83 protein-coding genes and 1 tRNA gene (2 of these 84 cut by a window edge) are annotated in these 115,343 nt (G+C 62.0%); 36 read left to right on the top strand and 48 right to left on the bottom strand.

Annotation, left to right across the window (positions count from 1 at the left end; genetic code table 11):
• Positions 1–338, top strand: the 3' portion of a protein-coding gene (locus tag AB8A27_RS04715; protein ID WP_441240912.1) for a hypothetical protein. It extends 61 nt beyond the left edge of the window; only the last 338 of its 399 coding nucleotides appear in the window; its start codon lies off the left edge, out of view; the stop codon is at positions 336–338.
• A 6-nt stretch (positions 339–344) separates the two neighbouring features.
• Entirely contained in the window at positions 345–1,502 is a 1,158-nt protein-coding gene (locus AB8A27_RS04710; protein WP_441240911.1) for a glutathionylspermidine synthase family protein, read from the top strand.
• Positions 1,503–1,644: 142 nt separating this feature from the next.
• On the opposite strand, the gene AB8A27_RS04705 is transcribed toward AB8A27_RS04710, so the two are convergent.
• The 6 genes from AB8A27_RS04705 to chpT form a co-directional block, all read right to left on the bottom strand.
• Positions 1,645–2,526 (bottom strand): CheR family methyltransferase, encoded by an 882-nt coding sequence (locus tag AB8A27_RS04705; RefSeq protein ID WP_441240910.1) that lies wholly within the window; start codon positions 2,524–2,526, stop codon positions 1,645–1,647.
• Positions 2,523–3,689, bottom strand: coding sequence for a protein-glutamate methylesterase/protein-glutamine glutaminase (locus tag AB8A27_RS04700; protein ID WP_441240909.1), 1,167 nt, complete (start codon positions 3,687–3,689; stop codon positions 2,523–2,525). Before AB8A27_RS04700 ends, AB8A27_RS04705 begins: the two co-directional genes overlap by 4 nt.
• Before the next feature lie 103 nt (positions 3,690–3,792).
• Positions 3,793–4,158 carry a response regulator gene (locus tag AB8A27_RS04695; protein WP_068737128.1) on the bottom strand — a complete coding sequence of 122 codons (366 nt, stop codon included), beginning with the start codon at positions 4,156–4,158 and terminating at the stop codon, positions 3,793–3,795.
• A 45-nt stretch (positions 4,159–4,203) separates the two neighbouring features.
• Positions 4,204–4,698 (bottom strand): chemotaxis protein CheW, encoded by a 495-nt coding sequence (locus tag AB8A27_RS04690; RefSeq protein ID WP_092149188.1) that lies wholly within the window; start codon positions 4,696–4,698, stop codon positions 4,204–4,206.
• An 11-nt stretch (positions 4,699–4,709) separates the two neighbouring features.
• Complete coding sequence (locus AB8A27_RS04685; protein WP_441240908.1) at positions 4,710–7,442, bottom strand: hybrid sensor histidine kinase/response regulator; 2,733 nt, start codon at positions 7,440–7,442, stop codon at positions 4,710–4,712.
• A gap of 195 nt (positions 7,443–7,637) precedes the next feature.
• Entirely contained in the window at positions 7,638–8,285 is a 648-nt protein-coding gene (chpT, locus tag AB8A27_RS04680) for a histidine phosphotransferase ChpT (RefSeq protein ID WP_441240907.1), read from the bottom strand.
• Between the two features lie 170 nt (positions 8,286–8,455).
• Here chpT and cysQ point away from each other — a divergent pair, with 170 nt between their 5' ends.
• Entirely contained in the window at positions 8,456–9,292 is an 837-nt protein-coding gene (gene cysQ, locus AB8A27_RS04675) for a 3'(2'),5'-bisphosphate nucleotidase CysQ (protein ID WP_441240906.1), read from the top strand.
• A gap of 9 nt (positions 9,293–9,301) precedes the next feature.
• Here the strand turns inward: cysQ and AB8A27_RS04670 are convergent, their stop codons facing one another.
• On the bottom strand, positions 9,302–9,796 hold the full coding sequence (locus AB8A27_RS04670; RefSeq protein ID WP_441240905.1) for a YHS domain-containing (seleno)protein: 495 nt from the start codon (positions 9,794–9,796) through the stop codon (positions 9,302–9,304).
• Between the two features lie 113 nt (positions 9,797–9,909).
• Between AB8A27_RS04670 and AB8A27_RS04665 the strand changes: the two genes are divergently transcribed.
• The 7 genes from AB8A27_RS04665 to nadC all read left to right on the top strand — a co-directional run bounded on the left by AB8A27_RS04665 (position 9,910) and on the right by nadC (position 16,867).
• Positions 9,910–10,494, top strand: coding sequence for a DUF1134 domain-containing protein (locus tag AB8A27_RS04665; protein ID WP_092149203.1), 585 nt, complete (start codon positions 9,910–9,912; stop codon positions 10,492–10,494).
• A gap of 134 nt (positions 10,495–10,628) precedes the next feature.
• Positions 10,629–11,891, top strand: a complete 1,263-nt coding sequence (locus AB8A27_RS04660) for a hypothetical protein (protein WP_441240904.1) — start codon at positions 10,629–10,631, stop codon at positions 11,889–11,891.
• Positions 11,892–12,074: 183 nt separating this feature from the next.
• A tRNA-Val gene (locus tag AB8A27_RS04655) sits at positions 12,075–12,149 on the top strand.
• Positions 12,150–12,427: 278 nt separating this feature from the next.
• Positions 12,428–13,423 (top strand): NUDIX hydrolase, encoded by a 996-nt coding sequence (locus AB8A27_RS04650; RefSeq protein ID WP_441240903.1) that lies wholly within the window; start codon positions 12,428–12,430, stop codon positions 13,421–13,423.
• A 52-nt stretch (positions 13,424–13,475) separates the two neighbouring features.
• Complete coding sequence (gene nadA, locus AB8A27_RS04645) at positions 13,476–14,459, top strand: quinolinate synthase NadA (RefSeq protein ID WP_441240902.1); 984 nt, start codon at positions 13,476–13,478, stop codon at positions 14,457–14,459.
• Positions 14,456–15,985, top strand: coding sequence for an L-aspartate oxidase (locus AB8A27_RS04640; RefSeq protein WP_441240901.1), 1,530 nt, complete (start codon positions 14,456–14,458; stop codon positions 15,983–15,985). Before nadA ends, AB8A27_RS04640 begins: the two co-directional genes overlap by 4 nt.
• Positions 15,986–16,000: 15 nt before the next feature.
• Positions 16,001–16,867 carry a carboxylating nicotinate-nucleotide diphosphorylase gene (gene nadC, locus AB8A27_RS04635; protein ID WP_441240900.1) on the top strand — a complete coding sequence of 289 codons (867 nt, stop codon included), beginning with the start codon at positions 16,001–16,003 and terminating at the stop codon, positions 16,865–16,867.
• Positions 16,868–16,933: 66 nt separating this feature from the next.
• Here the strand turns inward: nadC and AB8A27_RS04630 are convergent, their stop codons facing one another.
• The 18 genes from AB8A27_RS04630 to AB8A27_RS04545 form a co-directional block, all read right to left on the bottom strand.
• Positions 16,934–28,375 carry a filamentous haemagglutinin family protein gene (locus AB8A27_RS04630; protein WP_441240899.1) on the bottom strand — a complete coding sequence of 3,814 codons (11,442 nt, stop codon included), beginning with the start codon at positions 28,373–28,375 and terminating at the stop codon, positions 16,934–16,936.
• Positions 28,376–28,692: 317 nt separating this feature from the next.
• The gene (locus AB8A27_RS04625) at positions 28,693–29,676 is read right to left on the bottom strand and encodes a FecR family protein (protein ID WP_441240898.1); all 984 of its coding nucleotides are present in this window, start codon (positions 29,674–29,676) and stop codon (positions 28,693–28,695) included.
• Positions 29,677–29,729: 53 nt separating this feature from the next.
• Positions 29,730–30,281: an RNA polymerase sigma factor gene (locus AB8A27_RS04620; RefSeq protein ID WP_441240897.1), complete on the bottom strand. Its 552-nt coding sequence runs from the start codon at positions 30,279–30,281 to the stop codon at positions 29,730–29,732.
• Positions 30,282–30,424: 143 nt separating this feature from the next.
• Positions 30,425–31,147 (bottom strand): energy transducer TonB, encoded by a 723-nt coding sequence (locus AB8A27_RS04615; protein WP_441240896.1) that lies wholly within the window; start codon positions 31,145–31,147, stop codon positions 30,425–30,427.
• 298 nt (positions 31,148–31,445) lie between these two features.
• A complete protein-coding gene (locus AB8A27_RS04610; protein ID WP_441240895.1) occupies positions 31,446–32,150 on the bottom strand; it encodes a Crp/Fnr family transcriptional regulator in 705 nt (234 codons plus the stop codon).
• A 33-nt stretch (positions 32,151–32,183) separates the two neighbouring features.
• Positions 32,184–34,178, bottom strand: coding sequence for a S8 family serine peptidase (locus tag AB8A27_RS04605; RefSeq protein ID WP_441240894.1), 1,995 nt, complete (start codon positions 34,176–34,178; stop codon positions 32,184–32,186).
• A 47-nt stretch (positions 34,179–34,225) separates the two neighbouring features.
• Complete coding sequence (locus AB8A27_RS04600) at positions 34,226–35,428, bottom strand: phosphatase PAP2 family protein (protein ID WP_441240893.1); 1,203 nt, start codon at positions 35,426–35,428, stop codon at positions 34,226–34,228.
• Positions 35,429–35,446: 18 nt separating this feature from the next.
• Positions 35,447–37,186, bottom strand: coding sequence for an adenylate/guanylate cyclase domain-containing protein (locus AB8A27_RS04595; protein ID WP_441240892.1), 1,740 nt, complete (start codon positions 37,184–37,186; stop codon positions 35,447–35,449).
• Between the two features lie 261 nt (positions 37,187–37,447).
• On the bottom strand, positions 37,448–37,783 hold the full coding sequence (locus AB8A27_RS04590) for a hypothetical protein (RefSeq protein ID WP_441240891.1): 336 nt from the start codon (positions 37,781–37,783) through the stop codon (positions 37,448–37,450).
• Between the two features lie 338 nt (positions 37,784–38,121).
• Positions 38,122–39,084, bottom strand: coding sequence for a hypothetical protein (locus AB8A27_RS04585; RefSeq protein WP_441240890.1), 963 nt, complete (start codon positions 39,082–39,084; stop codon positions 38,122–38,124).
• 22 nt (positions 39,085–39,106) lie between these two features.
• Positions 39,107–42,415 (bottom strand): carboxyl transferase domain-containing protein, encoded by a 3,309-nt coding sequence (locus tag AB8A27_RS04580; protein WP_441240889.1) that lies wholly within the window; start codon positions 42,413–42,415, stop codon positions 39,107–39,109.
• 73 nt (positions 42,416–42,488) lie between these two features.
• On the bottom strand, positions 42,489–44,204 hold the full coding sequence (locus tag AB8A27_RS04575; protein ID WP_441240888.1) for an AMP-binding protein: 1,716 nt from the start codon (positions 44,202–44,204) through the stop codon (positions 42,489–42,491).
• A gap of 27 nt (positions 44,205–44,231) precedes the next feature.
• On the bottom strand, positions 44,232–45,107 hold the full coding sequence (locus AB8A27_RS04570; RefSeq protein ID WP_441240887.1) for an ABC transporter permease: 876 nt from the start codon (positions 45,105–45,107) through the stop codon (positions 44,232–44,234).
• Positions 45,104–46,060, bottom strand: coding sequence for an ABC transporter permease (locus AB8A27_RS04565; protein WP_068737345.1), 957 nt, complete (start codon positions 46,058–46,060; stop codon positions 45,104–45,106). Before AB8A27_RS04565 ends, AB8A27_RS04570 begins: the two co-directional genes overlap by 4 nt.
• Before the next feature lie 63 nt (positions 46,061–46,123).
• Entirely contained in the window at positions 46,124–47,677 is a 1,554-nt protein-coding gene (locus AB8A27_RS04560; RefSeq protein WP_441240886.1) for an ABC transporter substrate-binding protein, read from the bottom strand.
• 19 nt (positions 47,678–47,696) lie between these two features.
• Positions 47,697–48,716: an ABC transporter ATP-binding protein gene (locus AB8A27_RS04555; RefSeq protein ID WP_441240885.1), complete on the bottom strand. Its 1,020-nt coding sequence runs from the start codon at positions 48,714–48,716 to the stop codon at positions 47,697–47,699.
• Between the two features lie 8 nt (positions 48,717–48,724).
• Entirely contained in the window at positions 48,725–49,789 is a 1,065-nt protein-coding gene (locus AB8A27_RS04550; RefSeq protein WP_441240884.1) for an ABC transporter ATP-binding protein, read from the bottom strand.
• Positions 49,786–49,950 carry a hypothetical protein gene (locus AB8A27_RS04545; protein ID WP_441240883.1) on the bottom strand — a complete coding sequence of 55 codons (165 nt, stop codon included), beginning with the start codon at positions 49,948–49,950 and terminating at the stop codon, positions 49,786–49,788. Before AB8A27_RS04545 ends, AB8A27_RS04550 begins: the two co-directional genes overlap by 4 nt.
• 196 nt (positions 49,951–50,146) lie before the next feature.
• On the opposite strand from AB8A27_RS04545, the gene AB8A27_RS04540 reads away from it, so the two are divergent.
• Complete coding sequence (locus AB8A27_RS04540; protein WP_441240882.1) at positions 50,147–50,947, top strand: GntR family transcriptional regulator; 801 nt, start codon at positions 50,147–50,149, stop codon at positions 50,945–50,947.
• Positions 50,948–51,055: 108 nt separating this feature from the next.
• On the opposite strand, the gene AB8A27_RS04535 is transcribed toward AB8A27_RS04540, so the two are convergent.
• Entirely contained in the window at positions 51,056–59,335 is an 8,280-nt protein-coding gene (locus tag AB8A27_RS04535; RefSeq protein WP_441240881.1) for an ExeM/NucH family extracellular endonuclease, read from the bottom strand.
• A gap of 569 nt (positions 59,336–59,904) precedes the next feature.
• Here AB8A27_RS04535 and AB8A27_RS04530 point away from each other — a divergent pair.
• The 3 genes from AB8A27_RS04530 (at position 59,905) to AB8A27_RS04520 (ending at position 63,493) form a co-directional block, all read left to right on the top strand.
• The gene (locus AB8A27_RS04530; RefSeq protein ID WP_441240880.1) at positions 59,905–61,683 is read left to right on the top strand and encodes a type I secretion system permease/ATPase; all 1,779 of its coding nucleotides are present in this window, start codon (positions 59,905–59,907) and stop codon (positions 61,681–61,683) included.
• A 9-nt stretch (positions 61,684–61,692) separates the two neighbouring features.
• Positions 61,693–63,018, top strand: coding sequence for an HlyD family type I secretion periplasmic adaptor subunit (locus AB8A27_RS04525; protein ID WP_441240879.1), 1,326 nt, complete (start codon positions 61,693–61,695; stop codon positions 63,016–63,018).
• 151 nt (positions 63,019–63,169) lie between these two features.
• Complete coding sequence (locus tag AB8A27_RS04520) at positions 63,170–63,493, top strand: hypothetical protein (RefSeq protein WP_441240878.1); 324 nt, start codon at positions 63,170–63,172, stop codon at positions 63,491–63,493.
• A gap of 586 nt (positions 63,494–64,079) precedes the next feature.
• Here the strand turns inward: AB8A27_RS04520 and AB8A27_RS04515 are convergent.
• Complete coding sequence (locus AB8A27_RS04515) at positions 64,080–64,259, bottom strand: hypothetical protein (protein ID WP_441240877.1); 180 nt, start codon at positions 64,257–64,259, stop codon at positions 64,080–64,082.
• Between the two features lie 299 nt (positions 64,260–64,558).
• Here AB8A27_RS04515 and AB8A27_RS04510 point away from each other — a divergent pair, with 299 nt between their 5' ends.
• Positions 64,559–66,061 (top strand): aldehyde dehydrogenase, encoded by a 1,503-nt coding sequence (locus AB8A27_RS04510; protein ID WP_441240876.1) that lies wholly within the window; start codon positions 64,559–64,561, stop codon positions 66,059–66,061.
• 143 nt (positions 66,062–66,204) lie between these two features.
• On the opposite strand, the gene AB8A27_RS04505 is transcribed toward AB8A27_RS04510, so the two are convergent.
• Together AB8A27_RS04505 and AB8A27_RS04500 are read right to left on the bottom strand one after the other, a co-directional pair.
• Entirely contained in the window at positions 66,205–67,185 is a 981-nt protein-coding gene (locus AB8A27_RS04505) for an aldo/keto reductase (RefSeq protein WP_441240875.1), read from the bottom strand.
• A 20-nt stretch (positions 67,186–67,205) separates the two neighbouring features.
• A complete protein-coding gene (locus tag AB8A27_RS04500) occupies positions 67,206–68,057 on the bottom strand; it encodes an SDR family NAD(P)-dependent oxidoreductase (RefSeq protein ID WP_441240874.1) in 852 nt (283 codons plus the stop codon).
• A 267-nt stretch (positions 68,058–68,324) separates the two neighbouring features.
• Between AB8A27_RS04500 and AB8A27_RS04495 the strand changes: the two genes are divergently transcribed.
• Positions 68,325–69,809 carry an aldehyde dehydrogenase family protein gene (locus tag AB8A27_RS04495; RefSeq protein WP_441244823.1) on the top strand — a complete coding sequence of 495 codons (1,485 nt, stop codon included), beginning with the start codon at positions 68,325–68,327 and terminating at the stop codon, positions 69,807–69,809.
• 126 nt (positions 69,810–69,935) lie between these two features.
• On the opposite strand, the gene AB8A27_RS04490 is transcribed toward AB8A27_RS04495, so the two are convergent.
• The 3 genes from AB8A27_RS04490 to AB8A27_RS04480 all read right to left on the bottom strand — a co-directional run bounded on the left by AB8A27_RS04490 (position 69,936) and on the right by AB8A27_RS04480 (position 73,743).
• The gene (locus tag AB8A27_RS04490) at positions 69,936–71,450 is read right to left on the bottom strand and encodes an acyl-CoA synthetase (RefSeq protein ID WP_441240873.1); all 1,515 of its coding nucleotides are present in this window, start codon (positions 71,448–71,450) and stop codon (positions 69,936–69,938) included.
• Between the two features lie 83 nt (positions 71,451–71,533).
• Entirely contained in the window at positions 71,534–72,730 is a 1,197-nt protein-coding gene (locus tag AB8A27_RS04485) for an ABC transporter substrate-binding protein (RefSeq protein ID WP_441240872.1), read from the bottom strand.
• A 38-nt stretch (positions 72,731–72,768) separates the two neighbouring features.
• Positions 72,769–73,743 (bottom strand): NAD(P)H-dependent flavin oxidoreductase, encoded by a 975-nt coding sequence (locus tag AB8A27_RS04480; protein WP_441240871.1) that lies wholly within the window; start codon positions 73,741–73,743, stop codon positions 72,769–72,771.
• 96 nt (positions 73,744–73,839) lie between these two features.
• On the opposite strand from AB8A27_RS04480, the gene AB8A27_RS04475 reads away from it, so the two are divergent.
• The 9 genes from AB8A27_RS04475 to AB8A27_RS04435 all read left to right on the top strand — a co-directional run bounded on the left by AB8A27_RS04475 (position 73,840) and on the right by AB8A27_RS04435 (position 84,692).
• Positions 73,840–74,730, top strand: a complete 891-nt coding sequence (locus AB8A27_RS04475; protein WP_441240870.1) for a LysR family transcriptional regulator — start codon at positions 73,840–73,842, stop codon at positions 74,728–74,730.
• Between the two features lie 185 nt (positions 74,731–74,915).
• Complete coding sequence (locus tag AB8A27_RS04470; protein ID WP_441240869.1) at positions 74,916–75,890, top strand: NAD-dependent epimerase/dehydratase family protein; 975 nt, start codon at positions 74,916–74,918, stop codon at positions 75,888–75,890.
• A gap of 4 nt (positions 75,891–75,894) precedes the next feature.
• Positions 75,895–76,653 carry an SDR family oxidoreductase gene (locus tag AB8A27_RS04465; protein ID WP_441240868.1) on the top strand — a complete coding sequence of 253 codons (759 nt, stop codon included), beginning with the start codon at positions 75,895–75,897 and terminating at the stop codon, positions 76,651–76,653.
• On the top strand, positions 76,650–78,080 hold the full coding sequence (locus AB8A27_RS04460) for an NAD(P)-binding domain-containing protein (protein ID WP_441240867.1): 1,431 nt from the start codon (positions 76,650–76,652) through the stop codon (positions 78,078–78,080). Before AB8A27_RS04465 ends, AB8A27_RS04460 begins: the two co-directional genes overlap by 4 nt.
• 152 nt (positions 78,081–78,232) lie before the next feature.
• Complete coding sequence (locus tag AB8A27_RS04455) at positions 78,233–79,849, top strand: ABC transporter substrate-binding protein (RefSeq protein ID WP_441240866.1); 1,617 nt, start codon at positions 78,233–78,235, stop codon at positions 79,847–79,849.
• 112 nt (positions 79,850–79,961) lie between these two features.
• On the top strand, positions 79,962–80,993 hold the full coding sequence (locus tag AB8A27_RS04450) for an ABC transporter permease (RefSeq protein WP_092149308.1): 1,032 nt from the start codon (positions 79,962–79,964) through the stop codon (positions 80,991–80,993).
• Entirely contained in the window at positions 80,990–81,838 is an 849-nt protein-coding gene (locus AB8A27_RS04445) for an ABC transporter permease (RefSeq protein WP_315841066.1), read from the top strand. The genes AB8A27_RS04450 and AB8A27_RS04445 overlap by 4 nt, the downstream gene beginning before the upstream one ends.
• The gene (nikE, locus tag AB8A27_RS04440; protein WP_441240865.1) at positions 81,835–83,535 is read left to right on the top strand and encodes a nickel ABC transporter ATP-binding protein NikE; all 1,701 of its coding nucleotides are present in this window, start codon (positions 81,835–81,837) and stop codon (positions 83,533–83,535) included. Before AB8A27_RS04445 ends, nikE begins: the two co-directional genes overlap by 4 nt.
• A 176-nt stretch (positions 83,536–83,711) precedes the next feature.
• Positions 83,712–84,692, top strand: a complete 981-nt coding sequence (locus AB8A27_RS04435; RefSeq protein ID WP_441240864.1) for a Bug family tripartite tricarboxylate transporter substrate binding protein — start codon at positions 83,712–83,714, stop codon at positions 84,690–84,692.
• Positions 84,693–84,741: 49 nt separating this feature from the next.
• Here AB8A27_RS04435 and AB8A27_RS04430 read toward each other — a convergent pair whose 3' ends face one another.
• From AB8A27_RS04430 to AB8A27_RS04400, 7 genes are all read right to left on the bottom strand, one after another.
• Positions 84,742–86,397, bottom strand: coding sequence for a dipeptide ABC transporter ATP-binding protein (locus tag AB8A27_RS04430; protein ID WP_441240863.1), 1,656 nt, complete (start codon positions 86,395–86,397; stop codon positions 84,742–84,744).
• 5 nt (positions 86,398–86,402) lie between these two features.
• Positions 86,403–87,233 carry an ABC transporter permease gene (locus tag AB8A27_RS04425; protein ID WP_115033629.1) on the bottom strand — a complete coding sequence of 277 codons (831 nt, stop codon included), beginning with the start codon at positions 87,231–87,233 and terminating at the stop codon, positions 86,403–86,405.
• 13 nt (positions 87,234–87,246) lie between these two features.
• Positions 87,247–88,266 carry an ABC transporter permease gene (locus AB8A27_RS04420; RefSeq protein ID WP_441240862.1) on the bottom strand — a complete coding sequence of 340 codons (1,020 nt, stop codon included), beginning with the start codon at positions 88,264–88,266 and terminating at the stop codon, positions 87,247–87,249.
• Positions 88,263–89,849 (bottom strand): ABC transporter substrate-binding protein, encoded by a 1,587-nt coding sequence (locus AB8A27_RS04415; RefSeq protein WP_441240861.1) that lies wholly within the window; start codon positions 89,847–89,849, stop codon positions 88,263–88,265. Before AB8A27_RS04415 ends, AB8A27_RS04420 begins: the two co-directional genes overlap by 4 nt.
• A 101-nt stretch (positions 89,850–89,950) precedes the next feature.
• A complete protein-coding gene (locus tag AB8A27_RS04410; RefSeq protein WP_441240860.1) occupies positions 89,951–91,537 on the bottom strand; it encodes an ABC transporter substrate-binding protein in 1,587 nt (528 codons plus the stop codon).
• A 40-nt stretch (positions 91,538–91,577) separates the two neighbouring features.
• Positions 91,578–93,164 (bottom strand): ABC transporter substrate-binding protein, encoded by a 1,587-nt coding sequence (locus AB8A27_RS04405; protein ID WP_441240859.1) that lies wholly within the window; start codon positions 93,162–93,164, stop codon positions 91,578–91,580.
• A 159-nt stretch (positions 93,165–93,323) separates the two neighbouring features.
• Positions 93,324–94,253: a 2-hydroxyacid dehydrogenase gene (locus AB8A27_RS04400; RefSeq protein ID WP_441240858.1), complete on the bottom strand. Its 930-nt coding sequence runs from the start codon at positions 94,251–94,253 to the stop codon at positions 93,324–93,326.
• A gap of 143 nt (positions 94,254–94,396) precedes the next feature.
• Here AB8A27_RS04400 and AB8A27_RS04395 point away from each other — a divergent pair, with 143 nt between their 5' ends.
• Positions 94,397–95,275 carry an AraC family transcriptional regulator gene (locus AB8A27_RS04395; RefSeq protein WP_441240857.1) on the top strand — a complete coding sequence of 293 codons (879 nt, stop codon included), beginning with the start codon at positions 94,397–94,399 and terminating at the stop codon, positions 95,273–95,275.
• A gap of 15 nt (positions 95,276–95,290) precedes the next feature.
• On the opposite strand, the gene AB8A27_RS04390 is transcribed toward AB8A27_RS04395, so the two are convergent.
• The 3 genes from AB8A27_RS04390 to AB8A27_RS04380 form a co-directional block, all read right to left on the bottom strand.
• The gene (locus AB8A27_RS04390) at positions 95,291–95,521 is read right to left on the bottom strand and encodes a hypothetical protein (RefSeq protein ID WP_441240856.1); all 231 of its coding nucleotides are present in this window, start codon (positions 95,519–95,521) and stop codon (positions 95,291–95,293) included.
• A complete protein-coding gene (locus AB8A27_RS04385) occupies positions 95,518–95,736 on the bottom strand; it encodes a hypothetical protein (protein ID WP_441240855.1) in 219 nt (72 codons plus the stop codon). Before AB8A27_RS04385 ends, AB8A27_RS04390 begins: the two co-directional genes overlap by 4 nt.
• Positions 95,737–95,981: 245 nt before the next feature.
• Positions 95,982–97,523, bottom strand: a complete 1,542-nt coding sequence (locus AB8A27_RS04380; protein WP_441240854.1) for an acetolactate synthase large subunit — start codon at positions 97,521–97,523, stop codon at positions 95,982–95,984.
• 241 nt (positions 97,524–97,764) lie between these two features.
• Here AB8A27_RS04380 and AB8A27_RS04375 point away from each other — a divergent pair, with 241 nt between their 5' ends.
• The gene (locus AB8A27_RS04375) at positions 97,765–98,379 is read left to right on the top strand and encodes a L,D-transpeptidase (RefSeq protein WP_092149895.1); all 615 of its coding nucleotides are present in this window, start codon (positions 97,765–97,767) and stop codon (positions 98,377–98,379) included.
• A gap of 105 nt (positions 98,380–98,484) precedes the next feature.
• On the top strand, positions 98,485–99,303 hold the full coding sequence (locus AB8A27_RS04370; RefSeq protein ID WP_441240853.1) for a DUF2927 domain-containing protein: 819 nt from the start codon (positions 98,485–98,487) through the stop codon (positions 99,301–99,303).
• Between the two features lie 986 nt (positions 99,304–100,289).
• Here the strand turns inward: AB8A27_RS04370 and AB8A27_RS04365 are convergent.
• The 3 genes from AB8A27_RS04365 to AB8A27_RS04355 form a co-directional block, all read right to left on the bottom strand.
• On the bottom strand, positions 100,290–101,876 hold the full coding sequence (locus tag AB8A27_RS04365; protein ID WP_441240852.1) for an MFS transporter: 1,587 nt from the start codon (positions 101,874–101,876) through the stop codon (positions 100,290–100,292).
• Complete coding sequence (locus AB8A27_RS04360; RefSeq protein WP_441240851.1) at positions 101,863–103,038, bottom strand: HlyD family secretion protein; 1,176 nt, start codon at positions 103,036–103,038, stop codon at positions 101,863–101,865. The genes AB8A27_RS04365 and AB8A27_RS04360 overlap by 14 nt, the downstream gene beginning before the upstream one ends.
• Before the next feature lie 126 nt (positions 103,039–103,164).
• Positions 103,165–103,869 (bottom strand): MarR family winged helix-turn-helix transcriptional regulator, encoded by a 705-nt coding sequence (locus AB8A27_RS04355; protein WP_441240850.1) that lies wholly within the window; start codon positions 103,867–103,869, stop codon positions 103,165–103,167.
• Positions 103,870–104,010: 141 nt separating this feature from the next.
• Between AB8A27_RS04355 and AB8A27_RS04350 the strand changes: the two genes are divergently transcribed.
• The gene (locus AB8A27_RS04350; RefSeq protein ID WP_441240849.1) at positions 104,011–104,592 is read left to right on the top strand and encodes an amino acid synthesis family protein; all 582 of its coding nucleotides are present in this window, start codon (positions 104,011–104,013) and stop codon (positions 104,590–104,592) included.
• Between the two features lie 49 nt (positions 104,593–104,641).
• The gene (locus AB8A27_RS04345) at positions 104,642–105,841 is read left to right on the top strand and encodes an amidohydrolase family protein (RefSeq protein WP_441240848.1); all 1,200 of its coding nucleotides are present in this window, start codon (positions 104,642–104,644) and stop codon (positions 105,839–105,841) included.
• A 247-nt stretch (positions 105,842–106,088) separates the two neighbouring features.
• On the opposite strand, the gene AB8A27_RS04340 is transcribed toward AB8A27_RS04345, so the two are convergent.
• The gene (locus AB8A27_RS04340) at positions 106,089–107,597 is read right to left on the bottom strand and encodes a 4-hydroxyphenylacetate 3-hydroxylase family protein (protein WP_441240847.1); all 1,509 of its coding nucleotides are present in this window, start codon (positions 107,595–107,597) and stop codon (positions 106,089–106,091) included.
• 192 nt (positions 107,598–107,789) lie between these two features.
• On the opposite strand from AB8A27_RS04340, the gene AB8A27_RS04335 reads away from it, so the two are divergent.
• The 6 genes from AB8A27_RS04335 to AB8A27_RS04310 all read left to right on the top strand — a co-directional run bounded on the left by AB8A27_RS04335 (position 107,790) and on the right by AB8A27_RS04310 (position 113,456).
• Complete coding sequence (locus tag AB8A27_RS04335) at positions 107,790–108,476, top strand: MarR family winged helix-turn-helix transcriptional regulator (RefSeq protein WP_441240846.1); 687 nt, start codon at positions 107,790–107,792, stop codon at positions 108,474–108,476.
• A gap of 493 nt (positions 108,477–108,969) precedes the next feature.
• Positions 108,970–110,196, top strand: a complete 1,227-nt coding sequence (locus AB8A27_RS04330; RefSeq protein ID WP_441240845.1) for an ABC transporter substrate-binding protein — start codon at positions 108,970–108,972, stop codon at positions 110,194–110,196.
• 89 nt (positions 110,197–110,285) lie between these two features.
• Positions 110,286–111,164 (top strand): branched-chain amino acid ABC transporter permease, encoded by an 879-nt coding sequence (locus AB8A27_RS04325; RefSeq protein WP_068738539.1) that lies wholly within the window; start codon positions 110,286–110,288, stop codon positions 111,162–111,164.
• Entirely contained in the window at positions 111,164–112,000 is an 837-nt protein-coding gene (locus AB8A27_RS04320) for a branched-chain amino acid ABC transporter permease (protein ID WP_441240844.1), read from the top strand. The genes AB8A27_RS04325 and AB8A27_RS04320 overlap by 1 nt, the downstream gene beginning before the upstream one ends.
• Positions 111,997–112,749, top strand: a complete 753-nt coding sequence (locus AB8A27_RS04315; protein ID WP_441240843.1) for an ABC transporter ATP-binding protein — start codon at positions 111,997–111,999, stop codon at positions 112,747–112,749. The genes AB8A27_RS04320 and AB8A27_RS04315 overlap by 4 nt, the downstream gene beginning before the upstream one ends.
• On the top strand, positions 112,749–113,456 hold the full coding sequence (locus AB8A27_RS04310) for an ABC transporter ATP-binding protein (RefSeq protein ID WP_092149372.1): 708 nt from the start codon (positions 112,749–112,751) through the stop codon (positions 113,454–113,456). Before AB8A27_RS04315 ends, AB8A27_RS04310 begins: the two co-directional genes overlap by 1 nt.
• Positions 113,457–113,608: 152 nt before the next feature.
• Here AB8A27_RS04310 and AB8A27_RS04305 read toward each other — a convergent pair whose 3' ends face one another.
• Together AB8A27_RS04305 and hydA are read right to left on the bottom strand one after the other, a co-directional pair.
• On the bottom strand, positions 113,609–114,718 hold the full coding sequence (locus tag AB8A27_RS04305; protein WP_441240842.1) for a DSD1 family PLP-dependent enzyme: 1,110 nt from the start codon (positions 114,716–114,718) through the stop codon (positions 113,609–113,611).
• Between the two features lie 8 nt (positions 114,719–114,726).
• Positions 114,727–115,343: the 3' portion of a dihydropyrimidinase gene (hydA, locus tag AB8A27_RS04300; protein WP_441240841.1), read on the bottom strand. It continues 850 nt past the right edge of the window; only the last 617 of its 1,467 coding nucleotides appear in the window; its start codon lies beyond the right edge, outside the window; its stop codon occupies positions 114,727–114,729.

Genomic DNA, 115,343 nt, shown 5'->3' with positions numbered 1-115,343 from the left:
AAGCACCGTCGCGCAAACGCTCCAACCACGTGGCGCTCCTGCTCATGGGCACCATAGCCCTGGGCAGCGGCGCCTACGCACTGATGCCGAGCGAACAGTGCGACCCGAACCGCGCCGCCATCGCCGGACGGCAACAGGAGTGTCAGCAGCGCAGCTCGTCGTCATCCTCCGGCGGCCATAGCTCTTCAGGGGGCAGCAGCAACTCCTCCGGACGCAGCAACTTCGCCAGCACCGGATCGTCATCCAGCAGCGGATATGACGGCTCCTCATCCAGCAGCAGCCACGTCACCCATGGTGGCTTCGGCTCCTTCGCCTCGCATTTCTCCGGCGGCGGCTAGTTTCTCATGCAACGCATTACCTGCGCCGAGCGCGACGATTGGCAGGCCACCGCGGCATCTACGGGCTTCGTGTTTCATACCGAGGCCGGCGACCGCTATTGGGATGAGCGCGCTTACTACGCCTTCACGCTGGATGAGATCGAACAGCAGATTGAGGGGCCGACAGCCGAGCTCAACGACATGTGCCGCGAGCTGGTCAGCCGCGCGGTCAAGGATGAGCGCTATTTGCGGCTGCTGAAGATCCCGCAAGCCTATTGGACCTTCATCGCCGCAAGCTGGCAACGGCGCGATCCCAGTCTCTACGGCCGTTTCGATTTCCAGTTCGACGGCAAAGGCCCGGCAAAGTTGCTCGAATACAATGCGGACACGCCGACCTCGCTGTTCGAGGCCGCGGTGTTTCAATGGACCTGGCTCGAACAGGCGATCGAGCGCCAGATCATCCCGAAGCGCGCCGATCAATACAACTCGCTGCATGAGCGGCTCATCGAGGCCTGGCGCAAGATCGGCGCCGACAAAGCAATTCATCTCGCAGCCGCCATGGACAATGCCGAGGATCGCGGCACCGTGCAGTATCTCGCCGATGTGGCGCAACAAGGCGGGCTCACGCCGACGCTGATCGACATCAGAGAGATCGGCTATGCCGACACCGGGCACTTCGTCGATCTCAAGGACCAGCCGATCGACCTGATGTTCAAGCTCTATCCGTGGGAGTGGATGTTCCGCGAGGCATTCGGCGGTCGCCTGAAAGGCGCATCGACACGCTGGATCGAGCCACCGTGGAAAGCCATTCTGTCCAACAAGGGCATCCTACCGCTGCTCTGGGCGATGTTTCCGAACCACCCGAACCTGCTGCCGGCCTATTTCGACGATGATGCTGCAGCCGCTGAGCTCGGCACATCTTATGTGCGCAAGCCGCTCTATTCGCGCGAAGGCGCCAATGTCACGCTGGTGAGCGGCGGCAGCGCAATCGATGCGCAGCCTGGTCCCTATGGCGAAGAAGGCTTCATCCGGCAGATGCTGATGCCGTTGCCGAACTTTGCAGATCAGTATCCGGTGCTGGGCAGCTGGCTGGTCGATGAAGTGCCATGCGGGCTCTCGATCCGCGAAGATGAGAATCCGATCACCGGCAACATGTCACGGTTCATTCCGCACGCGATTTTATAATTGCAGTCGTCCCCGCGCAGGCGGGGACCCATAGCCGCTGTAAAGATAGATGAAGCGCTATGCTCGTGACTATGCAGTTTTCACCGCATCGACCGGGCTGATGGGTCCCCGCCTGCGCGGGGACGACATCGAGTAGTAGAGTCTAGCGCGCCGGCGCAGCAGCGGTCTTGAGACCCGCAGGTGCCATGCTTGGCACGATCGACGGTGCGGCACGCAAAACGTTCGGGCGGTACAGGCCGCGCTTGTCGGCATGCGGTTTGAACGCGTCGGTCAGGCCGACCACGGTCTCGGCAGCGCCCAGCGCCAGGAAGCCATCGGGCTCCATGCACTTGGCAAGGCGGCCAAAGATCTGCGTCTTCATCTCCTGATCGAAATAGATCAGCACGTTGCGGCAGAAGATGATGTCGAACTTGCCCATGCTGGAGAAGTCCTGCAGCAGGTTCAGCGGGCGATACTGGATCATCGCGCGGATGTCCGGATTGATCTGCCACATCTCGCCGGTCTGCTTGAAGTATTTGACCAGCAGCTGGATCGGCAATCCGCGCTGGACTTCGAACTGGGTGTAGATGCCCGACTTGGACTTCTCGAGCACCTGCTGTGAGATGTCGGTACCGATGATCTCGACCCGCCATCCGGCGAGCTGGGCGCTCATTTCCTTGATGGTCATCGCGATCGAATACGGCTCCTGACCGGTCGACGCAGCCGCACACCAGATCCGCATGCTCTTGCGGGCGGCACGTGCCTGGATCATCTCCGGCAGCACGACATCGCGCAGATGGTCGAATGGAACCTTGTCGCGGAAGAAGAAGGTCTCATTGGTGGTCATGGCCTCGACCACGTCGGACGCAAGCGCGGACGAGCCGTTCTTGATCTTCTGGACCAGCTCATCAATGCCCGACAGATTGGCCTTGCGTGCGAGCGGCATCAGCCGGCTTTCGACCAGATACTGCTTGTCAGCAGACAGATCGAGACCCGAACGCTCCTTCAAGAACTTGCGAAGGAAATCGTAGTCTGCTGGTGTCATGACCGATCTCCCGAGAAAAGACGAACGACCTTCGAACCGATTTGATTGAGCGGCAGGATGGCCGAGCAGATACCCGCATTGGCGGCAGCGCCGGGCATACCCCACACCACGCTCGATGCTTCGTCCTGCGCGATGACATTGCCGCCGGCTGCAACGATATCCTTACCGCCGCGCATGCCGTCCGAACCCATGCCCGTCAGTACGACGGCGAGGATAGCGCCCTGCCAGACGTCGATGGCAGACGTGAACAGCGGATCGACAGCAGGCTTGCAGAAATTTACCGGCGGCCCGTCATCAAGCGCGATGGCGATGTTGGCGCCCTGCCTGACGGTGCGCATATGCTTTCCACCCGGCGCGAGGTAGACCTGACCGGCCTTGACGAGTTCACCATCGACACCTTCGCGAGCCGGACGCTTGCTGGCCCGGGCGAGATGTTCGGCGAGAATGGTCGTAAAGGTCGGCGGCATGTGCTGCGTGATCAGCACCGGCACCTTGTCGATCACGGCGCCGATTTCGGCAACCAGCGTCATCAGGGCCTGCGGACCACCAGTGGACGAACCGATCAGCAGCGCGCGTGGCATCGTGGCGCTGAAAGGACGCTTCACGAGCTGCGCCTGCGCAGCGACTGATGTGACGGACTTGAAAGACGGCGCAGCCTCGCGCGCCGCGGGAGCCGGTACGATCGACGGCGTCGTCGCCGACTTCAGGCGGCGGACCTTCGCGCCAAGATGACGGATCTTCTGCAGCAGGTCGTGCTTGAAGACGTCGGCTGCGGAAATCTCCCGCGTGCTCTCCGGCTTCGGAATGTAATCGGCAGCGCCGAGTGACATCGCCTTGAAGCTGATCTCCGCGTTGCGGCGGGTCAGCGTCGACGCCATGATGATGACGAGATTCCGCTTCTTCGCCAGCAGCTGCGGCAGCGCCGAAATGCCATCGAGCTCCGGCATTTCGATATCGAGAATGGCAACGTCGGGATTGATGCGCTCGATCTGGTTGACGGCATCGAGACCGGTGCGGAGCGAGGCTGCGACGGCCATGTCCGGCTCGGCCTCGATCCAGCGCGAGATCAGGCCTCGAATGACGACGGAGTCGTCCACCACCATGACTCGCAGTGGCTCATACCGCGAATCGACAACAGCAGGACTTATCACATCAACACTCATGAACTCACCGGACGCAACACAACACGACAAATGCACTGAAGAAACAAATGCACAAACAAAAAGGCTGGCGCCGGAAACCAGATACGGGATTCCGGCGTAGAACTTAGATCAGGCCGACTTCCTGAAACTTCGCCGACACGATTTCCTTGTCGAACGGTTTCATGATGTATTCGTTCGCGCCGGCATGCAGGGCGCGAGCGATATGGGCCACGTCGTTCTCCGTCGTGCAGAACACGACCTTCGGAACGTCGCCGCCAGGCATACGGCGCAGGTTACGCAGGAACTCGTAACCATCCATCACCGGCATGTTCCAATCGAGCAGAACAGCGTCCGGCAGGTTCTGCTTGCAGATTTCGAGCGCTTTCTCGCCGTCTTCAGCTTCGGTGATCTCGAAATCGAGACCTTCGAGAATCCGACGGGCGACCTTACGGATGACACTGGAGTCATCGACAACCAGACATGTCTTCATGTGAGCCTCTTTTCCACCGCGGACAAAATTGTCCAAGTGCTGGTCTTAAGCGGCCAGCTTGTCAGGCGAGATTTCAAGGATGCGATCGACGTCGAGTACGACCATCAACTGACCATCGAGACGATGGACGCCATCGGCCATCTTGGCCATGCGCGGATCCAGATTGACGGGGTTCACTTCACGGCTCTCATCGGCGAGCTTCAGGACTTCGCCGATCGAATCGATCAGCAGGCCGTAAGATTCACCGCGGAGATCGACGCCCACTGCCATCGGCGGCTTGCCGTCATCGTTCTTCGGCAGGCCAAGACGTGAACGCATGTCGATCGCAGTGACGATGCGTCCGCGCAGATTGAGCACGCCGGCGACATCGCTGGAGGCCAGCGGCACGCGGGTCAGACGCTCGGGCATGAACACGTCCTGCACGCGCGAGATGGGCATGCCGAACAGCTGGCCACCGATCATGGTGGTCACGTATTCGGTGATCGCACCGTCAGCGCTCGGAGCCTTGGGGGTGGTGGTGGTCGTGGTGGTGCCGGTCATTGCGATTTCCCTCACGCGGCCTGACGAACAACTTCGGTGGTCTGTTCCTTGAGCGCCGCGATCAGGCCGGGGCGATCGAACTTGGCGACGTAGTCATGGAAGCCTGCGAGGCGACCGCGCTCGATGGCGGCCGGCGAGATCATCGCTGACAGGGCGATGATCGGCGTTGCCTGCAGGCGCTGATCGGCACGGATGGTTTCGGCGAATTCGAAACCGTTCATGTCGGGCATCTCGATATCCGTCAGGATAACGTCGAACTCCTGACCCGAGCGCAGGAAAGACAAACCTTCCTGGGCGTTGGTGGCGACGCGCACCTTGTAGCCGGCAGCCTTCAACACGGGCGAGAGCATGTTGCGGAAGAACGCGGAGTCATCGACCAGCAGCACCGACTGTGCCGTAGAGGAGACACGCATTTCCTTGCGGCTGAACCAATCGGCGAAAGCCATCGGCAGGAAGTGACCGACGTCGATCACTTCGGTCGCGAGACCCTTGATCACAGCCGAACCGAGGATCCCCTCGCGGCCGCTGGCCACTTCGATATGCAGGCGCTCTTCGACGATATCGACGATCTCATCGACGACCAGACCCATCGAACGACCGTCGTCTGCGAAAACGAGGATCGGCTGGGTGCCCGACGTACGGACGGTCACGCCTTCCATCTGCACCAGTGGCATCAGCTGATCGCGGTACTGGACCATGTAGCGACCGTTCGACAATTCGACCTTGTCGACGCCCACTTCTTCCAGACGCGTGACGAGACCGAGCGGCACCGCTTTGGGCTGCGCCGAACCGGCGCGGAACACCAGCAGCGACGTCAGTTGCTCGGCATTCATCGCGCGCATCGCGGCATTCTCGTCGGCGATCTCGTGGGCGTTCGACGCCAGAGCACCAAGCTCCTGCGCGATACCGTTCGGATCGACGATCATGATCACCGCGCCATCGCCCAGGATGGTGTTGCCGGAGAACATGCCGATGTGACGGAGCTTGGTGGACATCGGCTTGACGACGATTTCTTCCGTGTGGAAGACGCCATCGACGACGATGCCGAAAGTCTGGTTACCCACCTGGGTCACGACGATGAAGCCGTTCTCCGGATCGGCCGACGAGCCATCATCGATCTGCAGCAGCTTCTTCAGATGCATCAGCGGCAGCAGCTTGTTGCGCAGGCGGAGCACCGGGGTGTCCTTGATGCGCTCGATGCGATGTTCGGAATTGGCGCGCGCACGTACCAGTTCGACCACCGCGAGCTGCGGGATCGCGAAGCGATCGCCACCGGCTTCGACGATCAGCGCCGACACGATGGCCAGCGTGAGTGGGATCTTGATGGTGACGCTCGATCCTTCGCCAGCCACCGACTTGATGTCGATGGTGCCGCCGATCTGATCGATATTGGTGCGCACCACGTCCATGCCGACGCCGCGGCCGGAAACGCTGGTGACAGCGGCCGCAGTCGAAAAGCCCGGTGCGAAGATGAACTTGTGGATCTGCGCTTCCGACATCTTCTCGATGTCGGCTTCGGTAGCGAGACCATTCTGGATGGCCTTCGCCTTGATCCGCTCGGTGTTGAGACCGCGGCCGTTGTCGGCGATGCAGATCAGAATGTGGCCGCCTTCATGATAGGCGGACAGACGGATCGTGCCCTGCTCCGGCTTGCCGGCATTGGCGCGCTCGCCCGGTGTCTCGAGACCATGATCCGCGGAGTTGCGCACCATATGCGTGAGCGGATCCTTGATCAGGTCGAGCACCTGGCGGTCGAGTTCGGTGTCGGCGCCATGCATCTCGAGTTCGATCTGCTTGCCGAGTTCGCCGGCCAGATCGCGCACGATACGCGGCAGCTTCTGCCAGGCATTGCCGATCGGCTGCATGCGGGTCTTCATGACGCCGTCCTGCAGTTCGGCCGTCACGGTGGACAGGCGCTGCAGCGGCACCTTGAATTCGGTGTCTTCATGACGACGGCTGATTTCCAGCAGCTGGTTGCGGGTCAGCACCAGTTCGGAGACCATGGTCATCAGATGTTCGAGCGTGTCGACGTTCACGCGGATCGACTGGTTTGCGACCTTGTCGGCTTCCGGCTGGTCAGCCTCGACTGCGGTCTTCTTGGCAGCGGGCTTCGGCGCGGCGGCCTTGGGAGCAGCAGGCTTCTCGGCAACCGGGGCCGGCGGGGCAACGGGCGCAACCGGTTCGGGCGCAGCAGCTGCGACGGGGGGTGCCACTTCGATGGCGGTTTCCTGGAAGGCGCGCTCCAGCTCTTCGAGCGAGACTTCACCCGGGCGCAATTCACGCTCCAGCGCCTGGACGACCAAGGGAGCATCCGCAACAACGGGCGCCTCTGGCGCAATCGGAGGAGCAGACTCAGTCATCGATTCCATGCCTTTTTCGACCATGTGATGCAGCTCATTGATCAGATCGTCGTCGACGCCTTCCGGCTCCACTTCCGTGGCTTCGAGCTGACCGAGGATTTCCTTGATGCGATCGATCGTGGTCAGGATGAGCGTAACCGCCTCTCCGGTGACCGGCATTCCATCGCGGAATTTGCCCATCAGCGTCTCGGCGGCGTGAGCCAAAGCTTCGAGACGGGGCAGTCCGAGAAATCCGCACGTGCCCTTGATGGTGTGAACCAGGCGAAAAATATTATCGAGAATTTTCGCGTTGTTCGGATCCTGTTCGAAACGGACCAGCTGATTGTCAACCGTATCCAGGCTCTCGTTGGTTTCCGTCAAAAACTCGCGGAGAAGATCATCCATGAAAATAGGCCTTCACACTCCAGGCTCGCGACTTTCGCTACGCCTTTCGAAGTCTGGCTACTTTCCGCGTAAAGCGTTTAATATTAGTTGAGCATTCCCAAAAACAATGAACGCAATTAGCTACGCGCGCATGTCTACGAGCCCGCCGAACGGCGGACTCGTAAAGAGTTCATTAAGAGTTGAATGAGTTTGCGGTCAGACCGCGGTGACGACGATGGCGTCGCCTTCGGGCACCAGGGTCACCTTGAGGCCGCAAGCCTGCGCCAGCAGCCGCGTGTAGTAAGGCTGCACGGCATGGGCATCGACACCGCCCACCTCTTCGGAGGCAAGCATGTCGACGATGGCCTGCGGGAGGCGCGCGTTGAGGCCTGTCGCCGTGACCTTGAAGCCCTGCGGTTCGCCCTCGCCGATGGCATCGATCTTGAGCACGCCGCCGCGCGGGATCGTCTGCTGCGCGATCACCAGCATGTTGAGCAACAGCTTGACCTTGTTCTTCGGCAGGAGAAGCCGCGGCAGATTCCACTCGATTTTGGTCTTGGCGTCTTCCAGATGACCGCGCGACATGGTCTGCGCGTCGCCAAGATCGATCTGCGCGCCAGCCGAGCCGGCGGCACCGAAGGCGAGCCGGCAGAACTGCAGGCGGGCCGATGCGGTCTTGGCGCTCTTCCGGATCAGATCGAGCGCGAATTCCCTGTCGTCCGGCTTGGGATTGTCGTCGAGCACTTCGAGCCCGTTGACGATAGCGCCCACGGGGCTGATCAGGTCGTGGCAGACCCGCGAGCAGAGCAATGCCGCAAGTTCGAGGGCATCGGGAGCTGGACCGGGAGTGGGAGTGTCAGACATGAAATGCGCTCCTGGGGCCACACAGAATGAACGGCGAATCAAGCATTTGCTTTACGGTTAGATACACCGCAGATGGTGGCGCGACCACAGCAAGGCTGGCACAGTCCACCGGTGCAACGGACGCGTGTAGAAATGAACAGGGATGGCATGCAGGGGATGAAGGCCAGTCGATGACGGATGATTCGCTACCTCGCATGGATACCGCGCGGGCTGCCGCTTTGCTGGAGCCGCTGACCGAACTGGCGGCAAGGGCTGGCGCAGCGATCCTCAAGGTCAACCGCAAGGTCATGGCCGTCGACGGCAAGGCCGACGGTTCACCCGTGACCGAAGCCGATCTCGCGGCCGATCAGGTGATCGGCGAAGGACTGGCCCGGCTGTTCCCGGGAATCCCGGCGCTGTCCGAGGAGCGCCTCCATCTCGCCACGCCACCCTATGCCGGCAGCCTGTTTCTGATCGATCCGCTCGACGGCACCAAGGAATTCGTCGCCGGCCGCCAGGAGTTCACCGTCAATATCGCCCTGATCGTCGATGGCACTCCGCTGCTGGGCATCGTCGGCGCCCCCGCCCTCGGGCTGATCTGGCGCGGGCTGGTCGGCCGCGGCGCCGAACGTGTTGAACTCGCACCAGACCTGTCCATCCGCAAGGTCACACCGATCCGGACCCGCGCGGCGCCTGCTCCAGGCGCGGCATGGACCGCTGCGGTCAGCCGCTCCCACGGCGACCAGCGAACCGAGGCTTTCATCGCCAGCCGCCCCGGTGCTGTCAGACAGGAATTCGGCTCGGCGCTGAAATTCTGCCGCGTGGCCGAGGGCCAGGCCGACATCTATCCACGGCTGGCGCCGACCTGTGAGTGGGATGTGGCCGCCGGCCATGCCGTGGTGGTCGCTGCGGGCGGGAAGGTGACGGACACCTTTGGCAAGGCGGTTCGCTTCGGCGGCGACCGGGAAGACTTTATCGTGCCGGAATTCATCGCCTGGGGTGACAGCAGCGCGAGCACGCGCGGCTGAACCCGTGCGCTATTTGGCCAGGATATCCTGCACGCCCGGCCAGCGCTTGCGCGCGCCGGGCAGATATTTGGCCGGTGCCGCAGCAAAGGCGTCGCGGGTTTCCTCCCGGCCGAACAAATAAAGGCGCTCGCCCGTGATGAGCCACAAACGCGGATTGCCGGCAAAGGCGACCCCGCGGGCGACATCGACGGGATCGTAGCCACCGAATTGCGGACCATAGATATCCGGATGCGCGGCGAAGGAGGCGCGGTTGCCCTCATTGCGGAAGCGCCAGACGGTGCCCTCTTCCGACATTTCGAAATCCGGCTGCCCCAGCGTCGGGCGGCCTTCGGTGAAATAGGCCACCGGATCGAAACCGCTGATCGCGAGACCCGTATACCGGTCGGTGACCACGCGCTCACTGGTCGCAGCCTGCGCTCCGGCCGGAACGAAAGCGGCCGCCAGCAGCAGAATCAAGGCAATTCCACGGCTCCAGCCTGACAATTCCCGCCGTTGTGCCGTCATAGTTGATACCGATAGTATAGGGAGTCGGGGACAATGACTGCAGAGTTAAACCGTGCTTGTCAGCATCCGGTTAAAGCCGCGGTCGCAAATTTGAAATACCAGGGGTTCTTTTCATGACCTTCGCATCACGCCTGGCAGCGGTGGCGCTAGCCGCGTTTACGCTCGCCTTCTCGCCGGCCTCCGCGCAGCAACCGCCGCGCGGCCAGCCTGGACCGGATACCTATCGGTCAGAGGAACTGATGACGGCTGGGCACCGGTTTTTCGGCAACGTCTCGCGCGGCCTCGCCTCGGTGATCGAGAAGGCCGTCAGCCAGTGGGGCCTGCCGAACGGCTATATTCTGGGCGAGGAAGGCAGCGGAGCAATTGTGGCAGGCCTGCGTTACGGCGAAGGCACGCTCTATACGAAGAATGCCGGAGATCTCAGAGTCTACTGGCAGGGTCCGTCGGTCGGCTTCGACTGGGGCGGCGACGGCGCCCGCACCATGACGCTGGTCTATAACCTGCCGGCGACGCAGGCGATCTATCAGCGCTTCGCCGGTATCGACGGCTCTGCCTATATCATCGGCGGCTTCGGCATGACGGCACTGACCGCCAACAATGTCGTGCTGGTGCCGATCCGGTCGGGTCTCGGCCTGCGGCTCGGCGCCAATATCGGCTATCTCAAATATACTCCCAGCGCGACCTGGAACCCGTTCTGACCTCTTCGATTGGAGAGTTCGTGATCAAGCGTTTCTGAACGGGCGAATAAAGGTTAACGAGGCGTTACGCTGTCTTTGCCGGCGGTGCCATGGCATGCTAACCGCTGCATTTTGAGAGCGTGGGAGCATTCGTCATGGTTGAACCGATCATGTATCTGGCGATCGGTTTTCTGGTCTCGATGCTCTGCGGCCTGATGATCATGCCGCTGGTGCACAACCGCGCCGTCCGCCTCACCACCCGCCGGCTCGAAGCCGCGACGCCGCTGTCGATGGCGGAAATCCAGGCCGACAAGGACCAGCTACGCGCGGAATTCGCGATGGCGGCACGGCGGCTGGAAATGAGCGTCGACCAGCTCAAGAACAAGACCACCAGCCAGCTCGCCGAACTCGGCAAGAAGTCCGACGCCATCAACCGCATGAAGCTTGAGCTCGGCGAGAAGAACGCCACGATCTTCGCGCTGGAAGCCCGTGAAGCCGCCGTGAAAGAAAAGCTCGGCGTCACGGAAAACGACTTCACCGCCAAGACCGCATCGCTGCGCGCGGCCGAACAGGCCCTGAGCGACAAGCAGGCCGAACTCGCCAAGCTGAACCACGACCTCTCGGACCGCTCCATGGTGGCCGACAGCCGTCAGGTCGAACTCATTGCCGTGCGCGCGCAGGTCGAGGAATTGAAGGCCCGCGTCGGCGATGCCGAAAAGGAATTCGCCAATACGCAGCACCGGCTGGAGCTGCAGCGCGGCGAGTCCGACACCGCGACGCGCGAACTCACCGAAGCCCGCGCCCGCGTCGAGAATCTCAGCCAGCGCGTGACGGATCTCGATCAGCAACTGACCATCCAGGTCCGCGAAGCCGAACAGCTCGGCACCCGCGTCACCGACCTCGAGAGCCAGCTCTCGACCCAGAGCAAGATCCTGGCCGAGCGCGATTTCGAGAACAGTCAGCTGCGCCAGGCCAATGAAGCCGCCGAACAGATCGCGCGCGACCTGCGCGTCGAACTCGCCGCCATGAACGGCGCCAAGGCCTCGCCTGTGATCGAGAAACTGCGTGCCGAGAAGGCCGCGATGGAGACCGAACTCGCCACCGCCCGCGAGGAGCACGCCAGGCTGCAGCGCGACCTCAACGGCATCCACCAGCAGGCCGAGAGTGCATGGGCCACCGAGCGCATGGAAAACGCCCTGCTGCGCGAGCGCATCAACGACATCGCCGCCGAAGTGGCCAAGATGGCCATGACGCTGGAAGGGCCGAATTCCCCCATCGAGGCGATTTTGGCCGCCGAACCGGCCCCCACAGCCCAGCCGCGCCCGGCCAATGACGCAGGTTTCCCCCCCAACAGCACCCTCGCCGACCGGATCCGGGCGCTGCAGTCCCATGCCTCCCGCGCCCCGCAACCGGGCTAAATCGCGAGCCAGGAACCCAGATTGGCCGTCCGGCCGGATCGGGAGACCTATTGTGCGGACTTATTGTTAGAACTTGCGGCAGGGTTTGCTTGACACCCCCGCCCCCTATTCCCTAAATCGCGCCACTGACGTCAGTCCCCGCCGGGCCATTACCGCCCGGCCTTTTGGTCTGTACGGCATCCCGGGCGCATAGCTCAGCGGGAGAGCGTTCCCTTCACACGGGAGAGGTCCAAGGTTCGATCCCTTGTGCGCCCACCATTAAAGCCCGTGATTGCTGGGCTTTTCACCCCTCCGAAAATCTGATCGGCAAGTCGGCACAGAATGATGCGCGAACCGCGCACGTCGATCCGTGGAAAATCCGTGGAATGCGTTTCCCTCCCGCCCACTCGGGAGAAAGTGCGTTGAAGCGACCCACTCGAGTCTGGGGACCGCTCTTGCCCTGAGCGTCGCGTTGCAGCCTCATGTTAAAATATCAGCGTGGATTCGCGATGCAGCTTTTTCACCCTGCCCCTATGAAAACCTAAGCAGACAAGCTCATGGACCCGCTCGACAGCTCCGCTTCCAAGCCAAATGTGCGTCTGGCAGCGCAGTCATCACCGCAAGGAATTGCGGCTGATCTTGTTGCCGTGCTGGTCGCCGTGACCTCGGGTGAGCCTCGTGTTCTAACGATCCAGGATCAGCGCGCCCTGCCCTCCGGGCCTTTCGAACTCGCCCATCGTTCGCTGCAATCGGGGCTCCGTGCCTGGGTCGAACGGCAGACACGGTTGCCGCTCGGTTATGTCGAACAGCTCTACACCTTTGCCGATCGCGATCGCGCTGGCGCCACTGGGCAGCATGTCATCTCGATCAGCTATCTTGGCCTGACCCGAGAACAACCGGCATTCGGCGAGCACGAGGCCAGATGGCGCGGCTGGTATGATTATTTCCCCTGGGAGGATCATCGTGACGGCCCACCGCCGCTGATGGAGAAAGCTCTGCAGCCAGGGCTCAAGGCCTGGGCTTCTGCAGCATCCGATCGGGCGACACAGCGCGCTCGCCGGCAGCGCGCGGCCATGCTGTTCGGTTTCGAAGAGCACAGCTGGAACGAGGAACTGGTTCTGCAGCGCTACGAACTATTATATGAAGCGAAACTGATCCCCGAAGCGACACGCGGAAATTCCTCAGCATCCACGTCTACACGTGCGGCTTTGTCGAACACGCCGGGTCACCCCATGATCCTGGACCATCGCCGGATTCTGGCCACCGGAATTGCAAGGCTCAGGGCCAAGATCAAATACCATCCTGTCGTATTTGAATTGATGCCGGACACATTCACGCTGCTGCAACTGCAACGCTGTGTTGAGGCGCTGGCGGGACGGCAAGTGCACAAGCCGAATTTCCGCCGCCTGATCGAGCAGCAGGAACTCGTTGAGGAAACTGGCGAAACCAGCCAGGACACCGGCGGACGTCCTGCAAAACTCTTCCGCTTTCGCCGTGCCGTCCTTGCGGAACGCGCCATCGCCGGAACCAAACTTCCCGTCTCGGGGGCTTGACAAGGCTTATACTCGATTACAGTATAATATATGCTCAACGAGAGTATATGATATGCTGTCGATACCTGAACTGCGTCCTTCGGAACATCTCTATGCGAAAGTGCGCCATGCGATCCCCGCGATCGAATGGTCGATGCTGTCAGAAGATATCGACGCGATCATCGCGTTGAAGAAGAGCCGCAACGCGGTCATCCTTGCCCACAACTATCAGACACCGGACATCTTCCACTGCGTCGCGGACATAGTCGGCGACAGTCTCGCGCTGGCGCGCGAAGCAATGCATGTGGAGGCCGACGTCATTGTTCTCGCCGGCGTTCACTTCATGGCCGAGACGGCCAAATTGCTCAATCCGTCGAAGACCGTGCTGATCCCCGATCGCGGCGCCGGCTGCTCGCTTGCCGACTCCATCACGCCCGAGGACGTGAGGCTGCTGCGGCAAAATTATCCCGGCGTGCCGATCGTGACTTATGTGAACACCTCGGCAGCGGTGAAGGCTGAGTCGGATATCTGCTGCACCTCGGGCAATGCCAAGGCGGTGATCGAGTCGCTCGGCGTTGAACGCGTGATCATGCTGCCGGACGAATATCTGGCCAGGAACATTGCCGCCGAGACCACAGTTAAAGTGATTACCTGGACCGGTCATTGCGAGGTGCACGAGCGCTTCAGCGCCGAAGAGGTGCGTCAGTTGCGCGAGAACCACCCCGGTGTCGTCGTGCTGGCACACCCGGAATGCCCGCCGGGCGTTCTGGCGGAGGCTGATTTCTCGGGCTCCACGGCCGCCATGTCGTCCTATGTCGCAAGCAAACGACCGCCGCGCGTCGTGCTTCTGACGGAATGCTCGATGAGCGACAATGTCGCCATCCAGTACCCGGACCTCGAATTCATCCGTCCGTGCAATCTGTGTCCACACATGAAGACGATCACGCTCGGCAACATCCGTCACGCGTTGGAGACGATGCAGCACAAGGTCACGATCGACGACGATGTCGCAGCGCGCGCACGCCTCGCAGTCGAGCGAATGCTGGCCGTCAGATGACAGCATTGCACGATACGGACGGCGCTCCGGTCATCATCGGCGGCGGCATCGCCGGCCTCATGACCGCCCTTGCGCTGGCGCCGCAACCGGTGCTGCTCCTGACCGGCGCGCCGCTGGGCTCGGAATCGTCGAGCGCACTCGCGCAAGGCGGTATCGCTGCCAGTATCGGGGCGGATGACAACGCTTCACTGCATCTGGCAGACACACTCGCCGCCGGTGATGGCTTGTGCGACGAAACCGTCGCGGCCTCAATCCTCGCCGCAGCGCCCGACGCAATCGAACAGTTGGCGCGGCTCGGCGTCATTTTCGATCGGGATGCCAGCGGCCAGATCATCCTCGGCCTCGAGGCTGCGCATTCGCGCCGCCGGATCATTCATGCCGGAGGTGACGCAACGGGCCGGGACGTTATTCGAGCCCTGGTCCGCAAGGTCCGCGACACACCTTCTATCACGGTGATCGAGGGAGCTACGGCACAGCGCCTGGTCATCGAAGACAATGCAGTAGTGGGTCTTCTTGGTCACACCGGCCGAGGACCCGTGCTCTTTGCCACCGACCGTGTCGTCATCGCGACCGGTGGCATCGGAGGTCTGTTTCTGCACGGGACGAATCCGGCTGGATCCTTCGGCCAGGGCCTCGCGCTCGCGGCACGCGCCGGCGCTGTCATGGCCGATCTTGAATTCATCCAATTCCATCCGACAGCGCTCGACAGCAAATCCTCTCCACTCAAACTCATCAGTGAGGCCGTACGCGGAGAAGGTGCGATCCTTGTCGACGGCAATGGCGATCGTTTCATGGCCGGTGCCCCCGGCGCCGAACTTGCGCCCCGCGATGTGGTTGCACGCGCCGTCTGGCGACACATGGCGGCGGGACATCGGGTTTTTCTCGATGCAAGGGGCGTGAAGGATCTCGACTTTGCGCGGCGTTTCCCGGCGATCACGGCGCTTTGTCGCGACGCAGGTATCGATCCTGTTACGCAGCCGATCCCCGTCCGTCCCGCTGCGCACTACCATATGGGCGGGATACTGGTTGACCGGGCCGGGCGAACCGCCGTCGACGGTCTGTGGGCCTCCGGCGAAGCAGCCTGCACTGGCCTGCATGGCGCAAACCGGCTCGCCAGTAATTCACTCCTCGAGGTGGCTGTGTGTGGCGAATGGGTTGCCCGGAATATTGCCGCAACGACCTCCACCCGGCGGCGCCAACCAATGTTGCCCGGTGGAGTAACAAACAGCGATCCAGCTTTAGTGCGCCCTATTCTGTCGCGTGCCGCAGGCGTGTTGCGCGATGGCGAAAGCCTGCGTGCCGCCGCTCGCGCGCTCTATCCCCTCGCAATTTCGCAGCAAGCTGCAAGCGACCCCGCAATTGTCGGCTTGATGATCGTGATCGCTGCCCTGCGGCGCCAGGAAAGCCGCGGCGCGCATGCACGCTCCGACTTCCCGAAGCACACGAGTCTGGCACAGCGTTCGACGCTGCGCCTTGATGACGCGTTTCAAACCGCACGAGACGACATCCCGGAACTCGTCGCCTAACCCAAAAGGATCGCCATGACGCCCTCGCCGCTCCCCCATGTCATGATCGAGCCATTGGTTCGCATGGCGTTGCTTGAAGATCTCGGACGCGCCGGAGATCTCACCACCGATGCGATCGTGCCAGCCGGTCGACGCGCCACGACACTTCTTGTCGCGCGCCAGCCCGGCGTGGTGGCCGGGCTAGACCTCGCTCGTCTAGCCTTTCAACTGATTGATCCCGCGATCGAGATGCAGATCGCGCGCAACGACGGCACAGTCCTGGCGCCCGGCGATGTGATCGCCACGATCACCGGCCCCGCGCGAGGTATTCTGACCGCTGAACGGGTTGCATTGAATTTCCTGTGTCGCCTGAGCGGCATTGCGACGGCAACGGCCTCTGTGGTTGCAGCAGTCCGAGACTACCGGACGCAAATTGTCTGTACGCGCAAGACAACGCCAGGGCTGCGCGCCATCGAAAAATATGCAATCCGTGTTGGCGGTGGCAGCAATCACCGGTTCGGCCTCGACGATGCCGTGCTCATCAAGGACAATCACGTCGCCATCGCTGGCAGCGTCACCGAGGCGTTGAAGCGGGCCAAAGCTGGTGTTGGCCACCTGGTCAAGATCGAACTCGAAGTCGATACGCTCGATCAGCTGCGCGAGGCGCTCGATCACGGTGTCGATGCCGTGCTTCTCGACAATATGGATCCGGCGACGCTCACAAAAGCCGTCGCGATGGTCGCAGGTCGTGCGGTAACCGAAGCCTCCGGCCGCATCACACCCACGACTGCGCCACACATCGCTGCCACCGGCGTCGATCTGATCTCGATCGGCTGGCTCACCCATAGCGTCGGCGTTCTCGACATCGGGCTCGATTTCAAACCGGATGACCGGAAGATGTGAGTTATTGGACGAGCGGCCCGATTGGGGACACTCGTCCAGGTCCGACGGCTTGCAAAGCGCGAGGCATCATTCCTCGATCAGTTGTCGTCGCTGTTCGCCATTCAGCGAACCGGCTCCAACATATTGCACCGCGCTGTTCGGATTGTAGCTTCGTCGATCCCGCAGCGCGCGGCCTTCGTCCTCTTGCTGGCGAGTTGAACCGCTGTCTCCGCCGCCATAGCCAAGCACCTCGACGATGATGACAGAAGCCTGCTGGGCTTTGCCGGGCTGCGCGACATCCTTCGCCGCGTCGGTGGCTGCCTTGCTCGCTTCGCCGCCCTCAAGCTTCAAGGGAGTGATCGAATTCTCCTTTGGCGGCAAACCTTTGATCTCGCCAGAGACCTTGAAATTGTTCGCATTCAGCACATAGAGAGCCGCGACATTGAGGTTACCGCTCACGCGCACGCCTGCGTCGCCAGCATTGACCGTGCCCCGCGGCGCGATCAGGCTGACGTCGCCCTCCTCGACGCTTGTCACGCCGGCGACCGTGCCGATGAAGCCGACGACCGTACCGATGCCGCTGCCGGAAATGTCCGGCGTCTCCCGCACGGTCGTCACCGCATCGACGTCGGTCTGGATCTCCGGCGCCGACGGCACGCGTGTCGTCTTGGCGCCGCGCCCGGCATCGATGTCGCCGAGCGTCGACCAGATCGTCTCATCGCCGCCGGCGAAGGTCAGGATGCGCGAGCGGTTCACGATGATGTTGTTGCGGGCGAAGATGTTGATGTCGCCATAGCCGAGAGTGACCAGGCCGTAGCCGGCGCCAGCGTCCGTCCCCAGCGCCGCAACCTGCAAACCGCCACCCGGCGTCAGCACCTCGATGTCGCCACCGGCCATGGTGCGGAACAGCCCGTTGCCCATCGTCACGTCACCCTTCCAGTCGTGACCGGGGAATAACTTATCGATCGCCGCATAGCCGCGGTTGTAACCTTGATTACGCGGCCGCCCATCTTCTCCGGGGGTTTTCTGATCTGCTCCCGCCTCCCGCAACTCCTGCATATAGACCTGACGCAGGAAGCGCTGTTGCGTGAATTGCGGCAGCGCCTGGAACCGGGTCCAGGCATCGAGTGGTGTCAGCTTTTCACCTGTAATCTTCTCGACAAAGGAGACGAGGCCGTCGCGCACGGTCTTTACGCTACCGCTCTTGCGCGTTTCGGCGGCGTCGGTGAGATAGAGAGGAACAACCGTGCCATCGGCCAGTGTCGTCTTGAGGTAGTCCGGCATCGCGGCGACATTGGCCGGATCGAGATAGGCCGCCATGAACGCCGCATAGGACGGCTGTTTGCCGTTCAACCCGGCCATCACCGTGATCGCCGCGCCCTCGTCGGGAAGACCCGCGATCCTGGTGCCGGGAATGACGCGGTTGTTGGTGCCGTAGCCCTTATTTCCGCGGCTGTAGAGCGCCAGATCGGTGCCATAGACATCGCGTCCCGCCGAGAGCACCAGCGCGCCCGGCCCCGTGATATCGACATGCCCGCCATAGCGCCCGCCAAGCATGGACGAGGAGTATGGATTGGAGCCGCCAATGATGTCGTTGCCGGCTTCAAGCAAGGTGACGTCCGTCGTTCGGATATTGCGCGGTGCATAGTCGATGTCGCGGATATCCATGCCTGCCCTGAACCAGGTTGCCTCGTTCGTTACGATGGCCGACGGCGTCCCGGGCCCTTGCACAGGTCGCGGTGAGCCGATGATCGACCCGGACAGCGCATAAATGCGGCTGGGTTCGTAGTCGTTCTCATTCGGCAGATGCTCGGGATTGCGCAGACCGTAGTGATGCAACTGGTGACCGGCCAGATTGCTCGGGGGCGTGACGATGTCGTTGTAGAGAACGGCGTGGAAGTCATACCAGCTCGGCAACTGGATCAGCGAACCGTCGCCCCCCACTGGCTCAAACGGAGACGGGATCATGGCCGGCGTCGCCCGGGACATGAGGATTGACCCTGGATAGACATCGTTTCCAGCAAGGATACGCAGCTCCGGACGACTGCCTGGGAGAGTATAGATCACACCGGCATTGAGGACAGAGCCATTCAGCGCCGTGATGCGAACCCTGGACGGATAGAGGTTTCCGGCCAGACTGTTCACCCTGGAATAGTAACGTGCGGCGGTCGAGGAGCTCACAAAGTCGATATCCTTCGACAGATAGTCGACCTGACCGACAATCCCGACATCGCCGCCGGTCGAGGTAAGCGTCAGCGCTGTGCGATCCGTCTGGCCGCTCATATAGGCCAATTCGCTGGCCTCGCCCTTGCCGACCAGCAACGGGTCAAGCACGGTTTGCAATATGAGATCACCGGCTGTGTGCACATCGAGCGTTGCGTCGCCGAGAGACAGGATAGGTGCGATCGCATAGGTCGTCAGCTGGTTCTGCCCAATACGGACGTTGACCAAGCGGCCAAAATCGAATTCAGCCGCTTCGATCGTCCCGGCTCCGCGCCCGACATAGTAATAACCGGCGCGGATTGCCCCACCTGCCTCGACCGACATCGATCCGCCATTGCGCAGCTCCAGCAGCTTACGCTCGTCGACAGAGCGGCCACCGCGCACACGGCCGTTGGTCGGAAGCGCGACCGTCAGATTGACCAGATCGCCGCCGGCGCTGACCGCGACGTTTCCGCCACCGAGCGCCCCGACACCGCGCTCGAAATTGCCGTAGTCGATCCACCAGGCGCTTTGCCTGGCCGGCTGGTCACCCAATGCAGAATGCCTGTAAGGCCCGAATACGTAGGATGCATCGGTGGCCCCCTGCTTCTTCAGCCACTCGGTGTAGTGCTGCATCTGGGTGCGATCGGCCGGAAGTGTCACCTCGATATTGCCGCCAGCCGCGACCTGAAGATGTCCGCCCCCGACACCGAATGCGGCGCTGTCGGGTGCCGTCGTGAAATCATCGAGCAGCGCGAGATCCCGCCGGCCGGCGGTATAGATCGACGCCGCTTCGCTCAGCCTGATGTCGCCGTTCGCGGCAATCGTGATGTCACCCGTTCCGGTGCGCACAGCCGTGATGGGCGTCATCACGCTCGTCGTCGTGCTGGGCTGAACCGACGAATAAAGGAGCGCGATGGTGCGCAGGTTGGGAAGTATCTGTGTCGTATAGAAATCGGCGAAGGTGGAGTAATTCGTGAGGACATTGACCCGGCTGCTGGCGGTAATGATCTTGTAGTCGGTTACTCCCTTCGCTGCTGCGTAAGCCGTCCACAAGTTCAGCAGATAGGTGTAGCCGGCTTCGCCGGTGGTCCCCAGATTGATGACTGCGCTCGACCCTGCATTCAGGCGCGCCCCTGCCGCAGTCTCGAGGGTCGCGAGCCAGGACGAAGGGTTCACCGCGCCCGTTGCGTTCGGCTTCAAGAGAGCGCTGTAGCCCGGATCCGCGTCCACGAGAGTAATGTCGGACACAGTTGTCCCGCCGCTGATATAGGAGATGGGCGATTGGGCACTCAAAGTGATGCTGCCGGCAGCGCCAGCCGCGCGACGCGTCGGGTCGGCGCTCTGGCCCACCGGCGCTGCGCCGGCGACGAGAGTCTCGCTCCAGGATGTCGCGGCAACCGTGGTCCCGTCCATCCTGGTGATTGAGGGCAACAACACCGCATTGCCGAGCGCATTGGGCGATGGGGCGGCGGGCGTATTCGCTGCGGGATCGAACGGGACCGCGGTGCTCCCCGTCACAGGGGTCTGCGTTTTCAAAATGCCCTGCGTCGAGAAGTTGATGCCCGCATAGTAGGCAGGAAGGGCCGTCAGCGTGTTGCTATAGGCTGTGAGGTTGTTGCTCGTATTGTTGCGGCCGCCATTGAGGACGAGCGTCAGCATCGAACCGGTCGTTTTGTTGAGCTCGATATATCGACTATCGAGTGTATTGCCGAACTGGAAGAAACCGTCGCTGATGCTACCTTTGAGATCGATACTGCCTTCGGCACGCAATGTCAGCGCGCCGGACTCGCCGAGGATGCTGCCTCCGGTACGGTAGACCATTGTCGTATAGTCGCGCAGGAGCCTGCCTTCCTGACCCGGAACCACGTAAGCCTTACCCAATAGCGGGTCGATAGCCATAACGCCGGCCGCCATCGCGGCGGCCTGATCGACAGTACCCGCGCCAAGATTCCAGTTGGACTTGAGTACGATATCGCCGGCGTAATTGAGCTCCATCCCGGGGCGAGCGTGGAAGTTCGACTGGCTGACGAGACTACCGAGACCGGCATAGGCGGCTGAGATATCAAAATCGCGCACGAACTCGACCAGCGTGCCGGCGCCGTAATCTGCCAGCACGTTGAGCTTGCCGGCGGCCACAGCGGCAAGATCGAGTTCGGCCTGGCCGCTGCTGTTGATCTTCACACCGACGAAGTTGGGATTGCTTGCAAGACTCGCGAGGTCGAACTGCTTGAAGCCTTCGAGCACGATCTCACGCGCGCCGGCGATGCTGCCGGCAAAGGCGACGTTCACAGTGTCGGCGCCCGGCTGCACGATCACCGGCGCCCGCAGGGTGACCTTGCCGCCCTCGCCGCCCGCCACATCGATCAGGCCGCCCTGAACCGCAAGTGCGCCGCCCGAGATGCCGAGGGTCACGCGGCCGGAGCCGAGATGATCCTCGCTATCGGTCGCGCCTGCCTGCAATACGGCAGCGCCAGTCATCGTGAGACCGTTGCCGCCATAGATGGCAATCGAGCCGCCGTAGCGGGCTCGCGCATCGATTGTGCCGGCGATGGTCACGCGGCCACGGTCTGCTGCCAGCGTGAACGATTCCGTCAGCGTCGTGCCGTCCACCATGACGTCCCCGGCGCGGATGCGGAACCCACGTGATCTGGTGAAACCTGCCTCGTTCAGGCGCTGGTTCAGCGCCGCGAAGTTCGGCAGTTGCGCAATATCGAGCGAGAACGCGCCGCCACGCAGACCGGCTGCTGCTTGCGCCCTGATCGTGCCGTCGAGCACCACCTGGCTGCCATCCGACGTGATGGCGAGTGAACCTGCGCCGCCGCCGCCCGGCTGCGCAGCGAGGTCAAGCACAGCGCCAGCAGCCATCTGCACGGAGCCGCCAGTAGCCGTCAGCGCGATCCGCCCTGCATCTGTGTATTCCGCGACGTCGAAGAATTGCTTGCCGAACCCGCCGACATCGATCAGCGCGCCCGCCGCGAGCATCACATCGCCACGCGTGGCGGTCAGCTCGACAGTGCCGCCCAGAGCGTCGGCGCGTCCGCCGAAAAGAACCGAACTGCCGGTCAAGCTCCAGCGTGCACCGAGACTGTTCTGGTCTCGCGCCGGTGTTGTCGTCCCATGCGCCGCAACCGTGAGCCCGCCAGTCGTGGTCAGCGATTGCGCCGCACCGCCGCGGCCGGTCAGAAGCGGCGCGAACAATGTCACTGCCGCGTTGCCGGCATCAAGCGAGCCTTTGCCTTCGCCGACAATACGCGTCGTGCCAGTCAGCACTGCCGTATCGAATCCGCGCAGCGCCTTGGCGCCCTGACCGAAAGCCAATTCCTCCGCGACGAGATTCAGGCGGCCATGACCGGCGCCGATCGGCTCGCTGAAGGTGCTTGTCGTGTTTTCCAGCACCAGCCGGTTGGCGACGATATCGATATTACTCGTGCCATAGCCGGTGAGAATAGCGGCATCCAAATTCACCGAACGTAGCCCGGAGAGGTCCACGGCATTGTAGAAATCGATGCTGGTGTAGCTGCGCAAGATCAGATTTTCGGTGTTGCGCAGCATGGCCAACGCCACCGGATCGAGCACCAGGCCGCTGCCGCCGCCAAAGCCGATGCGGCCGGAAGCGACCGACAAAGTTGCGCCCGAAAGCTGCGCCCCGGGTCTCATATAGGTGTTGCGCGTGGCGTCGATCAGCAGCGCCTTGCCGCCCGCAAGCGTCGCTCCTGCGCCGATCGTGACCACACCTCCGGCCGTAAGATCTACGTTCTCGCGGATCACACGCACCGCATCGCCGTTGGAGAGTCGGATCAGCGCACCCCAATCCCGTGATGGCGCCACGGAACCGTTGCGAGCCACCTGCGGCGCCATCACGAGATCGCCCGCGCCGCGTGGCGCTTCACCGCGCGCGGCGATGACACTGCCGGCGCCAATGTCGATCGTCTCGCTCGCGGCCAGGATGATCTCCGATCCTGTCAGCGCTGAGCTGCCGCTGTTGCGCACGATGATATCGCGGGCGGTCACATCCACCCGCAAGCCGCCCGGATCGCCGCTGCGCATACCGCCGAGCAGGAGACTGCCGGCGCCGAAGTTCGACAGGCTGGTGGCGTCGAGCACGAGGTACCCATTGGTGCGCAGATCTACTGCACTCTGGTCCGCACCGACGACCGCGATCTTCGCCGCCGCGATATCTACCAACCCGCCGCGACCGCCCTCCGCTGCCTGCGAGCGCAACTGGCCGTTCAGAATCAGGTCCTGCGTCGCCTTGAACACCACCGCGCCACCATCCATGGGCAGCCGTGGCGTAACGACTTGCTTTCCGGTCAGGCGATACTGCGTCAGCTTGAATGCGTCGGAAGCAAAGAACGTATTGGCGAAGGCTTCGTTGTATTCGCTGTACTTGCGGACGACATCCCCCGACATCACGCGCCAGGACGACAGCAACTGATCGTGACTGCCGTCGAGCGCATTACCGCGATAGCCGCTCACGATCGCCGAGCCATCGGCCAGACCCACGGATCCCCGAAGCGACACGCCCTGTGAGCCGCTCATCATCTGAACGGCGTAAGCACCCGGCAGCAACGCGTAGCGTGCCGGCAAAAGCGTGTACCACCCCGCCGGGACGCCATTGCTGCCGGCGAGCCAGATGCTCTGGCCGATCGCCGTCACCGGGCCCATTGCCGGCATGATCGCGTACATTCCCGGGCGCGTCAGCACGTCATGCGAACCACCGGGACCCGGTACATGCTCCAAGGCATGGAGATCGCCGCCACCCCGGATATCGACGACCGATCCGGCCGCAAGATCGACGCTCGGAGCTTCGAGCGTAATACGCTTCTCCGGCGGAGTCGTGATAATGACCGGCACGCCGCTGCTGGTGGGCAAGGTCCAGTTCTCATTGTTGCTGAGATTGCCATAAGGCAGCAACAGACCGTCGCCGGAGACGGAGGTGATGCTACCCGCACCGAGGGTCAACTTGTCGGTCGCCTTCAGAATGATCTGGCCAAAGGGGGCACGCAGCGTACCGCCCTGTTCAATCACCGGCGCCTGCAGGGTCAGCGAGCCTCCCGCCGATAGCGCCACGCCAGCGACGCCGTTCTGCTGCACGGTAATCTTCTCGCTCGCCTTGATCGTCGCGCTCGTTTGCGAGTCCGGATAGATTTGGGCTGCCCTCAAGACCAGAGCGCCGGCCATGTCGAGCGAAGCCGACTGTCCCACGCTGTAAGGGGCGAGCCGAATATCGGTCGCTTCCAGCACCGCCTGCGCGAAGCCACGGATAAACGCCTGCTTGACGTCGATCACGGTGGCGGCGAGCGTCAGTGTACCGTTTGCCCCTGAAGCGGTGGCAGATGACCCATAGAGCGAGATGGACGGTGCCGACAGGCGCGTATCGGCGCCATTGCCGTTGATCAGCGCACCATTGATCGAGATCGAGCTCCCCAGCGTGAGATCGACGCCCTCGAGCCGAATGGAAGTTGCATTGAGTGTGAGATCGGCGAAGCCGGAAGATTGAAGGACCGATGGACGGAAGACCAACCCCGCTTGTGAGGCAGCACCGTCGGACAGAGTCAGAGAGGCCAAGGAAGACAACGATATCGCACCACCACGCGCACCGTCACCGCCCGCCTGGCCGCGCCATGTTCCGTCAATCACTCCCTGGCCCTTGATCGAAATGGAGCCGCCATTGCTGGCGAGCATGACCGGTACGCTCTTGCGCGATCCGAGTACCCCTTTCACCGGAACGTCGATTTCCCCGCTGGCGCCCGAGACGTCGATCAGCGCGTCCGATCGCATCGCGACGGAATTCGCATCCAAGGTCACTGAGCCGCCACCGAGCACAACGCCGCTGCGGGCACCCCAGCGATCCATCTCGATGACCGGCACACCGCTCGCCACAAGCGCAGCCGTGCTGGCGACAGTGACCGTCCCCGACACTGCCAACACGTTGATCTTGCCGGCCAGAGCCTCCAGCCGGCCGTCGATCCTGATCGCGCCGCCGGCTGTGCTGCTCGGAATCGCAACGGTAATGCTGCCGCCGATATCAGTCGCAACCGTAGCCTCGGCTCCGATCGTCACATTGCGTCCCGTCAGCGAGAGCGACGTCGGCGCAAGGTCCGCACGCTGCGACAACGGCAGCACGACAAGCGGGCCTATGTCGGTAATCGACGTACCCGAGTCAAAGCGGGCGGCATCCGTCACCTCGACGCTGCGCGGGAGTTGCCGGATGGTGGCGCCGTCCGCAACGGTGATGTCACCGCGCGACGTGACCTGAACCGAACGGAAACCGAGGTCGGAATACAACGTCTCCGCCAGGCGGACGGTGCCCGCGGGCGCTGAAGCCGCGCCCCCGATCTGGAGGGACGAATTCGTGGTCACGGAAAGACTGCCGCCCGATCCGGCCGCATAGCCGCGCAGATCGGCCTTCAAGAGTTCTGCGGCGTCGATGCCGGCAAAAGTGATCGTACCTGCGTCGCCGACCCGTAGCTCGCGCTTGCCCTTCTGCAGTCTGTACCAGCCGCCGCCGGAGACATCGAGGACGGCACCCGGCTCGAACCGCGCATTCATGACCTCGATGTTGCCGCCGCCGATGACCGGCGCGGATACTGCTGCAGCGTCCGTCCGTTGATTGATCCATTGACCGCTGACGTCGATGGCCGCGCCGGCGCCAAAATATACGTTCTCCGCCTGATTGAGCCTGACGGTGCCGCCGGCCGCGCGGATCACGCCGTCGATCCTGAAGTTCTGGCTGTAGGCGTCCGTGGAGTTGGCCTGAACGATCAACGAGCTGCTTGGCGTCAACTCAAGCGTCGTGCCCTTCTCGAGCGTGAAGCTCTTCGAGACATAAAGTTCGATCGTGCCGAAGCCCGCGGCCGCCAGCACATCGGAATCGAGATAGGTCGTACGACGCAGGAACGAGTCGTCGTTGGGCGGCGAAATGACACCGCTGAGGCCGCTATACCAGAACGACGAGAGCGGCGTCGTCGCGCCGAAGTCTGCCGGCAACTGAACCGGGCTGTTCGATATGATCAGGTTGGCGAGCAACCACTGCCGATCATCGTCTCCCGTGCCGCCGAACTTCATGCGACCAGCCTGCGCCAGCTTGCCTGAGGCCGCCTGGCGTTCGCCAACGACCACGCCGCCCGAATAGCCGCCTTCGAGCACGACGCCTTCGGCCGTATAGAACTGGATGGAGCCGGCGTTGCGGCCCTCCGTGTAACCGCGCTCGTAGCGAGCGCCCCCCCTGTCGAGCGGGCTTGCCCAGGTCTCGGTGACACCCCAATGGGCGTGCGAGCGGGTGAAGCCGTCGGCAAACGCCACATAGGCCTGGTCTGGTCTGGCTTGTCCGATGTCATAGACGCGCCCGTCGGCGCCGATCAGCTTGGTCGTTTTGATCCAGCCATCCGCATAGCGAACCGAGCCGCCCGAGACATCGAGGAGTGAGCCCGACCGCGTGATCAGCGAGCCGGCCGACTTCAGGATGATAGAACCGCCCTGCGTTGATAGTTCGGCGATGGTCGTCTTACCCACGCCAAGCCATGCCGACACGTCGGCAAGCGGCGTTCCCTGCCAGGCTCCAGGAATGTCATTGCCGTTCTTGTCCTTCATCCACCGCACGCCCGACATCAGGCCGTCGGAAAACGTCCCGCTTGCGCGCCGGTCAACATAGACCGTTTGTCCGCGCAGCCAGGAATCCCTCAAGAGCGGTGAATCGCGCAGCTCATTGATGCGCAATTCCGCTTGAACGACATTGCTCTCCATCGCGATCAAAATGTCCCGCAATCCAGCAACGCTGAGATAGGCGTCCTCGCCGATATAGATGCGGCTGCCGTCGCGCTTTATCTCGCCGGAGACGGGATTGTCGGTGGCCCATCCATCGGTGCTCGCCACCACGCTGATGGTGCCGGCGGGGACAATGACGTTCGCTTCACGCTCGATATTGATGAGATTGCCGCGCAATTCGACGCGGCCCGGACTGTAGCGCGTGCCCGTCGATGTCAACTCGATCTCGCTGGTATCGGACAGATCCGGCATGGCCGCCGTCACGCTGCCCGGCGCCAATGTCACCGTGCCAGTCTTCCAAAACCACAAAATGCCAGCGGACGGGTCGCAATACGAACTCGAATAACATCCCATCCCCTGACTGAAACCCTGCAGGCGGATCGAGCCGTCGCGGTTGTTGAGGGCAGTCGATGCCAGCAACGCGCCGTTCTGCATCACATCGCGGCCGGTCAGGGTGATGTTGCCATGATTGGCCTGGACGATGCCGTTGTTCACGACACGATAGCCGACGGAGGCGGCGCGCTGCTCCATTTCTGGAAGAATGATACTCCTGACGTCCTTGCTGAAGAGGTCGTTCTCGAGCGCCGCTTGGGCATAAGAAAACACCCACCGCATGGGCGACGAGGCCGCAACGTCAAGGCCGCGAAAGGTGCTCTTGTTGGTGACGGGATCAGGCCAGGCAGTACTGGTCCTGAGATAGATCTGCTCGCCGGCGGCCATGATCACCTGCCCCTCAGGCGCCAAAACCTGCCCCGAATTGATGACGTGCGGCGCAAACAACATCGCCTTGCCACCGCTCGCTGCCGTAATTTGTGCGCCCGCCTCGACCCGCACATCGCCCGGAGCAGCGCCGATCAGCGCGCCCGCGATCTGGGCGGGGTCGTTGATGGATCTACCGTTTACGGGAGTCTGCTGCCCGAGATAGCCGAACTGCGGCATCGCGATGCTGTTGCCGGACGAATCGTTGAAGACATAGAGCTCCTTGTTGATGCCCGCCATGAACTGCGCATTGGAAAGGCTCAAGCTCGAAGCAACCAGCGTATTGACGTTGACCTGGCTCGCGCCACCAAAGATGATGCCGTTGCGGTTGATCACATAGACCTGCCCCTCGGCCTTAATGGAGCCGAGGACCTGGCTCGGAGCGGCACCGGAATCCACACGATTCAGTGCGATCCACTCCGACGCCTTGGCACCGCCGGCGCGTTGGTCGAAATAGAGATCCGTCTCGCGACCGACATTGAACTCCTTCCAGTTCAGGATCGCCTTCTGCTCGTTCTGCTTCACCGTGACCTGCGTGCGGCCACCAGTCACGGACTCAATCGGCAGATTCGCGCCCTGCCACAATCCCGCACCGCCATCGGTCGCGCCTGATGTCGCGCCCGGCATCACCACAAGACCACCGGCCTGCAGGCCATTTTTCACTGTGTTCGGTGCGGTCTGTGCGAAATCACGCGCGGCCTGCTGCGCAGCCTGCATGGCCTGAAGAGACTGTGTCGCCCGCCTGAGCGCATTGCTTGCCTGCTGCGCAGCCTGCGAGGCGCCCTGTGCGGCCGCCATAGCTGCCATCGACGGAGTTGGCGCGGCCCCACCCAATGTACGGGAGAGCGCGTTGTCGCTCGCCACAAAAAGTGCGACCGCGCTTACACCAGCAAACAGCAACGCGTGCTTCGACAAACGATGAGCGGAAAAAGAGCGAGGTGCGGAGTCAACAACCGGCAGAAACATGAATGAGCACTCTCTGGTCAAATGGTCGACCTTCGCCCCCACGGCTTCAGCCAACCGTCGGACTTTTCCGACGACCATAGACGAGTGAGCCCCGCCAAGTGCGCAACGTACCGCGCTGATTTTTCCAACCGAACTCCGACACGGACGAGTCAGCTCACAAGGACCACGCCGCCCGGGAGTGATACAACCCGCGCTCCGAATGTCGCTTTCAGCTGGGTGATCACCACCTCAAGCCGATCCAGCCGGAACTGCGCGGTGAAGCGCCTTTGCCCGAGCGCCTCATTCACCAGAATGATCCGGCCCGGCCGGTAGCGATTGATTTCTTCGACAACCCGCGCCAGCGGCTCGTTCTGAAACAACAGCTCTCCTTCACGCCACGCAGTCACCATCACGGGATCGACACTCTGGACGTGACCCAGATTGCGATCGTCATAGACGACCTGTTGCCTCTTCTGCAGTGTCGCAGCACGTCCGTCCTGCTGGACATCAACAGAGCCTTCAAGGCATGTCACACAGATCTCGGAGCCATTGTGACGGATACTGAACTGGGCATCGTCCGCCCGAGCACGGCCGTTGCCTGCAATCACTTCAACCGGTCTGGACCGTGTCGCGAACGCAGCCTCTCCCCCGATCAACTCGATCTGATCGCCTCCGTCGCTCGCAGCCCGGACGTTGAGGCTCGTCCGGGTGTTCATGTCCACCGATGCGCGCTCCGCAAGCGCGATATGGCGACGTTCGCCCGTCACGGTCCGGTAGTCGGCAGCGAACTCGCCGGGTGACGGCCACAATCCCATCGGCGGCCGCGCGATCATGACGGCAGCCCCAGCCGCCGATGCGCCCAGGGCGCCGACCAAAAATGCACGACGCCCGATCGGCATGCGCGTTCTCGCATCCGCTTCTGCGCCCACGGGACGCCCGATTTGAGCGACATTCTCGATGGCCTTCCCGAACACACGCCACCGTCCGCTGACCTGGGCAAAAGCCTCGGCATGATGCGGACTTTGCGCGCACCAGAGCTTCAGCGCTTCAACGTCTGCCTTGCTGGCGTGACCCGACGTGACATGCAGGAGCTTGGTCCAGGCTTCGCGTTTCAGCGCCTCAAGCTCGTCCTTCGAGCAGTTCGCGGCCGTCATTGCTCAAGCGCTCTCATTGATGAATACCATCGAACTTGTGTACTTTATCCTTTCTAAGACGCATCGGGGGACTTGGGAGTGCAATCGGGGGACGAATAGCCTTCATTCTCGAGCTGTGCATCCAGATATTCCACAGCGCGCTTAAGCTCATACAGGACGGTACGTCTGGAAATTCCAAGCTGCTTGGCAATGGCTTCGTGGGTTAGCCCGTCAAGCCGAGAGGCGATCAGTATCATCCGCGACCGATCGGGCAATCCGCGGATCGCCCGTTCAACAATCTGAAGCTCGAGCCGTGCCTGTAATTCCAATGCCGGATCAACAGACTCTCCGCCTGTTCCGAGCAGGGCATCGATTTCGGACCGGCGCGCGCGACTGCTTTCGGCGCGCAAGCGATCGGTCGCAATATTGATGGCAATGCGCAACAGATACGCTGAAGGACGTTCGAGCGAGCCAACATGTCCTGGGCGATGCAGCCGCAGCCACGTCTCGTGCAGACTCTCGCTGGCGAGTTCCTCGGAGCCCAATCGCCGTGTCAGCTTGGCCTTGAGCTCCGTGTATCTGTCGGTGAGCAGATCACGTAGCAGTGCCCACGTTGTTTCTGCCATAATCGGTAGCCCCGTCGGACAAATCAAGAACTCGAGTTCGCCAGATTAGACACCGGCGCAAGCCATCCCGGCGCGACAAATGCCGGGATGGGGCGATTTCGACTATCAAGACTGCATGACAAATTGACTACGGTCCGGGTCGCCTATCTGCTGGTCTGGGATGACCCGACACAATCCCCCGTTTCGGACGGCGCGCGCGGCGCAACGGTGAGAATGAACGGTTGTGCCATGTTGGCAGGTGGCGCTGCATTGATGCTGCCGCCCTGAAGCGCCCGCAGCAAAGCTGTATCGAGGACCACATCTCCGGTAGAGGCCATGAGCGCGCTATGTTGAATGACGCCGGTCGGGGCAATCCAGAATTCGAGCGCTGCCTTGTATCGACCAGGCCGGGTCTGACTGTTTCGACACAGCAGATCGAGAACGCCGTTCTGCAGCGCGCTTACGAAACCTCCATCGGGGTGGCTTGCTGGCGCCTGCGCGCGATCTGGCTCCGCCCGCCCAGGAAGAATGGCGAATGCATCGACGTCCGTGCGGCGAGCCAGAAGTCCCGTCTCTCCGAGCAACGTCTGCAATGCGCGACCTGGAGTAAGACTGCCTTTAACCCCCCGCGATCGCCGGCCATCCGTCAGCGCGGTCTCGTAGAAAATATGAACTCCGGCAGCGGAGCGGAAGGCATTCAGCGCCTGGTCCAGCGCCTGCGCCGGAATATCAAATTCCATGCTCCGTTCGTCTGCAACCGCGACTGGCGACAAGATCGCGAATGCCCAGCAAAAGATAAGCGCGCGCAGGCACTGCCTTAAAAATAGGGCGTGCAGCAGCTGCGGATGGAGCGAGATCCGAATATTTCGAACATCGGCAAAGGACATGTAAGCCGCAAATCGCCTGCTCGACTGCGGGCCGAGGTCGTCAACAGCCCAAAGCAGATTTGATAAGGTACTGGCAACACCAAGCCCCCAAGCTCATACGACCGGAATGTGACAGCTGTGTGTGCCGGGCGGCAATGAGTCCATATCCACGCTGCGCCGTATCCACTTGAGTTGGCTCTATGTCGCGCGCTTGTCTGGAATTGAGTGTCCGTTTCCCGTCGCCAAAGCCAAAAAGCATCAGATCGTTCATTGCTTTGCGGCAAAACGCACGTCCGATAGGTGGAGACGCCGTCGCGTTTTAACTTCGCGAGACGATGTCCCTCAACGCCTGAGGATTGAGAAGGACTAGTGTACGGTTCTTGACCAGAACCCAGCCGCGCTCCGCCCAGGCGGATATGATTTTATTTGCGCGCTCCCGCGAAATGCCCACCATCTCGCTGACGCTCTGCTGCGTCATATTCACCACGAGGGATCCATCCATTCGCGGATTGCGCTCCGCCAGCCTTACAACGATATGAGCAAGACGAGCCTCAAGGCCGTGAAGGATCACCTCTTCCAGATGCTCGCTTGTCCATCTCAGGCGGGCGCATAACAGATCAATGAACTTTGCAGCCAAAGCCGGCTCGGTTCTAACCAGGGGGATCAGATCGCGCCGTGCAATTTCCCAGACTTCACAATCGCTGTTCGCAATTGCATCGGTTGTCCGGTCGAGGCCATCCAGAACGGCAATCTCGCCAAATGTCTGCCCGGCACCGATCAGATTCAAGACCACGCTCTTTCCGTCAGGAGAGGATGCACACATCCGCACCGAACCCTCCACAACTCCGAACAGGCACGTCCCAGGGTCTCCGCGTCGAAAAATATAATCTCCCCGTTCGAAGGTCTGGAAAGACGCTCGCTGAAACAGCTGGGCAATCGTTTCGGGCGCGAGGTCGCTGAAGATCGCGTTCTTACGTATTGCCGCCTGGCGGCTCGCAGATCTCGCTGCCTTCGCTTTCGACACCGCGGTGTCCCCTGTGCTCCACACGGCCCATAATTAGGGTCTGTTTGGACGTCCGCACCGATCCAGCCGGCCAGCTCCGAGTCGCACAGCAAGTGGTGATCCCGGACCTGGCGCCTTTGTGTCTCCTGTTCTCACGATGCGCTGCACGTCCGGACGATCGCAGGCAAGCTGCGAGATCATCAACTCCGAGATCAATCGCGTCACCTGGGGAGCCGCCACACTTGTCCCATTCATCGTCACAACGGACCCGCTGCGCGTGCCCGCGGCGAGCAGATTTCTGTACACTGGCGACTCGTCTCCGACTGCCGACACATCGGGGCTGCGGATTGGGGACGCGCCACCCGCCGTCGCGCGTCCTCCGCCCCCCGAATACTCGCTGACAGCCTTGTCGGTGCGACGATATGCACCCGCGACGATCGCGCGCGTCCCTGTTGCCAGTGCATTGATTGTACTTTCCCGCCGGACCGGGCTGGAGCCCTTGTCGTCTTGCTCCAGTCGTCCGGCAAGATCGAAACGCACGTAATCCTCGTCTTCAAAGCGAGATTGTCGCCCTGACAGCGGATAGCCAAACGGCGTGTCGCCGCGCTGAATCCAGACATCGACTGTCGTGGCTTCCCTCTTGTTTTTGAGTTCGATCAGCCACGTCCCGGACGGCGCCGTACGTGGAGGAGTTGCAAGAGCAGCGGTGGGCGCCATAGCAAGGAATATCTGTGATCGCTCCTCGACTGCAGCATCGTATTTCGCGAAGAACCTGAGCTGGCCCCCTACGCGCCACTGCCAGTTCTGGTTGGCCCCGATCCAGGGACTACGCTGGTTCGTCGGAGTGGTAATCCTTATGGCGATTTCGGGCCGGGACTTCTCTGTTGCCTGTTTGGGCAGCCAGAGCTCCATAAAGCTGTTGGCCTTGTCGTCAGGCTGCACGCGCCACCTCAAGCGCTCGGGCGGCTGGCTACGGGCGGATGCCTGAGACAGTTCGACAAAGGCATGACATCGCGCCAGATAGTGATTTCCGGCCGGCAGAACGACCCTGAGCGGTGCGGTGCGTGACGCTATCAACTGATCAATCGCAGCTTCGAGCTGCGACGTGCCATCGTGCGGGCCTGCAATGGTCCCATAACTCAAATTGATGACCACAGGGATTGGCCCCGTCCCTTCGGCGGCCGAGATCTGATCCGCGCGACTGAGCACATAGGAGATGGCGGCGTAGACATTCGGAGTCAGAAATGCGCCCGACGTCTCCTCTGTCACCCACTTCGGCAATTGAACGCCGATGATATAGGGAAGGCTCGGATCTTCGGGAACCGCATGCTTCGGATCGCGTCCGCAAGCGAGGTCCATGACGTGCGTTCCGTGCTTGGCGCGGCGAGCAACCAGCTTCTGGCCCGCTAACCGATAGAACTCCTCCTCATCCAGCAATCCGGTATGCGTGCAGGACACCAGCAGCTGATTGATCTCGTTCTCCTGCAGCTCGCGCCCCCAGCCGAACCCCGCCGGCATGCCTGTATTTGTATGATCGTCCTGGTTCCAGAAATACTTCACCCGCGATCGGCCATCCCGAAAACGGAATCTCTCATGCGCGAACGCCAATCCGTCATCGATGATCGCGACAATTGCCCGCCGCGACGGCCTCGTGGCCAGCAACGGCTGCTCGATCGGTTCGGTCTTCTCGAACAGATGTGTCGTCGGCGTTCCAAGCTCGATTCGATTGATCGAGGGCAGCAAGGGCGCAAACCGCTTGGCCTCTCCGCGCGATACATTGCCGCCAACAATTGCGGAAAGAGCCTCGCGCCTTGCGATCGCCATACAGCATGTGAGATCGGCACCTCTCAGCGAGGGCGGCGCCCCTTGATAGACCGCAGGAATTCGAATGGACTGATCCAGTCCCGAGCTCACCACGGAACGGGCAAAGGCTTCCGCTGGTCCATCAAGCTCCAACAAGACCCAGAACCACTCACCCGGCAGATACGCGAACTCGGTCAGCACTGCCCATTCGAGATAGGGTGAAATCCGCTTCTGTCCTTCTGCCATAACGCACACCTCGCGAATGCGATTGCCCTACCGCCATTTCCCAGCAGCTAGCTCACCTCTGCAAGCGCAGCGTCCCACAGCCACTTCATGATCGGTGATACGGCCGGCGGCGTGGAGTCGAGCTGATCGACATAGGGGGGATCGATCAGGGGACTCAGCTTTTCCTGTCCGGTTGCAGGATCATAGAAATCATGCAAATCGAAATCCTGAGTAGTGCCGTATCGCCCGCCGTCAAACCGCCAGGCGTTGAACCTCTGCCCGCCTTTCGCTCGCAGAATGAAATAGCGGGCAAGTGACAGTCCAAGCACCTGACCGGCCGCGGTGTCGACCGGGAAATGGACGCCCGCCACTGTGCGGTTGACCGCGATGCGGGCCGCTTGTCGCATCAACTGCTCACCCAGTTTTGGTTCACGTCCGTAGAGCTCCCACAGGATGCGCGCAATCATGTGATTCTCGGTTGAATGACCGCTCGGAAACGTCCCGTGGCCCGGCGTTAGAATGATTGGTTGGACCTGAGACGACAGTTCATACGGTCGCCAGCACGCCAGAGCATGCTTGATGCGCATTTCTACCGCGGTCGCAAACCGGAGCGCAGCATCAAGCAGCTCGATCGTCTTCTTGGTGCGCTCCGGATGCAAGTTCACGATCGAACTCCAGAACGCATATTGAGGACCGAGCTGGGTCGCGATTTCCGAAACGCGATCCTCGCGAAGATCGGAATATTGATCCAGAAACTCCAGCTGGCCTTTGAAAATGTTGGCGGACGGACGGATCAAGGTCGCAATCCGGCTCGATTTTGCTTTGGGGGACGGATCTTTCGCTGTTGTTTGAACGTGGAACTGCCAGACCGTGACCGACTTTTCGCTCGGTGTCCGGGAGACGTTCTTGCCCTGTTGCTTGTAGCTGAATCTCTCCGAGTGACTTGTAAAATGGAGATGCGACAGCAGTTCGAAGTCGATGACCGCCGCGCGTACCCACGGCTCCCAGAGCGCGAGGTTCTTCTTGTCGTCCAGCGCACGCGGCGACCGATTGACGGTCTGACCGAGCCAGCTTCCGACGATACCGTCGCGATGCTTGACGAGTGCGTCGGCAACCAGCGGCGACCCGTAACTGCCGTAGGGTCCGGCTCCAGCACCGCCCGCGCCTCCGGCGCCGCCCGCTCCCCCAGCACCACCGGCACCGCCTGCGCCACCGGCGCCGCCTGCGCCCCCAGCACCACCTGCACCGCCTTCAGGACCCATCGTGCACATGTTCTCGCTCCCGCTCTGCTAATTCGGTACACCAGCTCCCTGCAATGCGCTCGACCAGATGCGGCCGGTTTCATATCCGCCACTGGGGTGACGCTCGCGATATTTCGTGACCGTCAAGCCCGGCTCGAGTTTCATCAGCTCAGTCACTGTGTTGCGCGCCTCTTGATGAAGGCCGAGCTGCCATTGCGCGATCGCCAACGCACGAAACGTGGATGTATGCGTGCGATTTGCGCGCAACGAACGGTTTGCAAGATCGATGGCGCGTTTGTACTGCCCGGCTGAGAGCGCAGCCGTTGCGGCCAGGGAATCGTAGAAGTATCTGTGAGGGTCCAGCGGCGACAGTTTCAGCGCGTGCTCCGTGTGTTCGACCGCCGACTTTCCTGCATCCTTGAAGGCGAGAAGCGTTCCCTTTAGCAGCCACGCCATCGCATCGTTGGGATTGACGCGTAGCGCGAGGTCATACTGCTCCTGCGCGACATCAAATTGCTTCAGCAGATTCGTATGAGCAAAGCCCATAACCACCAGCGCGAGCGAACAGCGCGGATCGGCGCTCAGTGCTCGCCGCCCGCAATCGAGCGCCAGTTGCGTATCCGCACTCCAGTCATCGGTCCATCCCTGCTGGACCCGCAATACGTGCCACTTGGCCATCCATGCCCATGGTACGGCCTGTCGGGGCATACGTTCCGTTAGGACCTGGAGCATCTGACGCGACCTGTCAAAATCCTGTACCGAAAGGCGATGCATGAGTGCGATCGCCCCCATCAACAACGTGTAACTCTCGACGGTCGGGAGTGATTGCGACTGTGCACGTTCAAGCTCGCGCGCCATGATCGCCAGGCTGACCGCCGTCACAATACCCGCAATGGCGCCATCCTTTCCGCTGATCAAAGCTGTCGCGCTGCAAACGAACGAGTCAGACCAGACGATCATCAGATTCGACGACGACGCCAGCTCGAGATTGATCCGCAGCTTGCTTCCGGCCTTGCGGTAAGAACCTGACAGAACGTAGTTCGCCGTCAGATAGCTGCTGATCTCCTCGACCGAACTATCCCGCCCGCGAAAGACAGACGTCGACAGGCGCGAGATGACGTTCAACTCCGATGAACGCGAAAGCGCGGATATGACTTCGTCGGCGAGCACTTCGCCAATGACCCGGTGTTCCGGGCTATCATCGAGCCCGGTAAAAGGCACGACTGCGACAGTGGGGCGCAACTGCGGCATTGATACAGGACCTGGCTCGATCACGGGTCGCGGCCCCGGTGGGCCGACGCGATATGCTCGAACGGGCTCATGCACATGTTTAAGGTAACAAGCTCCCAAATCTTCGACGTCGGCGTCCAGTACAGGTACGAGCTGGTCGCGAACATCGGCCGATACGACAATTTCTCCCGGCCCAGCCAACCCCGTTAGCCGGGCTGCAAGATTAACGTCAGCCCCGTAAACATCGTGCTCGTCCGCAAGGAGATGACCGACGTGAGCTCCCTCACGGACGAGGATATACTGATCTTGCGGAACGCCTTCATTGATGCCCGCACACGCATTCTGGACTGCAAAGGCAGCTTTCACTGCGAGGGAAGATTGAGGGAATTCCATCAGGAGCCCATCCCCAAGACTCTTTACAAGCCGCCCCTCGAAGCGCGGCAGAATATCTTCATCTACCGTTTTAACGAGCTGACGCCATCGCTGTACGGTACCGGCCTCGTTCTCCTCCATCAGTCGCACGGACTCGACGATGTCCACGAAGAGCAGTGTGCGCACCACCCATTCCGGACTCTCGAATGCAAGTGAAGCGCTTGATCTAGCCATCAGCCACGCTGGTCACTGTTCTGATCCGCACTCTTGTGCACTAACGCGCACAATCTCAGTATCACGCTCGGTCGACTGCAAGGCGCCGTGAGAAAGCCGATAATCAGGACTTAAGTGGTAGACAAACCATCCGCGGGCGAATTGCACTCAATTTTACCCGTCAAGAACTTGTCAGCTAGACTTACGGCGATTTCAGGACGCCGCTCCTGACGGCTAAATTGCTCCCATGTCGCCGCGTGACTCGACTTGGATGCGCCAGCCGTTGTCTTCAATACCTGCCGCCGGACCGAATGGTGCTACCCCAATCATAGACCAGGAATTCTTCAGCCGGCAACTGCGACCTGCGCGTAGCTGTGGCGCCTCCAATCCTGATGACGGCTGCATATCGTTAAAGCCTGAAACGATTTTTTTCACGACGGTAGGTACTGCGACAGTCTGTCCAAGCACAATCGCGCACATGAGGACGACGCAAATCACTCCGGCCCTGATCATCAAGCGGTGGTATAATCGACGATAGGATCGCTCCAGTTCATCTTCTGATGCACTCATGATTGCCTCCAGATGAGGCATATAGCCTTACTGCGCTCCGCTGGAGGTGGATGTGACGAGCGTCACATCTCGGGATGATTTTTGTATGATTGCCGATGCTCTTGCCATGGCCTCGCCGTCCGATACCGTGGATGCACGATGACCTGACCGGACAATAATTCCGCGATAGCTTGATGCTCTGCCCGAAGCGCACCGGGCATTCTTTACAATCGGAGGCAATCAGCTCTTGAGCCTCGGAAAGAAGCCCAGCCAGAGCTTTCATCGCTCTAGCAGCGCGATCGATGGGAATTTCTAATACAACGCTCCAACCGCCTTAAGCCAAGAGATAGCGTATCATGCTATGCGTGGCTTCGAGGAGGTGCTGCGTATTCCCGGTCGTAGCTGGCGTAGGATTCCTTGAGCGTCGCCAGATTGAGCAGCATCGTTGCGGCCAGCGCGTTCGAGCTGTCGAAGACTTCGGTGCGCACCCACAGGCTCTCGGTGCGCTTGCTGCCGGACATCGCGACGACCTTGCGCGCTATGCGGTAGTCTTCTCCAACGAACAGCGGACCTTTCAGCAACCGGATTTCCTGATCGGCGAACAGACCGACGGCCGGCCCCTTGACCGGCAGACGATCCTTCTTGCTGCCGTGCTGAAACAACACGCTGAGCATTTCCATCGGGATGATCGCGCGCCCCCATGACGATGCGCTTGCGCTCTCAGGCGCGTAATATGGCGATGGCTCGGTGATCACCCTCAGCTTCTGTGCCAGCGAGAATGGATAGAGCTCGCCCATGTTCTGGTCGTAGTCCATCCGGACGATCTGCGGCGCGGTGGTCATGCCGACCGCGATGTCGCGCAGGATCACCGCATCGGTCAGCGGCTTCAGTTCCGTCAGCCGTATGTAGAGGGCGGAGGCTGGCGCATCGCGGCCGATTGAGGCACTGCCGCGCAGCACTTCGGTGCCGTCCTTTTTCATCATCCTGATCGCGGCGTAATTGCCGCCATCGATCGGCTTTTCGACAATGGCCTGTACATCCTCACCCTCAAAGGCGGCAGCGCGATAATGCGCGGAAATGCAGCCGGTCTCGAACCATGCCTTGCCCCATAGCCGTTCGCAGAGCGGCGCGAACTGGCTGAAATGGGTCGGCCCCTCGATGGTCCCGCCCTTGAAGCCGAGCTTTTGTGCTGTCGCATCGTCGTGAATCGAGGCGTGCGAGTCATAGGTCTGCGCATGCAGCATCTGGCGCGGCTGGCGCCACGGGCCGACCAGTGCATCTCCCGTGTCATCGATCGGCGTATCGAATGCGGCTGTTGTCATGACGATGCCCTCGGGATTGGTGCTACCAGGTGTCAACACAGGGACGCTTGCGGCTGTCGCGCTGGGGCGGCTTCGGCACCGAGCGCAGACCCGCCATCACCCAGCGGCGCGTTTCGGCGGGGTCTATGACATTGTCGATCTCGAACACCGACGCGATCGAGGTCGCCTTGCCGTTGGCATAGAGCTCGGCGACCTTGTTCTTGTAATATGTCTCGCGCTCCACCGGATCGGCGATCGCCTCCATTTCCTTGCGGAAGCCGAGCCGGACATAGCCTTCCAGCCCCATGCCGCCGAATTCGCCGGTCGGCCAGGCCGCAGTGAAGAACGAGGCGTGAAAGCCGCCGCCGATCATCGACTGCGCGCCGAGCCCATAGCCCTTGCGCAGCACGATGCCGAACAACGGCACTGTGATGCTCGCGCCGGTGACGAACATGCGCGCGACATGGCGCACGATTGCAGTCTTCTCCGCCTCCGGTCCGACCATGAAGCCCGGCGTATCGCAAAGCGACACGATCGGAATGTCGAATGCATCGCAGAGCTGCAAGAAGCGCGCGGCCTTGTCGCCGGCTGCGGCGTCGATGGCCCCACCGAGATGTTTCGGATTGTTGGCGATCAGGCCGAATGGCTTGCCCTCGATACGAATGAACGCCGTGATCATGCCGACGCCGAAATCACGCCGGATTTCGAGCACGGAGTCCTCATCGGCGATCAGATCGATCACCGCGCGGATGTCATAGACGCGCAACCGGTTTTCCGGAATCGCACGGCGCAGCAGACGCTGATCGGGCGCACGCCATTCCGTTACTGCGCCCTGGAAGTAGGACAGATATTTCTGCGCGGCCCGTGTCGCTTCCTCCTCGTCCTCAACCAGAATATCGACGACACCATTCGGAGACTGGAACGACACCGGCCCGACTTCGGCCGGATGATAGACGCCAAGGCCCCCGCCTTCGATCATCGCAGGACCGCCCATGCCGATCGAGGCGTTCTTCGTGGCGATGATAACGTCACAACAACCGAGCATCGCAGCATTGCCCGCAAAGCAATAGCCGGACACCACGCCTATCACCGGAACGAGACCCGACAGTTTGGCGAACTGCACGAAGGACGGACCATCGAGGCCCGTGAGACCGAGACGATCGGTATCACCGGGACGACCACCGCCGCCCTCGGCATAGAACACCAGCGGCATCCGCCATTGTTCGACCAGCGACAGCATGCGGTCGATCTTCTTGTGGTTCATATGGCCCTGAGTGCCCGCCAGCACCGTGTAATCATAGGAGATCACCATGCAGCGCGCTTCGTGCTCGCCGAATTTCGCGGCATTGACCGTGGCCGTACCGGCGACCAAGCCATCGGCTGGCGTGTTCCTGATGAGATCGTCGAGCGCGCGGCGGCGACGCTGGCCCGCAATGGCGAGGCTGCCATATTCCATGAACGAGCCGTCATCGACCAGTTGCGCGATGTTCTCACGCGCCGTGCGCTGATTGGTCTTGCGGCGTCGTTCAACCGACGATGGTCGGTTTTCGTCCAGCGTATTGCCCTGACGAGCCATCATTTCGGCAAGGTCCGGCCGGATGTGGTCGAGATCGAAATCGGCCTCTTCCGTGGCGAGGTCGCCGGCCACGTCCTGCGGTTCGATATACAGAATGGGCTCGCCCTGCATCAGCGTAAAGCCATCGGATGCCGCGATCCGGGTGACGCGACCGCCCTGCTCTGCAGTCACCAGATGCTCCATCTTCATGGATTCGATGATGGCGAGTTGCTGGCCGGGCCTGACAATATCGCCTTCGGCCACCGGTATGGACACGACCGTGCCCTGCAGCGGCGCCGCGACCGCGACCGATCCTTCCGGCGCGAGTTGCACGACCTCGGCAGACGTCCGTGCATCACCGGTGGATCCGCTGGCGGCGAATAGCGGCTTGCTCGCTGCCGGTGCGGCAGCGACAAGATCGGCGACATTGCGATCGATGAAGCTGGTGCTGATCCGATTGGCCTGGAAGTCGGCATTGGCCAGGATCGCCTGCATCAGCGGGATATTGGTGGCGACGCCCTCGATGCGAAATTCGCGCAATGCGCGCGAGCCCTTGGCGACCACATCCATCCACTTCGACGGCGAGTGGACGATCACCTTGGCCAGCAGCGAGTCGAATGCCGCACTGGTCTTGTAGCCGGCATAACCGAACGTATCGACACGCACGCCCGGGCCTGCCGGCGGCTCGAAAATCGCGAGCGTGCCGCCGGTCGGCCTGGTGGCGCCGGTGGCGTCCATGGTCTCCATATTGATGCGAAGCTGCATGGCAAAACCGCGCGGGCTCGGCACCGACGCCTGATCGAGGCCGAGCGACGCCAGCGTGGCGCCGCCGGCAACGGCGAGCTGCGATCGAACCAGATCGACCGCCAGCACTTCCTCGGTCACGGTATGTTCGACCTGCAAGCGCGGATTGGCCTCGATGAAGGCGAAGGCGCCGTCGCCCTCGCCGGCTTCGCCATCGACCAGAAATTCGAAGGTGCCGAGGCTGTCATACTTCGCCTCCACCGCGAGATTTTTGGCGGCTTCAACGATGCGGCTGCGCAATTTGTGTGACAACGACGGACTCGGCGCAACTTCCACCAGCTTCTGATTACGGCGCTGGATCGTGCATTCACGCTCCCAGAGCTGGCTGATATCGCCATGCCGATCGCCGATGATCTGCACTTCGATGTGACGGGCATTGCGAATGAGACGCTCGACATAGACGCCGTCGCTGCCGAAGGCCGCCTTGGCTTCCGACTGGCAGCGCGCATAGGCGTCGTCGAGATCCTCCGCGCGTTCGACAACGCGCATGCCGCGGCCGCCGCCGCCAGCCATGGCCTTGATCATGACGGCGGCATTGCTACCGAGTGATGTGAAGAACGCTTTCACCTCATCAAGCGTCGAGGGGCCCGTGGTGCCCGCGATGATCGGCACACCACAGCGCTTGGCGAGTTGCTTGGCCGCGACCTTGTCGCCGAACAGCTGCAATGCCGCGGGCGACGGACCGACAAAGGTGATGCCCTCTTCGGCGCAGCGGCGGGCCAGATCGGCGTTCTCGCTGAGAAAGCCGTAGCCTGGATGCAGCGCATCGCAGCCGGCCGCCTTGGCCGCGCCGATCACGCCTTCGATATCGAGATAGGCCCGGGCGCCGCGGCCGGGGATCTCCCGGGACTCATCGGCGATCCGCACATGCAGCGACAACGCATCATCTGCCGGATAAATCGCGACGGTGGCAAGGCCGGCATCCGCCGCAGCGCGCGCGATACGGATGGCGATCTCGCCGCGATTGGCGATCAGTAGCTTGCGAAAGGGCATCAAAACACTCCGTGAACAACAGACGCGATCCGGGGCGGCACCGACCGCACCCGGGGTCATGTAATTTTTCGATCTACTGCGACGTGTTGGCGTCGAGTTCCTGCTTCTTCACCTTGCCGGTGGCAGTCATCGGCAGCGCGTCGATGATGCGGATCTCGGGCACCTTGTAGACAGCCATCCGTTCGGCACACCACGCCTGCAGTTCGGCTGGCGTGATAGTGCCTCTCTCTTCCGGCTTGAGCTGGATGAAGGCGACCGGTACCTGCCCCTTGCTGGCATCGTCGCGGCCGACAACGCCTGAACCGAGCACCTTCGGATGCTGACCGAGTAGCGCCTCGATCTCCGGCGGAAACACGCTCATGCCCTTGACCTTCAGCATCTCCTTGCGACGACCGAGGAAGTGCAGGAAGCCTTCGGGATCGATGGTGCCGATGTCGCCGGTGCGCAACCAGCCATCGACGAGCGATTCCACCGTGGCCTGTGGCTTATTCCAGTAACTCTTGAGCAGCGATGGCGTCCGCACGCGGATCTCGCCCTCGCCTCCGAGCGGCACGAGTTCACCTGTCTCGAAATCGGTGATCTTGAACTCGGCGCCCGGAACGGGAAGACCAACGAAGATCGGCTGCGACAGGAGATCGAAATCATCGTCCTGGAATCCCGCAGTGAGGGTATTGGACGTATGCGTTTCCGTCATCCCCCACGAAGCCTCCGTCAGGATCGTTCCGGTGAGATCCTTCCAGCGTTTGCGATAGGCCGGATTGAGCTTCTTCACGAACGAGACGACACGCACCTGATTAAGCGATGACAGGTCGAATTCCTTGAAGCGCGGATGGTCCATCAGCTCGACGGCGCCATCGACCGGCATTGCGGTGACATTGACCTTGTAGCGATCAATCGCCGACAGCGCCCCGACCGCGTCCCAGCGCGCAAGCAAAACCAGCGTCACACCTGCGAACAGCGGGAAGATGAGGCCAAAATTCTCACCGGCAATCCAGAACTCAGGGAAGAACGACAGGAAGACACTGTCCTCGTCGGCAACCACCGAGATGCCGTAATTGGCTGCCGCCGTGTAGACCATGTCGCCCTGGGTGTGCACGCAGCCTTTGGGCATGCCGGTGGTGCCGCCGGTGTAGTTCAGCGCGGCAACATCATCGAGCGATGCCGGCGGCAGCGGCGTCGGCGCAGGCATCGCGGCCAGCGCCGGCAACAGATCGGTAGCACCGGGGACAGCAACACGCGGCCCGCTGATCGATTCAGGTACCGGAATAGTGGGCTTGGCCGGAATGACATCGGCGAAACTGGTGACGATCAGCTCGCGCAGTTTGGTCTCGCCGCGCACCTGATCAACCACCGGCACCAGCTGGTCGAGTGCCACGATCACTTCGGCATCGGTGTCGTTGAGCTCGTAGGAAAGCTCGAAAGCGCGCGACAGCGGGCTCACTGGCACATGAATGGCGCCGAGCTTGAGAATGCCAAAGAACACGATGTGGAATTGCGGACAGTTCGGCAGAAACACCGCGACCCGGTCGCCCTTGCGGACTCCCTTCTCCATCAGCAATGCGGCAAAGCGATCGCTCTGCGCGTCGAGTTCCGCATAGGTGGTGACGTGACCATAAAAGATCACCGCGGGCTTTTCAGGATTACGCTTCGCCCAGGCGCGCAAATATTCGGTCAGCGCGATTTCGCCATGCGGATATTGCGGCTTGTTAGGCGTGCCCTTGGGCCAGGCCTTGGCCCATAGCTCGTGCAGCTTGGCGAGATATTCGGTTTCTTTGGCGCTTGCGGTCATCACCGTCTTCCTTATTCTTGGTCTTGGTTAGTTGCGTTTCATTGTCGGATCGAGCGCAACGCGCAGCGATTCACCCAGTGTGTTGAAGGCCAGTGCGGTGAACAGGATCGCCAGGCCGGGCGGATACATCTGCTCCGGTGCGATCTCCATGTTCTGATAGGCGCGCGCCAGCATCGCGCCCCAGCTCGGATCCGGCGGCTGAATGCCGAGGCCGAGGAAGCTGAGACTGGCTTCAGCAAGCAATGCCGCCGCGAGCAAGAGCGTGACCTGAACGATCACTGGCTGGATGGCATTCGGCAGCACGTGGCGCCACAGGATGCGCGGCGTTGACCCGCCGAAGCAACGCGCGGCATCGACATAAAGCTCATTGCGCACCACCAGCGTGCGCGCCCGGACCAGCCGCGCCAGTTGCGGCGAAAACACGATGCCAACCGAGATCATGCCGTTCGTGAGGCCGATGCCCAGCGCACCTGTCACGGCGATCGCCAGCACGATGGCCGGGAACGACAGGAAGCTGTCGATGACACGGCTGATCACCGTGTCGACCCAGCCGCCGAGATAGCCCGCCAAGACACCGACCGGTACGCCGATCAGGACGGCGATCGTGACGGCGAGAAAACTCGCATAGAGCGAGGCCATGCCGCCATAGATCAGGCGACTGAGCGTATCGCGCCCGAGATCGTCGGCGCCGAGCCAGTGTTCCCGCGACATTGTCGCCAAGGCCGCATCGAGATCCTGTGCCGCAGGCGCATAGGGCGAGATCCATGGACCAAGGAGCGAGATCAGCAGCAGCGCGACGAGGAAGGTAAGGCTGAGCGCGCCGCGCAGGTCGGAAACAAACCAGCGTACAAAGCCAGACAGACGTCGCGGTCGACGTTCAGAGATCATCACCGCATCCGTCATGATGAAATCCTCGGATCGAGGACGCTGTACAGAATATCCGTGAGCAGATTGAGCGTGACGACGATCAGGACCATGGTGAACACCACGCCCTGCACCACCGGGAAATCGCGGTTCATCGCGCCGTTGACGATCAACCCACCCATGCCGGGAATTGCGAACACCGCCTCGACCACGACGGTCGCCGCGAGCAGGCGGTTCGCGAGCAGGCTGACGACGGTGAGCAGATTGACGCTGACATTCTTCAAACCGTGACGCCACAGGATGGACGACGGCGGCAAACCCTTGGCGTGCAGCGTGCGAACCTGTTGCGACGACAGTATCTCGACGAGTGACGACCGCAATTGCCGCGCCACCTCGGCAATGCCACCAGACGCAAGCGCCACCGCCGGCAGGATGGCGTGACTGAGCGACGCCCACGGATCTTTCATGAGCGATACTGCACCGGTGGCCGGTAGCCAGTTGAGCTGCAGCGAGAAGAACGCCACCAGCAGCATGCCGAGCCAGAAATTCGGCACAGCGACGCCGAGCGAGGCAATCGCCATGACGAAGCCGTCGATCCATGAGCCGGGCTTGGTTGCGGCGGCAATACCCAGGGGGATGCCCACCAACATGGCCATGAACAGCGCGAGCGCGACGATCAGCAGCGTATGCGGTAGGCAGCGCTGGATCGAGGTCAGTACCGCTTCGTTGGAAATCAGCGAGCTGGAGAGATCGCCATGCGCCGCCTTCCAAAGCCATGAGCCATATTGCAGCAGGAACGGCTGGTTCAGGCCATAGAGCTCGCGGATTTCGGCGATCCGCTGCTCCGACGCATTATCGCCAGCAAGCGTCACCGCAACATCGCCCGGCACCAGCTTGAGCAGGCCAAACACGATGAAGGTCGACAGCACCACCACCGGGATTGCCTGCAGCAGGCGACGACCGATGATGCGAAGACGTCCGGAATTCAACATGCGCAATTCACACCAATTGAGGACGCCGCGACGATCGCGGCGCCGGTTGCTGTGTCGAACGGATTAACCGAGCGAGATGTTTTCGAATTTCGGCTTGCCGAGCAGATTGGGCTTGAAGCCTTTCACCTTGGCGGACAGCGCATCGAGTTCGAACTGGAACGCGAGCGGTGCCGACAGAGCGTTCTCCACCGTGAATTTCTGGATCTTGGCGAACACTTCAGCGCGCTTGGCGAGGTCTTCGCTGACGCGGCTCTCCTGGATCAACTTGGACAGGTCAGGGTCGGCAGTGCGTCCGGCATTGTAATAGGCGCCTTTGTCGAAGCCGAGCGCATAGGTCATGCTCGGATCGGGACGACCGGTCCAGGCCGATACCAGGAGATCGAACTTCTTTTCGGTAGCGAAGAACTGCGCGCTGATTTCGGCGATGGTGCCGCGGGTAAATTTGAGACGGATCCCGGCCTTTCCGAGCTGATCCTGGATCACCTCGCCGCGGCGCACGGAATCCTGATCCGTGTAACCGCCGATGGTCAGTTCGAGCCCATCCTTGTAGCCGGCTTCGGCGAGCAACTGCTTTGCTTTCTCCGTATTGTACGGATACAGGCCAGCGACATCCTTGTTGAACGCCCAGTGCGAGCTCGGCAACGTCATGCGCGCGGCCTCGCCCAAACCATTCAGCGCCGCCTTCACGAAGGCATCGCGGTCGAGCGCAAAATTGATCGCCTGCCGAACCTTGAGATTGTCCAGCGGCGAACGCGCGTAATTCAGATAAAGCTGGATGCAATACAGTGTAGGCGAGCTGACGGTTTCCAGATTCTTGGCACGCTCGATCACCGGCTTCAGGCGGGCCGGTAGCTGGAACGCCATATCGTTCTGGCCGGCGACGACCGAACGCAAGGCGGTGGCGTTTTCGGGAATGATGTTGAATTCGATGCCGTCGAGATAGGGCCGTCCCTGGCGCCAGTATTGATCATGGCGGGTCACGACGATGATCTCGTTGTCGTTCCAGCGCACGAATTTCCACGGCCCGGCGCCGACCGGCTTGCGGTCGGTCTCATTGCCGAGCGCCTTGATATTGGTCGGCGACACCATCATGCCGGCGCGGTCCGACAGAATCGCCGGCAGCGCCGTATCGGGGTTCTTCAGCTTCAGCGTCACCTGGAGCGGACCGGTCACCTCCACCGCTTCCACGCTGGACAGATCAGGCTTGACGTTGGAGCGCTGGTCGGTGCGGTTGCGCTCCAGGTTGAATTTGACGGCCTCGGCATCCATCGGCGTGCCGTCATGGAATTTGATGCCGGTGGTAATGTCGAGCACCATGGTCTTCGGATCGGGAAACGTCCACTTCGCCATCCCCGGCTTCGGCTTCAACGTCTCGTAGTCCCACTCCACCAGTGTGTCGTACATGGTCCAGAGAATGCTGTGGTCGGAGCCGGCGCCGCCGGTGGCCGGATCGAGCGACGACGGATTGGCCGGTGCGGCGACCTTCAGCACGCCGCCCTTCTTGGCCTCCAGCGCCCAGGCAGGCAGGCCGAGCGCGCCGGTGGCGGCAGCGCCACCCATCAGTGCCAGCATGTCACGGCGGCGCAATGTTTTCTTGCCCAGATCAATTGTCTTCATTTGAAAATCCTCCCGATGATTATGATGCGCGTTGCGCTTTTTGATTATCTGGCGGTGGACCGTCCGCCGTGGCGAAATGGCAGGCCACGCGGTGTCCCGGCTTGACGTCGCGCCAGGCCGGCACTTCCTTCGCGCAACGCGGTTGCACCGACGGGCAACGCGTGCGGAAGCGGCACCCCGACGGCGGCGCCACCGGACTCGGAATTTCACCTTCGAGAATGATGCGGCGGTCGACCCGCAAATGCGACGGCAACGGGACTGGCTCGGCCGACAGCAGCGCGCGCGTATAGGGATGCAGTGGCCGCTCAACTACATCCTCGGCCGGACCAAGTTCCATCAGCTTACCGAGGTAGGTGACGGCGATGCGGTCGGAGATGTGCGAGACCACCGAGATGTCATGGGTGATGAACACATAAGTCAGACCGAATTCGCGCTGCAGGTCGGCAAACAGATTGAGCACGTCGCCGCGGATGGAGACGTCGAGCGCTGCGACCACCTCGTCGCAGACGATGACCTTGGGCCGTAACGTCAGCACGCGCGCGATATTGACGCGCTGCTTCTGGCCGCCGGACAATTGATGCGGATAGCGATCGGCGGCTTCGGCGGCGAGACCGACGCGCTCCAGCACCTCAATGCCACGGCGGCGGCGCGAGGCATGATCGCCCTCGCCCATGATCTCCAGCGGCTCGACCACGCTGTCAATGATCGTCATGCGCGGATTGAGCGCGGCATTCGGATCCTGAAAGATGATCTGGTAATCGCGGCGATGCTTGCGAAACGCGCTTGTACCAAGGGCAGCCGGATCCGTGCCGTCATGCAGGATCTGGCCATGACTCGGCGGCAGCAGCGACACCAGCGCACGGCCGAGCGTGGTCTTGCCCGAACCGGATTCACCGATGATGCCGAAGGTCTCGCCGGCGCGGACGTCGAAATCCATGCCGTCGATCGCCTTGACGGTGTCACGGCCGTCGCGGGTCGGAAACAGGATGCGCAGATCGCGCACCGCGAGAATGCCGCTGTCGCGATTGTGGCGTTGCATGCCTGACATCAATTCACCGCCCCCGGCAACACGAGTTCGGGAGCACGCCAGCAGCGCGCGGCGCGGCCATTCCCCATCTCGACCATCGGCTGGTTCTGCGCGCAGCCCGCAACGGCGTGGCTGCAGCGCGCGCGGAAGCGGCAGCCCGCAGGCATCGCGCTCGGTGATGGAACACGGCCGGGGATCGAGGCCAACACGCCGCGGCGCGGACTGAGACCGGGCAGCGAGCGCAGCAGTCCGGATGTATAGGGATGACGCGGCCGCGTCAGCACGTCGTCCACCGGCGCGTCCTCGACGACCTCACCGGCATACATGGTGATCATGCGGGTGCAGGTTTCGGCGACGACGCCGAGATCATGGGTAATGAAGATCAACGCCGTGCCGGTACGCTCGCTCAATGAACGCAAGAGATCGGTGATCTGCGCCTGCACGGTCACGTCGAGCGCCGTGGTGGGCTCGTCGGCCACAAGCAGCTTCGGCTTGCAGATCAGCGCCATCGCGATCATTACGCGCTGGCGCATGCCACCCGAGAGTTGATGCGGATATTCGTCGCAGCGCCGCTCCGGCGCGGGAATGCCGACTTCGCGTAGCGCCGCGATGGCACGTTCGCGCCCCTCCGCTCGGCTGACCGGAAAATGGATACGATAGGCCTCGCTGATCTGGTCGCCGACCGTGAAGACGGGATCGAGCGCGCTCATCGGCTCCTGGAAGATCATCGCGATCTCGCGCCCGCGCACGGCGCGCATACGTCGCGGCGACAGCGCGGCCAGGTTGGTCCCGTTGAACAGGATATCGCCCTGGATTCGCGCCGATTGCGGCGACAGCAGTCGCAGCAGCGAGAGACCGGTGACGGTCTTGCCGCATCCGCTCTCACCAACCAGACCAACGCGCTCGCCCGGCGCGATAGTGAAATTCACATTGCGGGTAATCGGCAGCGCGCCTTTCGCAGTCGCAAACGACAGCGAAAGATCGCGGACCTCAAGCAACGGCGGTGGCGACGCGCCGACATGCGCGGTCGCATCTGCTCGTGATGCGCGCACAGGGGAAGCGGATATGTCGATCGCGCCCGTCATCGCAGCGCGCTCGCCCAAATGCGACCAGATGCGATGCGCATGATGTGTTGTGGTTGAGAAAGCCGCGAATCCAGCGTCCGCGCATGGCGATCGAAGCCGCAGATGCGCGGCTGTCGGGGCGTTGTCAGCCGGGCATGCGCCGGCGCGAACATGGTCGCCATGTTACCTCCCTTGCCATCCCGGTCGTGCAGATCTTGCCGACTGCCCGCGGGACGTTCCGTCGCGCTCCGGCTTGAGCCGGTATGTGTGAAAGCGACGGTGCCCAATGAAAGGTGACTGGTTGTCAATTGTCAACAATTGACTTCTGCGATACCTAGGATTGTATTGCTCGATATGCGAGCACCGACAGGAGGGGTTATGGCAGCGACATTTCGCAAGCCATCCGCTGACAACGAAAGCGACGTCGAACGGAGATTTGCGCCGCGCACGATCCCCGACCAGATTGCCGAAGAACTCGGCGCCGAGATCGTCTCCGGCCGCCGCAAAGCGGGCGAGCGTCTTGTCGAACTCGACCTGGCGCGCGATTTCGGCGTCAGCCGTGGCCCAATCCGTGAAGCGATCCGCATTCTCGAGCGCCGTCGCCTGGTCGACATCTTTCCGCGGCGCGGCGCCTATATCAGGCCGCTATCACTCAAATCGGTGGCTGACCTGTTTAATGTCCGCACTGCACTGTCGATGCTGGCAGTACGGACCATGGCGACCACGCCGGTCGAGAGCTTCATCGACACATTGGCGCGCCGCTGCGACGAGTTGAGAGCCGGAGTCGAGATCGATGATCCGATGGCTTTCGCACGCACCACGACGCGGGCGGTAAAGACCATTGCGCGCGGCTCGGGCAACGAACTGCTTGTCGAACTGCTCACCGACCTGGCCAACCAGACCGTATGGGAAACCATCTGGAAGACGCCGCTAGACTATCAGACCCGCGACATCCGCCGACTCAGTGCCGACCTGATGGCATCGACGCTGAAGGCGATCCGGCAGCGCAAGCCGAATGCCGCTGTCACACATCTCGGCCAGCTTCTGGAAAGTGATCGCGACCGCGCCTTGTCCACCCTGTCGCGCATTCGTGGAGAGACATTCGACCTGAGTGCACTAACACCTAGTGATGCGCACGGCATTGTGGCAGCAGACATTACGCTCGCTTCGCGCGGGTGAAATTCGGCGGGACGGCAGGCTCAGACGGTAGCGGCTCGCAATTCATCAACGCAAAAAACGTAAGGTGCACACGGGGCGCAAGTTGCGCCCCGTGTGCCGTACCCGCTCCTAGACGAAGCGGAAGTCGTCAGCAGTCAGCGACGCCAGGCTGGTGTTGGCGAGCGTGACTGCGTGGTTTTCATCCAGCGTCACCACGATGCTGCTGCCGACCTGGGCTGCGTGAGACATCACGTCTGCATAGTCGGAGAACAGATCGCTCGAGAACTGGATGAAGTCCTTGGAAGCTCCACTCGCAGCGAAGTCGGTGATCATATCCTTTCCGAACCCGGCGGCGAACACGAACACGTCGGAGCCAGAACCGCCAGTCAGGATATCGTCGCCGATTCCACCGTTGATGATGTCGTTGCCGGAGCCGGCATTCACCTTGTCCGCACCCGCACCGGCCACGATGATGTCGTCGCCCGAGCCGGCATCGATGATGTCGTTGCCGTCACCGCCATCTACGCTGTCATCGCCGGACCCGGCCTTCAGCGTATCGTTGCCGATGCCGCCTGACACCACGTCGTCGCCGGAACCGCCGTCGATCGCGTCGTCACCAATGCCGCCGCTGAGCACATCGTCACCCGCACCGCCATTGATGGTGTCGTTGCCGGCACCGCCATCGAAGGTGTCGTCACCGTTGCCGCCGGTGATCTGATCATTGCCCGTACCGAACAGGATCGACTCGATGCCAGTGAAATGATCGGTACCGATCCCGGCCCCGGTCACTGTTCCGGCCGCATAATTGACCGACACCGCCCCGGTCGCATCCGACAGGTCGAGCACGTCATAGCCCGCTCCGCCGTCGATCGTGTCGTTGCCGGCGCCGCCACGCAGGATGTCGTCGCCGTCGCCGCCGTTGAGAACGTCGTTGCCCGCACCGCCGATTAGCGTGTTGGCACCGTTGGTTCCGATCAGAAGATCGTCATAGCCAGTCCCGACCGCATTTTCGATATTGCTGAAGTGATCTGCGCCAGCGAGGTAGCCGGGGTAGTAAGCGAGCCCGGCCGACAGATCCACCGTCACCTCGAAGGTTATCTGGCTGTAGTCGATCGTGTCGATGCCGTCACCGCCGTCATAGGTATCCAACCCGCCGGTACCGATGAAGGTGTCATTTCCGCTTCCGCCGAAGACCAGATCATTTCCGGCAGAGCCGGTGACCGTGTCGTCGCCGTTGGTGCCGACCACCAGCTTCCAGGCCCCATCGACAAAATTGAGCTGCTCGACATTACGCAGCGTGTCGATCCCGTCGGGCGTGCCATTGCGCAGGTCGGTGAGCTTGACGGAGCCGTCGCCGTTCAATGCGATACCGTAATTGCTGAACGATCCGGTGTAGAACGCCTTGTCGATGCCGTCTCCACCATCGATGCTGTCATTGCCGCCATCACCATGAATGGTGTCAGCTCCAATGCCGCCGGCGATATCGTCATTGCCGGATCCACCCTTGATCAGGTCATCGCCGTCGTTGCCATAGAGCGTATCGTCGTCAGCGCCGCCATCGACCTGATCGTTGCCGGCACCGGCATAGATGTAGTCGTTGCCGGCACCGCCGCTGAGGATGTCAGCACCACCATAGGTGTAGTCCATGGCCATCGTATCGCTGCCGTCGCCGCCATCGATCTCGAAGCCGCCAGCCGAGGTGGAGAGAGCGACGTCGTCGCCGGTCCCGAGCAGGATCTTGCCGGTCACCGTCGCACCGACGTAGAGGTTCACCTGATCGTTGCCGGCGCCCATGTCGATCGCCGATCCACCGGTCGCAACGATCGAGCCGGAGTTGTTCAGGGTGTCCCTGGCTCCGCCCATCGATATGCCGCCGATGATCCGGCCCGTGCTGTTGTTGCCGACGAAATCCTCATAGTCACCGACCAGATTGATCGCCTCGTTGCCGCGCAGGTCGAAACGAGCGGCATCCGCTGGAGCCACGCCTTCCGGACCGTGCCCGTCGCCCTTGATGAGACCATCATTGACAATCGTGCTGGCGCCGAACGCGGCGGCATTGCCGGAATTGTCCACCTGGATGGCGCGACCGTAACCGTAGATCTCGCCCGTGGCGCTGTTGACGACAGAGCCTCCACCCATGGCGATGGCCTCGGAGACGTTCGGCTCACCGTCATGATACCCTTCGGCACCGAGACCAGAGATACGGCCGTAATTGAGGACCTGCACCAGACCATCGACATCGATGGCGTCGCCATCGGAGTCGGTGAGTTCGGCAGAGCGGCCTTCCATAATGCCGTGATTGGTGATGAAGACCTTCTCGGCCTCGGAGCCGCCATTGTCGATGTTCACCGCCGAGCCGTTGCGACCGATCATCGTGCCTGAGTTGACAACGGTCACGGCATTGTCGCCGGTCACGGCATGGCGCGAGCCCTCCATCAGACCACCGGCATAGTTGTTGACCTTGCCGCCGGTATCGCTTTGGAAGTCGATCAGGTCGCCTCCGCCGACGAAGGTCGGATCGGTCGTGATCGCGCCCCAGTTGTTGACAACCCCATCATTGCCGAGGCGGATCACATCGGTGTCGCTGCCGTACTGGCGGATGATGCCGCCGGCAAGGTTGTTGATGACCGCCGAGGCTCCGGCGCCATCGAAGTTACGGAAGTCCAGGACACGACCGCCCGCTTCCATGACGCCGGCATTGTTGATGGTGATGGTCGCATCGGCGTGTCCCGCCTGTTGCGGGTTCAGCGCTCCGCGCACGGTGCCGCCCGTTGCGTTGTTGAAGACCAGCGACCCCGTCGCACCGGACGTGGTGCTGAGCACGCGGCTCGATCCTTCGATCAGGCCGGCGTTATCGACCACGGCGGCGCCACCTCCCGACCAGGTGATGGCGGTGCCGGCGATCAGCTTGCCGCCTGCGGCGATCACCAGCGTGTCGGCACCGTTGCGCGTCACGCCGGATTCCAGCGTCGCTCCGTCTTCAACCGTGACGTGGTCGTAACTGACCGTGGAGCCCACGGTCCAGGCGCCACCATGGACCAGCAGATTCTCGACATTGATCACCGTCGAGCCATCCAGCGAACCGGTGCCGCCGCCGACCAGCTTGACCGTGTCGTTGCCCGCACCGCCATCGATCAATGCCGGCGCGTAATCGTCGGTCGAGACCTCAATGACGTCGTCGCCGTCGCCGCCGGACGCGATATCGCCGGCTCCGGCAATCAGCCGGTCGTTACCTACGCCGCCATCCAGCGTATCGTAACCCTCGCCGCCGTCGAGAACGTCGTCACCGGCGCCACCGGAGAGCGTGTCGTCGCCTTCACCGCCTGCGAGAACGTCGTTGCCGGCATCGCCGCTGAGATTGTCGTCACCCTCGCCACCGGCGAGGTCGTCGTTCCCTGCGCCGCCGAGCAGCGTGTCGTCGCCGTCGCCGCCCGAGAGCGTGTCGTTGCCGAGTGCGCCAGTAAGGACATTGTCGTCATCGTCGCCAACCAGCACGATCGGCTGAACGGACAGCACCGTATCTTGCCGGTAATCGAGATTCTGGATCCGGGTGTCATGCGCACGGTCGGTGTCGAGTACGCCATAGGGTGTCTCGGAATAATGCGCTGCCAGATATTCGGCGAAGGCGTCCTGCTCGGTGCCTTCGGCCGCGAAGTTGGCGACCTGGCCAGCGTCGGGCAAGAGGCTCGGAGTGAGGTTCACGACATTGGCAAAGGCCGGATTGGCCGCAATGAAGCTCGCAAACGGATATCCGTCGCCACCTGTGAGCAGGAAGCTCAGCGTCACAACGCGGATCGCCATGTCAGCGTTGACGACGAGTTCACCGTTCTCGACCAGGACAAGGACGGGATTGCCGTTCTCGTCGATCAGCGCAGCCGACTGAATGCGGTTGCCGGCCGGGCTGTCCTTGTCGAAGGAGTAAGCGATACCGCCAACCTGAGCGAACTGACCGGGGGTGGCGCCATTCGCAGTTGCGGCCACCGCATGCTCCAGCACCGTCAGCAGCTGTGTTGCCGTCACCGTTACCATGGACAGGGCATTGTTGAAGCGCAGCGAGTTGGCGATGTCGAGCTGCGAGATGTCGCCCTCTTCCTTGCCTACCTCGGGATTGGCCGAAGGCGGATTCTCCTGAGCGTTGCCACCCACTGCGGACACGTTGCCGATCGAGTCGCGGATACCACCGCCGTTCTTGATCGAGACCATCACCGTCGCATCGGCCTTCTGGGCGTACCAGAGATTGGCGTCGGCCGTGAGGTTGCCCAGATTGGTCTCCTCGGTGCGAACCTCGCCGCGGCGGCCTTCCAGATAGACATCGGTGCTACCGAACAGATTACCGTCCTGAGCGTCGATCACATTGCCGACTCCCTGGGCGATGTCGTTGACAAGATCACCCTTGCTGCCTTCAGCAAACGGATTGGCATCTGCTGCATCGATATCCCCGTCGCCGTCCACATCGATCACGTCGTCATAGAGATCGGCGACCTCTTCGTCGGTGGTCGCATAGGCACCGCTGACATTCGGATCGACGCTGCCCGCGATGACATTGCCATTGGCGTCGAAATCGACCACCAGCCGGCCGACATAGGAGTATTCGCCGTCGGTATTGACGATCAGCGTGGTGTTGCCGTCGGCATTATGGGTCACGATCGGGTAAGTGCCATCGGCAGTATCGCCTGGACGCAGCGTATCCTGTGCGTCAGCAAGCAGCGTGTTCGATCCGCCCGAGATGATGATGTCGACGCCGTGTAGCAACGGTGCAAGTGCCTGCTCGAACGCGATCTGCTGAAGATGGCTGACCAGGATGATCTTGTTGATGCCCTGGGCGATCAGGCTGTCGATGGTCGGCTGCAGGATCGCAGCAAGTGCGACCATGTCGTCGACATCGTCGCCGATCACCTCGACGCCACCGGTTGAAGAAATGCTTTCGACGATCTGGGTGGTAGCGCCCACCACGCCGATCTTTTCGCCACCCTCCTCGATGATGGTTGCGGGCGCGATCTTCTTGCCAATGCCGGCGGCTGGCGGGAAGCCGGTATAGTTTTCAGCATTCTGGATGAGGCTGGTATAGAGGCCGGCGAGATTAGGATCGCCCGAGAAATCCAGATTGGCCGATAGGAAGGGGAACTGTGCGCCCGGGAAGCCGGCAGTCTGCCGAATGATCGCCGCGAGCGGGTTGGTGCCGGCGTCAAATTCGTGATTGCCGATCGCCGAGGCCTGCACGCCGATGATGTTCAACATCGAGATATCGGCAGTGCCGAATCCGGGCGTGATGTTCAGCGTGCCACTGGCAAGACCGTAATAGGTCTCGAGCGCGGTCTCATAGACTTCCTTCAACGAGGCGTCGCTGCCGGCGCTGAAGAACGGGCTGGGGATGAAGTTGTCGCCCGACGACAACGTGATCGAATTCGCCTGTGTCTCTTCGAGGTAATCGACGATGGCGGCGAAATTTCCGGCGCGATCGACCGCATTGAGACCGGCCTCGAAATCCGACGCATGCAGGATCTGGAGCCTGTAGGTCGACGGCGTGTGGTTCTGGTTGAGATCGAGACCGACGATGACCGGATCATGGTCGGAAACGCGGACATTCGTATCGGCATCGAAGATCGCCGGATCGCGCGAAAAGTCCGTGTTGTAGTCGAGTGCATCGGCCTCATCTGCATTGATGTGCCAGGTGGTGACACCAGTGACCTGCGACGACAGGCTGTCATTCGCGAAGGCATAATCGAGGGTACCGGTCTGACCGTCGAAGACGTAGGAATAGGCATCACCCTCGCGATCATGCAAGTTTTCAAAACCAGCGTTCTCGATGATGCCTGTTGCCTGCTCCTTGGCATAGCTGTTGAAATCGCCGAGCATCAGCACGTCGCTGTCGCCGGAACCGGTCGGATCGCTATTGGCCCAGGCGGTGAGCGCAGTCGCTGCGAGTTCGCGCTGGTTCTGCCAGTTGCCCTGACCGTCACCCTGATCGGCATCGAGGCCGGTGCCGGTGCCGCTCTTGGATTTGAGGTGGTTGGCGATTGCGGTGAAAGTTTCACCGGTGGCGATCTGCTCGAACGTCACTGCAAGCGCATTGCGGCTGGTATTCGCGCCGTCGAAGATATGCCCGACGGTGCTCTGGCTCAGCAGACCAGAAAGCCCGAGACCAGGCAGATCGGCATCGTTAAGGATCGCGACCGTCGTCCCGTCCGCGATTTTCACATCCGCGGTCTTGTAGATGAAGCCGACCGCGATGGCATCACCACCAACAAACTGCTGACCGGGATTGACCCAGGCATAGGTGCCAGGACCCGCAGCGGCATTGAGCTGGCCGACCAGATATTCGATCGCATTGCCCGACGAGCCGGGAAGAAAATCGTTCTCGAGCTCGGTCAGCGCCAGCACGTCGGCATCCATTGCAAGAATGGTATCGACGAGCTTGCCAGTCTGGCGGGAGAATTCGACGGCGTCGTTGGCACCGCGCGGCTCCTGGCCGATGGCGGTGCTGGCACCATTGTCCAGCGTCTTGAAGAAATTGAGGACGTTGAAGCTTGCGACCTGGAGCGTGCCACCGACGTCTGCGGGTGTGGCGGTCCGCGGCGTTGCGCCGTCGTCGAATGTATTGGTGCCATTCTCGACGGAGCGGATCCGCCAAGTCGCGCCCGATGCGGCATTGCCAGCCCACTGATAGTCGAGCACGCCGGTCAGCCCGGTGATCGTGTCTCCCATCCGCGGCGCGGTGGCGGTGTTGTAGGTCGGACCGAAGCCGTCGAGATTGCTGATGGCCGCGTTCTGGACGTTCAGGCCGTCATCATAGGTGATGGTACGCGAACCGAGTTCGGCAAGATAGGCCTGGTAGGCTGCAGCGTCCGGCACATTTTCCTGCGTGAACTGCGCCGGGCGATCGCCCGCCACCAGCTTGATTTCGTTGAAGCGATCGAGGTTGAACTGCTCAGTGATCACGAGCGTCTCTGGCAGCGTGACCAGCATGCCTTCATAGGCTTCGAGGTTCGGCTGATAGTCGCCGTCCTGGCTCAGCGTGGTGCCGGCGCCCGGCAGATCAATCACAGTCGCCATCGTGCTGATGTCGGCAACCGCGCCCGCTTGAACCACGGAAATGTTGGTTGCGGTGAGTTCGGTGAGACCGAAATACTCGCTGATCGAGCCGGTGACACGGACACGGTCGCCGACGGCCACGTCCCCGTTTCCGCCGAATACGAAGATGGCTTCGGAGGTCAGGACATTACCATCGGAATCGGTCACCTCTTCCTGAACATAGAAGCCGTTCAGGTTGCGGCTGTTGTCGCCGTCCCCGTTCTGGAAATCGCCGACGACGATCGCTTCGACGGTGACCGTCTGGCCGACCATTCCGCTGGTGGCGCCGGTGCCCTGGATGGCACTGATCTTGGTGATCGCGACATCATCATTGACGATAGTGCCGGTGGCTTGTGCGGTGCCGATCGTGGTCGCCACGGCGGTGGAATTGGAGGCGCTCTGAAGCGTCAGCGTGAAATTTTCATTCGACTCGCTGGTGGTGTCACCGGCGACCATAACGGTCACCGTTGCCGAGCCCTGCCCAGCCGGAATCACACCGCTAAAGCTGCTCGGCACGCTTCCGACGAAGTCCGATGCGTCGGTCTGCGCAGAGGCGATGGTTCCGGAGAATGAGACATCGCCATCGGTGCCACCGCTGCGCTCCACGGTGAATTGATAAACCGTCGAGCCGCTATTGCCCTCGTCATGCGAGACCGACACCGTGCCGGCAGAAAAGCCGACGGTCTGGCCTTGGGCCGGGGTGCTGGCGTTGCTCGCGACGCGGATATCGTCGATCCCGACCCACTCGTCATTGCCACCGGCATTGGTAGTGAGGATCCGGACCTGCAAATCCGCGTGACCATTGACTTCGGACGGCAGCAGCAAATTGAAAGGCGTCACTTGAGTTGCGGCATTCGCGGTAGTCACGTCGGCAGCGTAGCCGCCTGGCACATTTGTCCAGGTCCCGGTGGAGCCGATCCGATACTGCACGGCAATCGGCTGGGTCGCGTCGTCCGCGCTGCCGTCGAGATCGCGCGCATTGAACGTCAGTCGCACATTGTCGCGGCCGCTCGCATCGAGATAGAGCACGAGGCTCGGCGCGTCGGCGGTACCCGAGCCATTGAGCGCGACGGTCGGATTGGCAATCGCGAATTCGGCAACACCACCATTGCTCAGAGTATTCGGCGCAGTCTGATTGGCGATCACATCGACGGCGCCGAGCCCAGCGCCGGTCAATGTCCGCGGATCGGTGCCGGTTGGCGAACCAGCGTTGATGTCACCGAGATAGCCGACGATCGATGGAACGGAAGACCAATTGTCATCGGCGCTGATCGCACCGGCATTGGACCAATCCTGGACGAGATCGCTAACGGCAAGAGCGTGATATGTCGTTGACATGAAATCTGCTTCCATCTTTTAGGCGCGCGTCGAACATCGCTCGCTCCGCAAATGCGAAGACGCGCGACCGACTGCCTTTGGTTAACGAAAAGTTAATGCGCCGGATGTAGCCACGTCGATTTAACAGCCACGTGACTGGTTTCTTACGTCGCAGTGAAGCCCCGAGCCGACTGCTCTTTTTGCTCGACTCTACAAAGGCGACGCAGAAAATCGCGACATCGTGCCACACCCGCAAAAGTGCAAAGCGTTGCGGGTTGCTACATCTCGATCTCGGATTGATAGCGCGCGCATCGAATGACGATGGAACTGATCGAGCTACACTTAATTCGATCTTCCAATGATCGCGTAGCAAACAACAGTTGAAGTTCACGCACGCGGCACACAAGAACAAATGTGTTTGCTGTTGCAATGTCTTGCCGCGCAACATCGCTCGCAATTCATGTGGCCGACCGCGCGGATTGGATCATTGCACGCGCACGCAATCCACGCGCTGTCACGCAGTTGACGCTGAAGCCAGATAACGAACTCGACCGGCGCGCATCGCTGTCGCTTACTGGCCTAGGTGAAATATGACCGCAGCAATTTCGGCCGACAGAACAGCCGGATCGAAGCACCAAGATCTTCCGAGCGCGGCTCTCGCATCATGTCGCAGCGCGTTCCTGTCTGTCGGGTTGTTCTCCGCCGTGGTCAACATCCTGATGCTGACCGGATCCATTTACATGCTGCAGGTCTATGACCGCGTCATTCCCTCGCGCAGCATTCCTACTCTCGTATCGCTGTCGATTATCGTAATTGCGATCTACGCCGTGCAGGGTATTTTCGACTGGTTGCGCCAGCGGATCCTGACGCGCATCGGAGCTGCACTTGACGGCGCGCTGTGGGAGCCGGTGAATTCCGCCATTCTGCGATCACCGTTGAAGTCGAGCCGCGGTGGCGGTGTTCAACTCTCTCATGATCTGGATTCAGTGCGCGGGTTCCTGTCCGGCCTCGGGCCGACCACGCTATTCGATCTACCGTGGATGCCGCTATATCTCGCCGGGTGCTTCCTGCTGCATCCATATCTTGGATGGACCCTGGTCGGCGGCGCAACCATTTTGTTCGGTATTGCTCTTGTTACAGAAATTCTGACGCGGAAGCCCACACGAGAAGCATCCCGCAATGCCGCCATACGCAACATCCAGTTGGAGGCAGGACGCCGCAATGCCGAGGTCGTCGCCGCCCTCGGCATGGAGCGACGAGTCATCTCACGCATCGGTGCAGCCAATGCCGATCAGATCGCCGCTCAGCAACGCGGCTCTGACATTGCTGGCGCGCTTGGCACGCTGTCGAAGACCCTGCGGTTTATCTTGCAATCGGCATTGCTCGGATTAGGCGCTTGGCTGGTGATCGAAGGACAGGCCAGCAGTGGTGTGATGATTGCCTCCTCGATCATGGGCAGCCGTGCGCTGGCTCCCGTCGAACTGGCGATCTCGGTTTGGCGTCCTTTCATCGGCGCCCGTCAGGCCTGGCAGCGGTTACGCGATGCACTGTCGTCTCAAGACGAGAGACCTTCTGCGGTTGCCCCGGAACGTGCTCGACACATTCTTACGGTCGATCAGGTTTTCATTGCCGCGCCGGGTGGTACCAAGGCCATTGTTCAGAACGCCTCATTCCAACTCAAGGCCGGCCAGGCTATTGGAATCATCGGACCGTCGGCGTCAGGCAAATCCACATTGGCGCGTGCGCTGGTCGGGATCTGGCCCGCAGCCCGCGGCGAGATCCGGCTCGATGGCGCAACCCTCGACCAGTGGCCCGACGAAATCCGCGGCGGCTTGATGGGCTATCTGCCGCAAGACGTCGAACTGTTCGACGGCACGGTGGCTGAGAACATTGCCCGTTTCGATCCGGAGATGAATGGACCAGCCGTCATTGCCGCCGCGAAAGCCGCAGGCGCCTATGACATGATCCTCAACCTCCCAAAGGGCTTCGAGATGCGGATCGGCGAAGCCGGCGCTGCTCTCTCGGGTGGGCAGCGGCAACGGGTAGCGCTTGCACGCGCGCTCTATGGGGATCCGTTCATGGTGGTGCTCGACGAACCGAACGCCAATCTCGACGTCGAAGGCGACGCTGCATTGACCCAGGCAATTAAGGGCGTGCGCGAGCGCGGCGGAATCGCCATCATCGTCGCGCACCGCCCGGCGGCTCTCGCAGGAGTCGATCTCGTGATGACGCTGGCCAATGGCCAGGTCCAGGCATTTGGTCCGAAAGATGAAGTTCTGCGCAAGGCGCTTGCCTCGCAACACCCGGCGAACCAGGTGGCGCCACAGCCGGTGCACGAAGTCCGCATGACCGCTGACGGCCGAAGCTGAGGAAACCTGATGCCAAATTCTGCAGCGTCCAACTCAAGCCGTCCCGATCCCTTCCGCGATATCCGGCGAACAGCTTATGCGGGGCTGGCTATACTCGCCGTGGCGATCTCCACCGCCGGCGTCTGGGCGGTGACCGCGCCACTCGCGAGCGCGGTAATTGCGCCGGCACAGATCGTGGTCGATAGCAACGTGCGCAGGGTTCAGCACCCGACCGGCGGGGTGGTTGCCGAGATTCTTGTCAACGACGGAGACCGCGTGCGCGCAGGCGACGTTCTGGTCCGGCTTGACGAGACCATGACGCGAGCCAACCTGGCGCTGATCGAAAATCAGCTCAACCAGTTCTGGACGCGCCGGGCGCGGCTGCGCGCGGAACAGGACGGCCGCGATGCTTTCGTCATACCGGTTGAACTTGCGGACCGTATCGAGTTGCCCGCGATCGCCGACATCATCGCCGGCGAGACGAGCCTGTTGCTCAGACGACGCGAAGCCGTCAGCGGCCAACAGTCGCAACTGCGTGAGCGCACATCGCAGATCGGTGAGGAGATCCACGGCCTCGCCGCTCAGATCGAGTCGAAGCGCGAACAGATCCGACTGATCCAGCGAGAGCTCGAAGGAGTTCGCCAGCTCTTCGAGAAAAATCTAATTCCCTACGCACGGCTGACGACACTCGAGCGCGAAGCCGCACGACTGATCGGCGAGGAAGGACAATTGATCGCCGAAACGGCGCGGGCCAAAGGCCGCATCACCGAGACAGAACTTCAGACGTTGCAGGTCGTGCAGGATCAGCGGCGCGAGATCGCGACCGAGCTGCGTGAGGTGGAGATCAAGATGGCCGATCTCTCCGAGCGCCGGATCGCGGCGGTCGACCAGCTCGCGCGCGTGATGCTGCGGGCGCCGCAGGACGGGATGGTTCACCAGAAGACGATTCATACGGTGGGCGGCGTTATTACTGCGGGCGAACAGTTGATGCTTATCGTTCCGGAGAAGGATTCTCTCGTGGTCGAGGCGCGGGTTGATCCGCAAATGATTGACCGCCTCCGATTGGGTCAGTCCGCGAAGCTGCGTTTCACCGCATTCGATTCCGCTGTCACACCGGATCTCAACGGAAGACTTACCCGCATAGCGGCCGATCTCACAAAAGACCCGCAGTCCGGCGCGTCCTATTATGTAGCGCGCATTGGCCTCGTCGATGGAGAGCTCGCCAAACTCGGCCAGAAGGCCCTTGTCCCGGGCATGCCGGTCGAAGCCTATATTCAGAATGGCTCCCGTACTGCGTTCGCCTATCTCCGCAAGCCGATCGAGGACCAACTGGCTCGCTCGTTCCGTCACGACTGATCGAGCCGCGCCGACCTCCTCAGAGCTGAGTAGGGTCATCCCTCCGCATTGATGACCCCATCAATCCGCGCAAGGTTTTCCGTGACTGTTCATTACCCATACCGCGGCACCCTTCTCTCAGCATCAACCTAAGCGAATCGGCGGCGACATCATGGACCGGCATGAGGGACGCGAGCTGTTGCTCGCAGATACGATAGCATTCCTGCAGCAGGCGATCGGAGAAGGACTGGTGCTCGCCGTCAAGCTGAAGGCCCCGCTTTCGCCGGAGATCGTCGCCGCGGCCAGGTATTTGCGGGGATATCACGAGGGACCGAGGCCGACGCAGATCGAAGAGCTGCGCAGGGAGCTCCGTACTGTCGTCGAGGTGTTCGGTAAGATGCAGTCCGCCCTGCGTCGCAGGCAATTGGGTGACGATCAGATCGTGATCGAATGCGTAACGGGCAACGACAAACCGATGGTGATGAAGGCCGCCTGACGGCCCAATCCGCCACCCTTGCCCGGTCCGCTGAACCTCGGGCACGCGATCTGCGACTAATCGGCATGCCACATGCCCTGACACGCGCCTGGACGAGATTGATGGACTGGATCGAGAATGCCGTCCATTTCGTGGACTGGCTGACGGACAACCCATCCCCCACCAACAAGTTTCTGAACGAGCCTGGCATCAACGGACGACCCGCGACCGACAAACGCCCGCCTCGTTAATGCCGACGTCGTGCGGGCTTCAGTTGACCGAGACCGATCGTCGCCCTCGGGGGCCGCGCCAGCTTGCTGGCGCATAGGGGAGCGCCGTGTATGACGGTGAGCGCCTCGCCGCTGTGGCGCCACGCGACACGCGGCCCTTCGGCGCAAACATCCACCCGATCAGGCCAAGCGTCGTTTTACACGTCGCGGCGGGCGCCGACGCTGCCACCGATGTCGCCTTCAGTCCAAATTGTCTGGGCATCCAAACCTCCATCCCGGGATTCCGATTACGCCAAAAGGGCGTCCCGAATCCCAGCCGAGTTTGAATTTATACACCGCGAATCTTGTGGCGCACTTGCGCTGCATCAAGTCACCCATCAGTGCAGAACGGTGTGCACCATCTGCTCATCGAACGGCCGTGCGGCTATCTGCGCACGCAGTTCGGCCAGTTCGGTCTCGAGTTGCTGATTGACGAGAATGAGTGCTGCCACGACACCACGGGTGTCACCGTGGCATGCGGCGATGAGATCGTCGACTTCCGCATCTAGCTTGGTCATTAAAAAATCTCCTGCCACGCTTTTAAGTGCCTTCAAATATGGGCCAAGCGTTGCATCAATATTAAAGGATACCGGAGTCCTCGGCGTCATCGTCAACGTGCATGAATACCGGTTAAGGGCGCCTTTCCAGGCTCGAAGAATCCACAGGCGACTTTCTGCAATCGGATTGGACCGCCCGATTCTATCGCCGCGCTGCAACCGCGCGTTGATCGCAAAATCACCTGTTTCTGATTAGTCATAGTCCGCCAAAGCGGCTACCGCCGTCAGGCCGATCACGGTGCAAATTCAAGGACATGCCAATGATGAACGATGGTCGCCCGTTCGGGCTCTATATCGATGGCCGGTTTCAGCCAAACTCGACCGGCCGCACCATCAGGATCGAGAACCCGAAGGACCGGAGCCATCTGGCAGATGTCGCCGAAGGCGACGAGAAGGATATCGATCTGGCCATCGACGCCGCCGAACGCGCCGGCAAAATCTGGGCGGCGACACCGGGCGCGGTCCGCGGCGACATCATGCACCGGGCCGGCGAATTGCTGGCCAAAAAGCTCCCCGAACTGGTGACCATCGAGGTCGATCAGATCGGCCGCGCCCGCCGCGAAATGAGCGCGCAGCTCGGCCGGCTGCCGGAATGGTTTCGCTATTTCGGCGCTCTGGCGCGCACCCATGAGGACACCGTCCCGCCCTTCGGCGGCAATTTCCTGAATTATACCCGCCGGGTACCGCTGGGCGTCGTCGGCCATGTGACGCCGTGGAATCATCCGCTCCTGATCCTCACCAAGAAGATCGCGCCGTCGATGGCGGCCGGCAATACGATGGTGGTGAAGCCGAGCGAACTGGCGCCGATCACACCTCTTCTGCTCGGCGACATCTTCAAGGAAGCCGGCGTGCCCGACGGCGTCTACAATGTCGTGCCCGGCTATGGCGCCACCGCCGGCAAGGCGCTGACCACCAGCAAACGCATCAAGAAGATCGACCTCACCGGCGGCACCGAGACCGGCAAGATGGTGGCGTCGCTGGCCGGCGCCAACCTCACCAAGGTGGCGGCCGAACTCGGCGGCAAGGCCGCGGTCATCCTGTTCGACGACACCTCCATCGAGCGCGGCGTGGCGGCTGCACTGTTCGCGTCCTTCATCGCTACCGGCCAGACCTGCGTGCAGGGTGCGCGGCTGCTGGTGCAACGCTCCGTGCATGACGCCGTCGTCGCCGAACTGGTGAAGCGCACCAATGCGATCCGGATCGGTGATCCGCAGGACATGGCAACGCAGATGGGGCCCCTCGTCTCGGCCAAACAGCGCGAACTCACCGAGCGCTACGTCAAGATCGGTCTGGAAGAAGGCGCCACCCTCGCGGCCGGCGGCAAGCGGCCGGAGGGCGCAATGTTCGAGAACGGCTACTATCATCAGCCGACCATCTTCACGAACGTGACCGGCAACATGCGGATCGCACAGGAAGAGATATTCGGACCCGTGGTTGTCGTCATTCCGTTCGATACTGAGGAGGAAGCGATCGCGCTGTCCAACGGCACCGAATTCGGGCTGGCGACCTCGATCTGGACCCGCGACGTCACCCGTGCACACCGGGTGGCGCATCAGCTGCAGAGCGGTATCGTCTGGATCAACGACCACCACCGCATCGATCCCTGCTCGCCCTGGGGCGGCTTCAAGATGAGTGGCATCGGCCGCGAAAACGGCATCGTCGCCTATGAGGAATACACCCAGATCCAGAACGTGATCGTCAATCTCTCGGACGAGACCTTCGACTGGTATGCGGACGATGGTCAGGAGAAGCGGTATAGCTGAGGCGAATGTCGTCTCAGTCGAACACTCCGTCCTCATCCTGAGGAGCGCGCACTTCGCGCGCGTCTCGAAGGATGCGTGACACACTCATGGTTCGAGATGCGCGCCAAGCGGGCGCTCCTCACCATGAGGACAGTGAATGGGTGCTAACCAAACCCTGCCACCGCATGCGGCACATACGGCGCTTCAAGGGCCGCAATCTCCTCATTCGTCAGCTTCAACGACAGCGCCGCCACCGCATCGGTTAGATGCGCCGGCTTCGATGCACCGATGATCGGCGATGTGATGCCCCTCTTCTGCAGCAGCCAGGCCATCGCCACCTGCGCCTGCGGAACGCCGCGCGTCTTGGCGACAGCCGCGACCTGCTCGACGATCTTGCGATCGGAAGCCTCGGCCTGCACGTAGAGCGTCTTCCCGAACTCGTCCGTCTTCTGGCGCTCGCTCACTTCATCCCATGCGCGCGTCAGGCGCCCACGCGCGAGCGGGCTCCACGGCATCACCGCGATCTTCTGATCGACACAGAGCGGCAACATCTCGCGCTCTTCCTCCCGGTTCAGCAGATTGACATGGTTCTGCATGCTGACGAATTCGGTCCAGCCGTTGAGCCGCGACGTATAGAGCGCCTTGGAGAATTGCCACGCATACATGCTGGAGGCGCCGATATAGCGGACCTTGCCGGCCTTCACGACGTCATGCAGCGCTTCCAGCGTCTCCTCGATGGGCGTGTTCTTGTCGAGTCGGTGGATCTGATAGAGATCGATATAATCGGTGCCGAGACGGCGCAGGCTGTGATCGATCTCGGTCATGATCGCCTTGCGCGACAGGCCCATGCCATTCGGCCCCGGCCGCATGCGGTTGTAGACCTTGGTCGCCAGCACCACGTCGTCGCGCTTCGTAAAATCCTTCAGCGCGCGGCCGACGATTTCCTCCGACGTACCATCCGAATAGACATTCGCTGTGTCGAAGAAATTGATGCCGAGCTCAATGGCTTGCTTGATCAGCGGGCGGCTCTTCTCCTCGTCGAGCGTCCATGCATGCGCGCCGCGATCGGAGATGCCATAGGTCATGCATCCCAGACAAAGGCGCGAGACGTCGAGGCCGGTATTTCCAAATTTGACGTAATCCACTGCGCTTCTCCCTTGCTATTTTATTTCTGTTTCACGAAGTCTGCGAAGGCCTCGGCATAGTCGGGATGCCAGCGCGACAGCGCTGGCCGGTTCTCGACCACATCGCCGATCGCCCACAACATGCGGCGTTCGTCGAGCGTGCGCGGCACGTCGTTGTCCGGGCAAAGGATGTAGAAGTCACCGGCTTCGAGCCGTTGCATCATGAAGTCCACGGTCTGCTCGGTTGTCCACGCCGCATCCGGCTTCTCAGTGCGACCACCGGCTGCCAGCGGCGTAAAGACGAAACCCGGGATCAAAAGATGCGCGGAGATCTGGCAGCCCTCCGTGTTGCGCAGCTCATGCGCCAGCGCCTCGGTATAGGCCTTCACGCCCGCCTTGGAGACATTGTAGGCGGGATTTCCGGGCGGCGTGGTGATGCCCTGCTTCGAGCCGGTATTGATGATCAGGCCGGGCCGCTTGCGTGCAATCATATCCGCCGCGAAAGCCTGACAGCCATTGACGATGCCCCACAGATTGACGCCGATGAGCCGCTCCCAATTGTCGCGCGGACCAAGCGTTGAAGTCGGCACCTGGATGCCGGCATTATTCATCAGCACGTCGCAGCCACCGAAACGGGCCTGGACATCTGCGGCAAGCCTGGCCATCGCGCTAATGTCGCTGACATCGACGGCGGCCGTCATCACATTGTCGGCCCCACCTTTCGCGACACCGGCGATCTGGCCAGCAGCCTTGGCGAGACGGCCTTCGCCGAGATCGACGATGCAGATGCGCATGCCGAGCCGCGCAAAACTCGTCGCTGCGGCAAGGCCGATGCCCGAGGCGCCTCCCGTAATGACGGCAACAGAACCGGCGGACAGAGCGGCGTGGGGCATGGTGCACTCCAGCAATTCGGAATTCTAGAAGGCGTCCAACGGATCGGACATGATCCGGACAAATGGGCGTGGTGCTCTCAATATCACGCACGACACTCATCCGCATTCACGACACCGCGAACAAATTCACGATCATGAATTGGTCGCGAGGATCACCCATGCAGAACGCCGCGGGTTCCCCGCCTTTACCCGCTTCGTGAAAACGATATATTTCGCGCGCTACAACGGCACTTCAAACAAACGTCCGGGAGGATCACAATGGGCTTGATGCAGCCAATCTCCGCCACCGCGCACCCCTATGCGAACGGCTCCTACAAGCAGATGCTGATCGACGGCAAATGGGTCGATGCGAAGTCCGGCAAGAAGTTCGAGACGCACAACCCCGCTACTGGCGAGCTGCTGGCTACCGTCGCAGAAGGCGATGCTGGGGATATCGACCTCGCAGTTGCTGCAGCACGCCGCGCCTTCGAAGGACCATGGAGCAAGGCCAAGCCCTATGAGCGTCAGGCGCTGCTGCTGAAATTCGCCGATCTCGTCGAGAAGCATTTCGATGAACTCGCTTTGCTGGACACCCTCGACATGGGCGCGCCTGTCATGCGCACCTTCGCGGGCAAGCAGCGCATCCTCGGCATGCTGCGCTTCTATGCCGGCCAGGCAACACTTATCTATGGCGAGACCATCGAGAACTCCCTGCCCGGCGAGATCTTCTCCTACACGCTGAAAGAGCCGGTCGGCGTCGTCGGCGCCATCATCCCGTGGAACTCGCCGCTGTCAGCCAGCGTCTGGAAGATCGGCCCTGCGATCGCCACCGGCTGCACCATCGTTCTGAAGCCAGCGGAAGAAGCGCCGCTTACCTCACTGCGTCTTGGTGAACTTGCGCTGGAGGCGGGCTTCCCCGCTGGCGTTATCAACGTCGTGCCGGGCTATGGCGAGACCGCAGGTGCTGCGCTGGCGTCGCATCAGGACGTCAACAAGGTCGCCTTCACCGGTTCGCACTTCACCGGCCAGTCGATCATCCGAGCCTCGGCCGGCAATCTCAAGCGCGTATCGCTGGAGCTCGGCGGCAAGTCGCCGAACATTGTGTTCGCCGATGCCGATCTCGATGCGGCAGTCCCCGGCGCCGCAATGGCGGTGTTCGCCAATTCCGGCCAGATCTGCAGCGCCGGCACCCGCTTGTTCGTCGAAAAGAAGATCTATGACGAATTCGTCGGCAAGGTCGCCGAATTCGCCAAGAAGCTGAAAGTCGGCAACGGCGCCGACCCCAGCATCCAGCTCGGACCGCTGGTATCGAAGGAACAGCTTGACCGCGTCACCGGCTATCTCACGACCGGCGCCGGCGAAGGCGCAAAGGCGCTGTCGGGCGGCGGCCGCCTGACCGACGGTGACCTGGCCAAGGGTTACTTCGTGCAACCGACCGTGTTCGCCAATGTGCAGGACAACATGAAGATCGCGCAGGAAGAGATCTTCGGACCGGTCATCTCTGCGATCTCGTTCACCGACATGGACGAACTGGTGCAGCGCGCCAACAACACGACCTTCGGTCTCGGCAGCGGCGTGTGGACCAAGGATGTCAGCAAGGCGCATCGCCTCGCGAAGTCTCTGCAGGCTGGCTCGGTCTGGATCAACTGCTATCAAGCGATGGATCCCGCCGTGCCGTTCGGCGGCTACAAGATGAGCGGCTATGGTCGCGAGTCCGGTGTGCATCACGTCGACGAATATCTCAACATCAAGGCGGTGTGGATCAATACATGATCCTTGGGATCAACACCTGATCCAAACACCTGAAAAACGAAAGGCGCGAGGCTATTAGCCTCGCGCCTTTTTGTTGGTTTGATCGGTCGATCCGCTTGATGGAGCGACCTATTCTGCCAACGTGCCCTATGCGACTGCTGACCCATACTGATCCCGCAGCTTGCGCTTGAAGATCTTGCCGGTCGATTCACGCGGCAACGCATCGTGGAAATGGATTTCCTTCGGCACTTTGAAGTTGGCGAGCTTCTGCTTGAGCCAGGCCTGAATCTCCGGCACCGCGAGCGTTACGCCGCTTTCAAGCTCGACGCAGCCGACCAACCGCTCGCCGAACTCGTCGTCGGGCACGCCGAACACCGCGCAATCACGCACGCCGTCCATACCGATCAGCGCATTCTCGATCTCAGCGGGATAAATATTCACACCGCCGGAGATGACCATGTCGCGTTTGCGATCGCACATGAAGAGATAGCCATCCTCATCGAGATAGCCGACGTCACCGACGCTGATCAGGCCCTCACGGCCGGCTTCTGCCCGCGCTTCCGGGCGTCCTTGATAGTCGAAATCCGGTACCGAGGTCTGCCGCATGAAGATTTCACCGGGCACATTGACCGGACATTCCTTGCCATCGGCGTCGAAGATCTTGACCACGCCGCCCTCGATGGTGCGGCCGACCGTACCCGGCTTCCTCAGAGCTTCCTCCGACGAATGCCAGATCGGTACACCGGTTTCAGTGGAGCCGAGATATTCGTTGATCACCGGTCCCCACCACGCGATCATCGCCTGCTTCACATGGATCGGGCACGGCGCCGCGCCATGGATGATGAAGCGCAGCGATGACAGATCGTAGCGCGACTTCACCTCGTCCGACAGTCGCAGCAGCCGCACGAACATGGTCGGCACCATATGCATGTTGGTGATGCGGTGTTTTTCGGTCAGTTGCAGCAGATCCTCGGGATCGAAGCGCGGTTCGAGAACGATCGTGCTGCCATGGCGGAAGGCCATCAGCCCGTAGGAGCTCGGCGCCGAATGATACATCGGCCCGTTCATCAGGATGATCTGGCTCTCATTCGGCTTCAGCCCATAGGCGATGCCACCGACGCGCTCGGATGCCGCCGCCTGTTCGGCTGTCATCGGCGCACGCGTCACGCCCTTCGGTCGGCCAGTCGTGCCCGACGTGTAGAACATGGTCAGCGCGCGCTTCGGCACATTGTCCATCGGCGCGTGCTGCTCGCGCCACGTATCGAAATCCGTGCAATCGGCAGGGACTTCGGTTGCCGCCTTGGAAACGCCATAGGCCTCCGCGATTTCCGGCGGGGTGCGGACGACCAGGATCGGCAATCCCTTTGGCAGACTCTCCGCGATCTGCGGCAACAGGTCGGCGTGGCAGACCAGCAGATTCGCGCCGCTGTCGGCGAGGATATAGCGGACTTCCTCGCCTTTCAGATGCCAGTTGATCGGCACCACGCGGGCCCCCAGCGCACCCGCACCGAAGGCCGTTTCGAACAGGGCGAAATCGTTACGGAGCATCATGCCGACGGGTGCATCGGGACCTGCCCCGAGGCTCTTGAAACCAGTCGCCGCCCTGGCGACGCGCTGCATGATGTCCGGATAGCCGATCGCCCGGTCGCCGCTGATAATCATAGTCCGCCCTTACTTTGTTCTTGAATCGATCGAAGCCGTTACCGGCTTCGATCTCTTTTCTGTCGATGTGATGGCACGAGCGCTCACTGGTCGTCGAGCAATTCGCCAAAGCCTTCCCAGTTCTTGCCGTTGAACCGGCGTAGCCGCAGCTGCTGGAACGAAAGATAGTCGTCCTTGTCAGTATTCACCGTGACACCCGACAACAGCAGCGGCAGTTTGACGTTCTTCATCGACGTCGCCTGGCGCAGGATATTCTCTCGGCTAACATCGTCTCCGCATGCCTTGAGGATATGCGTGATGAGATGGGCATTCAGGAACCCGGTCGCATAATTGGTGTTGCGCGGATCGGCCGACGGCAGGCTCTCTTTCATGAAAGCGAAATAGGCTTTCACATCCTCGTCGTTCGCCCACTGCTCGTCATTGATGTCCTTCTGGTAGCTGGAGGTGATCAGGCCGGTGGCATTGTCGAGACCGGCGGGCTCCAGAAAGGTTATCGACGAGGCCGAGGTAGGGACGAACATCAAATCCGGCTTCCAACCGATTTCGGCCACGCCCTTGATCATCTGTGATGAGAATTTGCCAACCACGGCACCGAACAGCGCGTTCGCGCCCGACGTCTTGAGCGTCGCCAATTGTGACAAGATCGTCGGAGCGCTCGTCTCGTAGGTCGCCTCGGACACGATCATCTTCGCGGCCTTGTCGCCAAGCGCACGCTTGAAGCCGGCTACATAGTCTTTTCCGAGATCGTCGTTCTGCGCCAGGATGGCGATCTTCGCATCCGGCTTGGTTTTCAGGAGGTGCTTGGCATAGACGACGCCTTCCGATTCATAGGCGGCCATGCCCGGCATCGTCCACGGGAACCCCTTCGGGTCGGCCCATTTGGTCGCGCCTGATAGCACGAACAGTTGCGGAATCTTCTTGCTGTTTAGGTAACGATGCACAGCGTTGTTGGTTGCGGTGCCGAGTGTCCCGAACATCATCAGGACCTCGTCCTGCTCGACCAGCTTGCGGGTTTGCTCGACGGTCTTCGGCGGCGAATAGGCATCATCGAGGCTGATGAACTTGATCTTTCGCCCGTTGATGCCCCCGTCGGCATTGAGCTTGGCGAAATAGGCTTCCTGCGCACGGCCGATCACGCCGAAGCCCGAGAGCGGACCGCTATAGGGAAGCGTCTGCCCGATTTTTATTTCTTCCTTGGTGTCGGCCATCGCCTGCGTCGTTGTATGCAGACCTACGGCAAGAGCAAACAGCCCAAGCGTCTTCAGCATCACTGATGCCATGATTGTCACCTCCCCGTTTTGTTGTTATCGGGCCGCGCTTATGCGCGTGCCCGTCTCGCAAAGTCCGAGGTTGCCTCCGCATATTCGGACTTCAGCCGTTCGACCAATTCGGCCACCGGCGGCGCGTCAGTAATCTGGCCGATACCCTGACCGCAGCCCCAGATGTCCTTCCAGGCCTTGACCTTCATGTTACCGCCGGAACCGAAGTTCATCTTGGTCTTGTCAGCCACGGGCAGATTATCGGGATCGAGGCCGGCGGCTGCGATGGACGGGCCGAGATAGTTACCATGAATACCGGTGAACAGGTTGGTGTAGACCGTGTCATGCGCGGCGAATTCGGTCAGCGCCTTCTTGTAGGCCGGGTCGGCATTGGCCTCTTCGGTCGCAATGAAGCGCGTGCCCATGTAAGCGAGGTCCGCGCCGAGCGCGAGCGCCGATGCGATCCCGTAACCGTCGGAGATCGCACCAGATACCAGCACAGTGCCCTTGAACCACTGCTTCACTTCACGGACCAGCGCGAAGGGTGACAACGTACCGGCATGACCACCGGCTCCGGCGCAAACCAAGATCAGTCCATCGACGCCTTGCTCGGCTGCCTTGCGCGCGTGCTTGACGTTGATCACGTCGTGAAACACGACGCCGCCATAGGAATGCGCAGCTTCGACGATTTCCGACGGCGGACGCAACGAAGTGATGATGATCGGAACCTTGTGCTTCACACAGGTTTCCATGTCCTTCATCAACCGGTCGTTGGAGGCGTGGCAGATCTGGTTCACCGCATAGGGCGCGACCTTCTTGCCGGGATTCTTCGCCTTGTACTCGTCGAGCTCATCCTCGATGCGCGTCAGCCACTGATCGAGCACTTCTGCCGGCCGCGCATTGAGCGCCGGAAACGAACCGACGATGCCCGCCTTGCATTGCGCAATGACGAGTTCGGGACCGGACACGATAAACAGCGGGGAACCGAGCACAGGCAGTTCGAGCGTGCCATCGAGAGCTTTGGGGAGCGACATAGGCGTTTCCTTATATTTTTATGGCCCGAACTATAGGGCTTGACCGTCCGCTCGTATTGTTCGATTTTGAACAACCGATATTCCGGATTTGTACATATGGATTGGGATCTCTGCCGCACATTCAACGCTGTGGTCGATGCCGGGAGCTATCTCGGGGCCGCAAGGCAATTGCGCACCAGCCACCCGACCGTCAGCCGGGAAGTCGCGGCGCTGGAGAAGCAGCTCGGCACCAAGCTTTTCGTTCGGTCCGACGAAGGGCTGGTGCTGACTGCCCGTGGTCGCCGATTCCACGAAAGCACCAGGGCGATGGCGGACGCCGCACTGAAGGCCGAAGCTGTTGCCGGCGCGTCAGGCCAGAGCGCACGCGGCGTGGTCAAAGTATCCATTGGACCGACGCTCGCGAATTTCTGGTTGATGCCGCATATCGGCGCGTTCATCCGGGAACATCCGCATGTGGAGATCCAGCTGGTGACGCATCCGTTTCCGGTCAGCGTCCGCAAGCGCGAAGCCGACATCGTGCTGCGCCTCTATCAGACCGGTGATGAAAATCTCACCGGGCGGAAAATCGCACGGCTCGGCGTCGGCTTCTATGCCTCACGCGACTATGCGGCGCGATGCCCGCTGCCGGAGCAACGCGGTGCGTGGAAAGATCACACGGTTATCGGCTTTGCGGACAAATCCACGAATTCCGAACTGGGGCGCTGGAGCGACCACATCACCAAGGACGCCACCGTCGCCATCCGCTGCTCGTCGCAGGCGGATATGCTGGCAGCCGTCCGCGCAGGAATCGGCATCTGCGTGCTCTCATGCATCGTCGGCGATGCCCATGCAGATCTGGTGCGCGTGGCGCCTCAGAAGCTGACCAGCCTGTCCGATATCTGGCTGCTGGCGCATCCCGATCTCACCGATCAGCCGTCAGTACGCGCGGTGCTGGAATTCATCACCGCCTGCGCGCGCGACGATCGTGCGCTGCTACGCGGCCGTTGATGCGCTGCCCTTGCCCGGCGAGTGACATCGGCCAGGAGATGCGACAAGCTCCGGCTGTCCCAGATTCTGCTTGCACCGGACTGCCACTCAAGTGTGCGTCGCACGCCTGCAAAACGTGCTTGGGGCATGGAGCGCGATGGTCCAAAGAGGGGCGAAGGACCGCCCTGCGGTTCATAGGCTGATCGATGAAGATTCTCGTTTTTGGCGGCACCGGCTTTGTCGGATTGAATATCGCGGAAGCCCTGTTGAAGCGCGGCCATGTGGTCACCCTGTTCGACCGCTCGGGCCTGCCACCGTCAGCCCAGCGTACCTTCGCTGATTTTGGCGACAGGCTTTCGGTGATCGTCGGCGATGTACTCGACCGAGCACTGATCGACAGCGTCATCGCAAAAGGTTTCGATGCCATTGTTCTCGGCGCCGCAATCACCGCGGGCACAGAGCGCGATGCCGCTGATCCGGAAAGCATCCTGCAAGTCAACCTGATGGCGCAAACGCCGATTCTCGCCGCAGCACGTCGCCATGGCGTAAAGCGGGTGATCAATCTGTCGTCCGCCGGCGCATACGGCACCTCCGCATTCAAATATCCTGTTCTCGACGAAGAACTGCCCTGCGATCCCGTCTCGCTCTACGCCATCACCAAATTCGCATCCGAGAAGGTCGCGGCTCGCCTCGCCGCGCTCTGGCAAACCGACTTCATCAGCGTGCGGCTGAGCGCCGTGTTTGGACCATGGGAGCGTGCAACAGGCGTGCGCGATACGCTTAGCCCGCTGATGCAGATTTTTACGGCGCACGCGAAGCAGAGCGCCGCCATTCTGGTCCGTTCCGGCGTGCGGGACTGGATCTATGCGCCCGATGTCGCCGATGCCATGACTTTGCTGATCGAGGCGCCGAAGACGCAGCATCGCCTCTACAACATCTCAACCGCCACGCCGTGGTCAGCACTGGAATGGGGACAGCAATTGGCCGAATCCCATCCGGGCTTCGTTTGCCGCCTGGCCGGCGTCGGCGAAACACCGACCATCGATCTGCACAGCGACAGCGACCGGGCACCGTTATCGGTCGCGCGATTGGAGCAGGAATTCGGATGGCGCGCCAAATTCGGCTGCGCCGACTCAGCCGCGGATCTGATCGACTGGTCAGCGCGGCACAGTAGAGGATGATGACATGAGGCTTCAGGGACTTACAGCAATCATCACCGGCGGAGGCTCCGGCATCGGTCAGGCCAGTGCCATGCTGTTCGCGCAGGAAGGCGCGTTCGTCGCGCTGGTGGATCGTGACGAGGCCGGTCTGAAGGAAACACTGGCGGCACTCCCCAATGCAAACAAGGCATCGATGCATGTCGGCGATGTCGGCGACGGCGATTTCGCGCAGGCCGTGATCGGCGAGATCGTCGCGCGGCGCGGTCAACTCGACGTGTTGATGACCTCGGCCGGCTTTTCGGTCGGCGGCACCGTTCTGACCACCGCCCCCGAGGATTGGGACGCCGTGTTTCGCACCAATATCGGCGGCACATGGCTGTGGGCGCGCGCGGCGATCCCGCAGATGCAGAAGCAAGGCAAGGGTTCGATCATCACACTGGCTTCGCAACTGGCGATCGCCGGCGGCAAGGGCAACAGCGCCTATATCGCGGCGAAAGGCGCGATCATCAGCCTGACGCGCACCATGGCCGTGGATTTCGCGACCGATGGCATTCGCGTCAACGCCATCGCGCCGGGCGCGATCGACACGCCGCTGCTGCGCCGCAGCTTCGCCCGCCATGCCGACCCCGAGCCCGTGCGGGAGGCCTCGCGCAATCGTCACGCCATGAAGCGTTTCGGCCTTGCCGAGGAAGTCGCGCAGACCGCGCTGCATCTGGCGAGCGATGCGTCCTCCTTCACCACCGGCACGGTGATGCCGGTCGATGGCGGGTGGCTCGCAGCATGAATGAGGCTCTCGCCGCGCTGGAAGCGCAGGTCCGCGACGATCTCCACAAGATTGCCCATCCGAACATGCCCTGGCTCACGCCGAAAACGGCCCCCGACGGCCGGCCGGCGCTCGACGTGCTCATCGTCGGCGCCGGCCAGGGAGGCATCACGGCGGCTTTCGGCCTGTTACGTTCGCAAGTGACCAACATCCTGGTGCTCGACAAGGCCGAGGAAGGTCGTGAAGGCCCATGGCTCACCTACGCCCGCATGCCGACGCTGCGTAGCCCGAAGCACTTTACCGGCCCCGATCTCGATATCCCGTCCCTCACCTATCAGTCATGGCACGAAGCCATGTTCGGGAAGGATCACTGGCAGGCGCTCGATCGCATCCCGCGCGGACACTGGGCGGACTATCTCTTGTGGTTCAGGCGCATCACCGGCGTGCCTGTGCGTAACAGCTGCGAAGTCCTGGACATTGGGCCCGCCGCGAACGGCTTGCTTGCAGCCACCGTGCAAAGCGCCGGCGGCGTCGAAGTCATTCATGCGCGCAAGATCGTTCTGGCCACCGGCCAGGAAGGCATGGGCGACTGGATGATTCCGGAGCAGCTCCAGCACCTGCCACGGTCACTCTGCGTCAATGCATCCGCGGACATCGATTTCGAAGCCCTGCGCGGCAAGACCGTCGCCGTGATCGGCGCCGGCGCATCCGCCTTCGACAATGCGGCAACCGCGCTCGAAGCCGGCGCTGAGGTGCATCTGTTGTGCCGCCGCGCGGAAATCCAGATCGTGCAGCCCTACCACTGGCTAACCTTCCGCGGCCTGCTACGTCACTTCAGCGAACTCGACGATGCCTGGCGCTGGCGCTTCATGCGCCGGCTCATGGATTTGCGCGAGGGCTTCCCACAGCCGACCTGGGATCGCTGCGCGCGGCATGCCAGCTTCCATCTCCACGAAAACGCGCCCGTTCAGTCAGCACAAAAAATGGGCAACCAAACGAGGTTGCAGACACCACAGGGTACCTTCACCGCGGACTTCGTCATCTGCGGTACCGGCATCGACATGGATTTTGCGAGTCGTCGCGAATTACAGAGCTGTGCCGGCAATATCGCGATCTGGTCTGATCGCTACCAGCCCCCGGATACCGAACTCAGCCCGCGCCTCGGCCGTTTTCCCTATCTCGCGGACGATTACGCGCTGACGGAACGCGTTCCCGGCACGACGCCGTGGATCTCCGACATCCACCTTTTCGCAATTGCGTCCACCATGAGCTTCGGTCCGTCGGGGTCATCGATCAATGCGATGACAACTGCAATTCCGAAACTGGTGCATGGTCTGACGCGCGGCTTGTTCCGCGCAGATATCGAGCGATACTGGAGCTCGTTCGAGGCCTACGACATTCCACAAGTCACCATCACGAGGCAGCCGGAAGCTGCGGCGAAAAGCTAACGAACCAAATTATCCCCGAGCGGGAAAACTCCTCCCGCCCGGTACCTATCGACGTCGTTTGGCGCGTTCCTTGCTTCAATGGACGGGTCGCTCGACAGCCTCGGCACTGGCGAGTCCGTTCAGAATTTCCGTCGAATTCAGAGGATAGGGTTATGGGACTGATGTATTCCAAGCAAATGCTCGGCGCCGCCGCAGCGCTGGCGTTTTTCACTGCCGCCGTTCCTGCCAAGGCGCAAACGCGCACAGAGACGTTGCGCTACGTGACCGGCGCCGCTGTCAACACGCTCGATCCCAACATTCCCGGCTCTACCCGCGAGGCCTTTGCCGTCAGCCTCTCGACCTATGACCGTCTCGTCTCGTTCGGCCGCAAGCAGCTGAACGGCAAGTGGGTGTTCGATCTCGACACTATTCGCGGCGAACTCGCGGAGTCCTACACGGTCAGCCCGGATGGCCTGAAGATCACCTTCAAGCTGCGCAAGGATGCCAAATTCCAGGATGGCTCGCCGGTCACCGCCGACGATGTCAAATGGTCGCTCGACCGCGCCGTCACAGCCAAGGTCCTCGGCAAGGCCCAGTTGCTCACCGGTTCGCTCACCGATGCCAGCCAGTTCAAGGTGATCGATCCCACAACGTTCGAGGTGACACTGCCGCAGCCAGACAAGCTGGCGCTGCCGAACCTCGCAACCGTCTATCCGATCATCATCAACTCGAAAGTCGCCAAGGCCCATGCCACGGAGGAAGATCCGTGGGCGCAAGCGTGGCTCAAGGAGAACACCGCCGGATCCGGCGCGTTCATCATCGAGCAGTTCAAGCCCGGCGAGCAGGTCATCCTGAAGCGTAACGATGCCTGGAATCGCGGCCCCGACGGCAAGCAGGCCTTCTTCAAGCGCCTGATCGTGCAGTCGGTGCCCGAACCGGCGACCCGCGCCAATCTGGTCGAGAAGGGCGACGCCGATATCGTCATCGACCTGCAGGCCAGCGACGCACAGGCACTTGAGGCCAAGGGCAAGCTGCAGGTGATCTCGACGCCGCAATACAATGCGCTCACCTTCATCTCGATGAACAACCAGATGCCTCCCTTCGACAAACCGGACGTGCGTCGTGCCGTGGCCTATGCACTGCCCTATGACGACATGTTCAAGGCGGCCCTGTTCGGCCGCGGCGCGCCGCTGTTCGGCGCGACCTGGGCCGACAGCAAGCCGCCATCAGGCGCGTTCCCGATCCCCCAGCCCGTCAAGCTCGATCTGGAAAAGGCCAAGGCCTACCTGAAGGCCGCCGGCTATCCGGACGGCTTCTCGACCACGTTCAGCTTTAACGTCGGACAAGCAGCGACCGCCGAACCAATGGCTGCGCTGCTGAAGGAATCCCTCGCCAAGATCGGCATCAAGGTCGATATCCAGAAGCTGCCCGATGCCCAGATGTCAACGCAGATCACCGAGAAGAAGCTGCCGTTCTTCACTGAGGGCGTCGTCGCCTGGCTACCGTCGACCGACTATTTCTACCGCAATTTCTACACCGGCAATCAGCGCTGGAACTACTCGTCCATCGACAATGCCGAATTGACCGCGGTCGCGCAGAAGGCTCGTTTCGAGGCCGACAAGGCCAAGTACGAAGCAGACGGCAAGGTCCTGAATGCGATGAACTTCGACCTGATGCCCCAGATTCCACTGTGGCAGCCGAGCCAGGACGCAGTGATGGCCTCGAACCTGACGGGCTACACCTATCAGTTCCATCGCCAGGTCGATTACCGCGACCTCAGCCGGAAGTGATCGTCCGAGCACCATGCGAGCAAATCCCGAAGCGCCGTTCTGCGGCGCTTCGGATCTACGCAGCTTGCAAACGTCACTGTAGCGAGCTGCCCAAGACTACGAGTAACCGATCATGACGACTCTGGGCGCAACGGCCATCCGTGCAGCACGACGCTTCGCATCCTCACTCCCTGCGTTGTTCGGCGTGCTGATCTTCACCTTCCTACTGATGCGCGTATTGCCCGGCGATCCTGCTGTGTTCTTTGCCTCCGGACCTAACTCCGGCAAGGAAGAAATCGAGACCATCCGCAAGCAAATGGGACTCGACAAGCCGGTGCCGCAGCAACTGTTCCTGTATCTCTACGATGTCGGCCGCGGCAATCTTGGCCGTTCGCTGATGACGGGCCAGAATGTCACCAAGGACCTGCGTGAACGCCTGCCCGCTTCGCTCGAATTGACATTCTCGGCGCTTCTGATCGCACTTGTTCTCGCAATCCCGCTGGGTGTCCTTGCGGCGCTGAAGCCAGGATCGCTGATCGATCACGGCGTACGATTGTTCTGCGCGCTCGGGGTCTGCGTCCCGACCTTCGTGTCGGGCCTGCTGCTGATCTATATCTTCTATTATCTGTTCGGCGTGTCGCCCGATCCGACCGGACGCGTGGATATCTTCACGACGCTGCCGCCCGCACATACCGGCTTCCTGTTGATCGACTTTGCGCTCGCCGGCGACTTTGACGGCTGGTGGGCCGCGTTCAAGCAATTGATCCTGCCGGCCTGCACCATGGCACTGTTCGTGATCGCACCATTGGCGCGCATCACGCGCGCCTCGATGCTGGCCTCGCTCGGCAGCGATTTCGTCCGCACCGCGCGTTCTGTCGGCCTGTCGTGGTGGCGGATCATCGTCACCTACGCGCTGCGCAATGCGATCCTGCCCGTCATCACCATTGCCGGCATCGTGTTCTCGACCATGCTCGGCGCTAATGTGCTGGTGGAGAAGGTGTTCTCCTGGCCCGGCGTCGCCTCCTACGCGCTCGACGCGCTGCTATCGTCGGACTACGCACCGGTGCAAGGCTTCGTGCTGTTGATGGCGTCGGTCTTCGTTATCGTCAATCTCGTCGTCGATGTGCTCTATGGCATCGCCGATCCCAGGATTTCCATCGGATGAGCAGCGCAACACTTCAACACGCCGCCTTCATCCTGCGCGGCAATCCTATCACCGGCATCGCAGCCGTCGGCGCGTCTCTGCTGATCTTTGTCGGCATCTTCGGCCCGTGGATCGTGCCCTATGATCCCATCGCGTCGAACGTTCAGAACGCGCTGATGCCGCCGAGTGCCGCACATTGGGCCGGCACCGATCAGCTCGGCCGCGACGTGTTCAGTCGTATCATTGTCGCCGCACAGCTCGACCTCGCCATCGCCGTCTCTGCGGTCGGCATCTCCTTCGCGCTGGGCGCCGTCATTGGTGCCCTCTGCGGCTATTCGGGCGGCAAGCTGGATCGCGCTGTTGGCCGCTTCGTCGACGTACTGATGGCATTTCCGCTATTCGTGCTGGCCATGGCCATGGTCGCTGCACTCGGCAATCGCGTCGAGAACATCGTGATCGCCACCGCGATCATCAACCTGCCCTTCTACATCCGCTTCGCCCGCGCCGAAGTGAACGTCCGCCGCAACCTCGGCTGGGTCGAGGCCGCGCGTGCCTGCGGCGACAGCCATGTCTCTGTCGTGCTGCGCTTTTTGTTGCCGAACGTCTTGCCGGCAATGGTGGTGCAGATGTCGCTCAATCTCGGCTGGGCGATCATCAATGCTGCCGGACTCTCCTTCATCGGCCTCGGCGTGAAACCGCCGACCCCGGAATGGGGCATCATGGTCGCCGAAGGGGCGCGCTTCATCTCCACTGGCAAATGGTGGCTGGTTGCGTTCCCCGGCCTCGCTTTGATGCTCGCCGTGCTGTGCTTCAACCTGCTCGGCGACGGGCTGCGCGATATTCTTGATCCAAGACAACGTACATGAGCGCAGCGAACGTGATGACGATACCAAAGCCGCTGCTCGATATCGAAAACCTTCAGGTCACCTTCTCCACACGCCGCGGCCCGGTCGAGGCCGTGCGCGGAATCTCGCTCTCGCTTGCCGAGGGCGAAACGCTGGGGATCGTCGGCGAGAGCGGTTCTGGTAAATCCGTGACAGGATTTGCAACAACGCGCCTGCTTGATGCCTCCGGCAAGATCACTGGCGGGCGCATCACCTTCCGTGATCGCGAGATCACCAGAATGACCAGCGCCGGCCTGCACGAGATGCATGGCGCCGCCATGGCGATGATCTTCCAGAACCCACGCGGCGCGCTCAATCCGATCCGCGCCATCGGCCAGCAGATCGCGGATGCCATTCTCGCGCATCGCAAGATCTCCACATCGGAAGCCCGCACACAGTCGCTCGAACTGCTGCGCGCGGTAAAAATCCGCGATCCCGAAAAGCGGATGAACGCCTATCCGCACGAATTGTCCGGCGGTATGTGCCAGCGCGTGATGATCGCCATGGCGATCTCCAGCAATCCCGCATTGCTGATCGCCGACGAACCGACCACCGGCCTCGACGTCACCACGCAGAAAGTGGTGATGGATCTCCTCGCCAGCATTGCCGCTGAAAGGGGCATGGCGACGATCCTGATTACCCACGATCTCGGACTCGCCGCCCGCTATTGCCGCCGCGTCGTGGTGATGGAACAGGGCAGACTGGTCGAGGAAGCCGACGCCCTGACGCTGTTCAGGTCGCCGCAACATCCCTACACCAAGCGTCTTGTCGCTGCGTCGCCGACTGCGACGTCCCGGGTCGAAGACCTCGTGACCGACGACGACAAGCTGCTGGTGCCGGCCGTCCCGCTCGCTCCGCCACCCAAACCGGCGCATGGCACGCCGCCACTGCTGGAGGTGCTCGACCTCGTCAAGCGTTTTGACGACGGTACCGTCGGTGTCGAGAATTTCTCGATGGCGATTGCGCCCGGCGAGAGCGTCGGCCTGGTCGGCGAGTCCGGTTCCGGCAAGAGCACCACGTCGCGGATGATCTGCCGGCTGCTCGATCAGACCGAAGGCGCCATCAATTTCAACGGCCAGTCGATCAGCCATATTCCTGCGCGCGAATTCCACCGTGCGCCGCAGCGGCGCGAGATCCAGATCGTCTTCCAGGACCCGAACGACAGCCTCAATCCGCGCTTCAACGCCTTCGATTGTATCGCACACCCACTGATCCGCCTGCTTGGCATGCGCAATGGCGCGGCGCTCAAGCAACGTGTCGCCGAATGTGCCCATCGCGTTGGCCTGCCTGCGGACCTGCTGGAGCGCTTTCCGCACCAGCTATCGGGAGGCCAGAAAGCCCGCATCGGCATCGCCCGCGCGATTGCCTGCCGGCCGAAGCTTCTGGTGCTGGACGAACCGACCGCCGCCCTCGACGTCTCCGTTCAGGCCGTGGTGCTGCAGCTCCTCGACCGGTTGCGCCGCGAAGACAATCTGGCCTTTCTGTTCGTCAGCCACGATCTCAACGTCGTACGCATGATGTGTCAGCGCACCATCGTGCTGCGCAACGGCGCCATTGTCGAACAGGGCGAGAGCCATGCGCTGTTCGACAATCCGCAGACGGACTATACCCGCGAACTGGTCGATGCAGTCCCGCATATCGAGATGATCGCCGCGGAAAAAATGGCCGCGGGCGCCTAGCCGCGGGTGGCCAGCGGCGAAAGGCCTCAACTGTCGGCCTTGCCCGGTTCCATTGGCGTAACCATACCGACTTTAGTGTGAGTTGCGCCGGTCCCGGATGCCTTGCATCCGCGCCGCATCTCGCCGAACATAAGGCCAAAGCGTCGCCAATGACGCAGCAAAATCGGGAGGATTCCGTGCGGATCAAAGCCGTTCACGTTGCCTTGCTTGCCATCATGGCAGGCTGTTCGGCCATCGCCAACGGCGCACACGCCCAGGCATGGCCTCAAAAGCAAGTCACCTTCATCGTGCCCTTCGCCGCCGGTGGCGGCACCGATGCCTTTGCGCGGCCGCTGGCGGCACAGCTCGACACCCAGCTCGGCAAACGCGTCATCATCGAGAATCGCGCTGGCGCCGGCGGCACGGTCGGCGCCTCGGCAGCCGCCAAGGCGGCACCGGACGGCTACACCTTCTTCATGGGCGCCGCGCATCACGCGATCGCGCCGTCGCTCTATCCCAATCTCGATTACGACATCGAAAAAGACTTCGTCCCGGTCGCCTTGATCGCACGGCCGCCGCAGGTCATCGTGGTCAATCCCGACAAGGTCGCCGCCAAGACGCTTAGTGAATTCACCGCCTATGCGAAGGCCAATCCGGACAAGCTCTCCTATGGTTCGGCCGGAGCTGGCACGACGCATCATCTGGCCGGTGAGCTGTTCAAGATCCTGACCCAGACCAAGATCCAGCATGTGCCTTATCGCGGCGCTGGTCCGGCCATGCAGGATCTGATCGCCGGTCACGTGCCGGTGGTGTTCGACGGGCTTGGCTCGTCGGCTGCACCAATCCGCGCGGGGCAACTCCGCGCGCTGGCGATCGCCGCGCCGAAGCGCGTGGCGGCCTTCCCTGATCTGCCGACGGCCGCTGAAGCCGGTTTGCCGAATTATGAAGTATCGACCTGGTACGGGCTGTTCGCGCCCAAGGGCACGCCGCCGGACATCGTCGAGCGCATGGCGAAGGAATTGAAGGCCGCATTGCAGGTGCCGGCGATCAAGGAAGCGTGGGAGCGCAACGGCTCTGACGTGCCTGATGTGGCCGGTGCCGACTTCGGCAAGATGGTGTCAGGCGAAGTGGCGCGTTGGCGCAAGGTCGTGACCGAAGCCAATGTGAAGCTGGACTGAACCGGCAGGGTGACGAAGCCCGCCAGACGTAAAGTCTGGCGGGCTTTTTTTATGCGGAAGCGACTTCGGCCTGCCTGGCGCCCGGACCGGCGAACATCGCGCGGCCGGGGATCGCATCCAGCAGCGCGCGGGTATAGGCGTCGCTCGGGTTCTGGAAGATTGTCTGCGTCTCGCCTTGTTCGACGATCTCGCCGCGCCGCATCACCACGATGCGGTCGGCGATTTCAGCGGCGACGCGCAGGTCATGGGTGATGAAGATCATCGCCAGGTTCATTTCCTCGCGCAGCTCGGCGAGAAGCTGCAGCACCTGCGCCTGTACCGAGACGTCGAGCGCCGAGACCGCTTCGTCAGCCACCAGCACTGAAGGCTTCAGCGCCAGCGCACGCGCGATACAAATGCGCTGCCGCTGACCGCCAGAGAATTCGTGCGGATAGCGGCTGGCGGCGCTGTCCTGCAGGCCGACGCGGGCCAGCAGACGCTTGGCATCGGCCATCGCTTCCTTGGCCGGCGTGCCATAGGCAATCGGGCCGCCGGCAATGGCGTCGCCCACCTTCTGGCGCGGATCAAGCGCCGCGAAGGGATCCTGGAACACGATCTGGATCTTGCGACGCATCTGACGCAGCCGCTCGCCGCGCTGTGACAGCAGATCCCTGCCGTCGAAATGCACCGAACCGGTGTCGGGCTCGATCAGCCGCATGATCAGCCGCCCGAGCGTGGACTTGCCAGAACCGGACTCCCCAACGATCGCCACCGTCTCGCGCGCCTTCAGACCCAGTGAGATGTTCTGCACCGCGTCGGTTCGCCGCGGCGGCAGGAACATGCCCTGCTTGGTGATGAAGGTCTTGTTCAGACCGACCGCATCAAGCAGTGGCTCGCCGGTGATCTTGCGATCGGCCCTGGTCAGCGAGCGCGCGCCGGGAACGGCCGCGATCAGGCTCTTGGTGTAATCGTCCTTCGGATTGCGCAGCACTTCATCAACGGTCCCCTGCTCAACGACGCGGCCATTGCGCATGACCACCACGCGGTCGGCAACGTCGGCGACGACGCCAAAGTCGTGGGTAATCAGAAGCACGCCCATACCGCGCTCGGCCTGGAGCTTCTTCACCAGTGCAAGAATCTGCTTCTGCGTGGTGACGTCGAGCGCCGTGGTCGGTTCGTCGGCGAGCAGCAGCGCCGGATTGTTGGCCATGGCCATGGCGATCATAATGCGCTGGCGCTGGCCGCCCGAGAGCTGGAACGGGAAGCTGCGCGCAAGTGCCACCGGATCCGGCAGGCCGACACCGCGAATCAGCTCCTGCACGCGTGCGTCCACGGCTTCCTTGGAAGGCACCGGCTTGGTGTGCGTGATGATTGATTCCGCGATCTGCTGGCCGACGCGAGCCAGCGGATTGAGCGCGCTCAGCGGTTCCTGGAAAATCATCGAGATGGCACCGCCGCGCAGCTTGCGCATCGTCGGCTCATCGGCCTTGGCGATATCGTTGCCATTGAAGCTGATGCTGCCTTGCGCGACACCCGTCCGGTCAGGCAGCAGTCGCAGGATCGCATGCGCGGTCATCGACTTGCCAGAGCCGGACTCACCGACCAGACAGACGATTTCATTGCGATTGACAGTCAGCGACACGCCTTCGATCGCAAAAGGACGATCCGCGCCCGGCGGCAGGCTGATGGAGACGTTCTCGATGGCAAGCAATGTTTTGTCGGTCATGGATATTATCGCTTGCGTGAGATACGGGGGTTCAGCGTGTCGTTGAGACCTTCGCCGACAAGATTGATGGCGAGCACGGTGAGCAGAATGGCGAGACCGGGAAACACGCTCATCCACCATGCCTGACGAATCACGGTGCGCGCGGCACCGATCATGAAGCCCCATGACATCAGATTGGGATCGCCGAGACCCATGAAGCTCAACGCGCTTTCGATCAGGATGGCGCTGGCGACAGCGAGCGATCCGGTGACGATGATCGGCGAGATTGCGTTCGGGAGAATACGGCGCAGCACCACGGTGAGTGGACGCTGGCCCTGGCACACCGCAGCCTGGACGAATTCTCGCCCGCGCAGCCGCATGAACTCGGCGCGCGTCAAGCGTGCCAGCGGCGGCCAGCTCACGATGCCAATGGCAAAGATGACGTTGGAGATCTTAGGCCCGAGCGTCGCGACCAGCAGGATGGCGAGGATGAAGCCCGGGATGGTCTGAAACAGTTCGGTGATGCGCATCATCACCTCGTCGACCTTACCGCCGAAATAGCCGGCGGTTGCGCCGATGGTGACACCGATGACCAGCGAGGTCAGCGTCGAGATCACACCGATGATCAGCGAGATGCGTGCGCCATGCGCGATGCCGGCGGCGACATCGCGGCCGAGCATATCGGAGCCGAGCCAGAGCCCCTCGCTGAGTGGCGGCTGGAACGGCGCACCGACCATGTCCCAAGGGTCATCCGGAAACAACCACGGCGCCGACACCGCGAGAATGACCACCGCAAGGAGGACGAACAGACCGATCATCCCGGTGGGGTGGCGGAGAAACGATTTGAGCGTGGACATCATATAACCCCGTTCACGACGCCGCACGCACAGAGACGCGCGGATCGATCACCCGGTAGATCGTATCGGTGAGAAGATTGAGTGCGATCACGATCACCGACATTACCAGGAACACACCGAGCAACACCGGATAGTCGCGCTGCAGAAGCGCGTCATAGATGAGACGACCGAGGCCGGGCCAGGCGAACACGGTCTCGATCACCACAGCACCGCCAACCAGCGCACCGGCCTGCATGCCGGCCACCGTGACGATGGGCAGCATCGCATTGCGCAGAATATGGCGAATGATGATGCGGCCCTGCTTCAGGCCTTTCGCCTTGGCGGTCTTGATGAAGTCCTGATGGGTGACGTCGAGCACCGAGGAGCGCATCAAGCGCGTATAGATAGCGAGATAGACGGCTGCGAGCGACACCGCCGGCAGGATGAGATGCATCCCGATATCGCCCATCCGCTGCAGTGTCGTCATCGGCACACCGATGGTGACGTAACCAAAGGCCGGCAGCCAATCGAGCTGCACAGAGAACAGCAGCACCAGCATCAGGCCGAGCCAGAACACCGGCGTCGCATAGAGCAGCAGCGAGACGATGGTCAGCAACGTATCCGACCACTTGCCGGCGCGAACGCCCGCGAGCGTGCCGAGAATGATGCCTGACAGAAGCGCGAGGGTGAACGCCGTCGCCGTCAGCAGCAGAGTCGCCGGCAGACGTTCGAGAATGAGCGACGCTACGGTGCGCTGCTGACGATAGGAATAGCCGAGGTCGAGCGTCACGACGCGCTTCAGATAGTTGGCAAGCTGAATTGGATAGGGTTTGTCGAGCCCGTATTCAGCGCGCAGCTGCGCCAGAAGCTTTTCATCCGATGCGCCGCTCTGGCCGGCGATCACCTGCGCGGGATCACCAGGTGCGGCATGCACCAGAATGAAGTTGAAGGTCGCAATGACCAGAACGACCGCGACGAATTTGACAAACCATCCCGCGAGAGCGAGGGCGACCGCGAAAATGCGGCCGCCGCTGTTGATTGATGCCGAGGTCATCCGAAGCTCACCGAGCTGAACGACTCGTGGACGCCGACACCGGTCGAGGTGACATTCTTCAGGCGCTTGTCGATGAAGGTCGGGTAAGCGGCTTCGAACATCCAGATCACCGGCACATCCTCGACCAGGATTTTCTGCACCCTGCTGTAAAGCTCCTGACGCTTGGCATCGTCAGTTGCGGATGCTGCCTCGTCGAACAGCTTGTCGACCTCCGGATTGGAATAGCCGGCGGTGTTCGAGAACAGGATGCCCTTCTTGATGTTGGACGAAATGTAGGTGCGCGACACGCCGAGCGCGGGATCACCGTACTGATAGACCAGGTTGCCGGTCATCTCGTAATCCCAGTTGCTGAACTTGTCGGCCCAGCCGCCGACGTCGGTGTTCTCAAGCTGGATGTCGATGCCCACACGACCGAGCGTCTGGCGAATGAACTCGCCGGCACGCTGATAGACCTCGCCATAGGGCGGGATCAGATATTTGAGCGTGACGCGCTTGCCGTCCGCACCCGGCTTCAGGCCCATCTCGTCGAGCAATGCCTTGGCCTTCTCGAGCGAGTAGTCGTAACGCTTGACGTCCTTTTCGTAAAAACGTGTCTTCGAGGACACCGGACCGGTCGCGATCTTGGGCATGCCGAAATAGACGCGCTGCGCCATCGACTTCAGATCGAGCGCATGCGCAATGGCCTGACGGAAGCGCTTATCGTCCATTGGCTTGACGCGATTGTTGAGCTCAAGCCACTGATGCGGAGCGAAGTATTCGTACCCCTTGGTGGTCATCTCATAGTTCGGCAGCTTCGACAGGCGAGCGACATCATAAAACTCGATATCGTTCCATTGCGTGAGCTGGATCTTGCCCTGCTCCAGCGCCAGTGAGCGCGACGCGGCATCCGGAATGATGCGATAGATAACCTCGTCGAGATATGGCTCATCCTTGCGGTAATAGCCTTCATGGCGAACGAGATGGACGTGGGACCCCTTGACCCACTCCTTCAGCTTGAACGGACCCGAGCCAATCGCCTGCGCATTGGCCGGGTTCTTGCGGAAGTCGCTGCCGTCATAGATGTGCTTCGGCACGATCGGGCCAGTGGTGCAATCGAGCGCGGTGAGAAACGGCGCGAACGGCGCCTTCATCTTGAAGATGACCGTGAGCGGATCGGGCGTCTCGGCCTTGTCGATGCGCGAATAGATTGCACGCGCACGCGCATGCGTCTCCGGCAGCATCTTGGTCATGGAGAACGCGACGTCTTCCGAAGTGAGCGGCTTGCCGTCGTGGAAGGTGATGCCCGGGAACAGCTTGAACGTATAGGTGAGGCCATCGGGCGAGACCTCCCAGGACTGCGCGACGCCGGGCATCGGCTTGAGGTCGGGGCTGTAGCGCAGCAGGCTCTCATAGATCTTGCCGCCCAGCGTCAGCGTCGGCTGCTGCTGGTTCAGTGCGGTGACGAGAATCGGAGGCTCAGGCTGAATAATCGTGTTCAGCGTGCCGCCCTTCGTCTGGCCAGCGGCACGGGTGATGCCGAGGGGGATACCCGAGAGCGCAACCGCGCTCACGCCCATCAGCTTCGCGAATTCACGTCTATTCATAGCCTCTTCCTTTAAACATTGACGCTTGACAGTAGCTGTAGCCGGACGCTTGCACGTCCGGCTACAGCTAAGCCATCAAGTGACCTTCAGTAACCTCAGCTTCAACCGAGCGTCACGGCTCCAAAGGTCTCGTGCACACCAATTCCGGTGGTGATGACGTTCTTCAACCGCTTGTCGATGAAGTTGGGGAAGTCCTGCTCGACCATCCATGCGATCGGGACTTCTTCTACGACGATTTTCTGCACGGCCGTGTAGAGTTCCTGGCGCTTTGCGTCAGAGGTCGCCACGGCGGCTTCTTCGAATAGCCGGTCTACTTCCGGATTGGAATAGCCCGCGATATTTGAGAACAGAATACCCTTGCGGATATTCGCCGTGATGTAACTGCGCGACACGCCCAGTGCGGGATCGCCAAACTGGTAGAGCAGATTGCAGGTCATCTCGTAATTCCAGTTGCTGGTGCGTTCGGCCCATCCGGCGAGATCGAGATTTTCCAGTTGCAGATCGATGCCGACACGACCGAGCGACTGTTTGAAATATTCAGCCGAGCGCTGCCAGATTTCGCCATAGGGCGGAACCAGGAATTTGATGCTGACGCGCTTGCCGTCCGCTCCGGGCTTCAGACCCATCTCGTCGAGCAGAGCTTTCGCCTTGTCCAGCGAGTAATCGTACTGCTTGACATCCTTTTCGTAGAACCGCGTCTTCGACGAAACGGGGCCGGTTGCCACCTTGCCGAGATTGAAGAACACGCGTTGTAGCAGCGCCTTGCGATCGACCGCGAACATGACGGCCTGACGGAAGCGTTTGTCGTCCATCGGCTTGACGCGCAGATTGAACTCCAGCCAGAAATGCGGCGCGAAGAATTCGTAGCCTTTGGTGGTCACTTCGACATTGGGCAGCTTCGAGAGACGCGCGACATCGAACAGTTCGACGTCGGTCCACTGCGTCAATTGGACCTTGCCCTGTTCGAGCGCGACAGCCCGCGATGCAGCGTCCGGAATGACGCGGTAGATGATCTCGTCGAGATGCGGCTCGCCCTTGCGGTAATAGCCCTCGTGCTTGACGAGATGAACGTGCGAGCCCTTGACCCATTCCTTGAGCTTGAACGGACCCGAGCCGATCGCCTGCGCATTGGCCGGGTTCTTGCGAAAATCGGTGCCGTCATAGATGTGCTTCGGCACGATCGGCGCGGTCGTGCAATCGAACGAATTGAGGAATGGCGCGAACGGCGCTTTGAGCGTGAACACGACCGTGAGCGGATCGGGCGCTTCGGCCTTGTCGATGCGCAGGAAGGTGCCGCGCGCACGCGCGTGGGTTTCGACGAGGACCTTGGTCACCGAGAACACCACATCTTCCGACGTCAACGGCTTGCCGTCATGGAAGGTAATGCCTGGAAACAGCTTGAACGTATAGACAAGACCATCCGGCGAAACGGTCCAGGATTCAGCGAGACCGGGCAGCGGTTTGAGATCGGGGCCGTAGCGCAGCAGGCTCTCATAGATCTTGCCGCCGAGAGTCAGCGTCGGCTGCTGTTGATTGAGCGCGGTCACCAGGATCGGCGGCTCGGGCTGGATGATCGTGTTGAGCGTGCCACCCTTGGTCTGACCGACGGCGCGCGTGACGCCGAGGGGAATTCCCGAAAGCGCAGTTGCACTCAAACCCAATAGCTTCGCGAATTCACGTCTGTTCATCTTAATTCCTTTGTAGCAAAGATATTTGAAGCGTTCAACGTCATCCGAAGCTCACCGCCCCGAACGTCTCGTGCACCCCGATCGCCGTCGACAACACGTTCTTCAGTCGCTTGTCGATGAAGTTCGGATAGTCCTGCTCGAACGTCCAGACCACTGGAACGTCCTCGACGAGAATTCTCTGGACCTGACTATAAAGCTCCTGCCGCTTGTCATCGGATGTCGCCACGGCTGCTTCTTCGAACAGGCGATCAACTTCCGGATTGGAATAGCCGGCGGTGTTCGAGAACAGGATGCCCTTCTTGATATTCGATGTGATGTAGGTGCGCGCCACACCGAGCGCGGGATCGCCGAACTGGTAGACCAGGTTGGCGGTCATATCGTAATCCCAATCGGCGAACTTCTGCGCCCAGCCGGCGATATCGGTGGTCTGCAATTGCAGATCAATGCCGACGCGCCCGAGCGACTGGCGCAGGAATTCGGCAGCCCGCGTATTGGCCTCGCTGACTGGCGAGATCAGATAGCGCAGCGAGACGCGCTTGCCGTCCGGCCTCGGTTTCAGCCCCATCTCGTCGAGCAGCGCCTTCGCCTTGTCGACGGAGTAGTCATAGGTCTTGACGTTCTTGTCGTAGAACCGCGTCTTCGACGAGATCGGGCCGGTCGCCAGCTTGCCGAGCCCGAAATAGATTCGCTGCAGCATCGCCTTGCGGTCGATCGCATGCATCACGGCCTGACGAAAGCGCTTGTCGTCCATCGGCTTGACGCGGTTGTTGAGTTCGATCCATTGATGCGGCGCGAAGAATTCGTAGCCCTTGGTGGACACCTCGTAATTCGGCAGTTTCGACAGCCGCGGCACCTCGAAGAATTCGATATCGCCCCACTGCGTCAACTGCACCTTGCCCTGCTCGACCGCCACGGTACGCGACGCACCATCGGGGATCGCGCGGTAGATGATTTCGTCGAGATAGGGCTCGCCCGGCCGATGGTAACCTTCGTGCCGGACAAAATGGATGTGCGATCCCTTGACCCACTCCTTGAGCTTGAACGGACCGCAGCCGATTGCCTGCGCATTGGCGGGGTTCTTACGATAATCGGTACCTTCATAGATGTGCTTCGGCACGATCGGCGCCGTGGTGCAATCCAGCGACGTCAGGAACGGCGCGAAGGGCGACTTCAGCGTGAAGATCACTGTCAGCGGATCGGGCGCTTCCGCCTTTGCGATGCGCGCAAATGTCACGCGACCGCGCGCATGGGTTTCCATCAGCACCTTGGTCATGGTGAAGATGACGTCTTCCGACGTCAGCGGCTTGCCGTCGTGAAACGTGATGTTCGGGAACAGCTTGAACGTGTAGGTCAGCCCGTCCGGCGAAACCTCCCAGGATTTGGCAAGACCGGGAATCGGCTTGAGATCGAAATCGTAACGCAGCAGGCTCTCATAGAGTTTGCCACCTACGGTGAGGGTCGGCTGCTGCTGATTGATCGCCGTGACCAGGATCGGCGGCTCGGGCTGGATGATCGTATTGAGCGTACCGCCTCTGGTCTGCCCCGTGGCCCGGGTGATACCGAGCGGGATGCCCGAGAGCGCCGTAGCGCTCAGACCCAGCAGTTTCGCAAACTCTCGTCGGTTCATTCAGCTCTCCCGATGGACAGAGGGTTGAACGTCAGGGTTGCACTGACGCGCAAGGATGAGCTTGCAAAATTCAAGCCGCCGCTGCCGCCGGGCCGATCATCATCGCGATCGGGCCGGCGTGGTCCGAGAACCGAGCCCGCTCCGTGAATGAGCAGGCATTCAGTATCCGAGTGCCGTATCGACGCGGTTGAGTAGAATCTCTCCAGTCTTGAGACGGCGGATATTCTCGGCAATCTGCTCGGCAATGACGCGCGGTTTGGCCAATCCGGCCATATGCGGTGTCACCAGGACACCCGGCTCCGTCCACAGCGGATTGCCCGGCTGCAGCGGTTCCTTGTCGAACACATCAAGTATGGCGCCGCGCAGATGGCCCGAACGCAACGATGCGACGAGATCGGGGATGTTCAGATGCTCGCCACGGCTGCAGAGAATAAGCGCTGCTCCCTTCGGCAGGCGGGCGAAACGGTCCGCATTGAGGATTCCCACCGTGCTCGGCGTCAGCGGCAGCAGGCAGACCAGAATGTCGGCCTGCGCCAGGAAGTCGTCGAGCGCGGCATCGCCGGCGAAGACCTCCACGCCCTCGACCTGTTTTGCGGAGCGTGACCAACCGGAGACCTTATAACCGACCGATTTCAGGAGAGTGGCAGCCTGGATTCCGAGGGTGCCGAGACCGAGGATACCGACGCGCTTGTCGGCGGCAGCGACCTGATCGTAGCGATGCCAGTGACCATTGCGGGCATTGGCGGTGACGCGATCGAATTCGCGATGAAAATACAGCGTGCCCCAGAGCACATATTCGGCCATCGCCTTCCCCAGTAGCGGATCGACGATCCGGCAGAGCGGCAGGTCCGGCAGCGCGGTGTCGGACAGCACGTTGTCCACACCGGCGGCGATGGAATGGATCAGCCGCAAATTCGGCATGGTCGCCATCACGCCCGCAGGCGGTTTCCAGCAGACCACGACTTCCCCGTCCAGAGCGCCCTGCTCCGGCCAAGTGGTTACGACTGCACCGGGAACCGTCCGCTTCAGGTGGTCATCCAGGAAGCCCATCGTGTTGGACAAAGTGGTCATCAGGGTAATGCGGGTCATCGAATTCCTGCGTTTATTTCTGCCAGTGGCATGAAGCCTGCTTTGAGAATGGCAACGTCCGGAACGATGCGCTCAAAACCTCTATCCCAAGGTACGATCTCGGCGCATCATCTCCGTCTTCACAGGGTCAGGATTTGTCGCGTATGGGCCATATCTCTTCAATTTCATGCAACACGCCGCGCCAGCGCGTCGTGCCGCCGGCCTTGGTGAGTTTTTCCGGCTTCGAGGCCAGTGGCCGCCGCGCCGATGCACTGCAAGGCGCACAGCGCCCCGTGGTTGCGATGGCTGCCGAATTCTCCTCGGGCGGCGTCGGCGTCCGGCACAGCCATCGCCGGGCCCAGTTCCTCCACGGCCTGACCGGTGTCATGACCGTGATCACCGAGACCGGCAGCTGGACCGTGTCACCGCAGCACGCGCTGTGGATCCCGCCTGGCGTGGTCCATCAAAGCCGCTGCTGGGGCACCGTGCAACTCCGCACGCTTTACGTCGAACCCAAAGCGACGGTCGGCCTGCCAATATCGTGCCAATTGATGGAAGTCTCCTCGCTGGTACGCGCGCTGCTCAATGAAGCGGTCACTTTCCCGACCGAATACGACATGGATGGCCGCGAAGGCCAGATCATGAATTTGCTGTTGGCTGAAATCGGTCGCATGCCCGCGGTACCATTGCGCGCGCCGATGCCGCAGGACCGCCGCCTCGCGCGTATCTGCGAAGCGATCCTGCGCGAGCCCGGCAACAATCAGGATCTGGAATCCTGGTCGCAGATTGGCGGCCTCGGCCGACGGACGCTGACACGGCTGTTTCGCCGCGAGACCGGCATGAGCTTCGCCGAATGGCGCCAGCAGGTGCGATTGATGGAAGCGCTATCGCGCCTCACCATGCGCGAGCCGGTGACCAATGTGGCGCTGGATCTCGGTTATGATAGTCCGAGTGCATTCAGCGCCATGTTCCGCCGTTCGATGGGGATCTCGCCACGCGACTATCTGCGCTGGAGCGAACAGACGGCGGACCTGGCACCGTAGCCGACGCGCATCACCTTAGGACTCGATGGCTGGCCGCGCTTCCATCGTAGCGCGCAATCGCCGAATACCGGCTTCGATCTCGCGGATGTCATCGTCGAGCTGCCCGAGCAGCACGCCGAAATTAAAATCAATTCTGTTGCGCACTGATGCCGCCAGTGTTTCGCGGTGGACCTTGAGATCTTGCAACGCACTTAGCTGGTTTGTGTCGACATAGGCGGCAACGACAAGCTCAATCGCGCTCTTCACCGCAATGCTTTCTTCTCGGCTTCATCAAATTGGGCCTTCAACCGCGCCTTGATCGCTCGAACACCGGGGAACGGTGCTCCGAGTCGGCGCGCCTGGATCTGTACGGAACTCTGCGGACGTTTCATGATCACCGCGGCTCTGGCCAGAGATATTTTACGCGCGATAAGCCCTTTCAAAATTTCAATCTGTTCGTCGTCCCAACGATTTTTTGCCATCTGATCTTACGAGTGCGCTGAAATAACTTGTCTGTACGGTCGCTGACCTCTTGCAACGCAAGCGCACAAATTTTGTTCCAGACACAGACCGCACCTCGGGTGACGGCGGCGGCAACTAAGTCTGACTCTTAAGCGCTGCTCGTCAGTCCCTGATGAAAAGGCTCCGGAGTGATCCGGAGCCTTTCTCTATTTGGCAGCCACCCACCTGGTAGCGGGGTATTTGTCAGCTACGGCTCAGCCGCTGCTTACATCACCACTTCGATCAGCTTCGGCCCCTTCGCGGCGAGCGCGTTGGCGAGCGCCTTGTTGAAGTCGTCGACGTTGGACACCGAGACGCCGGGCACGCCCATGCCCTTGGCGAGCGATACCCAGTCGAGCGCCGGGCGATCGAGGTTGAGCATGTCGAGCGCGCGCTGACCGGGCTCGCCGGCATCGACGCCGGCGAATTCGCCGAGCAGAATTTGATACTTGCGATTGGCGAACACGATGGTGGTAATGTCGAGCTCTTCGCGGGCCTGCGTCCACAGCGACTGCAGCGTGTACATCGCGCTGCCGTCACCGACCATGCAGATCACCTTGCGATCCGGACAGGCCACCGCGGCGCCGGTGGCGACGGGGGTCGAGAAGCCGATCGAACCGCCCATGTTCTGCAGCCAGTCATGCGGCGCGGCCGCTGCGGTCGGCGGGAAGAAGCCGCGACCGGTGGTCAGCGACTCGTCGACCACGATGGCGTTTTCCGGGATCGCATAGGCGATCGCCTGCGCGATCGTGGTGTGGTTCAGCGCGCCGGTCGGCTTCACCAGTTCGGCGAGCTTCTGCGGCTTCACATCCGATGGCTTGGCGCCGAGCGCACCGGCCAGCGCTTCCAGCGCAGCGATGGAATTCTCACCGCCAGCGGTCACGCGGTGCACTTCGCAGCCTTCCGGCTTCAGCATGCTCGGCTTGTTCGGATAGGCGAAGAAGGCGACGGGATCGTTGGCTTCCACCAGCACGATGTTCTTGAAGTCCTTCAGGATCGGCAGCGCCGACTCGATCACATAGGGAATGCGGTCGATGGAGAAACGGCCACGGCCACGCGCCATGCGCGGATTGTAGGTCTGGCCCATCACCTTGCAGCCGGTCTTGCCGGCGATCTGCTCGGCGAGCGCGAGGCCCTTCTCGGTCAGCCCCTGGCCGGTCATCAGCAGCAGCGTCGAGGCGCCACCGTCCTTCATGATCCTGGCGGCGGTCTCGACGGCCTGTGCCGAATAGCCGGCGCTCTGCTTCTCGGCCGGCACCGAGGCCACGCCATCGGCCGCGCCCCATGCAGTGTCGGCGGGCAGGATCAGCGTGGCAATCTGGCGATCCCTCGCGGCGGCAATTGCTGCAGCGCCGTCCTTGGCCACCGACTTGGAATCCGGCGAGGTGTGCACCCACTGCGACATCGGGCGGGCGAGGCCCTCGATGTCCGAGGTCAGCGGCGCGTTGTATTCGATGTGATAGACGGCGTGCTGGCCGACGATGTTGACGATGCCCGAATTGGCCTTCTTGGCGTTGTGCAGGTTGGCAAGGCCGTTGGCGAGGCCGGGGCCGAGATGCAGCAGCGTCGAGGCCGGAGTGCCCTTCATGCGGTAATAACCGTCTGCAGCACCGGTCACGATGCCTTCGAACAGGCCGAGCACGCAGCGCATGCCTTCGACGCGGTCGAGCGCCGCAACGAAATGCATTTCCGACGTTCCTGGATTGGCAAAGCAGACATCCACATTGCCCGCGACCAATGTCCGCACCAGGCTTTCCGCACCGTTCATCGTCTCACTCCGTTTGATTTGGTTCGTAATCTCGGTTTCTCGATCTCGGGGGCTGATGAACCATTGTTCGGGGGGCTCGTCAAAGGGTCGGAACGCAAGGCTTCGTTGTGAGCCCTGCGGGGCGGGCTGAAACGCCGGTTATTATCGCTCCATCCGGCCCTCCGCTCACACGGCCGTGGCTTGCGGATCATGGCGATTTATGGCCTGTCTTGGGCCTCAATTTTTTCTGGCGAGGACCATGATGAAGCGCCTTTTTGCTCTCTTTTTTGCCGCAGCCACGTTCACCACAATTGCGTTTCCTGCCGATGCACGCGTCCGCAACCAGCCCCGGGCGCAGGACTTCGAGGTCGACGATTCCCCGTCGCTTTCCAACTTCTTCTCCAATTTCGGCAATGGCGGCGGTAACAGCTCCGGCCCGATCCAGCGCCAGACCGTCGGCTTCCACAGCAATTACGCCCCGGGCACCATCGTGGTGAACACCGCCGAGCGCCGGCTCTATCTGGTGCAGCCGGGCGGCCAGGCGCTGCGCTACGGCATCGGCGTCGGCCGCGACGGCTTCCGCTGGGGCGGCGTCCACCGCGTCACCGCCAAGAAGGAATGGCCGAGCTGGACCCCGCCGGCCCAGATGCTCGCCCGCCGGCCCGACCTGCCCCGCCACATGCCCGGCGGCATCGACAACCCGCTCGGCGCCCGCGCCATGTATCTCGGCTCGACGCTGTATCGCATCCACGGCTCCAACGAGCCGGAGACCATCGGCCAGGCCGTGTCCTCGGGCTGTTTCCGTATGACCAATGAAGATGTCACCGACCTCTATAACCGCGTCTCGGTCGGCGCGACGGTCATCGTCAAGAACTGAGCTTGACCTGAGAACGAAGGCTTCCCTCGGGAAGCCTTCGAATTGTCCGCGGGGGCGGCACTGAACGCTTGCGCAACTACGCGCATTGCGAGAACTTGAGTAATAATGCCCGCCCCGACACCAGATCGATTCATCCTCCGGACGATTGCCGCGCTGCTGGCGCTAGCGTCTTTGACCGTCTTCGTGCCGCAGCCGTCTTATGCCGGCGCGAGCGAGCCGCCCGGCGTTACCTCGCGCCAGCGCACCGAGAAGAAGACCTTCACCGACAGCGAGATCATCGACGGTTTTTTCAAGACCGCCTTTGGCGCCGAATATCACCTCGCCGGCCGCGTCGACCGCATCCGCAAATATGAGATTCCGGTACGGGTGTTCGCCGAGGGCCGTGCCGACCGCAAGACGCAGATCGCCAAGGTCGTAACCGACATTGCGCGCCGGGTGCAGCATCTCAATATCGCCATGGCGGACAGCCGCGACGACGCCAATGTGCTGGTGAAGCTGGTGCGCGACCGCGATCTCTATCGCACCATCTCGACCTTCTACGGCACCGATCGCGCCAACGAGATCCGCGACTCCCTCGACCCGCAATGCCTGTCCGGCTTCCGCAAGAACGAGGCCTTCGAGATCGAGCACTCCGATGTGATCCTCACCGTCGACAATGGCGACTTCGTTTTTCTCGATTGCGCCTATGAGGAATTGCTGCAGTCGCTGGGCCCGATCAACGATACCAATTCGGTGCCGTGGACGATGTTCAACGACAATGTCCAGATGGGCTTCTTCGACGTCTACGACCAGTACATCCTCAACATCCTCTACGACCCCCGCATCAAGGCCGGCATGACCGTGCAGGAGGTCAAGGACGTGTTGCCGCAGGTGCTCGCCGATGTCCGGATCTGGGTGAGCAAGGTGAACGACCTGCAGGATTAGCGGCGCGTCTCGGGTCGAACTGTCAAACAGCCACAGCTCGTCAGACATGCGTCATCGCCCCCATTATTAGCGGCGCGGGGGCGCCGTCGTCTGTCGCATTCCCGCCCCCTTGCGAGAGGGCGTGCGGAACGCCGGGTGCCCGTTGCACCCTTGGGCCTGATGCGAATGCGGTCTTCCGCAAGTGAGTGTGCATCAGGACTTTCGGAGGCGCCGAGCCAATGCCCGACGTTCCGCCTGCGGTGTTTTTTCGACTTGCTTGCACATCTGCCTTGGCGAACGGCCCCATCACCAAAATTAGTGTCCCAGGGCGGAGGGACAGGGTAGCCTCAAGCACTTAGGCCGGACGCATTTCGATTTGGTCGTCCGTCACACTGTCCAGGGGTCTTTCCATCTCAAGGCTGGCCGTGTCCTTGCCAGTGGCAGTGCTGGCGCAGATCCGTCCTGCCCGAAGACAGACGTCACCCGTGAACCGCGTAACGCCGCATCTCCGGCGTCCACCGCACCCTGCCCCGCGAACGTGACGATCGCGATCGCCCCTCTCGGTGGGGCAGGACGAGGGGGAATATAATCATGAAAGGGATATTGTCAACGGGAGATAGGAAAAAATGTTTGCCCAGAACCTCTCCGCTGTCGTCCCCGCGCAGGCGGGGACCCATACACGCTGGAGAACTGGTAAAAGCGCCGTCCGTTGTAACTCTGCCGCTTCAATCACACTGACCGTGGTTATGGGTCCCCGCCCCGCGCACGCCTCCGGCGTGCTAGGCGGGGACGACGCGGAGAGGTCAGCGCGGCCCACACTCGTCATTCCGGGGCGCGGCCGGCACTTGCCGGACGCGAACCCGGAATCTCAGCATGGGAGTCTTCCATCGTGCAAAACACTCTGAGATTCCGGGTTCACACTTCAGCGGCTTCGCCGCCTTCGTGCGCCCCGGAATGACAGTGGGGAGGACAGCGCCCCGGAATGACGAGTGAGAAAGAGCCTCCCCTCACCCCCGCGGCTTCGGCGTGAATGGTCCCTTCGGCGCATTGCCGATCAGGGACACGACGATCAGCGCGACAATCGCGAACCAGAAGGTGAGCCAGAAGCCGTCGATATAGGCCAGCGTATTGGCTTCGCGCTGTACGAGGCTTGCGAGCGTGCCGATGCCGCGCGCTTGTGCGAGACCCTCACCATGGCTGGCGAAACGGCCGGTGAGCTTGGCGAGAATGCCAACCACATCGGCATCGCCGCTGGCGACATGCTGGCCGAGCAGGTTCGAATGGATCTGTTCGCGCACGCGCAGCCAGGTCGCCATCAGCGCAATCCCGATTTCCGCGCCGCCGAGGCGCATCACCTGGATATAGGCCGCGAAGGCCGTGGCACGCGATGGATCGGAATTCGACAAGGCGATAATGATGATGGGGAGCAGCGTGAAACTCTGCCCGAGCGATTGCAGCAACACCATCGGAATGAAATCGCCAAGCGCCCATTCATGGGTGAGCTGCGTGCCCAGCAGGGCCGCGACGGCGAATGCAGAAAGCCCGATGATCAGCGGCAGTTTGACGTCATAGTGGCGAATGAGCCAGATCGACAGCGGCAGCAGCACGGCCATCGGTGCCACGGCATAGATGAGGAACAGCGAGCCGGACTGTTCGGGCCGCAGTTGCGCGATATTGGTGAGGAAGTTCGGCGCCAGCGACGAATTCGACAGGCTCGTCATGGTGTAGAGAAGGATCGTCACCAGCGCGAGGCCGATATTGCGTGACAGCAGTACCTCCGCATGGGCCCATGGCCGCTTCACGATCGACTCGTTGATGAAGAAGCCGATCACCAGCACGACGCCGCCCCCGAGCAGCGCGACCACCGTGCCCGAACCCAACCAGTCCAGCCGGTTGCCCTGATCGAGCCCGGCATAGATCATCGCTATGCCGGCGCCGAGCAGCAGCATGCCGCCCCAATCGGCCTCGCACAGCACGAAGTGGTTGATCGGCTCGCGCGGCGTGCCGAGCCAGACGAACAGTGCGAGCAGCGGCGCGATGATGACGTCCTGCCAGAACATCCATTGCCAGCCGACATGGCTGACATAGAAGCCGACCAGCGCGGTGCCGGAATTGATCGTGAAGCCGACGCGAATAGCGTAGATCGCGATGGCCGGCAGCCACCATTGCATCGGCAGATTGCGAAAGATGATCAGCAACGTTGCCGGCACGAAGGTGCCGAGCAGCAGGCCATGCACGATGTTCAGCACCAGCAGCAGATTGTAGTCGCGCACCAGCGGGATCACTAGCGAGATCACCGCATAGACCAGCGCGGGAATGCCGAGCACGCGGCGCAGCCCGAACACGGTGGCCATCCAGGCCACCGCCGGGGCAATGAAGATCTGCGACGCCGTGCCGGCGGTGGACAGCCACGCGCCTTCGTCGAAACTCAGCCCCATCGCTCCGCGCAGATCGGCGAGGCCGATGGAGAAGATACGCGTGTCGAAATTGGCAAGGAACGCGCCGAGCAGCACCGCGCCAACCGCAAAGATCGGACGGTGCGAAACGCCCCCGGTCGAGACCGGGCCGCTTTCGATGACCTTACTTTCCGCCATTGCCGGCCGCCGGCGCGTCGGTGTTGATGCTGGCGGTCACCGACATGCCCGGCAGCAACCGGTCGAGCAGCGCCTGCCCCTTGTCGAGCGTGATGCGGACCGGCACGCGCTGCACGACCTTGGTGAAGTTGCCGGTGGCGTTATCAGGCGGCAGCAATGCGAATTGCGACCCCGATGCCGGCGAGACCCGATCCACGCGGCCGCGCAGGGTCTCCGCCGAGAACGTGTCGACCACGATGTCCACAGGCTGGCCGGGCCTGACGCGCGTGAGCTGCGTTTCCTTGAAATTGGCGATCACATAGACGTCGGGCAATGGCACCACACTGATCAGGCTCGAGCCGATATTGACGTAATCGCCCGGCTGCACCTGACGCTCGCTGACCACGCCATCGAAGGGCGCCACGATCCTGGTGTAGCCCAGGCGCAGCTTTGCAGTTTCCAGCGCCGCCTTGGCGCCGAGCAGATCGGCGGCGCGCTGCTTGCGGGTGCCGGCGAGAACGTCAAGCTGATGCCTCTGTGCAGCGATGACCGCGCCGCTCGCCTTTACGTCGGCCTGCGCCTTGGCATAGGCGGCGGTCGCCTGTTCGAAACGTTGCCGCGTGCCGGCCTCGGTCTGGGTCAGCGACGCCTGACGCTCCTGCTCCTGCTGCGCCTGCACTTCAGTCGCCTGCGCCGCTACGCGCTGCGCCTCGGCCTGCGCGATGGTGGCATATTGCAGCTCGACCTGGTTGGCGAGATTGTCGAGCGCGGCCTGCGCAGCGGCCACGCTGGCCTCGGCCTGCGCCACCTGCGCCTCGTAGTCGGCAGGATCGATCTGGATCAGGAGATCGCCGGCCTTGACGCGCTGGAAGTCGCTCACCGCCACGGCCTTGACCGCACCGGCCACGCGGCTCGACAGCCGCGTTATCTCCGCGCGGATATAAGCATCGTCGGTGGTCTGCACCGCGCGGTTGCCCATCCAGATATCCCAGCGTGTGGTGGCCAGAACGATGAAGACAAGCGCGGCAGCAACGGCCAGCAACGGAATCGCAAGGCGACGCCACGTCTGCTGCGCTGGCGTCAGCCCCGCAGGCTGCGCGGGTGGCGGCGCAGCGGGCTGCGCGGGCGCAGCAGGTTGTGATGGCGCCGGCTGTGGCGTTGGGGATGCATCAAGCTGGGACATGTCTTCCTCGCAGCGACCTGAGTGACATTATGTCTCATGTCGTCGCACGCGATTCAATCGCCCGATATCGGCATTCCATACCGGTGCCGCAGCATTCGGGTGCGTTTCGTACCAAAGACCGCAGGTTTATATCTTTTTGCGGCGTGCGGGCCTGTCGCCGTCACGCGGTGACGCCGGAGTATCCAGACCACGCGGCTGCAGATAGCGTTGCAGCGCAATGGCGCGCTCGCTGGATTCGACGAGTCGCTCGACGCTCCCCAGCAATTGATGAAATTCGTCCGCGTTGAGACAATCGAACTGCACGTCGTTGACCTGACGCTGCGTCGGATTGAGGCTGGCGAGCAGCGCATCGCCGGCCTGCGTCACCGTCAGACGCAGGCGCCTGCGATCGGCGGGATCCACGAGCTTGTCGAGCAGCCCCATCTGCTGCAGCTTGTTCGACACCGTGGTGACGAAGGCGCCGCTGAGATGCAGATGCGCTGCGAGTTCGCGCACGCTGACATCGCCTTCAGCACCCAGATACTTGACCGAGATCAGCACGGTGTATTCGATGCCGGCGAGGCCGATCGCGGCGGCATGCCCCTCACGCACGGTCTCGTGTCGCGCGAGGAACGCCAGCAATGTGTGCACGAGTTGCCGGAATGCATGATCGGAACCATCGACCAGCAGCGCCTTGCGCGACGTGGTCAGCGCCGGCGCCGGAAGCTTTGCCTTGAGCGCGGCTTTGGCTGCCGTCTTCGCCGCGGGCGTGGCCGCTGGTTTGACAGCGGGCTTTTCGGATTTACGCAGTGCCGGCGTCTTGGAGAGCGGCGCAACCTTGGAACGAGACATACCGCTTCCCAGTGAACGATCCACCACAGGTTGGCCGGCGTCCCCTGCTTCGTCAAGCGATTCTGCATACCTTCTAAACGAAGCTATTGATCAAATGCATTTACTGCGTCAGGATCGCTGCAAATCTGACGGGAGAACATCATGAAACTCGATATCAGGCGCCTGCTCTGCTTCACCGACCACAAGGAGGTCGAGGCCGGCCACCGGCACGACCAGCCGCTGCGCCGCGTCGCCGCCGTGGCCATCGTCGCCAATCCCTATGCCGGACGCTATGTCGAGGATCTCTCCGAGGCGATCGCCGCCAGCGTCGATGTCGGCGCCGTGCTGGCGAAACTCGCGGTTGAGGCGATGGGATCGTACAAGGTGGAAAGCTACGGCAAGGGCGGCGTCGTCGGCCTCGGCGGCGAACTCGAACATGCCAATGCGATGCTGACCACGACTTTCGCGACGCCGTTGCGCGAGGCCGTGGGCGGCGCGGAAGCCTGGATTCCTTCTTTCACCAAGCTCGCCGCCCCCGGCTGCCTGATCGATGTTCCTCTGGCGCACAAGGACGCGCTCTATGTCCGCTCGCATTACGATGGCGTCTCGGTGACACTGCCACCCGATGCGCCAGCGGCTGACGAAGTTGCACTGATCGTCTGTCTCGCCAATCGCGGGCGGCTCAATGCGCGGGTCGGCGGATTGAACGCCAGGGATATCGGCGGCAAGGACGGCTTGCGCTAGGCTGCGGCTTTGTGCGGCCTTGGACGGCCTTGGGATTGCGGAGACGATTATGAAAACGGCCATCGTCAATATCGGCACCATCGTCACCGGCGATCTCAAGGCGCCGTTCGCCGACGGTGACGGCATCCTGATGCAGGACGGCCGCATCAGCGCGATCGGCACGCTGTCATCGGAGCAGGTGTCATCGGCCGATGTGGTGATCGATGCCGCCGGCACGACGGCGATTCCCGGCCTGATCGACAGCCATGTGCACATCACCTTCGGCGATTACACGCCAAGGCAGCGCGTGGTCGGCTATCTCGAAAGCTACGTGCATGGCGGCACGACGACGTCGATCACCGCGTCGGAAGTGCATACGCCAGGTCGCCCGAAAGATCCGGCCGGCGTGAAAGCGCTGGCGCTGGCGGCGCGTGCCTGCTTCCTCGACTATCGTCCCGGCGGCATGCGCGTGCATGCCGGCTCGATCATCCTTGAGCCCGGCCTGACAGAGGCCGATCTGGAAGAACTGGTCAAAGCGGGTCTGTGGCTCGCCAAGGCCGGCTTCGGCGCCTTCGACACGCCATTCGACTATGCGCCCTTGATGCTCGCCGCACGCAGACTGGGGATGGTCACCACCATGCATACCGGCGGCTCGTCGATTCCCGGCTCATCGGGCATCTGGGCCGAACATGTGCTGAAATCGAATCCGAGCGTCTCGTTCCACGTCAATGGCGGACCGGTGGCGATGCCGGAAGCCGGCTTCGCTCGGCTCGTGAACGAAAGCGACATCGCGCTGCAGCTCTGCACCGCCGGCAATCTGCGCACCGCGCTGCTGACGGCGAAGCTGCTCGACGACGCCAAACAGCCGGAGCGCCTGCTGATCGCGACGGACACGCCGACCGGCAGCGGGATCATGCCGCTCGGCATGTTCTACACCATCAGCCATCTCGCCAGCCTGGGCGGCATGCCGCCCGAACAGGCGATCGCGGCGGCGACGGGGAACAATGCAACGGTCTATCGGCTCAACAGCGGATTTCTGAAGACCGGGAGGGATGCCGACGTCGTGCTGATCGACGCCTGCGCCGGCGGCTCGCAGAATGACGCGCTATCAGGCCTGCGCAATGGCGACGTACCGGCCGTCAGCGCCGTGATCACCGACGGCGTCCCGCGCTTCGTCGGCCGCAGCCGCAATACGCCGGCGGGGATGCGCAATGTTCGCGTGGCGGAGACGAGATTGCCGCGGGATTTCTCGGGCGCGGCGGCGCACTGATTGGGATTGCAGGGAAGCAGCGGCACGCACCGTCAGCTCCCTCTCCCCGCATCTTGCGCGGGGAGAGGGTTGGGGTGAGGGGCGAGGCACAGACTTCACTTCAGCGATGAAGCCCGCGCACTCCGCAGCAAGCGAACCGTGAAAGCATTGGCGTAGGATAGTGTAGCGCGCCGCCCCTCACCCGCCGCGAAGACGCGGCGACCTCTCCCCGCAAAGCGCGGGGAGAGGTTAAGTAAGCGACTGCGCTTTAGTTGCTGCCCTTGAACTCCGGCAGATCGTATTTCCCCGTCATCTTCTCCGCCATGCCCGCCGCGCGCTCCCAGTCATAGGTGCGGTAGCTGTGACCACGCGTCACGAACTGGGCGCCGGCATAGAACATCTCATATTGCAGATGGCGCGAGGCGAATTCGGAGCCGACGGCGTCCCAGGTCAGCTTCAACAGCTTGACGCGATCCTGGCCTGACATCGCCGGCGAGATCTGGGTCAGCCCGATAATATCAGCGATTTCCGGATTGCTGAAATCATCCACCGAGGACGGCAGCATCAAGAGCGCACCGCCGGCGAGTTCGCGGATGGTCGCGACGATCTGGCCATACATTTCCTGCGACTGCACCTGCGCCGCATAGAGCAGATGCTTGTTCGGCAGATAGTAGTCGCCGCGCATGGCGCCGCCGGCTTCCATGCCGAGCACCATGCCCTCGATCAGCGCTGCCTGCGAGGCGAGCTTGCCGAGCGTATCGACCACGGGCGGGAAATTGATGGTGCCGATGGTTTTCGCGATGCCGCGCGCGAGGCCGACCAGGAAGCGCAGCTTCACCGACAGGCGGATCTGCGCCTGATAATTCTGATAGACATGGGCCGGCGTATCATGGAGCTGGGCGCGGCACATATCGGTGTTGCGCAGCAGGAACACGCGCTCCCACGGCACCTTCACGTCGTCGAAGAACACCAGCGCGTCGTTCTCGTCATAGCGCCAGGCCAGCGGGTTGTCGTATTCGCTCAAGGCGTGGGCCTCGAAGCTCTTGCGCGACAGCATCTTGAGACCCTTCGTCCCCATCGGCAGCGCGCAGGAGAACGCCAGATGCTCCTCGCCCGGCCGCAGCGGCTGGCCGGAACCGACAAATATCTCGTTGGCCATGATGGCTGACGTGGCGAACAGTTTGGCGCCGCGGATGGTGATGCCCGATGCATCCTCATCGACGATGCGCGCCACCATGTCCTCGGCATTCTTGCCCTGATCGCCGAACGCCTTGGAGCGATCTCCCTGCACATTGTTGATCACATAGGTCAGGAACAGGTCGCTCTTGCGGGCGTAGTCGTACCAGTCGCGAAACGCCTGCGCGCGTTTCGGATCGTAATTGTCGAACACCTCGATGCCCATCATCATGCCGGACATGGATGAGGCGACGTGATCGGGCGAGCGGCCGAGGAAACCACAGGACTGTTCGGCCCATTCCACCAGCGCCTTGCGACGCTCGACCAGTTCCGCATAGCTCGTCGGCAATTGCCAGGCGCGATTGACGCGGCGGCCACCGCCGACATCGAAGGTCATGCGCTCGATATTGGCAGGGTCGGCCTGATAGTCATACAGCGCGCCGGCCGAGGCGACCGCATGGCGATAGGCGGGATGGGTCGAGACGTCGTCGACCTTCTTGCCGTCGAGATAGACCGCACGACCGTCGCGCACAGCAGCGACATGCTGGGCGCCCTTCTTGACGCCGGCAACTGCCGCCCCGGATCCAAATGCCTTGTTCATCACTTTTCTCCGTCACCTGTTGCCGGTCGCGCGCCGGTCATCGTCATTAATAGCTATCATCCGAAGCTATTTTGAAACTGTTGTCAAGCGAGACCCGTCGTATCATCCAACCCACATAGATCATTTGTTGCGATTGCAATTGCAGCGCGAAGCCGCCAAGCTCGGGCAAGTTTTGATACATGGGATGATCACGTGGCCAAATCCGCAGCGCGCTCCACTTCGATCGGCAAATCAGTGATCGGCAAATCAGCTGGCAAGGAGATCAGCAAGAAGCCTGCCACAGGCCGGCCGGCGTCCCGCGCTGCATTGACGGTCTCCCGCCCGGAGCTGCTGGTGGACGGTTCGGACGCCCAGTTCCGCCGCCTCGTCCACAGCCTGTTCGGCTTTCTGGTCCGCCACCAGACATTGCGTGAAGGTCATGCCGCCGTTATCGGCCTCGCCGGCATCGAATACACGACCCTGATCTCGATTCGGCACCTGTCGGCGCAAGGCGACGTCCATGTGCGCGCCGTCGCCGATCACCTGCATCTGAGCGGCGCCTTCGTCACCACCGTGACCAACAAGCTCGAAACCAAAGGGCTGATCACCAAGACCTCGCACACCGGCGACCGCCGCCGCATCAGCCTCGTGGTGACGCCGCATGGCGCCGAATTGCTCGAGCGCCTCGCCCCCACCCAGGCCCAGGTGAACGACGTCCAGTTCGGTTGCCTCGGCGCCCGGGAATTCCACCAGTTGCTGGACATGGTGCAGCGGCTGGTCGATTCCAGCGACCGCGCCATCGCACTGCAGCGTTATCTGGCCGACACCAATGTGAAGCAGCTCTCGCCCGAGGCCCAGTCGATCGCCCTCGCCAAGCGCGGCAAGCCGCGCAAGGGCTGAATCCGGTCTGCAATGCACAACCTGTCATGGTGTAGGGTGGGTAGAGCGTCTTCGCGAAACCCACCAATCACCCACGCTGGAATCGATGGGTTTCGCTGCGCTCTACCCATCCTACAGCCCGCGTCGCCATTGCTGCGACAAAAACGCACCGGTGTGCGCGGCCCCTGCCGCCCAACGGCAACACCGGAATCAACCGCCACGCGCCCCCAACATTCAAACACTCGTGAAACAGGCACTTCCGCGCATCCCCGCCAGCCGCAGATTGCTGCATTTCCGGGCTGCACTGCCGCATAAAATAGCTTCTTAAGAGAACTATTTTATAAAGATACTCAGAATGACGATTGTCAAAACCTGAAATTTATTGGACGATCCGGCCAACGCTGTCATTCGGCTGTCACAGCCTGTAATGGCACATGGCGTGCATAGAAATCTTTATCTGGATTGTGCTGCGGATCACCGCAGCAAAAGCATCAGCAGAAGAGGACAATCGTCGATGTCACGGATCAAATCGAATTTGCCGCGCGTATTGGGCACAGTTGCTGCCGTTACGCTGTCGGCCATGGTTGGCGGCCAGGCATGGGCGCAGGAAATCGCCATCGGCGCGGTGGTGCCGTCGAGCGGCCCGTTCGCCGAGTGGGGCCGCAGCAACACCGTGACGCTGAAGATGCTGGAACAGCAGACCAACGATGCCGGCGGCATCAATGGCGCGAAGCTAAAGATCACGATCCTCGACGACGCCGCCAAGCCGGCGCAGGCCGCAAGCTCGCTGCGCAAGCTGGCCGGCGACGAAAAGGTTCTCGCCGTGGCCGGCCCGCTGACCTCGAGTGCCGCCGAAGTGACCTTCCCGGTCGCCAATGAAATGAAGGTGGTCTCGACCTCGCAGGCCTCCTCGAAGCCGGGCGTGGCCAAGCTCAACCGTCCGTGGGCGTTCCGCAACACCATCGACGAAGGCGTGCTCGCCAAGACCACCGTGCCTTTCTACAAGAAGGCCTTCAACATCAAGACCGTCGCCGTGATCTTCGACGCCAAGGACGCCACGGCCTCCACCGTCGGCAAGGCGATCATGCCGGCCGTGCTGAAGGCCAATGACATCACTGTCTCCAACGAGAACGATCTGCTGTCGTTCAACACCGGCGACCTCGACGTCTCCGCGCAGGTCACCAAGCTGAAGGCCCTCAATCCCGACGGCATCGTTGTCAGTGCCGATTACAGCCAGGCCATCACCGTGCTGCGCGAAATGAAGCGCCAGGGTCTGATCAAGCCAGTCGTCGGCGCCACCCAGCTGATCTCGTCGGCGATTCTCAAGGCTGCGCCGGAAATTCCGGTGATCGCGCCGGCAACCTTCTACGCCACCATGAAGGGCCCGGCACCCGAGAAGTTCACGGCCACCCTGACGCCGCTGCTGCGCAAGGAATCCGGCCTGCCGAAGGACATCGAGCCCTCGATGTATGACGCCAATATCTACGAGATCGTCTCGATGTATATCGACGCGATCAAGAAGGCCGGCGTCACCGGCAAGCCGGCCGATCTCGAAGCCGACCGCACCAAGATCCGCGATCATCTCGCCAAGCTCGAAGGCTTCCCGGGTCTCGGCGGCCCGATCGGCTTCAACGACGACGGCGACGCGATCAAGGCCTTCTATGTGCTGCAGGGTCAGAACGGCGCCTGGGACACCAAGGTCAAGGGCTGCAGCTCCGCGCCGAACCATCCGGCCTGCTGATCTTCCGCACCATCCACGCCGCTGCGGCCGGGAAGTCTTCCCGGCCGCAGTCATGATGACGACCACCTGATTTAACGATTGCGACCCCCATGCTGATACAGCAACTCGTCAACGGACTGACGCTCGGAGCGGTCTATACGCTTCTGGCGCTGTCGTTCTCGCTCGTGATGGGCATTCTCGGCATTCTCAATCTCGCGATTGCCGAACTCTTCATGATCGGCGGCTATCTCGGCTTCACGCTGATTACCGCAGGCTTCCCGCTTCCGGTCGCCGTGCTCGGCGGCATGCTCGGCGCAGCCGTGATCGCCATCGCCATCGAGAAGATCGGCTACCAGCCGCTGCGCGACGCGCCGCTGGTGACGCCGATGCTGTCGACGCTGGGTTTCTCGATCATCCTGCAGAACGTCGCCACCAATATCTGGGGCTCGGATCCTGCCCAGCTCCCCGACGAATATTTCGGCAAGCAATACGCACTCGGCCCGGTCAATATCGGCGAGATGCAGCTGATCGTGCTCGTCGCCACCGTCGTGCTGGTCGCGCTGGTTGCCTATATCGTGCAGAAGACGCCGATGGGCCGCGCGCTGCGCGCCGTCGCCGAGAACCGCGAAGTCGCACGAATCCTGGGCGTCTCCGCTGACCGCCTGACCATGCTGGCCTTCATCCTGTCGGGCTCGCTCGCCGGCGTCGCCGGCGTGTTGATCGCCCTGCATTACGGCACCATCACGCCCTATCTGGGCGTCGAGATCGGCCTCAAGGCCATCGCCGTGATGGTGATCGGCGGCACCCGGCAGATCTGGGGCGCGCTCGTCGCTGGTCCCTTGATCGGCATCGCCGAAGTGCTGACCGTCGCTTACGGCGGCTCACAGGTGCGCGACTTCGTCGTCTACGGCTTCATGATTTTGATTTTGTTGCTGCGTCCGCAGGGCCTGCTTGGCGGCGCGCGATCCGATCAGGGGCAGCGCGTCTGATGTCGACCTATTACGCAAGCCTGCTCGCCGAGTCCGGCATCCTCCTGCTCGGCGCACTCAGCGTTTACATTATTTTGGCCACCGGCCAGCTCTCGCTCGGCAATGGCGCCTTCATGGGAATCGGCGCGTATCTGTCGTCCTATCTCACCGTGACGCTCAACGTCCCGGTGACGCTGGCCCTGGTGATCTCGGCCATCGCCGCCGGCATCATCGGCGCCATCGTCGCCTTCCCTGCCTTGAGATTGAAAGGCATCTATCTCGCCATGGCCACCGTCGGCTTCGGCGAAATGGTGCGCAGCTTCTTCCTCAATTTCGAGACCATGGGCGGCTCCGGCGGCTTCCGCGGCATGCAGCACATTTCGGTCGGTTATGTCTGGCTGTGGGCCGGCGGCATCCTGATCGCGGTGATGTTGCTGGAGCGCTCGCGCGTCTGGCTGGAAATGCAGGCGGTGCATGACGACGAAACGGCCGCAGGCCTGATCGGTCTCAACACCACCGTGACCAAGATCGTCGCCTTCGGCGGCGGCGCCGCCGTCGCCGCCATCTCCGGCGGATTGTTCGCGCATCACAACGTCTATATCGAGCCGGCGAATTTCGGCTTCGATCGCTCGATCGAATTCGTGCTGGCCGTGATCCTCGGCGGCTCCACCGTCGGACCGGGCTCGCTGGTCGGCTCGTTGCTGCTGGTGTTCCTGCCTGAATTCCTGCGTCCGATCGCCGACTGGCGCCTCGCCGCCTTCGGCACGCTGCTGATCCTGGTGCTGCTAGTACGGCGTCAGGGCATTCTCGATCGTTCGCTGATCCGTACACTGACCTTCCGGAGGGCCGCGGCATGAGCGACGCGCTGCTTCAACTCACCGGCGTCACCAAGACGTTCGGCGGCATCCATGCGCTGTCCGGCATGGTGTGCGAAGTGCCGGAAGGCAAGATCGTCGGCGTGATCGGTCCGAACGGCGCCGGCAAGACCACCTTGTTCAACACCATCACCGGCGCCTATCGCGCCGATGCGGGTGAAGTCGTTCTCAAGGGCGTCGATGTCACCCAGTGGCCGTCCTATCAGATCGTCCGCGAGGGCGTGGCACGCACCTTCCAGAACATCCGGCTGTTCGGCAGCATGACCGTCTGGGAGCATCTGCTGGTGGCACAGCCGCATAGCGAGAGCGCGTGGCGACGTCTGCTGCCGATCGCCTGGGCCAATCCGGCAGCGCAGGCGCGCGCCGAGGAAGTGATGGAGTTCTTCGGCCTCACCGAACTGCGTGATCGCCCGGCCAAGTCGCTGCCCTACGGCATCCAGCGCAAGGTGGAGATGGCGCGCGCCGTCACCGCCAGGCCAAAGCTGCTGCTGCTGGATGAACCCGTCGCCGGCATGAACCATGACGAGGCCGAGGAAATCCGCTCGCTGATGATCCGGCTGCGCGACACCGGCCTCACCATTCTCCTGATCGAACACGACATGAATTTCGTGATGCGGCTCTGCGACTATCTCTATGTCCTCGATTTCGGCGTGCTGATCGCCGAAGGCAGACCGGAGGACGTGCGCACCAATCCCGTCGTCCTCGACGCCTATCTCGGAAAGGACGACTGATGCTCACGATCAAGGGCCTGGAAGTCCGCTACGGCGCCATCACCGCAGTGCGCGGCGTCGATCTGGAGATCAGGAAAGGCGAGATCGTCGCGCTGCTCGGCGCCAATGGCGCCGGCAAGAGCACGATTGCGCGGTCCATCGCGGGACTGCTGCCGTTCCAGGGTGAGATTGCCTTCGAAGGCGAGAGACTGACGCCGGGCACCGCCGAGAAGAATCTACGCCGCGGCATCGCGCTGGTCCCGGAAGGCCGCGGCATTCTCGCGCGCATGACGGTGCATGAGAATCTGCTGATGGGCATCTACACCCGCAGCGACAAGTCCGCGGCGATGGCCGATGTGGACAAGATGCTGGAGCGCTTTCCGATTCTCGGCAAGCGCCGCGACGGTCTCGCCAGTCTTCTCTCCGGCGGCGAACAGCAGATGCTGGCGATCGGCCGCGCGCTATTGTCGAAGCCGAAACTGCTGCTGCTCGACGAGCCGTCGCTCGGCCTCGCGCCGCTGATGACGGCGAGCCTGTTCAGCATGATCGCGCAATTCCGCGATGAAGGCCTGACGGTGCTGCTGGTGGAACAGAAGGCGCGGCAGACGCTGAAGATCGTGGACCGGGCCTATCTGCTGGAGACCGGCCGCGTGGTGACGTCAGGTTCGGCGGAAGCGCTGATCAACGATCCGACATTGTCGGAGGCGTTTCTGGGTGGGACGCACTAACTCTGTTGTCGTCCCCGCGCAGGCGGGGACCCATAACCTCGAGCGATCTGGTCGAAACACGACCGCTGCTTCCATGCCGCTTCTCTTACACTGACCGTGGATATGGGTCCCCGCCTTCGCGGGGACGACAGCGGAGAGGTCGTCGCGTTCAACTACGCCCCATACCGCGCCAGTACCGGCCACGCCTCAACGCTGCCATTGTGCCCGACCACCTGATAGTCCGCGTGCAAATTCACCGTCGGATCGCAGTGCGTCGTCAGCAGCAACACGCGACTGCCGAGCTTCGGCGCGGCGCCGCCCTCCGGCAGCGTGATCATGCCATGCTCGTCGCCGCCGAAGCGATAGGTCGAGCCTTCCGGCACACCTAACATCAGTGACGGCACCGGGCCGTTGAAGGCCATCGCCTTGACGCCGGCATCGACGGTGAATTCGCCTGATCGATTGACCGAGGTCACCGTGGCGAGAATGAACAGGCTCGGCTCATAAGGCAGCGCGCCGCCGCCCTCGCGCTGCAGTCGGCCGTAATCAGCATCCATGAACACGTAAGAGCCGACCTGCAATTCGGTGAAGGTGCCGGCGATATCATAGGCGCAGGCGCCCGTGCCGCTGCCGGTGACGATCGGAGCCTTGATGCCGGCCTCCGCGAGCACGCGCAGGTGATCGTCGAGAATGCCGCGAACCACCGCCGCGCCAGCCTTGCGTTCGTCGGCGTCGATCATGTGCTGCACGTGACCTGCAAAGCCCTGGATGCCGCCGAAGGACATTCCCGGCGTGGCTTCGATCAGTTGCGCCAGTGCGAGCGTCGATGCGGTATCGACGACGCCCGTGCGGCGCTGGCCGACATCGATATCGATCAGCACCTGCAGCGGACGGCTGCCGGCATCGAGCAATTCATGCAGCACATGAATCTGATCGGCATGATCGACGACGATGCTGATATCGCTGTTATCCGCGACAGCGGCCAGACGCGCGAGCTTCGGCCGGTCCGCCACCGGCGTCGTCAGCAGCAGGCCCGTGATACCGGCCTCCGCAAAGGCTTCGATCTCGGCGACCGTCGCGCAGGAGATGCCCACCGCTCCGGCTTCGATCTGCAACTGCGCGATGCGCGTCGACTTGTGGGTCTTGGCATGGGGGCGCAAGGCGATGCCGTTTGCCCTGGCGAACGCGGCCATGGCGGTGATGTTGCGCTGAAGCGCCGAAGCGTCCAGCACCAGCGCAGGCGTCTGGATATCCGCGAAACCCGGCAGATTGGGATCGAGCATGTTTGGCATCACAGCAGCTTCGCGCCAAAATTCTTCGCCGGGTCCATTTCGGCCGCGAGTCTGCCTGATGGCGTGGCGGCCTTGCCGCCCTCGCGCAACATCAGGCGTCCCTCGCCCGGTTTGCTGTTGAACGTATCGCCATCGACGAGGACACGGCCGCGCAAGAGCACCTTCTCGGGCCAGCCGGTGACCGTGCGGCCGGAGAACGGCGAGAAGCCAGTGAGATCGTGCATCATCTCGTCTGATAGCGTGACCTTGCGCGCCGGATCCCAGATCGCGATGTCGGCATCGTTGCCGATCGCGATCGAGCCTTTCTTCGGCAGATTGTAGATCCGCGCCGGTGCGGTCGATGTCAGCTCGACGAATTTCGACAGACCAAGACGCCCGTTCGACACCATCGCATCAAACAGCAGCGGCAGGCGGACTTCGAGGCCGGGCAGACCGTTGGCGACCTGCTTGAATGTCGGATTCGGCCCGGCACGCAGCTTGCCGGTCTCGTCATAGCGATAGGGTGCGTGATCGGACGAGATCAGTTGCAGATCGCCCAGCGCCAACGCCTGCCACAACGCTTCCTGATCGTCGGTGGTGCGCGCCGGCGGGCTGCACATCCATTTCGCGCCTTCGG

Source organism: Tardiphaga sp. 768_D3_N2_1 (genome assembly GCF_052076105.1).
Lineage (GTDB): Bacteria > Pseudomonadota > Alphaproteobacteria > Rhizobiales > Xanthobacteraceae > Tardiphaga.
This window is presented reverse-complemented; position numbering and strand designations above follow the sequence as displayed.

Bases quoted from the DNA above. Each gene is read 5' to 3' on its own strand.
- AB8A27_RS04710 (WP_441240911.1), top strand. From the start codon at position 345: ATGCAACGCATTACCTGCGCCGAGCGCGACGATTGGCAGGCCACCGCG.
- AB8A27_RS04705 (WP_441240910.1), bottom strand. From the start codon at position 2,526: ATGACACCAGCAGACTACGATTTCCTTCGCAAGTTCTTGAAGGAGCGT.
- AB8A27_RS04700 (WP_441240909.1), bottom strand. From the start codon at position 3,689: ATGAGTGTTGATGTGATAAGTCCTGCTGTTGTCGATTCGCGGTATGAG.
- AB8A27_RS04695 (WP_068737128.1), bottom strand. From the start codon at position 4,158: ATGAAGACATGTCTGGTTGTCGATGACTCCAGTGTCATCCGTAAGGTC.
- AB8A27_RS04690 (WP_092149188.1), bottom strand. From the start codon at position 4,698: ATGACCGGCACCACCACGACCACCACCACCCCCAAGGCTCCGAGCGCT.
- AB8A27_RS04685 (WP_441240908.1), bottom strand. From the start codon at position 7,442: ATGGATGATCTTCTCCGCGAGTTTTTGACGGAAACCAACGAGAGCCTG.
- chpT (WP_441240907.1), bottom strand. From the start codon at position 8,285: ATGTCTGACACTCCCACTCCCGGTCCAGCTCCCGATGCCCTCGAACTT.
- cysQ (WP_441240906.1), top strand. From the start codon at position 8,456: ATGACGGATGATTCGCTACCTCGCATGGATACCGCGCGGGCTGCCGCT.
- AB8A27_RS04670 (WP_441240905.1), bottom strand. From the start codon at position 9,796: ATGACGGCACAACGGCGGGAATTGTCAGGCTGGAGCCGTGGAATTGCC.
- AB8A27_RS04665 (WP_092149203.1), top strand. From the start codon at position 9,910: ATGACCTTCGCATCACGCCTGGCAGCGGTGGCGCTAGCCGCGTTTACG.
- AB8A27_RS04660 (WP_441240904.1), top strand. From the start codon at position 10,629: ATGGTTGAACCGATCATGTATCTGGCGATCGGTTTTCTGGTCTCGATG.
- AB8A27_RS04650 (WP_441240903.1), top strand. From the start codon at position 12,428: ATGGACCCGCTCGACAGCTCCGCTTCCAAGCCAAATGTGCGTCTGGCA.
- nadA (WP_441240902.1), top strand. From the start codon at position 13,476: ATGCTGTCGATACCTGAACTGCGTCCTTCGGAACATCTCTATGCGAAA.
- AB8A27_RS04640 (WP_441240901.1), top strand. From the start codon at position 14,456: ATGACAGCATTGCACGATACGGACGGCGCTCCGGTCATCATCGGCGGC.
- nadC (WP_441240900.1), top strand. From the start codon at position 16,001: ATGACGCCCTCGCCGCTCCCCCATGTCATGATCGAGCCATTGGTTCGC.
- AB8A27_RS04630 (WP_441240899.1), bottom strand. From the start codon at position 28,375: ATGGCGGCCGCACAGGGCGCCTCGCAGGCTGCGCAGCAGGCAAGCAAT.
- AB8A27_RS04625 (WP_441240898.1), bottom strand. From the start codon at position 29,676: ATGACGGCCGCGAACTGCTCGAAGGACGAGCTTGAGGCGCTGAAACGC.
- AB8A27_RS04620 (WP_441240897.1), bottom strand. From the start codon at position 30,281: ATGGCAGAAACAACGTGGGCACTGCTACGTGATCTGCTCACCGACAGA.
- AB8A27_RS04615 (WP_441240896.1), bottom strand. From the start codon at position 31,147: ATGTCCTTTGCCGATGTTCGAAATATTCGGATCTCGCTCCATCCGCAG.
- AB8A27_RS04605 (WP_441240894.1), bottom strand. From the start codon at position 34,178: ATGGCAGAAGGACAGAAGCGGATTTCACCCTATCTCGAATGGGCAGTG.
- AB8A27_RS04600 (WP_441240893.1), bottom strand. From the start codon at position 35,428: ATGTGCACGATGGGTCCTGAAGGCGGTGCAGGTGGTGCTGGGGGCGCA.
- AB8A27_RS04590 (WP_441240891.1), bottom strand. From the start codon at position 37,783: ATGAGTGCATCAGAAGATGAACTGGAGCGATCCTATCGTCGATTATAC.
- AB8A27_RS04585 (WP_441240890.1), bottom strand. From the start codon at position 39,084: ATGACAACAGCCGCATTCGATACGCCGATCGATGACACGGGAGATGCA.
- AB8A27_RS04580 (WP_441240889.1), bottom strand. From the start codon at position 42,415: ATGCCCTTTCGCAAGCTACTGATCGCCAATCGCGGCGAGATCGCCATC.
- AB8A27_RS04575 (WP_441240888.1), bottom strand. From the start codon at position 44,204: ATGACCGCAAGCGCCAAAGAAACCGAATATCTCGCCAAGCTGCACGAG.
- AB8A27_RS04570 (WP_441240887.1), bottom strand. From the start codon at position 45,107: ATGACGGATGCGGTGATGATCTCTGAACGTCGACCGCGACGTCTGTCT.
- AB8A27_RS04565 (WP_068737345.1), bottom strand. From the start codon at position 46,060: ATGTTGAATTCCGGACGTCTTCGCATCATCGGTCGTCGCCTGCTGCAG.
- AB8A27_RS04560 (WP_441240886.1), bottom strand. From the start codon at position 47,677: ATGAAGACAATTGATCTGGGCAAGAAAACATTGCGCCGCCGTGACATG.
- AB8A27_RS04555 (WP_441240885.1), bottom strand. From the start codon at position 48,716: ATGCAACGCCACAATCGCGACAGCGGCATTCTCGCGGTGCGCGATCTG.
- AB8A27_RS04550 (WP_441240884.1), bottom strand. From the start codon at position 49,789: ATGACGGGCGCGATCGACATATCCGCTTCCCCTGTGCGCGCATCACGA.
- AB8A27_RS04545 (WP_441240883.1), bottom strand. From the start codon at position 49,950: ATGGCGACCATGTTCGCGCCGGCGCATGCCCGGCTGACAACGCCCCGA.
- AB8A27_RS04540 (WP_441240882.1), top strand. From the start codon at position 50,147: ATGGCAGCGACATTTCGCAAGCCATCCGCTGACAACGAAAGCGACGTC.
- AB8A27_RS04535 (WP_441240881.1), bottom strand. From the start codon at position 59,335: ATGTCAACGACATATCACGCTCTTGCCGTTAGCGATCTCGTCCAGGAT.
- AB8A27_RS04530 (WP_441240880.1), top strand. From the start codon at position 59,905: ATGACCGCAGCAATTTCGGCCGACAGAACAGCCGGATCGAAGCACCAA.
- AB8A27_RS04525 (WP_441240879.1), top strand. From the start codon at position 61,693: ATGCCAAATTCTGCAGCGTCCAACTCAAGCCGTCCCGATCCCTTCCGC.
- AB8A27_RS04520 (WP_441240878.1), top strand. From the start codon at position 63,170: ATGGACCGGCATGAGGGACGCGAGCTGTTGCTCGCAGATACGATAGCA.
- AB8A27_RS04515 (WP_441240877.1), bottom strand. From the start codon at position 64,259: ATGACCAAGCTAGATGCGGAAGTCGACGATCTCATCGCCGCATGCCAC.
- AB8A27_RS04510 (WP_441240876.1), top strand. From the start codon at position 64,559: ATGATGAACGATGGTCGCCCGTTCGGGCTCTATATCGATGGCCGGTTT.
- AB8A27_RS04500 (WP_441240874.1), bottom strand. From the start codon at position 68,057: ATGCCCCACGCCGCTCTGTCCGCCGGTTCTGTTGCCGTCATTACGGGA.
- AB8A27_RS04495 (WP_441244823.1), top strand. From the start codon at position 68,325: ATGCAGCCAATCTCCGCCACCGCGCACCCCTATGCGAACGGCTCCTAC.
- AB8A27_RS04490 (WP_441240873.1), bottom strand. From the start codon at position 71,450: ATGATTATCAGCGGCGACCGGGCGATCGGCTATCCGGACATCATGCAG.
- AB8A27_RS04485 (WP_441240872.1), bottom strand. From the start codon at position 72,730: ATGGCATCAGTGATGCTGAAGACGCTTGGGCTGTTTGCTCTTGCCGTA.
- AB8A27_RS04480 (WP_441240871.1), bottom strand. From the start codon at position 73,743: ATGTCGCTCCCCAAAGCTCTCGATGGCACGCTCGAACTGCCTGTGCTC.
- AB8A27_RS04475 (WP_441240870.1), top strand. From the start codon at position 73,840: ATGGATTGGGATCTCTGCCGCACATTCAACGCTGTGGTCGATGCCGGG.
- AB8A27_RS04470 (WP_441240869.1), top strand. From the start codon at position 74,916: ATGAAGATTCTCGTTTTTGGCGGCACCGGCTTTGTCGGATTGAATATC.
- AB8A27_RS04465 (WP_441240868.1), top strand. From the start codon at position 75,895: ATGAGGCTTCAGGGACTTACAGCAATCATCACCGGCGGAGGCTCCGGC.
- AB8A27_RS04460 (WP_441240867.1), top strand. From the start codon at position 76,650: ATGAATGAGGCTCTCGCCGCGCTGGAAGCGCAGGTCCGCGACGATCTC.
- AB8A27_RS04455 (WP_441240866.1), top strand. From the start codon at position 78,233: ATGGGACTGATGTATTCCAAGCAAATGCTCGGCGCCGCCGCAGCGCTG.
- AB8A27_RS04450 (WP_092149308.1), top strand. From the start codon at position 79,962: ATGACGACTCTGGGCGCAACGGCCATCCGTGCAGCACGACGCTTCGCA.
- AB8A27_RS04445 (WP_315841066.1), top strand. From the start codon at position 80,990: ATGAGCAGCGCAACACTTCAACACGCCGCCTTCATCCTGCGCGGCAAT.
- nikE (WP_441240865.1), top strand. From the start codon at position 81,835: ATGAGCGCAGCGAACGTGATGACGATACCAAAGCCGCTGCTCGATATC.
- AB8A27_RS04430 (WP_441240863.1), bottom strand. From the start codon at position 86,397: ATGACCGACAAAACATTGCTTGCCATCGAGAACGTCTCCATCAGCCTG.
- AB8A27_RS04425 (WP_115033629.1), bottom strand. From the start codon at position 87,233: ATGTCCACGCTCAAATCGTTTCTCCGCCACCCCACCGGGATGATCGGT.
- AB8A27_RS04420 (WP_441240862.1), bottom strand. From the start codon at position 88,266: ATGACCTCGGCATCAATCAACAGCGGCGGCCGCATTTTCGCGGTCGCC.
- AB8A27_RS04415 (WP_441240861.1), bottom strand. From the start codon at position 89,849: ATGAATAGACGTGAATTCGCGAAGCTGATGGGCGTGAGCGCGGTTGCG.
- AB8A27_RS04410 (WP_441240860.1), bottom strand. From the start codon at position 91,537: ATGAACAGACGTGAATTCGCGAAGCTATTGGGTTTGAGTGCAACTGCG.
- AB8A27_RS04405 (WP_441240859.1), bottom strand. From the start codon at position 93,164: ATGAACCGACGAGAGTTTGCGAAACTGCTGGGTCTGAGCGCTACGGCG.
- AB8A27_RS04400 (WP_441240858.1), bottom strand. From the start codon at position 94,253: ATGACCCGCATTACCCTGATGACCACTTTGTCCAACACGATGGGCTTC.
- AB8A27_RS04395 (WP_441240857.1), top strand. From the start codon at position 94,397: ATGGGCCATATCTCTTCAATTTCATGCAACACGCCGCGCCAGCGCGTC.
- AB8A27_RS04385 (WP_441240855.1), bottom strand. From the start codon at position 95,736: ATGGCAAAAAATCGTTGGGACGACGAACAGATTGAAATTTTGAAAGGG.
- AB8A27_RS04380 (WP_441240854.1), bottom strand. From the start codon at position 97,523: ATGAACGGTGCGGAAAGCCTGGTGCGGACATTGGTCGCGGGCAATGTG.
- AB8A27_RS04375 (WP_092149895.1), top strand. From the start codon at position 97,765: ATGAAGCGCCTTTTTGCTCTCTTTTTTGCCGCAGCCACGTTCACCACA.
- AB8A27_RS04370 (WP_441240853.1), top strand. From the start codon at position 98,485: ATGCCCGCCCCGACACCAGATCGATTCATCCTCCGGACGATTGCCGCG.
- AB8A27_RS04365 (WP_441240852.1), bottom strand. From the start codon at position 101,876: ATGGCGGAAAGTAAGGTCATCGAAAGCGGCCCGGTCTCGACCGGGGGC.
- AB8A27_RS04360 (WP_441240851.1), bottom strand. From the start codon at position 103,038: ATGTCCCAGCTTGATGCATCCCCAACGCCACAGCCGGCGCCATCACAA.
- AB8A27_RS04355 (WP_441240850.1), bottom strand. From the start codon at position 103,869: ATGTCTCGTTCCAAGGTTGCGCCGCTCTCCAAGACGCCGGCACTGCGT.
- AB8A27_RS04350 (WP_441240849.1), top strand. From the start codon at position 104,011: ATGAAACTCGATATCAGGCGCCTGCTCTGCTTCACCGACCACAAGGAG.
- AB8A27_RS04345 (WP_441240848.1), top strand. From the start codon at position 104,642: ATGAAAACGGCCATCGTCAATATCGGCACCATCGTCACCGGCGATCTC.
- AB8A27_RS04340 (WP_441240847.1), bottom strand. From the start codon at position 107,597: ATGAACAAGGCATTTGGATCCGGGGCGGCAGTTGCCGGCGTCAAGAAG.
- AB8A27_RS04330 (WP_441240845.1), top strand. From the start codon at position 108,970: ATGTCACGGATCAAATCGAATTTGCCGCGCGTATTGGGCACAGTTGCT.
- AB8A27_RS04325 (WP_068738539.1), top strand. From the start codon at position 110,286: ATGCTGATACAGCAACTCGTCAACGGACTGACGCTCGGAGCGGTCTAT.
- AB8A27_RS04320 (WP_441240844.1), top strand. From the start codon at position 111,164: ATGTCGACCTATTACGCAAGCCTGCTCGCCGAGTCCGGCATCCTCCTG.
- AB8A27_RS04315 (WP_441240843.1), top strand. From the start codon at position 111,997: ATGAGCGACGCGCTGCTTCAACTCACCGGCGTCACCAAGACGTTCGGC.
- AB8A27_RS04310 (WP_092149372.1), top strand. From the start codon at position 112,749: ATGCTCACGATCAAGGGCCTGGAAGTCCGCTACGGCGCCATCACCGCA.
- AB8A27_RS04305 (WP_441240842.1), bottom strand. From the start codon at position 114,718: ATGCTCGATCCCAATCTGCCGGGTTTCGCGGATATCCAGACGCCTGCG.